The 115,343-nt window shown below is 41.3% G+C and carries 105 protein-coding genes, 2 tRNA genes and 1 pseudogene (1 of these 108 running past the window's edge); 55 read left to right on the forward strand and 53 right to left on the reverse strand.

Annotation, left to right across the window (positions count from 1 at the left end):
• The first annotated feature begins 50 nt into the window (after window positions 1-50).
• From TI10_RS00825 to TI10_RS00835, 3 genes are all read left to right on the forward strand, one after another.
• Window positions 51-536, forward strand: coding sequence for a C40 family peptidase (locus tag TI10_RS00825; protein ID WP_049581282.1), 486 nt, complete (start codon window positions 51-53; stop codon window positions 534-536).
• Between the two features lie 640 nt (window positions 537-1,176).
• Window positions 1,177-2,106 (forward strand): sialate O-acetylesterase, encoded by a 930-nt coding sequence (locus TI10_RS00830; protein WP_049581283.1) that lies wholly within the window; start codon window positions 1,177-1,179, stop codon window positions 2,104-2,106.
• Window positions 2,107-2,283: 177 nt separating this feature from the next.
• Window positions 2,284-2,577, forward strand: a complete 294-nt coding sequence (locus TI10_RS00835; RefSeq protein WP_049581284.1) for a type II toxin-antitoxin system TacA family antitoxin — start codon at window positions 2,284-2,286, stop codon at window positions 2,575-2,577.
• Between the two features lie 101 nt (window positions 2,578-2,678).
• On the opposite strand, the gene TI10_RS00840 is transcribed toward TI10_RS00835, so the two are convergent.
• Complete coding sequence (locus TI10_RS00840) at window positions 2,679-3,101, reverse strand: flagellar protein FlhE (RefSeq protein WP_049581285.1); 423 nt, start codon at window positions 3,099-3,101, stop codon at window positions 2,679-2,681.
• A gap of 310 nt (window positions 3,102-3,411) precedes the next feature.
• On the opposite strand from TI10_RS00840, the gene TI10_RS00845 reads away from it, so the two are divergent.
• The 6 genes from TI10_RS00845 to TI10_RS00870 all read left to right on the forward strand — a co-directional run bounded on the left by TI10_RS00845 (window position 3,412) and on the right by TI10_RS00870 (window position 9,827).
• Window positions 3,412-4,155: an ABC transporter ATP-binding protein gene (locus TI10_RS00845; RefSeq protein WP_244161484.1), complete on the forward strand. Its 744-nt coding sequence runs from the start codon at window positions 3,412-3,414 to the stop codon at window positions 4,153-4,155.
• The gene (locus TI10_RS00850) at window positions 4,148-5,362 is read left to right on the forward strand and encodes an ABC transporter permease (protein ID WP_049581286.1); all 1,215 of its coding nucleotides are present in this window, start codon (window positions 4,148-4,150) and stop codon (window positions 5,360-5,362) included. The genes TI10_RS00845 and TI10_RS00850 overlap by 8 nt, the downstream gene beginning before the upstream one ends.
• Entirely contained in the window at window positions 5,355-6,833 is a 1,479-nt protein-coding gene (locus TI10_RS00855; RefSeq protein WP_049581287.1) for a TolC family protein, read from the forward strand. Before TI10_RS00850 ends, TI10_RS00855 begins: the two co-directional genes overlap by 8 nt.
• Window positions 6,817-8,100 carry an efflux RND transporter periplasmic adaptor subunit gene (locus TI10_RS00860; protein ID WP_080984973.1) on the forward strand — a complete coding sequence of 428 codons (1,284 nt, stop codon included), beginning with the start codon at window positions 6,817-6,819 and terminating at the stop codon, window positions 8,098-8,100. Before TI10_RS00855 ends, TI10_RS00860 begins: the two co-directional genes overlap by 17 nt.
• Window positions 8,101-8,395: 295 nt before the next feature.
• Window positions 8,396-8,851: a hypothetical protein gene (locus TI10_RS00865; protein WP_049581288.1), complete on the forward strand. Its 456-nt coding sequence runs from the start codon at window positions 8,396-8,398 to the stop codon at window positions 8,849-8,851.
• Between the two features lie 595 nt (window positions 8,852-9,446).
• A complete protein-coding gene (locus TI10_RS00870) occupies window positions 9,447-9,827 on the forward strand; it encodes a hypothetical protein (protein ID WP_049581289.1) in 381 nt (126 codons plus the stop codon).
• An 876-nt stretch (window positions 9,828-10,703) separates the two neighbouring features.
• Here TI10_RS00870 and TI10_RS00875 read toward each other — a convergent pair.
• The gene (locus TI10_RS00875) at window positions 10,704-11,069 is read right to left on the reverse strand and encodes a helix-turn-helix domain-containing protein (protein WP_049581290.1); all 366 of its coding nucleotides are present in this window, start codon (window positions 11,067-11,069) and stop codon (window positions 10,704-10,706) included.
• Between the two features lie 264 nt (window positions 11,070-11,333).
• Between TI10_RS00875 and TI10_RS00880 the strand changes: the two genes are divergently transcribed.
• Complete coding sequence (locus tag TI10_RS00880; RefSeq protein WP_049581291.1) at window positions 11,334-11,948, forward strand: hypothetical protein; 615 nt, start codon at window positions 11,334-11,336, stop codon at window positions 11,946-11,948.
• 49 nt (window positions 11,949-11,997) lie between these two features.
• Here TI10_RS00880 and TI10_RS00885 read toward each other — a convergent pair whose 3' ends face one another.
• The 8 genes from TI10_RS00885 to ppsR form a co-directional block, all read right to left on the reverse strand.
• The gene (locus TI10_RS00885; RefSeq protein ID WP_049581292.1) at window positions 11,998-12,792 is read right to left on the reverse strand and encodes a heme ABC transporter ATP-binding protein; all 795 of its coding nucleotides are present in this window, start codon (window positions 12,790-12,792) and stop codon (window positions 11,998-12,000) included.
• Complete coding sequence (locus tag TI10_RS00890) at window positions 12,792-13,793, reverse strand: FecCD family ABC transporter permease (RefSeq protein WP_049581293.1); 1,002 nt, start codon at window positions 13,791-13,793, stop codon at window positions 12,792-12,794. The genes TI10_RS00885 and TI10_RS00890 overlap by 1 nt, the downstream gene beginning before the upstream one ends.
• On the reverse strand, window positions 13,790-14,611 hold the full coding sequence (locus TI10_RS00895) for a heme/hemin ABC transporter substrate-binding protein (RefSeq protein WP_049581294.1): 822 nt from the start codon (window positions 14,609-14,611) through the stop codon (window positions 13,790-13,792). Before TI10_RS00895 ends, TI10_RS00890 begins: the two co-directional genes overlap by 4 nt.
• Window positions 14,608-15,681, reverse strand: a complete 1,074-nt coding sequence (locus TI10_RS00900; protein ID WP_049581295.1) for a hemin-degrading factor — start codon at window positions 15,679-15,681, stop codon at window positions 14,608-14,610. The genes TI10_RS00895 and TI10_RS00900 overlap by 4 nt, the downstream gene beginning before the upstream one ends.
• A gap of 31 nt (window positions 15,682-15,712) precedes the next feature.
• Complete coding sequence (locus TI10_RS00905) at window positions 15,713-17,734, reverse strand: TonB-dependent hemoglobin/transferrin/lactoferrin family receptor (RefSeq protein WP_049581296.1); 2,022 nt, start codon at window positions 17,732-17,734, stop codon at window positions 15,713-15,715.
• A gap of 89 nt (window positions 17,735-17,823) precedes the next feature.
• On the reverse strand, window positions 17,824-18,021 hold the full coding sequence (gene hemP, locus TI10_RS00910; RefSeq protein WP_049581297.1) for a hemin uptake protein HemP: 198 nt from the start codon (window positions 18,019-18,021) through the stop codon (window positions 17,824-17,826).
• Window positions 18,022-18,193: 172 nt separating this feature from the next.
• A complete protein-coding gene (locus TI10_RS00915; protein ID WP_049581298.1) occupies window positions 18,194-19,240 on the reverse strand; it encodes a 3-deoxy-7-phosphoheptulonate synthase in 1,047 nt (348 codons plus the stop codon).
• Between the two features lie 141 nt (window positions 19,241-19,381).
• Window positions 19,382-20,266, reverse strand: a complete 885-nt coding sequence (gene ppsR / locus TI10_RS00920; RefSeq protein WP_074524861.1) for a posphoenolpyruvate synthetase regulatory kinase/phosphorylase PpsR — start codon at window positions 20,264-20,266, stop codon at window positions 19,382-19,384.
• Window positions 20,267-20,480: 214 nt separating this feature from the next.
• Between ppsR and ppsA the strand changes: the two genes are divergently transcribed.
• A complete protein-coding gene (ppsA, locus tag TI10_RS00925; RefSeq protein WP_049581299.1) occupies window positions 20,481-22,859 on the forward strand; it encodes a phosphoenolpyruvate synthase in 2,379 nt (792 codons plus the stop codon).
• Between the two features lie 566 nt (window positions 22,860-23,425).
• Here ppsA and ydiK read toward each other — a convergent pair.
• On the reverse strand, window positions 23,426-24,535 hold the full coding sequence (gene ydiK, locus TI10_RS00930) for an AI-2E family transporter YdiK (protein WP_049581300.1): 1,110 nt from the start codon (window positions 24,533-24,535) through the stop codon (window positions 23,426-23,428).
• Window positions 24,536-24,758: 223 nt separating this feature from the next.
• Here ydiK and ydiJ point away from each other — a divergent pair, with 223 nt between their 5' ends.
• Window positions 24,759-27,818 (forward strand): D-2-hydroxyglutarate dehydrogenase YdiJ, encoded by a 3,060-nt coding sequence (ydiJ, locus tag TI10_RS00935; RefSeq protein ID WP_049581301.1) that lies wholly within the window; start codon window positions 24,759-24,761, stop codon window positions 27,816-27,818.
• On the forward strand, window positions 27,815-28,231 hold the full coding sequence (gene menI / locus TI10_RS00940; protein WP_011146847.1) for a 1,4-dihydroxy-2-naphthoyl-CoA hydrolase: 417 nt from the start codon (window positions 27,815-27,817) through the stop codon (window positions 28,229-28,231). The genes ydiJ and menI overlap by 4 nt, the downstream gene beginning before the upstream one ends.
• 382 nt (window positions 28,232-28,613) lie before the next feature.
• Here menI and TI10_RS23340 read toward each other — a convergent pair whose 3' ends face one another.
• The 5 genes from TI10_RS23340 to TI10_RS23355 all read right to left on the reverse strand — a co-directional run bounded on the left by TI10_RS23340 (window position 28,614) and on the right by TI10_RS23355 (window position 31,929).
• Window positions 28,614-28,844, reverse strand: a complete 231-nt coding sequence (locus TI10_RS23340; RefSeq protein ID WP_074524860.1) for a Hok/Gef family protein — start codon at window positions 28,842-28,844, stop codon at window positions 28,614-28,616.
• A 307-nt stretch (window positions 28,845-29,151) separates the two neighbouring features.
• A complete protein-coding gene (locus TI10_RS26555; protein ID WP_394298754.1) occupies window positions 29,152-29,418 on the reverse strand; it encodes a Hok/Gef family protein in 267 nt (88 codons plus the stop codon).
• A 238-nt stretch (window positions 29,419-29,656) separates the two neighbouring features.
• On the reverse strand, window positions 29,657-29,785 hold the full coding sequence (locus TI10_RS23345; protein WP_074524859.1) for a Hok/Gef family protein: 129 nt from the start codon (window positions 29,783-29,785) through the stop codon (window positions 29,657-29,659).
• Window positions 29,786-30,667: 882 nt separating this feature from the next.
• Window positions 30,668-30,826 (reverse strand): Hok/Gef family protein, encoded by a 159-nt coding sequence (locus TI10_RS23350; RefSeq protein ID WP_075262240.1) that lies wholly within the window; start codon window positions 30,824-30,826, stop codon window positions 30,668-30,670.
• A gap of 872 nt (window positions 30,827-31,698) precedes the next feature.
• The gene (locus TI10_RS23355; protein WP_394298753.1) at window positions 31,699-31,929 is read right to left on the reverse strand and encodes a Hok/Gef family protein; all 231 of its coding nucleotides are present in this window, start codon (window positions 31,927-31,929) and stop codon (window positions 31,699-31,701) included.
• A 709-nt stretch (window positions 31,930-32,638) separates the two neighbouring features.
• Here TI10_RS23355 and sufA point away from each other — a divergent pair.
• From sufA to TI10_RS00980, 7 genes are all read left to right on the forward strand, one after another.
• On the forward strand, window positions 32,639-33,007 hold the full coding sequence (gene sufA, locus TI10_RS00950) for a Fe-S cluster assembly scaffold SufA (protein WP_011146844.1): 369 nt from the start codon (window positions 32,639-32,641) through the stop codon (window positions 33,005-33,007).
• A gap of 12 nt (window positions 33,008-33,019) precedes the next feature.
• A complete protein-coding gene (gene sufB / locus TI10_RS00955; protein ID WP_049581303.1) occupies window positions 33,020-34,516 on the forward strand; it encodes a Fe-S cluster assembly protein SufB in 1,497 nt (498 codons plus the stop codon).
• Between the two features lie 57 nt (window positions 34,517-34,573).
• Entirely contained in the window at window positions 34,574-35,320 is a 747-nt protein-coding gene (gene sufC / locus TI10_RS00960; RefSeq protein WP_049581304.1) for a Fe-S cluster assembly ATPase SufC, read from the forward strand.
• On the forward strand, window positions 35,295-36,608 hold the full coding sequence (sufD, locus tag TI10_RS00965) for a Fe-S cluster assembly protein SufD (RefSeq protein WP_049581305.1): 1,314 nt from the start codon (window positions 35,295-35,297) through the stop codon (window positions 36,606-36,608). Before sufC ends, sufD begins: the two co-directional genes overlap by 26 nt.
• Window positions 36,605-37,843 carry a cysteine desulfurase SufS gene (gene sufS, locus TI10_RS00970; protein ID WP_049581306.1) on the forward strand — a complete coding sequence of 413 codons (1,239 nt, stop codon included), beginning with the start codon at window positions 36,605-36,607 and terminating at the stop codon, window positions 37,841-37,843. Before sufD ends, sufS begins: the two co-directional genes overlap by 4 nt.
• A 37-nt stretch (window positions 37,844-37,880) precedes the next feature.
• Entirely contained in the window at window positions 37,881-38,297 is a 417-nt protein-coding gene (gene sufE / locus TI10_RS00975) for a cysteine desulfuration protein SufE (protein ID WP_049581307.1), read from the forward strand.
• 114 nt (window positions 38,298-38,411) lie between these two features.
• Window positions 38,412-39,494 carry a L,D-transpeptidase family protein gene (locus tag TI10_RS00980; protein WP_049581308.1) on the forward strand — a complete coding sequence of 361 codons (1,083 nt, stop codon included), beginning with the start codon at window positions 38,412-38,414 and terminating at the stop codon, window positions 39,492-39,494.
• Between the two features lie 109 nt (window positions 39,495-39,603).
• On the opposite strand, the gene TI10_RS00985 is transcribed toward TI10_RS00980, so the two are convergent.
• Window positions 39,604-39,840 carry a major outer membrane lipoprotein gene (locus TI10_RS00985; protein ID WP_049581309.1) on the reverse strand — a complete coding sequence of 79 codons (237 nt, stop codon included), beginning with the start codon at window positions 39,838-39,840 and terminating at the stop codon, window positions 39,604-39,606.
• Window positions 39,841-40,281: 441 nt separating this feature from the next.
• On the opposite strand from TI10_RS00985, the gene TI10_RS00990 reads away from it, so the two are divergent.
• Complete coding sequence (locus TI10_RS00990; protein ID WP_049581310.1) at window positions 40,282-41,133, forward strand: enoyl-CoA hydratase-related protein; 852 nt, start codon at window positions 40,282-40,284, stop codon at window positions 41,131-41,133.
• Between the two features lie 1,066 nt (window positions 41,134-42,199).
• On the opposite strand, the gene pykF is transcribed toward TI10_RS00990, so the two are convergent.
• From pykF to TI10_RS01010, 4 genes are all read right to left on the reverse strand, one after another.
• Window positions 42,200-43,609, reverse strand: coding sequence for a pyruvate kinase PykF (gene pykF / locus TI10_RS00995; protein WP_049581311.1), 1,410 nt, complete (start codon window positions 43,607-43,609; stop codon window positions 42,200-42,202).
• A gap of 459 nt (window positions 43,610-44,068) precedes the next feature.
• Window positions 44,069-44,145, reverse strand: a tRNA-Val gene (locus TI10_RS01000).
• A 30-nt stretch (window positions 44,146-44,175) separates the two neighbouring features.
• A tRNA-Val gene (locus TI10_RS01005) sits at window positions 44,176-44,252 on the reverse strand.
• Window positions 44,253-44,423: 171 nt separating this feature from the next.
• Window positions 44,424-45,797: an MATE family efflux transporter gene (locus TI10_RS01010; RefSeq protein WP_049581312.1), complete on the reverse strand. Its 1,374-nt coding sequence runs from the start codon at window positions 45,795-45,797 to the stop codon at window positions 44,424-44,426.
• Between the two features lie 223 nt (window positions 45,798-46,020).
• On the opposite strand from TI10_RS01010, the gene TI10_RS01015 reads away from it, so the two are divergent.
• Together TI10_RS01015 and TI10_RS01025 are read left to right on the forward strand one after the other, a co-directional pair.
• Window positions 46,021-46,677: a riboflavin synthase subunit alpha gene (locus tag TI10_RS01015; protein WP_049581313.1), complete on the forward strand. Its 657-nt coding sequence runs from the start codon at window positions 46,021-46,023 to the stop codon at window positions 46,675-46,677.
• A gap of 424 nt (window positions 46,678-47,101) precedes the next feature.
• A complete protein-coding gene (locus tag TI10_RS01025) occupies window positions 47,102-48,079 on the forward strand; it encodes a leucyl aminopeptidase (aminopeptidase T) (protein WP_049581314.1) in 978 nt (325 codons plus the stop codon).
• Window positions 48,080-48,199: 120 nt separating this feature from the next.
• Here TI10_RS01025 and cfa read toward each other — a convergent pair whose 3' ends face one another.
• Window positions 48,200-49,351 carry a cyclopropane fatty acyl phospholipid synthase gene (cfa, locus tag TI10_RS01030; RefSeq protein WP_049581315.1) on the reverse strand — a complete coding sequence of 384 codons (1,152 nt, stop codon included), beginning with the start codon at window positions 49,349-49,351 and terminating at the stop codon, window positions 48,200-48,202.
• Between the two features lie 297 nt (window positions 49,352-49,648).
• Entirely contained in the window at window positions 49,649-50,845 is a 1,197-nt protein-coding gene (gene punC / locus TI10_RS01035; RefSeq protein ID WP_049581316.1) for a purine nucleoside transporter PunC, read from the reverse strand.
• A gap of 146 nt (window positions 50,846-50,991) precedes the next feature.
• On the opposite strand from punC, the gene punR reads away from it, so the two are divergent.
• Window positions 50,992-51,900: a DNA-binding transcriptional activator PunR gene (gene punR, locus TI10_RS01040; protein ID WP_049581317.1), complete on the forward strand. Its 909-nt coding sequence runs from the start codon at window positions 50,992-50,994 to the stop codon at window positions 51,898-51,900.
• A gap of 6 nt (window positions 51,901-51,906) precedes the next feature.
• Here the strand turns inward: punR and purR are convergent, their stop codons facing one another.
• Complete coding sequence (gene purR / locus TI10_RS01045; protein ID WP_049581318.1) at window positions 51,907-52,932, reverse strand: HTH-type transcriptional repressor PurR; 1,026 nt, start codon at window positions 52,930-52,932, stop codon at window positions 51,907-51,909.
• Between the two features lie 806 nt (window positions 52,933-53,738).
• Between purR and TI10_RS01050 the strand changes: the two genes are divergently transcribed.
• Window positions 53,739-54,086: a Grx4 family monothiol glutaredoxin gene (locus TI10_RS01050; protein ID WP_049581319.1), complete on the forward strand. Its 348-nt coding sequence runs from the start codon at window positions 53,739-53,741 to the stop codon at window positions 54,084-54,086.
• Between the two features lie 239 nt (window positions 54,087-54,325).
• Here the strand turns inward: TI10_RS01050 and rnt are convergent, their stop codons facing one another.
• Window positions 54,326-54,982, reverse strand: a complete 657-nt coding sequence (rnt, locus tag TI10_RS01055) for a ribonuclease T (protein ID WP_049581320.1) — start codon at window positions 54,980-54,982, stop codon at window positions 54,326-54,328.
• Complete coding sequence (gene gloA, locus TI10_RS01060; protein ID WP_049581321.1) at window positions 54,982-55,395, reverse strand: lactoylglutathione lyase; 414 nt, start codon at window positions 55,393-55,395, stop codon at window positions 54,982-54,984. The genes rnt and gloA overlap by 1 nt, the downstream gene beginning before the upstream one ends.
• A 172-nt stretch (window positions 55,396-55,567) precedes the next feature.
• On the opposite strand from gloA, the gene TI10_RS01065 reads away from it, so the two are divergent.
• A complete protein-coding gene (locus TI10_RS01065; RefSeq protein ID WP_049581322.1) occupies window positions 55,568-55,807 on the forward strand; it encodes a DUF1289 domain-containing protein in 240 nt (79 codons plus the stop codon).
• 558 nt (window positions 55,808-56,365) lie between these two features.
• A complete protein-coding gene (slyA, locus tag TI10_RS01070) occupies window positions 56,366-56,797 on the forward strand; it encodes a transcriptional regulator SlyA (protein WP_036805437.1) in 432 nt (143 codons plus the stop codon).
• Window positions 56,798-56,883: 86 nt separating this feature from the next.
• On the opposite strand, the gene TI10_RS01075 is transcribed toward slyA, so the two are convergent.
• Complete coding sequence (locus tag TI10_RS01075; RefSeq protein WP_049581323.1) at window positions 56,884-57,354, reverse strand: outer membrane lipoprotein; 471 nt, start codon at window positions 57,352-57,354, stop codon at window positions 56,884-56,886.
• 347 nt (window positions 57,355-57,701) lie between these two features.
• On the opposite strand from TI10_RS01075, the gene anmK reads away from it, so the two are divergent.
• The 3 genes from anmK (at window position 57,702) to tyrS (ending at window position 61,037) form a co-directional block, all read left to right on the forward strand.
• Entirely contained in the window at window positions 57,702-58,814 is a 1,113-nt protein-coding gene (anmK, locus tag TI10_RS01080; protein WP_049582127.1) for an anhydro-N-acetylmuramic acid kinase, read from the forward strand.
• 49 nt (window positions 58,815-58,863) lie between these two features.
• The gene (gene pdxH / locus TI10_RS01085) at window positions 58,864-59,517 is read left to right on the forward strand and encodes a pyridoxamine 5'-phosphate oxidase (RefSeq protein WP_049581324.1); all 654 of its coding nucleotides are present in this window, start codon (window positions 58,864-58,866) and stop codon (window positions 59,515-59,517) included.
• A gap of 245 nt (window positions 59,518-59,762) precedes the next feature.
• Window positions 59,763-61,037, forward strand: coding sequence for a tyrosine--tRNA ligase (gene tyrS, locus TI10_RS01090; protein ID WP_049581325.1), 1,275 nt, complete (start codon window positions 59,763-59,765; stop codon window positions 61,035-61,037).
• A gap of 26 nt (window positions 61,038-61,063) precedes the next feature.
• Here the strand turns inward: tyrS and TI10_RS23360 are convergent, their stop codons facing one another.
• On the reverse strand, window positions 61,064-61,261 hold the full coding sequence (locus tag TI10_RS23360) for a hypothetical protein (RefSeq protein WP_074524856.1): 198 nt from the start codon (window positions 61,259-61,261) through the stop codon (window positions 61,064-61,066).
• 1 nt (window position 61,262) lies between these two features.
• Between TI10_RS23360 and pdxY the strand changes: the two genes are divergently transcribed.
• Window positions 61,263-62,126 carry a pyridoxal kinase PdxY gene (gene pdxY, locus TI10_RS01095; RefSeq protein ID WP_049581326.1) on the forward strand — a complete coding sequence of 288 codons (864 nt, stop codon included), beginning with the start codon at window positions 61,263-61,265 and terminating at the stop codon, window positions 62,124-62,126.
• A 46-nt stretch (window positions 62,127-62,172) separates the two neighbouring features.
• Here the strand turns inward: pdxY and gstA are convergent, their stop codons facing one another.
• The 9 genes from gstA to pspF form a co-directional block, all read right to left on the reverse strand.
• The gene (gene gstA, locus TI10_RS01100) at window positions 62,173-62,778 is read right to left on the reverse strand and encodes a glutathione transferase GstA (RefSeq protein WP_049581327.1); all 606 of its coding nucleotides are present in this window, start codon (window positions 62,776-62,778) and stop codon (window positions 62,173-62,175) included.
• A gap of 379 nt (window positions 62,779-63,157) precedes the next feature.
• Window positions 63,158-63,916, reverse strand: coding sequence for a hypothetical protein (locus TI10_RS01105; protein ID WP_049581328.1), 759 nt, complete (start codon window positions 63,914-63,916; stop codon window positions 63,158-63,160).
• A 428-nt stretch (window positions 63,917-64,344) separates the two neighbouring features.
• Complete coding sequence (fabI, locus tag TI10_RS01110; RefSeq protein WP_049581329.1) at window positions 64,345-65,133, reverse strand: enoyl-ACP reductase FabI; 789 nt, start codon at window positions 65,131-65,133, stop codon at window positions 64,345-64,347.
• A 174-nt stretch (window positions 65,134-65,307) separates the two neighbouring features.
• On the reverse strand, window positions 65,308-66,117 hold the full coding sequence (gene sapF / locus TI10_RS01115) for a putrescine export ABC transporter ATP-binding protein SapF (RefSeq protein WP_049581330.1): 810 nt from the start codon (window positions 66,115-66,117) through the stop codon (window positions 65,308-65,310).
• Window positions 66,118-67,110 carry a putrescine export ABC transporter ATP-binding protein SapD gene (sapD, locus tag TI10_RS01120; RefSeq protein ID WP_049581331.1) on the reverse strand — a complete coding sequence of 331 codons (993 nt, stop codon included), beginning with the start codon at window positions 67,108-67,110 and terminating at the stop codon, window positions 66,118-66,120. It abuts the gene before it with no gap.
• The gene (sapC, locus tag TI10_RS01125) at window positions 67,110-68,000 is read right to left on the reverse strand and encodes a putrescine export ABC transporter permease SapC (RefSeq protein ID WP_049581332.1); all 891 of its coding nucleotides are present in this window, start codon (window positions 67,998-68,000) and stop codon (window positions 67,110-67,112) included. Before sapC ends, sapD begins: the two co-directional genes overlap by 1 nt.
• The gene (gene sapB / locus TI10_RS01130; protein ID WP_049581333.1) at window positions 67,987-68,952 is read right to left on the reverse strand and encodes a putrescine export ABC transporter permease SapB; all 966 of its coding nucleotides are present in this window, start codon (window positions 68,950-68,952) and stop codon (window positions 67,987-67,989) included. Before sapB ends, sapC begins: the two co-directional genes overlap by 14 nt.
• On the reverse strand, window positions 68,949-70,613 hold the full coding sequence (gene sapA / locus TI10_RS01135) for an ABC transporter substrate-binding protein SapA (RefSeq protein WP_049581334.1): 1,665 nt from the start codon (window positions 70,611-70,613) through the stop codon (window positions 68,949-68,951). The genes sapB and sapA overlap by 4 nt, the downstream gene beginning before the upstream one ends.
• Window positions 70,614-70,871: 258 nt before the next feature.
• Window positions 70,872-71,876 (reverse strand): phage shock protein operon transcriptional activator, encoded by a 1,005-nt coding sequence (gene pspF, locus TI10_RS01140; RefSeq protein WP_049581335.1) that lies wholly within the window; start codon window positions 71,874-71,876, stop codon window positions 70,872-70,874.
• 192 nt (window positions 71,877-72,068) lie between these two features.
• Between pspF and pspA the strand changes: the two genes are divergently transcribed.
• The 7 genes from pspA (at window position 72,069) to tyrR (ending at window position 77,920) form a co-directional block, all read left to right on the forward strand.
• Window positions 72,069-72,743 (forward strand): phage shock protein PspA, encoded by a 675-nt coding sequence (gene pspA, locus TI10_RS01145; RefSeq protein ID WP_049581336.1) that lies wholly within the window; start codon window positions 72,069-72,071, stop codon window positions 72,741-72,743.
• Between the two features lie 36 nt (window positions 72,744-72,779).
• Window positions 72,780-72,998, forward strand: coding sequence for an envelope stress response membrane protein PspB (pspB, locus tag TI10_RS01150; RefSeq protein WP_049581337.1), 219 nt, complete (start codon window positions 72,780-72,782; stop codon window positions 72,996-72,998).
• On the forward strand, window positions 72,998-73,351 hold the full coding sequence (gene pspC / locus TI10_RS01155) for an envelope stress response membrane protein PspC (RefSeq protein WP_049581338.1): 354 nt from the start codon (window positions 72,998-73,000) through the stop codon (window positions 73,349-73,351). The genes pspB and pspC overlap by 1 nt, the downstream gene beginning before the upstream one ends.
• A gap of 41 nt (window positions 73,352-73,392) precedes the next feature.
• Complete coding sequence (locus TI10_RS01160; RefSeq protein WP_049581339.1) at window positions 73,393-73,572, forward strand: hypothetical protein; 180 nt, start codon at window positions 73,393-73,395, stop codon at window positions 73,570-73,572.
• Window positions 73,573-73,620: 48 nt separating this feature from the next.
• Window positions 73,621-75,018 carry a YcjX family GTP-binding protein gene (locus TI10_RS01165; RefSeq protein ID WP_049581340.1) on the forward strand — a complete coding sequence of 466 codons (1,398 nt, stop codon included), beginning with the start codon at window positions 73,621-73,623 and terminating at the stop codon, window positions 75,016-75,018.
• Window positions 75,015-76,079 (forward strand): YcjF family protein, encoded by a 1,065-nt coding sequence (locus tag TI10_RS01170; protein WP_049581341.1) that lies wholly within the window; start codon window positions 75,015-75,017, stop codon window positions 76,077-76,079. Before TI10_RS01165 ends, TI10_RS01170 begins: the two co-directional genes overlap by 4 nt.
• Window positions 76,080-76,336: 257 nt before the next feature.
• Complete coding sequence (gene tyrR, locus TI10_RS01175) at window positions 76,337-77,920, forward strand: transcriptional regulator TyrR (RefSeq protein ID WP_049581342.1); 1,584 nt, start codon at window positions 76,337-76,339, stop codon at window positions 77,918-77,920.
• 42 nt (window positions 77,921-77,962) lie between these two features.
• Here tyrR and tpx read toward each other — a convergent pair whose 3' ends face one another.
• A complete protein-coding gene (tpx, locus tag TI10_RS01180; RefSeq protein WP_049581343.1) occupies window positions 77,963-78,466 on the reverse strand; it encodes a thiol peroxidase in 504 nt (167 codons plus the stop codon).
• A gap of 173 nt (window positions 78,467-78,639) precedes the next feature.
• On the opposite strand from tpx, the gene TI10_RS01185 reads away from it, so the two are divergent.
• Window positions 78,640-80,262, forward strand: coding sequence for a peptide ABC transporter substrate-binding protein (locus TI10_RS01185; RefSeq protein ID WP_049582128.1), 1,623 nt, complete (start codon window positions 78,640-78,642; stop codon window positions 80,260-80,262).
• 16 nt (window positions 80,263-80,278) lie between these two features.
• Window positions 80,279-81,262 (forward strand): zinc transporter ZntB, encoded by a 984-nt coding sequence (gene zntB / locus TI10_RS01190; RefSeq protein ID WP_049581344.1) that lies wholly within the window; start codon window positions 80,279-80,281, stop codon window positions 81,260-81,262.
• A 469-nt stretch (window positions 81,263-81,731) separates the two neighbouring features.
• On the opposite strand, the gene ttcA is transcribed toward zntB, so the two are convergent.
• From ttcA to TI10_RS01215, 5 genes are all read right to left on the reverse strand, one after another.
• Entirely contained in the window at window positions 81,732-82,661 is a 930-nt protein-coding gene (gene ttcA, locus TI10_RS01195) for a tRNA 2-thiocytidine(32) synthetase TtcA (RefSeq protein ID WP_175445329.1), read from the reverse strand.
• A 252-nt stretch (window positions 82,662-82,913) separates the two neighbouring features.
• Window positions 82,914-83,330 carry a hypothetical protein gene (locus tag TI10_RS01200; protein ID WP_049581346.1) on the reverse strand — a complete coding sequence of 139 codons (417 nt, stop codon included), beginning with the start codon at window positions 83,328-83,330 and terminating at the stop codon, window positions 82,914-82,916.
• A gap of 27 nt (window positions 83,331-83,357) precedes the next feature.
• Window positions 83,358-83,765: a hypothetical protein gene (locus tag TI10_RS01205; RefSeq protein ID WP_049581347.1), complete on the reverse strand. Its 408-nt coding sequence runs from the start codon at window positions 83,763-83,765 to the stop codon at window positions 83,358-83,360.
• Between the two features lie 27 nt (window positions 83,766-83,792).
• Window positions 83,793-84,197: a hypothetical protein gene (locus TI10_RS01210; protein WP_049581348.1), complete on the reverse strand. Its 405-nt coding sequence runs from the start codon at window positions 84,195-84,197 to the stop codon at window positions 83,793-83,795.
• On the reverse strand, window positions 84,194-85,201 hold the full coding sequence (locus TI10_RS01215; protein WP_049581349.1) for a hypothetical protein: 1,008 nt from the start codon (window positions 85,199-85,201) through the stop codon (window positions 84,194-84,196). Before TI10_RS01215 ends, TI10_RS01210 begins: the two co-directional genes overlap by 4 nt.
• Before the next feature lie 380 nt (window positions 85,202-85,581).
• Here TI10_RS01215 and tssD point away from each other — a divergent pair.
• A pseudogene (gene tssD / locus TI10_RS01220) lies at window positions 85,582-85,806 on the forward strand (type VI secretion system tube protein TssD); the annotation flags it as partial.
• A 1,666-nt stretch (window positions 85,807-87,472) separates the two neighbouring features.
• On the opposite strand, the gene TI10_RS01235 reads toward tssD, so the two are convergent.
• Complete coding sequence (locus tag TI10_RS01235; RefSeq protein ID WP_155416449.1) at window positions 87,473-88,360, reverse strand: hypothetical protein; 888 nt, start codon at window positions 88,358-88,360, stop codon at window positions 87,473-87,475.
• A gap of 505 nt (window positions 88,361-88,865) precedes the next feature.
• Between TI10_RS01235 and TI10_RS01240 the strand changes: the two genes are divergently transcribed.
• The 3 genes from TI10_RS01240 (at window position 88,866) to TI10_RS01250 (ending at window position 90,920) form a co-directional block, all read left to right on the forward strand.
• Complete coding sequence (locus tag TI10_RS01240; protein WP_049581353.1) at window positions 88,866-89,345, forward strand: Hcp family type VI secretion system effector; 480 nt, start codon at window positions 88,866-88,868, stop codon at window positions 89,343-89,345.
• An 886-nt stretch (window positions 89,346-90,231) separates the two neighbouring features.
• Window positions 90,232-90,564, forward strand: a complete 333-nt coding sequence (locus TI10_RS01245; RefSeq protein WP_049581354.1) for a DMT family transporter — start codon at window positions 90,232-90,234, stop codon at window positions 90,562-90,564.
• Window positions 90,565-90,617: 53 nt separating this feature from the next.
• On the forward strand, window positions 90,618-90,920 hold the full coding sequence (locus tag TI10_RS01250; protein WP_049581355.1) for a putative hemolysin: 303 nt from the start codon (window positions 90,618-90,620) through the stop codon (window positions 90,918-90,920).
• A gap of 130 nt (window positions 90,921-91,050) precedes the next feature.
• Here TI10_RS01250 and dsbB read toward each other — a convergent pair whose 3' ends face one another.
• Window positions 91,051-91,560, reverse strand: a complete 510-nt coding sequence (gene dsbB, locus TI10_RS01255; RefSeq protein ID WP_049582129.1) for a disulfide bond formation protein DsbB — start codon at window positions 91,558-91,560, stop codon at window positions 91,051-91,053.
• A 176-nt stretch (window positions 91,561-91,736) separates the two neighbouring features.
• The gene (nhaB, locus tag TI10_RS01260) at window positions 91,737-93,284 is read right to left on the reverse strand and encodes a sodium/proton antiporter NhaB (RefSeq protein WP_049581356.1); all 1,548 of its coding nucleotides are present in this window, start codon (window positions 93,282-93,284) and stop codon (window positions 91,737-91,739) included.
• A 223-nt stretch (window positions 93,285-93,507) separates the two neighbouring features.
• On the opposite strand from nhaB, the gene fadR reads away from it, so the two are divergent.
• The 4 genes from fadR (at window position 93,508) to TI10_RS01280 (ending at window position 98,158) form a co-directional block, all read left to right on the forward strand.
• The gene (gene fadR, locus TI10_RS01265) at window positions 93,508-94,236 is read left to right on the forward strand and encodes a fatty acid metabolism transcriptional regulator FadR (RefSeq protein ID WP_049581357.1); all 729 of its coding nucleotides are present in this window, start codon (window positions 93,508-93,510) and stop codon (window positions 94,234-94,236) included.
• A gap of 509 nt (window positions 94,237-94,745) precedes the next feature.
• Window positions 94,746-96,056: a D-amino acid dehydrogenase gene (locus tag TI10_RS01270; RefSeq protein WP_049581358.1), complete on the forward strand. Its 1,311-nt coding sequence runs from the start codon at window positions 94,746-94,748 to the stop codon at window positions 96,054-96,056.
• 6 nt (window positions 96,057-96,062) lie between these two features.
• Complete coding sequence (dadX, locus tag TI10_RS01275) at window positions 96,063-97,139, forward strand: catabolic alanine racemase DadX (protein ID WP_049581359.1); 1,077 nt, start codon at window positions 96,063-96,065, stop codon at window positions 97,137-97,139.
• A 266-nt stretch (window positions 97,140-97,405) separates the two neighbouring features.
• Window positions 97,406-98,158, forward strand: a complete 753-nt coding sequence (locus TI10_RS01280) for a MipA/OmpV family protein (protein WP_049581360.1) — start codon at window positions 97,406-97,408, stop codon at window positions 98,156-98,158.
• A gap of 80 nt (window positions 98,159-98,238) precedes the next feature.
• On the opposite strand, the gene TI10_RS01285 is transcribed toward TI10_RS01280, so the two are convergent.
• Complete coding sequence (locus TI10_RS01285; RefSeq protein ID WP_049581361.1) at window positions 98,239-99,117, reverse strand: D-hexose-6-phosphate mutarotase; 879 nt, start codon at window positions 99,115-99,117, stop codon at window positions 98,239-98,241.
• A gap of 125 nt (window positions 99,118-99,242) precedes the next feature.
• Window positions 99,243-100,238, reverse strand: coding sequence for a glyceraldehyde-3-phosphate dehydrogenase (gene gapA / locus TI10_RS01290; RefSeq protein ID WP_049581362.1), 996 nt, complete (start codon window positions 100,236-100,238; stop codon window positions 99,243-99,245).
• Window positions 100,239-100,581: 343 nt separating this feature from the next.
• Between gapA and msrB the strand changes: the two genes are divergently transcribed.
• Window positions 100,582-100,992: a peptide-methionine (R)-S-oxide reductase MsrB gene (gene msrB, locus TI10_RS01295; protein WP_049581363.1), complete on the forward strand. Its 411-nt coding sequence runs from the start codon at window positions 100,582-100,584 to the stop codon at window positions 100,990-100,992.
• A gap of 82 nt (window positions 100,993-101,074) precedes the next feature.
• Window positions 101,075-101,344 (forward strand): YeaC family protein, encoded by a 270-nt coding sequence (locus TI10_RS01300; protein ID WP_049581364.1) that lies wholly within the window; start codon window positions 101,075-101,077, stop codon window positions 101,342-101,344.
• Window positions 101,345-101,406: 62 nt separating this feature from the next.
• On the opposite strand, the gene pncA is transcribed toward TI10_RS01300, so the two are convergent.
• From pncA to sppA, 3 genes are all read right to left on the reverse strand, one after another.
• The gene (gene pncA, locus TI10_RS01305; protein WP_049581365.1) at window positions 101,407-102,045 is read right to left on the reverse strand and encodes a bifunctional nicotinamidase/pyrazinamidase; all 639 of its coding nucleotides are present in this window, start codon (window positions 102,043-102,045) and stop codon (window positions 101,407-101,409) included.
• A gap of 12 nt (window positions 102,046-102,057) precedes the next feature.
• Window positions 102,058-103,077, reverse strand: a complete 1,020-nt coding sequence (gene ansA, locus TI10_RS01310; protein ID WP_049581366.1) for an asparaginase — start codon at window positions 103,075-103,077, stop codon at window positions 102,058-102,060.
• A gap of 123 nt (window positions 103,078-103,200) precedes the next feature.
• Window positions 103,201-105,066 (reverse strand): signal peptide peptidase SppA, encoded by a 1,866-nt coding sequence (gene sppA / locus TI10_RS01315; RefSeq protein WP_049581367.1) that lies wholly within the window; start codon window positions 105,064-105,066, stop codon window positions 103,201-103,203.
• Window positions 105,067-105,236: 170 nt separating this feature from the next.
• Here sppA and TI10_RS01320 point away from each other — a divergent pair, with 170 nt between their 5' ends.
• Genes TI10_RS01320 through TI10_RS01330 form a run of 3 tightly spaced genes read left to right on the forward strand, consistent with a single transcriptional unit; the run spans window position 105,237 to window position 108,778 of the window.
• Complete coding sequence (locus tag TI10_RS01320) at window positions 105,237-105,788, forward strand: NAD(P)H nitroreductase (protein WP_049581368.1); 552 nt, start codon at window positions 105,237-105,239, stop codon at window positions 105,786-105,788.
• A gap of 12 nt (window positions 105,789-105,800) precedes the next feature.
• Window positions 105,801-106,844, forward strand: coding sequence for a selenide, water dikinase SelD (selD, locus tag TI10_RS01325; RefSeq protein ID WP_049581369.1), 1,044 nt, complete (start codon window positions 105,801-105,803; stop codon window positions 106,842-106,844).
• A gap of 5 nt (window positions 106,845-106,849) precedes the next feature.
• Window positions 106,850-108,778: a DNA topoisomerase III gene (locus TI10_RS01330; protein WP_049581370.1), complete on the forward strand. Its 1,929-nt coding sequence runs from the start codon at window positions 106,850-106,852 to the stop codon at window positions 108,776-108,778.
• Between the two features lie 61 nt (window positions 108,779-108,839).
• On the opposite strand, the gene xthA is transcribed toward TI10_RS01330, so the two are convergent.
• Window positions 108,840-109,646, reverse strand: a complete 807-nt coding sequence (gene xthA, locus TI10_RS01335) for an exodeoxyribonuclease III (protein WP_049581371.1) — start codon at window positions 109,644-109,646, stop codon at window positions 108,840-108,842.
• Between the two features lie 502 nt (window positions 109,647-110,148).
• On the opposite strand from xthA, the gene TI10_RS01340 reads away from it, so the two are divergent.
• Window positions 110,149-111,012 carry a helix-turn-helix domain-containing protein gene (locus tag TI10_RS01340; RefSeq protein ID WP_036780805.1) on the forward strand — a complete coding sequence of 288 codons (864 nt, stop codon included), beginning with the start codon at window positions 110,149-110,151 and terminating at the stop codon, window positions 111,010-111,012.
• Between the two features lie 557 nt (window positions 111,013-111,569).
• On the opposite strand, the gene TI10_RS25660 is transcribed toward TI10_RS01340, so the two are convergent.
• Window positions 111,570-111,893, reverse strand: a complete 324-nt coding sequence (locus tag TI10_RS25660; protein ID WP_074524852.1) for a hypothetical protein — start codon at window positions 111,891-111,893, stop codon at window positions 111,570-111,572.
• A 1,120-nt stretch (window positions 111,894-113,013) separates the two neighbouring features.
• Here TI10_RS25660 and TI10_RS01350 point away from each other — a divergent pair.
• A protein-coding gene (locus TI10_RS01350) for a type VI secretion system Vgr family protein (protein ID WP_049581373.1) crosses the window boundary here: on the forward strand, window positions 113,014-115,343 show its 5' portion. The gene runs 196 nt beyond the window's last position; the window shows 2,330 of its 2,526 coding nt (coding positions 1-2,330); its start codon is at window positions 113,014-113,016; the stop codon falls past the right edge of the window.

The following is a 115,343-nucleotide window of genomic DNA, read 5'->3' on the forward strand; positions in this document are numbered from 1 at the left end:
GAGTGCCGGATAGAGTTAGTTTATTTTGCTGATCTTATGAGGAGGGGGTAATGATAATAAGAACAAAAGAGTTGCTCTTGTTGCTCAGTCTGTTACTTATTGGCTGTTCCAGTCACGCCCCTAGGATTCCGGCTCCGGCGTTAAAAACGGCGCTTTCTGATCCAATCATGGTAATTGCTCAGCTTAAGGAGCAGCTAAATCAATGGCGTGGTACACCCTATCATTATGGTGGAATGGATCATCGGGGGGTAGATTGTTCAGGTTTTGTTTACCGCACTTTCAGTGACCGGTTTGATATTCAATTACCTCGTACTACCGGTGGGCAAATAAAATTAGGGGCCCGCATTGATAAAAGCGATTTAATGCCGGGTGATTTGGTCTTTTTCAGAACAGGTAGTGGCGAGCATGGATTACATGTTGGTATTTATGATGCTAATAACCAGTTTATTCATGCATCAACCCATAAAGGTGTTACTCGTTCATCTATGAATAATGTTTACTGGAAAAAAGCTTTTTGGCAAGCTCGTAGAATTTAAATACATTTTTATCAATGATCTGTAGAAATTGTTATTAATTGGAATAGCAGTTATATTTAATTGTTAGTCATTATGGCAGTCAATAAATTATCCATACTGCATTTAACTTGGTTAGAGAATACCTGATTTTTATTTAAGATATATTAGTTAAAAAATATTAAAAATAAATAACCAGTTATTTAGATATAGGAGGTTGGTTGAAATATCTATTATGGTATTATTTGGTTGTTATTTTCATTGTGGCACTATTTGAACTTATAATAATACTCGTCTTTTTTTATGAATTATTGGATTAAAATATTTATTATCTTGTGGTTATATTTTTAAATGTAGTAATATATTCTTGCATATTTTCAATAAGTTTATATTCAAAAATAAAATGGCATTAATGCCAAGTGCAATAAAAAATCAAACATTATTTATTAATCCAACTTGTTTTTATGAGTTGTATTTTTGTTTGCTTGATTAAACTGATAAGTGTATTTTTTAAGGTGAAATATAAATAACTGTTCTGTGAAGCGTAATGTTTGCATACTATAAATATGATTGATTAACCCGATGACTTTATCTACCAGAAATTAATTCTATTTTATCGAAGAGAATAGATCTAATAACTTAAATAATCGCAAGAGGAAAACTAATGACAAATAAACAACCTTATTCTCCTGAAATAAAATATTCTCAGTGGGCGCCTAATGATGCGCCACTATTTATCATACTTGGACAATCAAATAGTTATGGTCATGGAACACAATTACCACAAGATGAAGAAATTACCCAAGGTTTAAAAAACGTATTCACATTATCTCTGTCAGAAGTTTACAGCGTTGACTTTCCTGCAATTAACTGGACAGGGCTGACTAGCTTTGGGAATGCCAATATTGGCGCTCCTGTCGGTTCACCTAGTGGCAATCAAGATCACTCAGTTAATGCTGCCAACCGTTTTGCTAAACTCTGGCAAGACCATATAAATCAAGGTAATGCGCTTAATTTGCCTGATCTTTATGTCATTTTGATGGGTTGGGGTGGTCAGGGTATGTATCTGGATAATCCGCCGGATAACCGTTGGGCGCCTGAGCGTGATCCCTGCGATGTGGAATCGCTCTATCCCCGTGCGGTCAGAACTTTGCGCATGGCGGTCGAATCACTACGTAAGCTAGGCAAAAATCCTCGCATTTTGGCTGTTCATTGGAACCAATGGGAAGCAGAAACCGAAAATTTATTGGCGGCACAGGCATCAGAGAAGAATTTTACCCGCATCATTACGGGTATCAATGATGCTTTGGGTTATCGTAGTATACCGTGGAGATTGTATTATCCACTTTCGGTTGTGGTTGATCCCATTAACACCAGTTATGTGCTTGAGGCAATCAATAATGTTATCGCTGATGATCCTCGATACCGAACATTGATTGATGCACGGAATTCGCCCGGCTATACCGGAAAGGCGACTGAGTTTGGTGTTTTTCTGCCTGATAGTATTCATTATGATGACAAAACCCAGACATGGTTTGCCCAACAGGAATGGGAATTGATTTTATCTGGTTATAAAGGGGTTGAATTACCATAGGATTAATTATCCGAGAGATACTAAGATGGCGGCTAAGGCTGTCATCTATTATCAGGTAAAAAATAATATATTCTTTGGGGTTCCGTGAATGTCTTTTCGGCGTACATATTAATAAGCGTCTATTTTGTATGCCATAATGGCACTATATTTATATAGACTAAAAGTGCAGATGAAATCATGTCTACTAATACAGAGCGTAAAGAAACCCGTTTAGTTGCAATAACTTCCACAGAGATTCAAGAGATCATACAAAGAGCGGCTGATTACTCCGGCGCAACATTTTCACAGTTTCTAATTGAATCAGCAATGGAGAGAGCACGTAATGTGATCGAACAAACTGAAACCTTACATCTTTCGATGGCCGGTGCTGATGCTTTGTTGGCAGCTTTAGAAAATCCGCCGAAAGCAAACTCAAAGCTGCTTAAAGCCTCGAGCTACTATAAGGATAGGGTGAATGTTCATAATCCTTGAAGAAATCATACAGCAACTTTCTTAAATCTTATCAATACTCAAAGCAAATCAGAATTGCCGCCTATAATATTAGCGGCAATCTTTGGAGAGTTATTGAAATATTATTGCCAACTGACAGTAATTTCTCCGGTTTGACCTGCCACCGGTACTGTTCCACCACTTGCTACTCTCAGAGCATAAAAAAATTGCTGCGTCGGACTGCTGTTATTGAATGCGGCGGTCGACATTCTTCGAGTGCGTGATATATCCAGACAATTGTTGGTATTTCCTTGGCAAAGATAAACAGATAGTCCTTTAGGCCATCCAACAACGTTCCAGGTCCAAGATACATTGTTAATACTGCCGGAGGCTGGTGGCGATCCGGAGATAGGAAGATAAGCTATTTCTGTGAAGTTTCTGGAATACACTGTCGGCAGAACAACTGAAGAGTGATAGCTGCCACTTGCCGCAGGCGCTGTTTGTGAGAATATAGTTAACAATAATGCGCTACCAATACCCAATATTTTTTTTAATTTCATAGCCATTACCCCAATACCTGATAATTTTCCATTGCGAGAACTTAGATATGCATTTTGATCTCGCGCCCTGTATCTCCTGAGTTTTTATAAAAGCCTGTACGCAATGCCAAAGTAGGCAGGAGTAATTTGGGTGGATTAGTCCCAAAATGCAATGGGTGATTTGAATTTATGTTAAGTAAATCTAATATATTATTGCTGTTCCGTGTTTTTGCCTGTCACTTAGACTGTAATCTTTTACAACAAAATCTTCCCATGATATAAAACCGGCTAAACAATCAAGCGGAGTCAGTGATACGTTTAATGGATACAAAAAACGATGAATAAATTAGACATGACAATCACAACTTCCCCATGTCAGGAAGCCCTGATTTACATGGAAAATATTTGTCGCTCTTATCGTATGGGGGAAAAATATTACCCAGTACTTGATAAAATATCATTCACTATCATGCGCGGGCAAAGTTGTGCAATTGTCGGCGCTTCCGGTTCAGGTAAAAGTACTCTACTCAATATTCTTGGTTTACTGGATCAACCCACTTCTGGATATTTTCAGTTTAGTGGCGTTAATATAACAAATGTTACTCCTAATGAACGGGCGAGAATAAGAAATCAGGAAATTGGTTTCGTGTTTCAGAGTTTCAATTTACTTCCCAAAATGCAGGCGTTGGATAATGTGGCGCTGCCATTGTTATATCGTGGATATTCTCGTTCTCTCGCTCGGCAAGAGGCGAAATATCAGCTTGAGTTGGTTGGCTTGGCAGGCCGTATTTATCATCGTCCGGCTGATCTCTCCGGGGGACAGCGGCAGCGTGTTGCCATTGCCAGGGCTTTGGTCGGTAAGCCTTCTCTGATTCTGGCGGATGAGCCGACAGGCAATCTCGATAGTGCTACAGCAAGTGATATTATGGCGCTTCTTCTGTCATTGAACCGTGAGCAAGGCGTTACGCTCGTCATGGTTACACATGATGAAGCAATAGCCAAAAATATGCAGCGCTGTCTCTATGTTAATGGCGGGCGGCTTTCCGAAACCGATTCGTGGCTGGATAGCTCTGATGCTTAATGTGAACTCTGGCCGCTACGGTTTTTCCTTCGCTCAAGCCCTGCGTGAATCGTTGGGTAGCCTGCGTTTGCTAGGAAGGCGTTCCTTGCTTGCTTTGCTTGGTATTGCAGTCGGATGTGCTTCTGTCATTGCGCTTTTAAACATCGGTCATAACGCTGTTAATGAAGCTATCAGCACTTTTAAAAGTATGGGAAGCAATATTTTGGTTGCTCATTTTAGTTTTATTCCAGGCGCCGATGTCAAACCCGCGCCATCTACACTGGATACTCAGGCGCTGACTCGTACAATACCGACTATCATCCATGCTGCACCCATCACGTTACACTCAACCCGCATACGCTTCCAAGGGCAAGGGATAGATACGAATATTACCGGTACATCCTCTGATCTGGCTGCGGTACTGGATTTACAGATTGAGCGGGGGCGTTTTCTGTCGGACTATGATCGTCAAACGACCTATGCCGTGCTCGGAGCGGATATTGCCAAACAATTAAAAGTAGCCAATCAACCTATCCGAATAGGTGATCAATTGCAAATTGGGGAATATCTGTTTGAAGTCATCGGCATTCTCGCTGCTCAGGGGCCGAACCCTTTACTCCCCGGCTCGATTGATCATTCTGTCATATTGCCCATTGAAGCAATGCGACGATTGCGGCCTGCGCCAGAAATTGGGAGTGTCATTGCTAAAGCATATGACACAACAACGCTAAACAGTGACGCGGCGTCGTTACGTGACTACCTTGTCTCATTATCAAAAGGTCGTCAGGTCGAAGTTGAGATCCCGAAACAATTGCTTGATGGATTGACGCGTCAGGCAAAGACATTTTCCTATTTGCTCGCGGGCTTGGGGGGAATTTCTTTGCTGGTGGGAGGTGTGGGCGTGATGAATGTCATGCTGATGAATGTATCGGAACGCAGGCGTGAAATTGGTGTTCGTATGGCTTTGGGAGCTCGGCCTGTTGATATTGGCATGCTGTTTATGTTGGAAGCTGCCATTTTGGCAATTGCCGGCGCAATGGTTGGTTCATTATTGGGGGTAGCGGCAGGATACCTATTTGTAAAATTTTCGGGTTGGGTGTTTACGTTATCCCTATTCTCTCTGCCTCTGGGTATCGCCAGTTCATTAGTAATCGGCCTGTTTTTCGGTATTAATCCGGCATTAGCGGCTGCCAGGTTACAACCTGTAGAGGCACTGCGTGATGATTAGCCAAGTTTTTCAACATGCGATTGGCATCATCATTGCCCTAATGATAACTATATCTGCCAAACAGGCTTTAGCGGAGCAGTTGAATCCATCGCAGGCAACCATGCCTACAACGAATACAATTTCGCTTAATCAGCAAACTATTGGTCTGACACTCAGTGATGCAATCTATTTAGGGTTACGAAACAATCGCTTGATTCGCAGTGCTTATCTGGATCGGATTGCGCAAAAATTCGATTTACGTGTTGCTGAGGATCGTTTTACGCCAAAATTGCTGATTAATAGCCGTTATATTGCTGCCCGTAATCAAAGCGATCGTTATCGCCAAAGCGAAATTACACCCACCTCTACGCTGCTTGGAGAATATGGTACTCGATTCAGTTTATCTTGGACGAATCGGACGACATGGGCAGACAACGCGGGTCGTAGCCGCAATGATGGTGTTTCATTTTCAGTGATTCAGCCTTTGCTGCGTGGCGCCGGCAAAGATGTGGCTACAGCGCCTGTGCGCCTCGCTCAATTAATGGAACAGACAAATCGTTTGAACCTAAAAGCGACGGTATCCCAGACGATCACGCAAGTTATTATGGCTTACCGTGAATTGTTGCGTGCTCAAGAACAATTACAAATCGCACGTGATGCTCTTGAACGTTCGCGTCAATTGCTGGAAGTGAACAAAGCTATGATCTCCGCAGGTAGAATGGCGGCTTTTGAGATTGTCCAGACGGAGGCTGATGTTGCCATGCAGGAACTGTCTGCGGAGGAGGCAGCTAATCAATTGGACACTAGTCGTTTAGAATTGCTGCGGTTGCTTGCTTTAGACTTACAAACTCAGGTGAAGGCTACTGATAGATTGGAAGCTAAGCGTGTAGATATTAACCTGATTCAGGCGCAGCATTTAGCACAGGAGCAGCAACCATCGTATCTCACTCAATTGATTACTGCGGAGCAGGCTGCAATTAACCTGACTGTTGCCCGTAACGAACGCTTATGGGATGTCTCTTTGGTTGGCGGGGCTAGTCAGGTACGTGATCGAACAGGGTCAAACAGTTCACGTAATTGGGAAAATTACGCGGGTGTTCAGGTAGAGATACCCATTGGCGATTTGAGTCAGCGACAGGCAGAAGTGCGGGCACGGGTTGATGTTCAGAACCAGGACATCCGTCTTGCTGAGGCAAAACAGTCACTGGAACGTAATGTGGGTAATGCGGTGCGCGATATTGGTACGCGTTGGCGTCAATATGAGATCGCACAGCGTGCCAGGGATCTCTCCTTGCGCAAGTTAGAAATTGAACGTGAAAAATTGACGGTGGGCCGCTCCAGTAACTTTCAAGTCTTGAGCTTTGAAACCGATTTGCGTAATGCTGAGAATGTTCGCCTCAATGCGTTGATCACCTACTTAAATGCACAAGCGGAGTTGGACGAAACATTGGGCACCACGTTAGGGAGTTGGGACATTGCACTTAACGACTAAAATCGGGGCGTTTGCCCGTTTTCGACGTAAAACTCTTTGGTTCACGGCGTTTATTATTGCACTAATCGCTGGCGTCATTACCTATCTTTTCTTTCCTTATTCAACTGAGACATCATCGTCGCAACGGTGGGTGCATGTTGAACCTCAACTACAGGAAAATCGTCTTGGGTTAGTCGGCCGCATTCAGGCTGCAACCAGTTTGACGATTGCAACGCCATTTGATGGTGTTATTGCCGAAGTGATGGTAACAGAAGGCCAGCGTGTTAAGCGAGGGCAGCCCTTGTTAAGCCTTGATACGACACAGTTGGACATTCAACTGCGGCAAGCGCTCACAGAACTGTTGAAAGCCCAGAAAACCGTACAAGATTTGGTGGGGTGGGAGAACAGTCCGGATGTCGCTAGGGTACGTAGAGCTTTAACGAATGCTCAGTTAAGTTTGAGTGATACCGAACGCAAGCTAATCGATACCCGGGCTTTGTTCGAGCGTGGCATTGTTCCCCGCATGGAGGTTGATACACTGGAGCAGCAGGTCAAAGTTCAACAGCTAGATCTTGCCGCCGCTAAGGTGGAACTGAGTGTTGCCCTTGATAAAGGCATAGGGGAGAATCGTCAGATTGCTGATATGGAATTAGCGAATGCCCAATCGCGTTATCAGGCGCTTCAGGCCCAGCAAGCCCAACGTGAATTGATTTCTCCTTTTGACGGCATCGTTATTCGCCCTCAGGTACCGGAATCAGATAAGGGGTTATTTATTCAAAAGGGGACACGTGTTACTCAGGGAACACCGCTGTTAGGGGTAATCAATTTGGAGCAAATTCAGGCGGTAGCCCGTATTGAAGAGACTGACCTGCATCAAGTGTATGAAGGAATGCCGGTTGAGATCACCGGTGACGGTTTTGCCGGGCTATCTCTACGAGGGCAAATTAAGACAATTGGCGTACAGGGGAATTCAAAGGAAATGCAAGGAGCGGGCGTGACCTACGATCTGCTAGTGGCGATTGATCCTCTCACTCCTGAACAGCGGCAGCGTATCCGGCTGAATATGAGTGCGAAACTGGCGATTGTCACCTATCGCAATGAACGTGGATTGGCTGTACCCGCCGAGGCATTACGTACCGGCCTCGATGGACGAACTTTCGTCAACTATCGCCGTGAATTAAATGCACAAACACAGCAGATTATAGTGACGCCGGGGCATGCTGTCCCTCAGGGAGTAGAGGTGAGTGGGTTGGAGGCAGGTTATGTTGAAGTTCTTGGGCAGAAATAATTCATTCAACCTTATTGAGCAGATAATATAATTTAGGTGGAATATCTCATTGTGAAAATTTATATATTGGACGTCATGAAGGGTTTCTCCATCCATTTCAAAAAATGCTTAAACTTTATTAATGTGCGCTATTTAAATAAATTCTGCAAAAAAGTGGTCTATATTATAGAGACATAAAGTGGAAATTTACTTTATGAAGTTGAGAATATATTGTACGGAAAAATAAATTATAGAAAAGAAAGTTGTATTGAAACGCAGTAAGCCATCCTAAACAACATAAAGGAGAGTATCTAACATGTTAGTACGCAAATCGTTGTTGGCCCTGTTTGCAACTGCTTCCCTTACTGCCGCAGGTGCTGCTTATGCAGGTCCACCCGTAACAGTGACATTTAAGCATCTTGGTGCGTCTGGTAGCGAGAATGCTGTTTATACCATCATTACTAATAATGAATCCGGTACATACGTAAATGCAATACCTAAACCTAGTCCAAGCGTAGGGCCGGGAGAAATCAATAGTTATCAGGTTCAAAGCCCACTTTCACCTGATGTAAACTATGCGATGGTGCGATATAAAATAGGGGTTAAAACTTGCGAATTTATGACCACTTTTGTGAACGCATATGTTAATGGCGTTAAAATTCCAAAATGGAATAAAGGAGCAACGCCGAGTGGAGGCGCTGTTTGTAATGCAACCATCACCTCTACTAATATTGCGACCTACGCATGGTCAGTTGAATTTACGATGAAGTAGTGAACAGTGAGTCAGATTATTCTATGTTATAAGAGATAGATCTGGCTCATCTTATTTTTTGTCATTTTTTTCTGATGTTATGACTGCCATTTAATCGGTTATCGTGATTTTTAATGACTGATCTAATTTCAATGTGAAATAGAGTTCCCTTATTACCTATGTATATTGCTATAACTATATGAATTTTGGATTATCTATCCGTTATTTTTTATCTTGAATTTTCTGTTGATCATATAATTACTAACTACTACTATTAGGAGGATTCTTTCTTTACTGTCTGTTCAATGTAAATAATGCAATATATAAATATGTGATCGCTAAACTCAAAATAAAAAACATACGGTAATTTAATTTGTTATTTAAACTAAAATTGAATGTTTGTTTTTTTTTGGTTTTTATTTTCTTTGGTCTTTTATTGACGCATTATTAGTTCTACACTATTTTTAAAGTTGGAAAGTGTTTTTATTTTTTTATAAGTTTATGGATTATGATGGTTGAATATGGATGTTCAATAAATTAGTTAAGTTTTTGGTTTAATATGAATTTCTATATTTATAACTTGATGTGAATTTAATCTTATAAGGAATAATATATTATGATTGATCAAAACAATTCTAATAATATAGTTGAACCTAATGTGACGATTTCTGATGTAACTGTATCCTCTATTCAAATTGCTCCAGAAATAGCCAGAAACAATGTTCATGTGATCATTGTTGATGACAAAGGTGCTTCACGGGATTTTCTTTTGGATAACTCTGATGGTGGTTATCAAGGGAGTGGTAGTTTATTAACTTTGATTCTTGCACACCTTAATTCGAAAAAAGTCACTATTAGAACTACTGGATATGAATATAATAAACATGGCTATATCAATGGTGTATTAATTAAGGGGGATAAGGGATCAGGCAGTGGGTCAGGTAGTGGAACAGGTAGTGGAACAGGTAGTGGAACAGGTAGTGGAATTTTGGAATGATAAAGGATGGTAAAAATTAGGAATGATTGGAGTGAAAATTCCTATAGAAAATATTATTCGTTATTATTTACGTTAAAGGTATTAAAAGTTTGTCCCATTAAATTATTTTATTTGCCAATTTAAAATTGGGCAGTATTCAAATTGTCTTCAAAATAATATCTATTGGGACAAATGGTGAATTGAGATTAAATTTTAATAAAAACCCTGATATTTAATCTTCAGGGTTTTTACTTCTTAATAACTGAACATACATTGAATTTTAGGAAAAGGCGTCTATAACTATCTGATATCTGATTTTTATTGATTTTATTTGGCTGGGTTATTAAGTATTATTAAATAAGTTATTCGAATTAATATTAATTGTCAACAAATAATAATCTTTTGCCAATATGCATTGGAGAAAAATAAGTAAAATGGTATTTTTATATTTTTGATTGTATTTTTTTAATATTTTTTCAGTAAGATATTATCTTGTTGATTAAATAAGAAAGCATCTCACATTATGGTTGTGATTTGTATGAAAATATTTTTGTTTTAAAATTATATTAATCAGTTTATTCATCTTGGATTAATAGAATCGAATGGATTTTATTATCATTGAATAAAGTTATTATCTGAAATAACTTATTCTGTTCTCTGTTCTCTGGCTGTAAAATCCTTATTTTGTTTTTTGAATAATTGGGGAGTTAATGAATTCAGATGACATAAAAGTTAAATAAGGTTTCATAATTCCACTACACATGGTTTTCTTTAACTCATTGTTATACATAGGGTTGTTGGTGGATAAGGTGTAGCACCATTCTGGAAAGTTATTTAAATGGTCAATAAAATATTGACCATTAGGGAATACTATCAATAAGGTTATTAGGGACTCGGTTATTGCTTATGACCTAAGAAGTACTTTAATTCAGGGAGATTGCCATTTTCTCTGAATCTAGCAGGCGTGGTATTAAAGTGTTTTTTGAAGATCCGAGTAAATGTTGCCTGAGAACTGAAACCATACTGTAAGGCAATATCAAGGATTGGCAGGTTTTCTTCACGCAGAGATCTTGCTGCTTCATGTAAACGCCGTTTGCGAACATATTCACCCAGGGTATAGCCTTTCACTTCTTTAAACACTCTTTGTAGATGCCACTTTGAATAACCGCTTTTGTCAGCAATGGTCGCTATTTTTATACCTTCGTTACGTTGGAGCTGAGTTTCGAGCCATCTGACAATATCATTTACTACATTTTCTGACATTTTCACCTCCCACTAATGGTGGGCTAGTTGCTAAAGCATTAGATTTCGTTAGTTATTCTCATAATGATAATAACGATGGTGACTAATGGTGTGTATTTTAAAATAAATCCGGGATATCTATAGGCAAAAAGTGCTATTTATAATTGATAATTATTATCATTTATGCAAATTCCCTTTGTTTTAACAATAAGTAGCATCAAATGATCTTCACTAATTTATTTAAAACAGTATCATCGTTCGTTATTTAATTTAATGGAGGTTGTAATGCAATCGGACTTGATTTTTTTAACTAAAAAGTTGGCATTTTTTGTTTTTTATGCTCTGATTTTCGCTATGGTTATAGGCTTACTCTTTATTGATGTTATCTATTTGCAGAATGCAGTGAAGGAGAGCTCATTAACTGAAATTTTTCAGGAGAGTATACTGTTTGTTATTTCTGCTGTATTTCTGTTGGAAGCGAAAAAGAATAGTCAATTGCGTCCCGCGTTAGTCTTAATATCAGGTTTTTTTGCTTGTTTATTGATAAGAGAGTTGGATTCTATTTTCGATGAAATATTTCATGGCGCCTGGGCGTGGATTGCTATTCCGTTAGCGCTCATTTGTATTTTTTATGCTGCTTATAAAGGCAGGGATACATTGGTTGGGCTTGTTCATTTTACGCGCCATCAAAGTTACGGCATGATGGTTGCGGGTATTTTGTGTGTACTCGTTTTTTCCCGCTTATTTGGTATGGGAGAATTATGGCAAGGTTTAATGCTCGAACATTTTAATCGAGCTGTAAAAAACATGGTTGAGGAAGGATGTGAACTTCTGGGTTATTGCTTGTGTCTGATTGCAACTTTTTGGTATCTGCCTGATGCAATAAAATTTCGCAAGTAAAAAGTAAGACAGGCAAAAAATTGAAATAATTTGCCTGTCAGATTTGCTGTTATTGCCTTAAATAAATCTGAGGCTGTTGGGTTTCAGGATGGCGGGTAATGCCAAGATCTGCTTGATACCATTTTCTCAGAGTATGATCATTTAGTACCTCTTCTGGCGTGCCCGCAGCGACAAGTTTCCCTTTATGTAGCAAAAAGATTTTATCTGCATAAAGGGCAGCAAGATTCAAGTCATGTAGAACACAGCACATAGCCATAGGCTGCTCCCGTGTCAGTCGATAAAGCAGACGCAAAGTATGTTGCTGGTGGTAGAGATCCAGGGCTGATGTGGGTTCGTCAAGAAACAAGCAACACTCTATTGGTGTTGGAGACCAAAGTTGAGCAAGGACGCGAGCGAGTTGTACTCTTTGCTGTTCACCACCGGAGAGTTGCCGGTAGTCACGGTGACGTAATTCCTGGCAATCTGTTTGCTCAATAGCAGTATCAATTGCTGTCTGTTTATGATGGATACCATGAGGAGAGCGTCCCATAGCAACCACCTCTTCCACACTGAAAGGAAAGGAGAGTGAGCTATGTTGACGCATGACGGCGCGAGTGCGGGCTAATTGTTCAGCCGGCCATTGCTCAATGGGTATTCCATGTAAATAACATTGCCCATGCTCAGGTTTTATATATCCCGTTAATAGTCGCAATAATGTGGATTTCCCGGCGCCATTTGGCCCAATGATGGCGACAATCTCGCCTTTATTTACCGAGAGCGAAACATTATCAATTATTTTCTGATTGCCAATTGAATAGCTTAAATTCTGTGCTTGCAGAGAAATATTATTTTTTATGGCATCCATTATGTGCGGTTCCCCGGTTGTTTGAGGATCAACCATAAGAAATATGGGCCGCCGATTAAACCAGTGATGAGGCCAACAGGCATTTCTGCCGGGGAGACCAATGTTCTTGCCAGTGTATCTGCGGTAAGCAAAAGAGAAGCTCCGCCTAACGCGGCGCCGGGGAGCAGCCAATTATGGTCACCACCAAATCGCATTCTGATCAAATGCGGGACAACTAGCCCAATAAATCCAATAACACCACTTAATGCAACAGCGCTGCCAATAAGCAGGGCGCTGAGTAGTAATAACTGGAATTTAGTGCGTTGGACATTTATACCAAGATAGTGGGCCTCTTCATCCCCTAATTGCAGCAGATTCAGTTTACGGGCCTGGCTGAAAGTTAGGATAGTGGCGGGAATAATTAGAGATGCGGCAATTGCCAATGTCGGCCACTCTATCTGGCTGAGTGAACCCATCATCCATAAGGAGAATTGTCGTAGCTGTTGATCGTCGCTGAGATAGCTCAGGACGCCAACAGCGGACATACAAAGGGCGTTGATAGCAACCCCGGCCAGTAATAAACGGGCCAGATTTCCGTAGTTATATTTATTGAGTGAAAAAATCAGTAATGAAATTAATAAGCTGCCAATAAAAGCAGCGATAATATGTCCGTACACAGCAATTGCAGATGGCAGGCTGACTGGCAGAACAATTGCCATTGCAACCATCAGTGCGGCTCCGCTGCTGATACCTAGTAAGCCAGGATCAGCTAGCGGATTACGAAATAACCCTTGCATTACCGCGCCGGAGGCCGCTAAAGCGCAGCCAACCAGTATGGCTAATAGCACCCTTGGTAACCTGATATTGAGCCAGATTTGCCACTGGGGATCACTAATCGAAGATTCCCATAATGTCTTGAAAGATAATGATAATGCGCCAATATTGGCAGAACCGATAGCCAACCCGGACAATAATAAACAAAGAAACGCTAAACCCAATCCCGGAGACTTCATACGGCTCATTGAGTCTTCTCCGCCGCCTGTCTAAGTTGTTTCATTACTGAGGGGGTTTCGAGGCCAAAACCGAGTAGCCCCATATCATCTACAATTAAAACCTGTTGTTTTTGACCGGCAGGGGTATGTTTTAATCCGGGTAATTGCCAGATTTTATCCAAACCGCCCATTGATTTAACGCCATCTTCCGTCACCAATAACAGATCTGGCGCGCTGGCAATAACACCTTCTTGGGAAAGTGGGCGATAATTGTTGAAACCTTGCATGGCATTAGTGGCGCCAACAGCGCGAATCATTTTGTCCGCTGCGGTTTTTTGCCCGGCGGCCATTGGCATGATGCCTCCGTGACTCATTACAAACAGAATACGGGTGGGCAAGGTAGTTGTCGGTATTCCTGCTAGCGCTTTTTGATATTGTTGAATCAGTTGTTCGCCACGTTCAGCCTGATTGACCGCCTTAGCGACGGCCTTAATTTTTTCAGGAATGGCTTCTAACGCTGCTTTTCCGGTTATCTGAATGACTTCTACGCCAGAATCCTGGAGTTGCTTAAGCGCCAGTGAAGGTTTTGCCAACTCACTGGTTAGAACCAGCGTCGGATTCATAGAGAGAATACCTTCAGGGTTGAGCATTCTCATGTAGCCGACATCGGGTAAGGTAAGCAATTCGGTTGGTTTCTGGCTGGTGCTGTCTCTGGCGACAACTTTTTCACCTTCACCAAGTGCAAAAACAATTTCAGATACATCGCCGCCGATAGTGACGATCCGTTCAGTGGAAAAAGCACTGAACGATGATACCGCAAGGACAAATATTAGAAGCCATTGTTTCATACTACACTCTCTTCCTGTATTAATTGCAGTTTTGGTAGAGCAGCCACTTGCTCACGCCACTGAGTTTGTTCAGGAGTGCCTTCTGTACGTTGACCAAACAGTTGAGCAATCTGATTGCCATTAGCATCAAATAGCTCAAGGCTAGTGACAAAACCATCTTCTGTTGGTTTACGAGTTACCCAGCTTTCAGCGATAGCACTCTCTATTAAATGTAGTGTGAAATTGCGGTTAAAGATATTAATCCATTTCTGATCTGAGTTTTCTTCCTGATATGGCATCAGACGCTCCAGCTTTCCGGTGAAAATTTGTACGCAACCGTGATTGCTGACGAAAATCATGATTTCATTCTGATCGTGATAAGCGGTGTTAATGAGCTCATTCAGCGCGGAATTTTCCACCTTGTAAGCCAGATCGCCCTGTACCGCATTGAAAACTTGCTGACGACTCAGATTATGGCGTTTAAGTAATGTGAAGAATTGATGAACGTTAGTCATTGCTCGCCACTCTTCATCAAGCTGGGCTTTCAGTTCATTTGTTATGGTCGAATAGGTAGTTTTTTCTATAGGCTTGATGACCAGTGCAGGGTTGTCTTCTGTTTGATATTTTTCGATCAGCGCTTCCCAAGCTGCCATATCAGTATTGCTTGTTGCATAAACTTTATGCAGTGCATCACCCTGATGATCAAAAAATTGAATGCTGTGGCGCATACCATTTTTTGCGGGTTCAACCAGATAAAACACACTACTCCAATGTTCAAAGAATATCCGCAAGTCGAGCTCATAAGGGTTCAGGACTAATCCAGCATGGCTGCTGAAACGTGTATTTTCGTACCGGCCAATTTGTTCATGAACAGCAAAATCGTTGCGGGTGATCGCTTTAATTTCACCAACAATAGCTAACTCTTCCAGTAACGTCGGGGCGTCAACATTAAGGCGTTTGGCATCGATACCAACGCGGCTATGCAATAATTCACCTTCACTGACATTCAGGTAGGCGGCCAAGTCACGGGCATATTTGGCTTTATTGTCAGCTTTGGCTTGCAAGTAACGTTCATAAAGTGACGAATTCACAATTTAACTCCTTGAAATATATTTATTTTAATTACCACTGGTAACTGACTAACAGTTTGGCGTTGCGGCCATCCTGAGGCGTTCCTTGTGGCGAGTAGTATTCTTTATCAAAAGCGTTACCCAAAACTGCTGTAGTAGTCACACCTTTTAGTATTCCTTCACCTTGATAGCTGACATAGAAATCATTAACGCCATAGCCGGCTTGTTGTTTAGGATCTCTACCTCTGGCATCTTTACCTTTGAAATTAGTATGTTTGGTGAATTGACCTACCCAGCCGACAGAGAAACCGGTTTGTGCAATAGGGATGTCCAGTATGCTGGTAATAGTATCTGGGTTGAGGTTATCAAGAGATGCACCGCTTTTTTCATCTTTACCTTCTGTGCGGTTGTAAGCCAGTTCCCAAGAGAACAGATTGGATTCATAGTTTATAGACGCATCCCATCCCCAAATCTTGGCGCTAGAGATATTGACAGATGTTGTATTCCTCCCTCGATTGACTATATCTGACTTAATATAATCTTTAGCTTTAGTATCAAAATAACTCGCTTTGAATTTCAGTTCGTCGTTATCTGCCAGTAGATTATCGAAACGTAACCCAAAACCAGACTCCCACGTTTCATTACTTTCTGGGCGGAGATTTGGATTGGGAGTCCAGAAGTTTCCGGGATAGTGCATAGAATCGTTATACATTTCTCCCATTGTCGGTGCGCGGAAAGCTTGAGCGTAAGAGGTAAACAGCATCGACCAGTCAGTTGGCGTGATACTGATAGCACCTTTGGAAGACCATTTATCTGCGCTGACAGCCTCGTCTTTAGAATTAGTTCCTTTATAGTTGTCATAGCGAGTCCCAGCGATAATAGAGACTGGCAGGTCGCGCAGAGTTATTTCATCTTGCAACCAGCCGGAATAAAAGCGGATATTAGCGTCAGGGAAGCTATCTGTATTACCCTCTGGGGCCTGTTTCTGTTTGTAAGTTTCACCACCATAAGTGAATTGATGCGCCAGCGGGCTGTCTGTCCACAAGCGGGAGCGGTTTTCCAATTTTATGCCATAGGTTTTCTGCTTACGGCCTTCAAACCCCTTTTTCTTAGTACGGGCATCGATAGTGATATCTGAATAATAAAGGTCGGTTTTGGCATTTAACCAATCATATTCCGCCGGATTTAATTGGTAGCTAAGTTGGGCGTCACGCTGAGTTGTCGTGCGGTCAGTCCAAGTATTAGGATCTTTATTTTTTCCGGTGAGTGTTTGTGGATTTTTAGGTTGATTAGCCTCATTGCGGTAATAACGTAATTGGCTGCTCAGGGACTGGTTGTCATCAATTTTCCAACTGCCTTTTGCCATCAGGTTACTGATAAATTCATCATTATCGCCAACTACGCCACCGCCGTGACGGATATTGCCTGAATCACGGGTACTGAAGGCAAATACGCCATCCAGGGATTCTGATTTTGCGAAAGTCGCGCCACCAAAGCCCATACTGTGGTCGCCTGTGGCGCCGCGAGCAAAAACGCGGAATCCGTGATCTTGACCCGCTTGCAGAAGATCTGCGGCATCAACGGTTTGATAAGCAATAACACCGCCTAAAGCGCCGCTGCCGTAGAGTAGGGCGGAAGGTCCGCGTACAACTTCGACTTGTTTAATGAGTGCTGGGTCCAGGAACGTACCATTGATATGACCGGTATCGGTACCTTGGCGAATACCGTCAATCAATGTCAACACACCTTTTGGACCATAACCACGCAAACTGACATCTTGCCCATTAGCGCGATTTGTACCGGCTATATTAATGCCAGGTATTCTTCTGATGAGGTCGTTAGCATTACCTGCGGTCTGGCTTTGTGGTGACTGACTCTTTATCACCGTCACCATCATGGGAGCTTCGAAACTATCCCTTTCATTACCTGTTGCATAGACAGTTATCACATCGCGGGATGATTTATCACTGTCGGAATCGGGCGATTTTATTGCTGCATGAGCAGCCGAAATGCTACTGATAATTGCTAAGCTTAACGCTGATAGTTTAAGTATTGATCTTGCAGATTGAGACATCAGACGAATCTCCATAATAATATTTTATGAGTTATGGATATAGCTGGCTGCCCCGATACGCGATCTGGGTGGCTGGCTGAGTTATTATTTTATTTAGTTAGTATCAGCTTACCGGCTTTAGTTTGGCGCAATTGGTAAAATTCTCCTTGGTGACGAATTTTGGTAATTCCTAGTTCACCTAATAGTTGTTTACTGTCAATGTAGCCAATTTGCACAATTTCAGCAGGATAGATGTTGCATTGTTCTTTAAGTGCAATGAAAGAATGTTGGTGACATATTTTAGTCATAAAACCACTTTGCGAATACTAACTATTATCATAGTGAGAATTATTATCGTTATATAAAGAGGTGACTTCAAGCAATATTTTTGGTGATCATGATAAACACATTAGTGCAAGTTAATTAATTTGTTGTCAGTTAGCCTTTTATGAATGAAAAAGGCCAACTCGGAATAAGGATTCAGAAACGGTAACTTACTGCTTCGGCGAGAATGTCAATAAGTTGTTCTGTATCTTGCCAGTTTAGACAAGGATCGGTGATTGATTGACCGTAATTTAGTGGTTGCCCTTGAATGATTTTCTGGGTGCCTTCAACCAGAAAACTTTCAGCCATCACACCAACAATCGCGGTAGAACCCTCTTGAATCTGTTGGCCCACCTCTTTTGCTATAGTCAGTTGGCGTTTATGCATTTTCTGACAATTACCATGACTGAAATCGATAACTAAATGTTCTGGTAAATTAAATTCACGTAGCTGGGCACTAGCTATAGCGATATCTTTGGTATTGTAATTAGGCTGTTTGCCGCCGCGCATAATAATGTGACCGTATGGGTTGCCTCCAGTTTGATAGATGGCCATCTGACCGTGCTGATCTGGCGAGAGAAATGTGTGACAAACACTGGCTGCGCGGATTGCATCTATGGCGATACGGATGTTGCCATCCGTACCATTTTTAAAGCCAATTGGGCAGGCAAGGGCGGATGCCATTTCACGGTGAATCTGGCTTTCTGTTGTTCTGGCTCCGATTGCGCCCCAACTGATCAGATCGGCAATATATTGGCCGGTCGTCATATCCAGAAATTCGGTTGCCGTGGGTAAACCTAACTCATTGACGTCAACCAGTAATTTCCGGGCTAAAGTTATACCCCGATTTATCTGGCAAGAGCCGTCGAGATAGGGATCTGAAATTAAACCTTTCCAGCCTACTACTGTGCGCGGTTTCTCAAAATAAGTTCGCATAATAATTTCCAGTCTGTGCTGGTATTTTTCACGCAATCTGTTTAGCCGCTGGGCATAATCCAAAGCGGCATCAATATCATGAATAGAGCAAGGGCCGATGATTACCATAAGCCGTGGATCATTCCCACAGAGAATGTCTGCAATACGTTTCCGTGACGCCGTCACATTGTTGACGATTTTTTCGGATACGGGAAATTGAATTGCAAGAGTTTGAGGTGTTACCAAACTATCGACACGGTGAGTCCTTAAACCATCTGTTTTGTACATATATTTTCTCAAAGTTCGTTTCACATTAGCAGGCATATCTATAGGCAATTGAAATTACAATAAACGAAAACGACTAAGTTAAACAAATGATATAATTAATCATATGATAAATTTTTCTCTATTATTCCTATTGATATATTTTTAAAACATTCGGCGGTTTAGCTTCATCATGTCGATTATTTTGGTCGAGATTTCTTCAACAGAATAATTGGTGGTGTTAAGATAATTAATCTTATTTTTACGGAATAAAGCTTCAACTTCGGAAATTTCTATTCTACATTGCCTTAATGATGCGTAACGGCTATTTTCTCGACGTTCTTCCCTAATCGCCGCCAGCCGTTCAGGGCTTATAGTTAAACCGAATAACTTATGTTGAAATTGTTTTAACGTTGCAGGTAATTGTAAATTGTCCATATCATCCGCAGTGAAAGGATAATTTGCAGCCTGAATACCAAATTGCATGGCTAAATAGAGGCTAGTGGGGGTTTTCCCACAGCGGGAGACGCCTAGTAGGATAACCTGTGCTTGGTCAAGATTACGTAAAGAGATCCCATCATCATGCGCCAGAGCATAATCAATAGCGGCTATGCGAGCATCGTACTGACTGAGATTCTTCTCAGTCAGACCGTGGGTACGATTAAGTTCGGGTTTGGGTTCCAATCCGGTTTCTTGCTGTAGTGGGGCGACCAATGTTTGTACAATGTCCTGACAAAATCCTTCGCTGCTGGTAATAATATTTTTCACTCCAGAAGAGATAATGGAATAGAAAACCAAAGGTCTTATACGAGTATCCTGATATATCTGGTTTATTTGTTGCTTTATTTCTTTTGCGCGGGTTTCACTGGCAACAAAAGGGAGAGTATAAGAGGTTATTTTGATCGGAAATTGAGATAAGACAGCATGGCCCAATACTTCTGCGGTAATTGCTGTGCCATCTGAAATAAAAAAAACGGTGCGTTCAACATTCTCAACGCTTTCAACATTATTATTACGTTTTGCTGATGATTCTAATCTGAATTCTGCCATGATATTTATAGTGACCTTTTATCTTTCCAATTGTTTAGTTGAATAAAACCGGGTATTGATTTTCTGCCAAGTATACCTAAGAAAAAAATAATGTGTTGGGTTGATCGATTCACCTTTCTATGTGTGCGAAAACATTGTGTTAGTCTATTTATGGCTGTTCTATGCAGCGCCAATTTTCCGATTTGTACTCATGAATGTTAAAAGGATTGTTTTAATGCCCAATAATGACCTCACCCCGTGTAATGTGCTTTGGTATAACCAATTAGGTATGCATGATATTGACCGGGTTGGTGGTAAAAACGCCTCCCTGGGAGAAATGATCGCTCACCTATCAGAATTGGGGGTTTCTGTCCCGAATGGTTTCGCAACGACAGCACAGGCATTTAATGATTTCTTGGAACAAAGCGGCGTCAATCAGCGTATTTATGACTTGCTGGATGAAACGGATGTTGATGATGTCAATCAACTGTCTAAAGCCGGCGCCCAAATTCGCCAATGGGTGATTGATACGCCATTTACGCTACAACTGGAAAAAGATATTCAGGATGCTTATCAACAGTTGTCTGAAGGAGAGCCAGAAGCCTCTTTTGCTGTCCGCTCTTCGGCAACGGCTGAAGATATGCCAGATGCTTCTTTTGCCGGGCAGCAGGAAACTTTTCTAAACGTGCAAGGCATTGATGCTGTGATGGTTGCCATCAAGCATGTGTTTGCTTCATTGTTTAATGATCGCGCTATTTCCTATCGTGTCCATCAGGGATATGACCACCGAGGAGTTGCGCTATCAGCGGGTGTGCAACGTATGGTGCGTTCTGATCTCGCCTCTTCCGGTGTGATGTTCACTATTGATACTGAATCAGGGTTTGATCAGGTTGTTTTTATTACCTCTGCTTACGGATTGGGTGAGATGGTTGTTCAGGGCGCTGTGAACCCGGATGAGTTTTATGTTCATAAATCAACCCTAAATAAGGGAAAACCAGCCATTGTGCGGCGTAACCTGGGTTCCAAAAAATTGCATATGATCTATGCTGACAATAAAGAACATGGCAAGCAGGTACGTATCGAAGATGTACCAACATCACAACGCAATCGTTTCTCTTTAGCTGATGAAGAAGTTGAGGCGTTAGCGCGTCAGGCACTATTAATTGAAAAACATTATGGCCGGCCAATGGATATTGAATGGGCTAAAGATGGTCATAATGGCAAGTTATACATTGTTCAGGCGCGTCCTGAAACTGTTCGCTCAAACCAGCAGGTTATGGAACGTTACCAATTGAATGAACAAGGTCAGGTATTGGTGGAAGGGCGTGCCATAGGCCATCGTATTGGCGCAGGTCGAGTAAAAGTTATTCACAACTTGAATGAAATGGATCGCATCCAACCGGGTGATGTTCTGGTCACTGATATGACCGATCCCGATTGGGAGCCTATTATGAAAAAAGCCGCTGCGATTGTGACTAACCGAGGCGGCCGGACCTGTCACGCAGCGATTATTGCCCGTGAATTGGGCATTCCCGCGGTTGTTGGCTGCGGCGATGCAACGGAGCGCTTAAAAGAGAATCAGCCGGTGACAGTTTCCTGCGCGGAAGGTGATACGGGTTTTGTTTATCAGGGTCAACTGGATTTTACTGTACAAAGTTCTCAGGTCGATCAGTTACCAGAGCTTGATATAAAAATTATGTTAAACGTCGGCAACCCAGATCGTGCATTTGATTTTGCCCGATTGCCGAATCACGGCGTAGGCCTTGCTCGTTTGGAGTTTATTATTAATCGGATGATTGGTGTACATCCCCGAGCATTACTGGAGTTTGATCAGCAAACTCCCGAGTTGCAGCAAGAGATAAAATCGCTGATGGCCGGTTATGATAATCCGGTTGAGTTCTATATTGGGCGCTTGACTGAGGGGATCGCTACTCTGGCGGCGGCGTTCTGGCCGAAGCGGGTTATTGTGCGTTTGTCTGACTTTAAATCCAATGAATATGCCAATCTGGTTGGCGGTGAGATTTATGAACCTGATGAAGAGAACCCTATGCTAGGTTTCCGTGGCGCAGGGCGTTATGTCTCTGACAGTTTCCGTCGCTGTTTTGCATTGGAGTGCGAAGCCGTTAAACGTGTACGTAATGACATGGGGTTGACTAACGTCGAAATTATGATCCCGTTCGTACGTACGGTAGCTCAGGCTGAAGCGGTTATTGCTGAACTGGCGTCCCAAGGGTTGAAGCGCGGTGAAAATGGATTAAAAGTCATTATGATGTGCGAGATTCCGTCCAACGCTATTCTGGCAGAACAGTTCCTTGAACATTTTGATGGCTTCTCTATTGGTTCTAATGACATGACTCAATTGACTCTTGGTTTGGATCGGGATTCTGGGGTGGTATCTGAACTATTCGATGAACGTAATGATGCGGTCAAGGCCATGCTCTCATTAGCTATTCAGGCGGCCAAACGTCAAAACAAATATGTGGGAATTTGTGGTCAAGGGCCTTCAGACCATCAGGATTTCGCTCACTGGCTGATGGAAGAGGGGATTGATAGCTTGTCATTAAATCCCGATACCGTTGTAAAAACTTGGCTAGGATTAGCAAAAGTGAGTTAATTGAGAATAATACGCAATTGAAATTAAAGGCCCGTCAAAATAATGGCGGGTTTTTTCACAATTAAGGTTACTGATTACGGTCTCCGTGGAAAAGTATAAAAATAACAAAAAAAAGCCTATCATGGGCGTGATAGGCAAGGACTACACACAGCAATATAGGCGTTTCTAACAAGTAGAACCATAAAAAGGAGAAATAAACGTCTCGTTCATAGCCCGTTTATATTAATTTAGTTATATGGTTTATTCATTAAGAATTGTCCTAATTTCCGTATTATTTACGGCTAAAATGGGCTAAATTTAACTAATTTTTAACAATTTTTTCACAATAATTATATTTAATGAATAAACACCTCGGAAGAGTGGTGAGATTTGTACCCTATGGATTTCGAGATGCATCGCGGCGGCAAGGGAGCGAATCCCCGGGAGCATAGATAACTATGTGACCGGGGTGAGTGAGTGCAGCCAACAAAGAGGCAACTTGAAAGATGACGGGTATATAAGATTATGCTTTAGCGAAAGAGTTAATTCTCTTCCGCTGTGTAAGTCAGAATTAATTATCATACAAATTATTCTGAAAATTCTTGTTCCAGATATTTTTCAGTTTCGGCTAAATCATTTTTAGGCTCTGGGACTTCATGCATCCATGCGATTAATAAACGATAAGCAACCGCTAATACAACGGGGCCGATAAATAAGCCAATCATGCCAAATGAGAGTATTCCACCAATAACGCCTATTAATATCAGCGCCATAGGTAAATCTGCGCCCAAACGAATCAAAAATGGGCGAAGAAATCCATCCATTGTTGTTACGATGCAGCTCCAGACCAGTAGTACGGTGCCCCAGGTTGTATCACCTGTCCAATAAAGCCAGGCGACAGCAGGAACTAAAATCAGTAATGGGCCAAGCTGAGCGACACAGCAGACAAACATGAGTACTGTCAGCAACGTAGCATAAGGAATGCCTGAAACAGCCAGGCCGAGGCCGCCGATAATGGCTTGAACCAGCGCGGTAACTACTACGCCGAGCGCAACGGCACGGATGGATTGCGCTGCCAACAGGATGGCGGCATCTCCGCGTTTATTTGCCAGGCGAATGGCAAAATGGCGAATACTTAGCGCCACCTGTTCGCCTTTCAGATATAAGAACACGCTGAATAGCACCATCAAACCGAGATGGAATACGAAGCGCCCGGCATTTGCTGCTTGAGTAAAGAACCAGGTTGCTGCTTCTCCAATATAAGGCTGGACTTTAGCTATCAGGACATTTCCACCGTCAGTAATGAGTGAGTTCCAACCGCTGTAAAGTTTATCGCCAACCAGAGGAATACTATTTAGCCAAGTCATTGTCGGTATCTGAAAATGGGAGGGGGATTTAGCCCACTGGATTAATGGCGCGCTGTTTTCCAATAAGCTACTCACCAGTAATGCGACAGGGATCACAAATAATAGAATGAGCAGTAGCGTCATGATGGAGATGGCAATCCAGCGTTTACCCCATAAACTGTTCTGTAGTTTTTCTAATAATGGCCAGGTGGCGATAACAACCATGCCTGCCCAGACAAAACCGAAGATAAAGGGCTTTATCACCCAAAAACTGGTAACAATTAACAGTGACAAGAAAATTAAAGTAAAGAAGAGCTTTGGTAGGTCATAATACGGTTGAGATTTGTCCATAAGTTAATTTCTCTCAGGGATTTAGTGGCGCTAAAGATAATGAATAAATAGGATGTTATCTACAGGTTACCCAAAATAGGTGAATATTATGATAAGGTAAACGCTTGCCTTCTCAGATAAATCAGTTAACGGTGGTAAATGGTTACGGCTGATTAAGGCATTGATTCAAAGATAGTATAAATAAAGCAATGTGGACACTCATTTTAAAAGGGTCAAAACGATAATGATCCCACGCATATCACAAGCACCGCACGTCAGTGAGGTCGCACAGAAGTTCTTGGATACATTAAAGGAACAAGGATTTACCGGAGATGTTGCCAGCAGTTATGCCGATCGTCTGACAATGGCGACAGATAACAGTATCTATCAACTCTTACCACAGGCTGTTGTTTTCCCCCGATCCAGCGCAGATGTGGTTTTACTGGCTCGTGTCGCAGGTGAAAAAGAATATCAGAATTTGACATTTACTCCACGCGGTGGTGGTACAGGCACCAACGGTCAGGCGCTTAATGATGGTATTGTGGTGGATATGTCCCGTTATATGAATCGTATCCTTGAGATTAACCCGGAGCAAGGTTGGGTCAGAGTTGAAGCGGGTGTGATTAAAGACCAACTAAACCAATATTTGCGTCCATATGGTTATTTCTTTTCACCAGAGCTTTCAACCAGTAACCGTGCAACATTGGGCGGCATGATTAATACCGACGCATCCGGTCAGGGTTCATTAGTCTATGGTAAAACGTCTGATCATGTTCTTAGCCTGCGGGCAGTTCTATTAGGGGGAGAATTACTTGATACCCGCGCGATGGACATCGTCCAGGCGGAATCGATTGCGCAAGAAGATTCGGTTATCGGCCGTATTTATAACACGGTGCTCAGTCGTTGCCGTGAGCAACGTGAACTTATTATTGAAAAATTCCCCAAACTTAATCGTTTTCTGACTGGTTATGATTTGCGCCATGTTTTCAGTGACGATATGCAGAAATTTGACTTGGGGCGTATTTTAACCGGTTCAGAAGGAACACTAGCTTTTATTACCGAAGCGGTTTTGGATATTACCCCGCTGCCGAAGGTCAGGCGGTTGGTGAATGTGAAATATGATTCATTTGATTCTGCATTGCGTAATGCCCCTTTTATGGTGGAGGCAAAGGCATTATCGGTTGAAACCGTGGATTCCAAGGTGCTGAATTTGGCGCGTGAGGATATCGTCTGGCATTCAGTTAAGGAATTGATCACTGATATTCCTAACAAAGATATGCAGGGGTTGAATATTGTTGAATTCAGCGGCGATGATCAACCTTTGATAGACCGGCAAGTCGAAACACTTTGTCAGCGCCTTGATGAACTGATGGAGAGCAATCAAGCAGGGGTTATTGGTTATCAAATTTGTCGAGAGTTAGCTGATATTGAGCGTATTTATGCAATGCGCAAGAAAGCGGTTGGCTTGTTGGGTAACAGTAAAGGCGCGGCGAAACCCATTCCTTTTGTGGAAGATACGTGTGTGCCGCCACAGTATCTTGCTGATTACATTGCAGAGTTCCGGCAGTTATTGGATAGTCATCACCTCAATTATGGTATGTTTGGTCATGTGGATGCGGGGGTGCTGCATGTTCGGCCGGCGCTGGATATGTGTGATCCTCAGCAAGAGATACTGATGAAACAGATTTCTGATGAAATTGTCAGTCTTACGGCACGTTATGGTGGTTTACTGTGGGGAGAGCATGGTAAAGGATTTCGTGCTGAATACAGTCCAGCGTTTTTCGGTAGCATTTTGTATGAAGAATTACGCCGGATTAAGGCGGCCTTTGACCCGGATAACCGCTTGAATCCGGGTAAAATTTGTCCTCCGATGGGGGTTGATGCCCCGATGATGAAAATCGATGCTATTAAGCGAGGAACTTATGACCGGACAATTCCGGTAAATGTCAGGAATACATTCCGTGGCGCTATGGAGTGTAATGGGAATGGGCTCTGTTTTAATTTCGATGCAAAAAGCCCGATGTGTCCATCAATGAAAGTGAGTCAGCAACGTATCCATTCGCCGAAAGGACGGGCGACACTGGTGCGTGAATGGCTGCGCCTTTTGACGGAACAGGGGGTGGAGCCGACGCTACTGAAACAAGGATTAGAACAAACCCGGCCAAGTTTGCGTGGATTGATCGAGAAGACTCGCAATAGTTGGCAGGCATGGCGCGGCGAGTATGACTTTTCTCACGAAGTGAAAGAGGCAATGTCTGGTTGTCTGGCATGCAAAGCTTGCTCAACACAGTGCCCGATTAAAATTGATGTTCCGTCATTTCGTGCTCGTTTTCTTGAGTTATATCACGGTCGCTATTTTCGTCCTTTACGTGATCATATTGTGGCGAGTGCGGAAAGCAGTACGCCATTAATGGCTAAAGTTCCTCGGGTCTTTAATTTCTTCCTGAAACAGCCGTGGATGCAAGAATTGAGTCGCCGGACTATCGGCATGGTGGATTTACCTTTGTTATCCAGCCCGACGCTGCACCAACAACTGGCGGGTCATTATGCGCTTTCGACCACATTGGAACAGCTTGAAAACATGGATCAAGCCCATCGTAACGAACATGTATTGATCGTTCAAGATCCGTTCACTAGCTATTACGATGCTAAAGTTGTGGCTGATTTTGCCTGTTTGGTAGAAAAATTGGGATATAAACCAGTATTGCTGCCATTTTCTCCAAATGGTAAAGCACAACATATCAAAGGCTTCTTATCTCGTTTTGCTAAAACAGCCAAAAAGACGTCAGATTTTCTGAACCGGGTTGCTGAGTTGGGTATTCCTATGGTTGGCGTCGATCCGGCGCTGGTACTGTGCTATCGGGACGAATATAAAGAAATTCTGGGAGAGCGGCGTGGCAAGTTTGAGGTTCAGCTTGTTCATGAATGGTTGATTAATACCTTACCGGAGAAAAGTGACCATGAAGAAAGATCCGTTGATAAATGGTATCTATTTGGACATTGTACCGAAGTGACTATGCTACCGGGCAGTAGTCAACAGTGGGGAAAAATTTTCCATCGGTTGGGTAGCAAGCTAGATAATATCAGTGTAGGCTGCTGTGGCATGGCTGGAACTTACGGTCATGAAAACAAAAACATAGAACACTCTATTGGTATCTATAAATTATCCTGGCAACCTGCCTTGCAGAAATTACCATTGGAGCGTTGTCTAAGCTCTGGTTATTCCTGCCGCAGTCAGGTTAAGCGGATAGAAGGGCAAGTACTTAAGCATCCGTTGCAAGCTTTATTGGAGATAATCCCATGATTTGGAAACGTGATATTGGACTGGATAGCCTAAATCAAGTAAATAGCCAATGTATGATGGGCCATCTGGGCATAAAAATCACGCATATCGGTGATGACTATATTGAAGGCACAATGCCGGTTGATTATCGTACCCGTCAGCCATTTGGTTTATTGCATGGCGGGGCATCTGTTGTGCTGGCAGAATCACTCGGTTCTTTAGCTGGGTATCTCTGTTCCGAAGGTGAGAAAAAAGTTGTTGGGCTGGAAATCAATGCTAACCATATTCGGTCGGTTCGTAGTGGTGAAGTGAAAGGTGTGTGTAAACCTCTTCATATTGGCCGCAATCACCAGGTGTGGCGAATTGATATTTTTGATGAGCGGCAACATTTGTGCTGTACCTCTCGGTTAACCACATCAGTTTTGCCTGGATAAAATATAAAACAAAAGTAGAAGTAGGTTATTATGTGGAATAACCTACTATTTAAGTGAAAAAGTTATTATTTATGGTAATTGAATTGAGTTACGATAATCTTTAAGAAGTATATATATTTATGGAGCTTATCGATATTTTTATAATATTATGGGTTGTTTGAGTTAATTGCATAATTATATTAAAAAATTAATATTGAAATAGGCAAAAACCTAATTGCAACTTTTTATTCAAATCTGTAAATGCCAGTATATATCCGTTAATACTAAAGTTTTAGTGGTTTTAATTACTGTTTAATGCCATTTAAATATGAAGGGTGCCTGAGAACTAAGCCATAACAACATCTAAAAGGGCGGGAGTAAAAGCCTCCCGCCTAAGGTTGTCTTACCTGTCGCTGGATTCGTAAGCCATGATTGCCGCAACCTCGGTATTACCTCGTTTGATGTGGAGTTTACAGAGTGAATCCCTTGTTATCCATGTGAACAGAAGTAATGTCACACAAATAACGATCAAACTAAATATTACGATTTTTTGCGGCTTCATGGCTTTTCTCTCCTTGCTTTTTGTCAGGTAAGAGGCTAGCCTTATGTTGTTGATGCATAGGAGTAGCCTCATTTCGATTAATAGTCGGATGGGGCTTTTCTCTTTCTGCCTGAAACATAATTTTTGCTTAGAACATCATGCTCAAGACAGAAAGTCTCAAGCACCCGTAGGCAGTATACGTTTATTCATATCAGATGCAAGATCTTGAAAATATTTATTATGGTCACGTAATACCTTCGAATTAAATTAGCCAGCTAGAAAAGCTCTTAATAAGAAAAGGAATGAATGTTGAAAAATGGAATATATAGATAAAATTGTTTCTTAATGTGTTTAATTAATTGCGTCGATTAAATAGAAGTTCTATTTTCATATATTATAATCATAATGGCTCGGTATTACCTTGTTTGATATGGAGCTTACAGAGTGAACCCCTTGTTATCCATGTGAACAAGAGTAATGTCACACAAATAACGATCAAACTAAATATTACGATTTTTTGTGGCTTCATCGCCTTCTCTCCTTGCTTTTTGTCAGATAAGAGGCTAGCCTTATGTTGTTTACGCATAGAAGTAGCCTCATTTCGATTTATAGTCGGATGGGGCTTTTCTCTTTCTGCCTGAAACATAATTTTTGCTTGGAATATCATGCTCAAGACAGAAAGTCTCAAGCACCCGGAGGCAGTATACTTTTATTCATATCAGATGCAATATCTTGAAAATATTTATTATGGTCAAGTAATACCTTCAAATTAAATTAGCCAGCTAGAAAAGCTATTAATAAAAAAAGAAGGAATGTTAAGGATGGAATATATAGATAAAATGGTTTCTTAATGCGTTTAATTAATTGCGTCGATTAAATAGAGATTCTATTTTCATATATTATAATCATAATGGCTCTGTATTACCTCGTTTGATATGGAGTTTACAGAGTGAACCCCTTGTTATCCATGTGAACAAGAGTAATGTCACACAAATAACGATCAAACTAAATATTACGATTTTTTGCGGCTTCATCGCCTTCTCTCCTTGCTTTTTTTCAGGTAAGAGGCTAGCCTTATGTTGTTGGGCATACGAGTAGCCTCATTTCGATTAATAGTCGGATGGGGCTTTTCTCTTTCTGCCTGAAACATAATTTTTGCTTAGAACATCATGCTCAAGACAGAAAGTCTCAAGCACCCGGAGGCAGTATACGTTTATTCATATCAGATGCAAGATTTTGAAAAGATTTATTATGGTCACGTAATACCTTCGAATTAAATTAGTCAGCTAGTAAAGCTATTAATAAAAATATAGAGGGATGTTGAAAATGGAATATATAGATAAAATGGCTTCTTAATGCGTTTAATTAATTATTTTGATTAAATAGAAGCCCTCATTCCGGGGATGGAGTCATTTTCCTGTATATCTGAAATCTCGCATCAATAGTATTTCTGATGAACTTTTTGTGCTTTTGTCTTGCGTTAATCAGTATATATCCTCTTACTCTTGGCTAACCACATCAGGTTTTCTTGGATAAAATATAAAAAAATAGAAGTAGGTTATTGATGTGGAATAACCTGATATTTAAGTGAAAAATTTATTTTTTACGGTAATTGAATTGAGTTGCAATAACATTTAAGAAGTATAGATATTTATGGAGTTTATCGATATTTTTATAATATTATGGGTTGTTTGAGTTAATTGCGTAATTATATTAAAAAATTAATATTGAAATAGGAAAAAATCTAATTGCAAATATTTATTCAAATCTGTAAACACCAGTATATATCAATTAATGCTAAAATTTCAGTGGTTTTAATTATTGTTTAATTCCACTGAAATATGAAGGGTGCCTGAGAACTAAGCCATAACAACATCTAAAAGGGCGGGAGTAAAAGCCTCCCGCCTAAGGTTGCCTTACCTGTCGCTGGATTCGTAAGCCATGATTGCCGCAACCTCGGTATTACCTCGTTTGATATGGAGTTTACAGAGTGAACCTCTTGTTATCCATGTGAACAGAAGTAATGTCACACAAATAACGATCAAACTAAATATTACGATTTTTTGTGGCTTCATCGCCTTCTCTCCTTGCTTTTTGTCAGGTAAGAGGCTAGCCTTATGTTGCTAAGCATAGGAATAGCCTCATTTCGATTAATAGTCGGATGGGGCTTTTTTCTTTCTGCCTGAAACATAATTTTTGCTTAGAACATCATGCTCAAGACAGAAAGTCTCAAGCACCCGGAGGCAGTATACTTTTATTCATATCAGATGCAAGATCTTGAAAATATTTATTATGGTCAAGTAATACCTTTAAATTAAATTATCGGCTAGCAAAGCTATTAATAAGAACAGGAAAGCATGTTGATAGAGGAATATATAGATTAAATTGTTTCTTAATGTGTTTAATTAATTTCGTCGATTAAATTGAAACTCTTATACTGGGGATGTAGCCATTCTCTTGTGTATCTGAAAGCTCGCATCAATAATATTTCTGATGAATTTTTGTGATTTTGTCTTACGTTAATCAGTATATATTCTCTTCCTCTCGGTTAACCACATCAGTTTTTCCTGGATAAAATATAAAACAAAAGTGGAATTAGGTTATTGATATGGAGAAATAACCTACTATTTAAGTGAAAAAATTATTATTTATGGTAATTGAATTGAGTTGCGATGACCTTTAAGAAGTATAGATATTTATGAAGCTTATCGATATTTTTATAATATTATGGGTTATTTGAATTAACTGCATAATTATATTAAAAGATTAATATTGCAATAGGCAAAAGCCTAATTGTAACTTTTTATTCAAATCTGTAAATGCCGGCATATATCAATTAGTGGTTTTAATTAATGTTTAATGCCATTTAAATATAAAGGGTGCCTGAGAACTAAGCCATAACAACATCTAAAAGGGCGGGAGTAAAAGCCTCCCGCCTAAGGTTGCCTTACCTGTCGCTGGATTCGTAAGCCATGATTGCCGCAACCTCGGTATTACCTCGTTTGATATGGAGTTTACAGAGTGAACTCCTTGTTATCCATGTGAACAGAAGTAATGTCACACAAATAACGATCAAACTAAATATTACGATTTTTTGCGGCTTCATGGCTTTTCTCTCCTTGCTTTTTGTCAGGTAAGAGGCTAGCCTTATGTTGTTCAGCATTAGGAGTAGCCTCATTTCGATTTATAGTCGGATGGGGCTTTTCTCTTTCTGCCTGAAACATAATATTTGCTTAGAACACCATGCTAAAGACAGAAAGTCTCAAGCACCCGGAGGCAGTATACTTTTATTCATATAAGATGCAAGATCTTGAAAATATTTATTATGGTCATGTAATACCTTCAAATTAAATTAGCTAATGAGTAAAGCTATTAATGAAAAAAGGAAGGAATATTGAAAATGGAATATATAGATAAAATGGTTTCTTTATGTGCTTAATTAATTGCGTCGATTAAATAGAAATTCTATTTGCATATATTAATAATCATACTGGCAACCTCTATATTGCCTCTCCGGCTAACGATGCCAATTTTATCTGGCTGACTGCTATTTTCACCCTAGGAGAGGAACTACTCCTCCTGTATATCTGAAAGCTCACATCAAATAGTATTTCTGATGAACTTTTTGTGCTTTTGTTTTACGCCAATAAGTAAAAGATAGCACAATTGATCAAACTAATAATTTATAGATAAAACAGTAAATTAAAGAGATACCTTCATGTGAAATGAACATAAATTATCGCATTCGAATAAAATTTAACCTCCTTAAGGTATATCCTCTTAAAACAAATGGTTGAAGTGATAAAGGTTATCATTACCATTATACGGGAGGAGAGCACTCCGATAACGGCGGCAAGAATAGCTATAGAATAAATATGAGGTCAACTATGACAAACAGTGTCGAAACCTTTTCTCTGAATGAAACCGCATGGCAGGGAATTACTATCACCGCGAGAGCCGCAGCGCAGATTCTCAAGTTGATGCAGCAAAACCCACAAAGTAAAGGATTATATCTGGGGGTTAAGCAATCAGGATGTGCCGGCTTTGGCTATGTATTTGAGATGGTTAATGATCCTGCGCCTGATGATCTAAGGTATGAAAATGAAGGCGCATGTCTATATGTCCCTTTAAAAGCAATGCCATTTATTGATGGCACTGAAGTGGATTTTGTCCGTGAAGGTTTAAATCAGATATTTAAATTCAATAATCCAAAAGCACAACATGCCTGTGGGTGTGGTGAAAGCTTTGGTATATAAGTGTACCAATATATGTCTCAGAGCAATGTAGAAATCAGTGATGATGTGCAGACCTGGCTCAGCGGTCATCGTTATAAAGAAGGCTTTTTCACTCAGGTGGCGACGGATGAGTTAGCTAAAGGTTTGAGTGAAGACGTTGTGCGAGCCATTTCCGCAAAACGTAATGAGCCGGAATGGATGCTTGAATTTCGGCTAGAGGCTTATCGCCATTGGCTAGGAATGGAAGAACCTCATTGGTTAAAAGCGAATTATCCCAATCTTGATTATCAGGACTACAGTTACTATTCAGCCCCTTCATGCGGTGCTTGTGGCGATAGTTGTAATTCACAATCTGGTGCTGTTCAAGAAGCAGGAGCGGAGCAAGCTAGTAGCTATTTAACCGCAGAAATTGAAGAAACATTTGATAAGTTGGGTGTTCCTGTACGTGAAGGCGAAGCTGTTGCGGTAGATGCTATTTTTGACTCCGTTTCTGTTTCAACCACCTATCGGGATAAGTTAGCGAAAGAAGGGATTATTTTCTGCTCATTTAGTGAAGCGATACAGGAATATCCCGGATTGGTTCGTAAATACCTCGGCAGCGTGGTTGCAAGCCACGATAACTTTTTTGCCGCGCTCAATGCGGCAGTAGCTTCTGATGGTACTTTTGTTTATGTGCCAAAAGGGGTTCGATGCCCAATGGAATTGTCCACCTATTTCCGTATCAATGCCGCGAAAACGGGACAATTTGAGCGCACTATCCTGATTGCTGATGAAGGCAGTTATGTCAGCTATATAGAAGGATGCTCTGCACCAGTGCGTGATAGCTATCAACTTCATGCCGCTGTTGTCGAAGTGATTATCCATAAAGATGCCGAAGTGAAATATTCTACGGTACAAAACTGGTTCTCAGGGGGTGACAGTGCAGGAGGGATTCTCAACTTTGTCACTAAAAGAGCGTTATGTGAAGGCGAAAACGCTAAAATGTCTTGGACTCAATCGGAAACAGGTTCTGCAATTACCTGGAAATATCCCAGTGTGATCCTAAAAGGAGATAACTCGATTGGTGAGTTTTTTTCCGTTGCTCTGACTAACGCTACTCAACAGGCAGATACCGGCACCAAGATGATCCACATTGGCCGTAACACTAAATCAACCATCATTTCAAAGGGCATTTCTGCTGGCCGTAGTCAGAATAGTTATCGTGGGTTGGTCAAAATATTACCGGGAGCAGAAAATGCCCGTAATTATACCCAATGTGACTCTATGTTGATTGGTACTGAATGTGGCGCACATACATTTCCTTATGTAGAAGTACAGAACAATACGGCGCAACTGGAGCATGAAGCGACAACCTCCCGCATTGGTGAAGATCAATTGTTCTATTGCTTGCAACGTGGCATTAGTGAAGATGATGCGATTTCCATGATTGTTAACGGATTCTGTAAGGATGTGTTCTCTGAACTTCCCCTTGAATTTGCCGTTGAAGCACAAAAATTGCTGGCGATAAGCCTTGAACACAGCGTCGGATGAGTTTTCCTTGTTTCCCTTTTTTATGACAGAACGTTAAGTCGTTCGAAGGCATGTAATATGTTAAGTATTAAAAATTTACGAGTCAGTGTTGAAGGTAATGAAATCTTAAAAGGATTAAATCTTGAAGTTAAGCCGGGTGAAATTCATGCCATTATGGGGCCAAATGGTTCCGGTAAAAGTACATTATCAGCAACGTTAGCTGGCCGTGAAGAGTATGAAATTGATGATGGTGAAATCGCCTTTAAAGGAAAAGATTTACTTGGATTGGAGCCATCAGAGCGGGCCGGGGAGGGAATTTTTCTGGCGTTTCAATATCCGGTGGAAATTCCGGGTGTCAGTAATCAATTTTTCCTGCAAACCGCAGTGAACGCTGTTCGCCAATATCGCCATCAGGAGCCGTTGGATCGCTTTGATTTTGCCGATTTTATCGAAGAAAAAATTGAATTATTGGATATGCCGCCGGATTTGCTGACACGTTCAGTCAATGTCGGCTTTTCCGGTGGTGAGAAAAAACGCAACGATATTCTGCAAATGGCCGCGCTGGAACCGACACTTTGTATTCTGGATGAGACAGATTCAGGACTGGATATTGATGCATTGAAAATTGTATCTAATGGAGTGAATTCTTTACGTGATCCAAACCGTTCATTCATTATTGTGACCCATTACCAACGTATTTTGGATTATGTGAAACCTGATTTTGTGCATGTACTTTATCAGGGACGAATTATTAAATCCGGTGATTTCAGTTTGGCGAAAAAGTTGGAGGAGCAAGGTTATGGCTGGCTTATTGACCAACAGTGAAAGAGCTGAAAAGGTGCGGCAGGTTGCAGAACGTAATCAGCAAGCATTAGCACGTTTTGCAAATTTATATCGTTACCGTCATGGTGAGGATTCATCTCATGCTAGGTTGCATTGGCAACAAGTCACTCAAACCGGTTTTCCCCAATTTAAACATGAAGATTGGCGTTATACTCCGCTGGATAAGTTGTTAAATCAGCAATACAGCAGCAAAACTTGGGAATTGACCGCAGCGCAATGCGAACAACTGGCGATTCCAGTGGATTGTTGGCGTGTTGTTATGGTGGATGGTTGTTTTTCGCCTTTACTGAGTTCCTATGAATTTGGACCATACCAGCTAAATTTATTGGACAATAAAAGCGGACTTCCAGCGCCGATACAGGGTGAGATCTTTCTACACCTAACTGAAAGCTTGGCCCAACAGCCCTTGGTTATTACATTAAAGGCCGGGCATGTGGCGGAAAAGCCTCTTTACCTGCTGAATATAACCAGTGGTCATCGTAGCGAAGCATTGAATACCAGTCATTATCGCTACCACATTGCTGTAGGGACAAATGCCAGTGCCAGCGTGATTGAACATTTCGTCAGTATTGATGGACAGCAACCTCATATGACAGGCAGCCGATTAACTGCGGAAGTGGGGGACAATGCTCATTTTGCCCATATAAAACTGGGGGTTGAGAACAGTGCAAGTTATCACTTTGCGCATAACGATATTGTGATTGGTCGTGATGCTCAAGTAAAAAGCACCAGCTTTTTATTAGGTTCTGGGCTTGGCCGACACAATACCAGTGTTAAGTTGAATGGCGAAGGGGCTAATCTGTCGTTGAACAGCTTACTGTTGCCACAAGGAAAGGAAGTCGCTGATACTCGTACCTATTTGGAACATAATAAAGGGCATTGTGAAAGCCGTCAGTTGCATAAAACTATTGTGATGGATCAGAGCAAAGCAGTATTTAACGGCATGATTAAAGTGGCGCCTCATGCATTGAAAACTGATGGGCAAATGACCAATAACAATTTGTTACTAGGTAAACAGGCAGAAGTAGATACCAAACCTCAACTGGAAATTTACGCTGATGATGTGAAATGCAGTCATGGCGCGACCGTTGGCCGGATAGATGAAGAACAACTGTTTTATCTGCAATCACGCGGTATCAACCGACGTGATGCAGAGCATATGATGGTATTTGCTTTTGCTGCTGAGCTGACTGAATCTATTGAAGATGAATCCCTGAAAAGCGTTGTGATGAAACACATTAAGCACCGTTTAGCGGGGGTGGAAAGATGACTTTTTCTGTAAAAAAGGCGCGGCAAGATTTTCCGGTGTTAGATCAACAGGTTAATGGGCATCCGTTGGTTTATCTTGATAGTGCTGCCAGTGCTCAGAAGCCGGTTTCGGTTATTGAACGAGAAAGTGAATTCTGTTTGCACCAGTATGCGGCGGTTCACCGGGGAATTCATACCCTCAGCTCTGCGGCTACTCGGATGGTTGAAAATGTTCGCTACCAGATCTCGCAATTTATTCATGCTCAAAGCAGTGAAGAGATTGTATTCGTCAAAGGTACGACGGAAGGGATTAATCTGATTGCTAACAGTTATGGCCGCAAATTTATCAATAATGGCGATAATATTGTTATTACTGAAATGGAACACCACGCCAATATTGTTCCGTGGTATATGCTGGCAGAACAAATAGGATTTGAAATTAGAGTATGGCCATTGAATGAGAATGGCGAATTGGATCAAGCAATTTTAGCCTCTTTGATTGATTCACGTACTAAATTGCTTTCTTTTACTCATCTCTCTAATGTGCTTGGTACGGTAAATCCTGTACGTCAAATCATAAAACAGGCAAGAAAACTGGCTGATGAGCAGGGAAGCCGGTTACATATTCTGGTCGATGGCGCTCAGGCCATTATGCATAAGAAAGTTGATGTGCAGGATTTGGACTGCGATTTCTATGTTTTTTCCAGCCATAAATTATATGGTCCAACAGGCATTGGCGTGCTTTATGGACGTAAATCCCTGCTGGATGTTATGCCGCCTTGGGAAGGGGGTGGCGCGATGATAAAACAGGTCAGTCTGCAAAAGGGGATAACCTATGCAGAACCGCCGTGGCGATTTGAGGCGGGAACCCCAAATATCACGGGAATGATTGGGCTTGGCGCTGCTGTCGATTATGTCACTTCACTTGGGCTGGATGAAATTGAGCAACATGAACAGGCGTTGATGGATTATGCAATGACACGGCTGAAAGGGGTCAGAACCTTGGAATTGTATGGCCCTGAGCAACGTCAAGGGGTTATTGCTTTCAACCTTGGCCGACATCATGCTTATGATGTGGGAAGTTTCCTTGATCAATATGGAATAGCGATCCGTACCGGACATCATTGTGCCCTTCCTTTGATGGAACATTATCACGTTTCCAGCATGTGTAGGGCATCATTGGCGATTTATACTACGCAAGAAGATATTGATGCGCTTGTTGTTGGATTGCAGCGAATAGAAAAGTTACTGGGTTGAGCCGGTTATAGATCGAAAGAATGATAAGGAAAAAGTCATGGCAAGTTTGCCCGACGTAAATAAATTGTTACGCAATTTTTCCCGTTGCCAGAATTGGGAAGAAAGATATCTCTATATGATTGAACTGGGGGCGAGGTTGCCTCCTCTTACTGACCAACAACGTCAGCCTGAATATTTAATCGCAGGTTGTCAGAGCCAAGTGTGGATACTACTGACAACGAATCATCAAAACAGAGTGGAATTTATTGGTGATAGTGATGCTGCTATTGTTAAAGGATTGGTTGCGATTGTCTTTATCCTTTTTCAGGATAAAACACCCCAGGAAATTCTGGATTTGGATGTGACTGAATATTTTGGAAAATTATCTTTGGAGCAACATCTGACGCCCTCACGCACTCAGGGGTTACATGCGATGATATGCGCCATCCGAAGCAGGACAAGTAAAATGGTTTAAATGCCAGTCTTACGCGTTTCTTTAGCTACTGATAATATATATGGTTGATAAGGCTTCAACCTTTTGCGCTTAAATTTATTCGATAACATTCAGAAGTCATTCCAGGAAGCAAGCATGAAACGAGTTTTAACGTTTATTGGCATATTATTATTAAGTGGGTTAGCGAACACTGTGAGCGCCACAGAATATACATTGCCAGCGGCCAATAGTCGTTTAATTGGCGAAAATACGACATTGGTCGTACCCGATGATGGACGTTCTTTAGAGGCCATTGCTGCCGAATATGGAATTGGTTTACTGGCAATGCTGGAAGCTAATCCAGGTACCGACCCTTATTTGCCTACCCCGGGTTCTGAACTGATTATTCCATCCCAAATGTTGTTGCCTGATACACTGAGGCAGGGGATGGTGATTAACCTTGCAGAACTCAGGCTTTACTACTTTCCTAAAGGAAAAAACAAAGTCATCGTTTATCCGATTGGTATTGGGCAACTGGGTCGTAATACGCCAGTGATGACAACATCTGTCAGTCAGCTAATTAAAGATCCAACTTGGACGCCGACTAAGAATATCCGTAAACATTATGCTGAACAGGGGATTACCTTACCTGCGGTTGTTCCTGCTGGACCGGAAAACCCAATGGGCGCGTTTGCGTTACGCTTAGCTGCCGGGCGCGGAGAATACTTGATCCACGGCACTAACGCTGATTTTGGTATCGGTATGAGGGTGAGTTCCGGTTGTATCCGTTTACGTCCTGATGATATTGAAACATTATTCAACACAGTGCCCCGTGGAACGCGAGTACAGATTATCAATGAGGCGGTTAAGTATTCTGTGGAACCAAATGGTGAGCGTTATATTGAAGTACATCAGCCGTTGTCTAAGAAAGAAAATGATGATCCACAGACATTACCTATTGTTCGATCAGCCGATTTGAACAAGTTCATTGAGAATAGCGAGACGGATAAAAATATTGCTGAACAAGCAATGGTACGCCGTTCTGGTATGCCGGTACTGGTAAGTAAAGACATAGAGCCTGAAACGCAACATGAAACACAACAGGAGTTGAGAGAAGAGAATATTGTGCGGGCGGAAGATGATGTTAAAGGTACAGAACAAGCAGTGAATAAAGATGTATCTGAATCGTTTAAATTACCACCGTTATATCAACCTGGGCCAATCTATCGGGTAAATTAATATTTTTTTGCGGGCAAGGAAGTCGGCAAATATTTATCTAACAGAATCCGATGATAAAAAACGGCGCACAGATAGACTGTGCGCCATTTTTGTACATAATTACAAAAAATTATTTTTTGTAGGAACGAACTTGATTATCCAGACGCTGATTCGCACGAGCTGCATCGTCTTTAGCGGCTTGAATGTCAGTACGTACTGCGTTCACGTCATTGCTCAGTTGATCAACTTTTGCATTCAGAGTCTGAACGTCAGAAGTCAGTTGGTCAACTTTAGCAGTGCTTGAACAACCAGCCAACAGAGTAGAAGCCAGAACTACTGCACCCAGTACAATTTTAGTACGATTCATTATAATACCCTCTAGATTTAAGTTAATCTCCAAGTAGCCATGTAAGTATTACACAAAGTTTTTTAGAAAGAGAATAAATTTTTATCATGAAAACCAATTATTTCAATTTTTCTCTTTAACGAGTGGATAATTTTCATCTGAATGTAAAAAAACAAAACCGTTGAGTAACATTTTAATCAAAAAAAGCCTATTCCATGAGGGAATGATATTCTTCGAAATAATTTTAGTTAAAAATTCTTATAAATAAAAAATACAACATCCAGGTCATCTTGCGTCTATTGAACTATCGCGACGTCTCTTTTAATGAAGCCATTTTTTATACATAAATTTAGGGTTTCTCTTAAAACAAATTTGTTAACTGAATCTTATTGTAGATGAACAACTTGACAATGTTCAGGTTGAATCCTAGGCTCAAATTCAAACTGGTAAGAGGAGTTTGTTATGTTAACTGATCAATCTAACGAATATTTTAATATCAACATTGACAGCGGAGTCGCTCATTTACAACTCAGTCGTCCTGAAAAGGCCAATAGTTTGGCGCTTGGGTTCTGGAAACGGTTTCCTGAGGCAATAGAGCAACTTAGTCGTTCAGGTGAAGTTCGGGCAATGGTGATCTCTGCACAGGGAAACACATTTTGTGGTGGTCTTGACCTGCAAATTTTTGCCTCTAGCAAAGAGGCTGATACAGCTAATCCTAATGAGCGGGAAGCGATGCAGTTCAGCTTATTGCAAATGCAAGAGACAATAAACGTATTAGAACGTGCTCGCTTCCCTGTCATTGCCGCAGTGCAAGGCGCTTGTCTTGGTGCAGGTTTTGACTTAATTGCTGCCTGCGATTTTTGTTTTGCTGCTGAAAATGCGAAATTTTGTATAGAAGAAACCAATATTGGCATGATGGCTGACTTAGGTATTCTTCAACGTTTGCAACATTTGATCCCTGGGGGGATGGCCCGCTATCTTGCCCTTACTGGGGATACGTTGAGTGCGGCTCAGGCTCATGATTTGGGGCTGGTGGTCAAGGTGTTCCCTTCTACGGAGACATTAATTGAAGGCGCTCTCGCGACTGCCCGGCGTATTGCTGATCGGTCTCCTGTCGCCATTAACGGGGTTAAACGAGCTATGCTTTACAGCCGTGATCATGGTGTCTATGAATCATTGCAGCAAATAGCACTTTTGCAAGCTTCGATTTTTAGTCGTCAGGATATTCTATGTTCAATTCAAGCGAAAGCGACCGGAACAAAAAGTGAGTTCCAAAACTTAAGTGAAGTCGGTAAAATTTTTGATGAGCCATGATTGAGGAAAAGATATTGATGACATATATACCCTGTGGATTTCAAGATGCATCGCGACGGCAAGGGAGTGAATCCCCGGGAGCATAGATAACTATGTGACCGGGGTGAGCGAGTGCAGCCAACAAAGAGGCAACTTGAAAGATAACGGGTATAAAGTAGATTCTTCGCAAATGGTGATGTAGTGCTGGGAAATATCATCATTGTTGAAGGTTAAGCCATTTTCTGGCCGCGAGAGAACAGAGAATGGCATTATTATTAATTAGCATATAAGTGGATGGAATAATTTGATCTATATGAGGAATATATTAAGGTATTTTATTTTCTGCGAATAGACGACTTATGGTTAGGCTGTGAATCTCTGTAATAAATCACAATAATTATATATTAATAATGTTTCTGTTTTATAGAATTATGAATAATGATTTTATTGTGTAACTCGTTGTTTAATATTGATTTATTTATAATTTTTTATTGAAAATGGGAGTGTGAAAAGAGCTATCTTTTAGGCGTGGGATAATCTATGTTTGTGTTTGTGGCTAGCCAGATGGATAGGGAAGTAAGGCAGAGATCATGTCAATGATAAAAACATGTTGAACAAAGGAAATAATCAAAATGTAAAATTATATTTTAAATTTATTGATATTGAATGAATAGTCATAGAATTCTCTTTGTGTAAATTATTTTTTGAATGATTAAAAAATCTTATTATTTTATATGTGTTAATGATGCTTATTGTTTCCGAAATATATGTGTGTATTATGTCTGATTGTTAAGTTTATTTTATTCTAAATTTATAATTTAAAAATCAGAATTAAAATAAATATGTGAGTATGATAATTGGGAAAATAATTTAATATTGCATTAAATATGCAGAAAAAATCATATATACCCTGTGGATTTCAAGATGCATCGCGATGGCAAGAGAGCGAATCCCCGGGAGCATAGAGAACTATGTGACCGGGGTGAGTGCAGCCAACAAAGAGGCAACTTGAAAGATGACGGGTATATTCAATATTCTGAAACACCGTCATATATACGGTGTTTCAGGAATAAAGCAACCTATTAAATTAAAGTACGTGAACAGATGATGTGTTGGTTGTGCCGCTTGGAACCAAGGCGCCAGAAACCATAACCACGATTTCACCTTTTTCCGCCAGGCCACTTGCTAGCGCTGCTTCTTTACCGATGCGGTAGAAATCGTCGGTAGAGGCGATTTCTTTAACAATTTGGGTAGAAACACCTTTAACCAGTAGCAGTTGGCGAGCAGTCACTTCATTAGTGGTTAATGCCAGAATGGGAGCGCCTGGGAAGTACTTACGAATGGATTTGGCTGATTTACCGCCATAGGTTGCGACCACAATCAGAGGGGCTTCCAGTTTTTCTGCTGTTTCAACGGCGCCACGACACACCGCTTCGGTCACACGCAGGTTACGGCAATTGACGGCTTCAATACGGCTTGGCATGACGCGGTCGGTACGTTCACAAATCGTTGCCATGATAGTTACTGCTTCTATTGGATATTTGCCTTTTGCACTTTCACCGGAAAGCATAACCGCATCAGTACCATCCAGAATAGCGTTGGCGACGTCACCGGCTTCAGCGCGGGTAGGACGCGGGTTTTTAATCATGGAATCGAGCATTTGAGTGGCAGTGATAACAACTTTGCGCGCGATATTACATTTTTGAATCATCATCTTCTGGGCGAAGATCACTTCTTCTACCGGGATTTCAACACCTAAGTCACCACGGGCAACCATGATCCCGTCAGAAACCTCCAAAATTTCATCAAAATTGTTCAGACCTTCCTGATTTTCAATCTTAGAGATGATTTGAATATTTTCACCGCCGTGTGCTTTCAGATGTTCACGGATTTCCAGAACATCGGAGCGTTTGCGGATAAAAGAAGCAGCGACGAAATCAACACCTTGTTGACAACCAAAGATCAAATCTTGCTTATCTTTTTCAGCCAGAGCAGGCAGGCTGATGGAAATACCTGGCAGGTTAACACCTTTATTTTCACCGAGGTCGCCATTGTTTAAAACTTGGCAAATGACCTCTGACTTAGTGACTTCTTTAACTGTCATGCCGATCAAGCCGTCATCAACTAGCACGGTATCACCGGGAGCCAGATCCGCAGGGAAGCCACTGTAAGTGACAGCGACACGGTCTTTATTACCGATAACGGAAGTGTCAGTGGTAAAAGTGAAAGTCTGACCTGCGGTTAAAGAGACATCATTACCGCCTTCCAGCTTCATAGTTCGGATTTCCGGGCCTTTAGTATCCAGCAAAATAGCGGCTTGTTTACCTGTTTTAGTCATAACTGAACGGATATTTTGAATACGTTGGCCGTGCTCTTCATAGTTTCCGTGTGAAAAGTTGAGGCGCATAACATTCATACCAGCATTCAGCAGTTCAGCGAGTTTTTCTTCGGATTCTGTTTTTGGCCCAATAGTACAAACAATTTTGGTTTTTTTCATGACAATCTATCTACAGGTTTTAATTGGATAAAATAGTGAAACCGCCAACTTTATGGTTTGCGCAGATACCATATGGTGTTGAATGTTGCGCAACATCATGAAGGGCAGGTGGCGGGGAAGACATGCAGTGCTTTTCGTGTGAGGTAGGCACATGTAGCTATGCGAGTTTATACATACGATTAATCTGTAACTTTTCAGTGTTCGGCAAATTAATATGCTGAAACCATTCAACTGTAAATTGCGCCGTATTATAGAGACTTATTTCTGTGAAATGAATCGAAAAATGATTATGTGAATTAATTATAACGATAGACTGGGAAAATGATGCAGATTTTAACAGAGAAGAGTTATAACTCATTGCGTAAGCTGCTTGTTAACAGACAATAGTGCATTTCGGTGCGGGAAATAGATTGAATACAGCTAAAGGATACTAAAGACAAGAAGAGTCATTTGTAGATTTGGTGCGTCCGAGTGGACTCGAACCACCGACCCCCACCATGTCAAGGTGGTGCTCTAACCAACTGAGCTACGGACGCACTGTAAACCGCTGCAATCAACCAAACAATTGGTGCGTCCGAGTGGACTCGAACCACCGACCCCCACCATGTCAAGGTGGTGCTCTAACCAACTGAGCTACGGACGCAATCTAAATTGCATTGGTGACAACGGGGACGAATATTAACGGCGAGTTAGCCTTCTGGCAAGGGGAATAATACAAATTATTGTTCAACTGTTCGTATTTGCATCTATATACAGTGAGCTTGTCGTTTATTCCACCAATTAACTATCCGTCCCCGGTTTTATGGAAAATAAATCAGCGAGTTGAACGTTGTAAGACCATCTCGTCTGGTTGTTTTTGTGCCCACAAAATACGGTAAAAGATCATTACCGCTGATGCGGTCAGGCCAATGATAAAGCCGATCCAGAACCCTTGTGGCCCCATTGCGGGTACAACATAGTCGGTTAATCCCAGAATGTAACCGCTTGGTAGCCCCAGAACCCAGTAAGAGATAAAAGTGATATAGAAGATAGAACGTGTATCTTTATATCCACGTAAAACACCACACCCTACAATCTGTATGGCATCAGATAGTTGGTAAAGAGCGGCAAGCAGCATCAAATGTGAGGCCATGATGACAACTTCAGGATTGTCGTTATACATCAAGGCGATCGGTTCTCGCAGAATGATAGTAAAGGTTGCGGTTAAACAAGCAAATATTAAGCCTACTGCAATACCGGTATAGGCTGATATCCGGGCATTCTCGGTAGACTTTTGCCCTAAGTTGTAGCTCACGCGGATAGTGGTTGCTGCGGCTAACGATATTGGGAACATATACATTAATGAACCAAAATTTTGGGCAATTTGGTGCCCTGCAACAGCAGTAACGCCTAAAGGAGAGATCAGCAGTGCTACTATGGCAAATAGCGTAATTTCGAAAAACATTGCCATTGCAATAGGCAAGCCGAGGGCTGAAATGCGTTTCAGAATATGCCATTCTGGCGCCGCAAAGCGATGTTTAGGGCGGATATCCTTTTGTGATGACGAATGTTTCACATACCAACGCATTAGTAGGAACATAACCCAGTAAACGCTGGCGGTAGCAACACCACAACCAACACCACCCAAAGCGGGTGCGCCGAATTTACCGTAAATGAATACGTAGTTAACCGGAATATTAATCAATAATCCTAAAAAGCTAATCACCATACCTGGTTTGGTTTTCGATAAACCTTCACATTGATTACGCAGCACCTGATAAAACAGAAAACCCGGCGCGCCCCACATGATTGCGTGGATAAATCCAACCGCTTTTTCTGCTAAAAGCGGATCAATATTATGTTGGCTATCAATCAGGAATTTGCTGTTGTATAAAATAGCAATAGTGATAATAGAGATGAAAATCGCCAGCCAAAATCCTTGCTGGGTTTGATTAGCAATGAGATTCCTCCGACCAGAACCGTTCATTTGCGCAATAATGGGTGTTAAAGCTAATAGTAAGCCGTAACCAAATAGGATAACCGGCAGCCAGATCGAGGTGCCAACGGCAACCGCGGACATATCGGTTGCACTGACGCTACCTGCCATAACAGTATCCACAACCCCCATTGCAGTTTGTGAAAATTGGGCAATAATGACGGGGATCCCTAAAGCGAGCAAACTACGCGCTTCTTTTAAATACTTCTGCACGTATTACACCTTTTTTAAAAGTAGAAAATATTAAGAAAAACGCCTGTATATAAGAAACGATTTTCGAAAAATCAACCGTTTACTAACCGGGGTATTGTATCTATTTGATACTATATTACAACAATAATGCTGAGTTTATATTCAAATGATCAGGTGGTATTTATCAATGACAACTTGATATAAACTAATTAATAATTATACACAGTCATTAAGAGGTTCTTCTATGTTTACGGGCATCGTTCAGGGAAAGGCACCCTTGGTTGCTATTGATGAAAAAAGCAATTTTCGGACTCATGTTGTTAAATTCCCGGCTGAATTATTGCCAGGTATTGAAACAGGGGCGTCGGTTGCCAATAACGGTTGTTGTCTGACGGTAACCAAAATAGAAGGCGATGAGATTAGTTTTGACTTAATGAAAGAGACTCTACGTCTGACTAATCTTGGTGATTTACAGCTAGGGGATTATGTGAACCTGGAGCGGGCAGCTAAATTTGGGGATGAAATTGGCGGGCATTTGATGTCCGGTCATATCATCACGGTTGCTGAGATAGTTAAAATTTTCACTTCAGAAAATAACCATCAAATATGGTTCCGTATCCATGATAAGCAATTAATGAAATATATCCTACATAAAGGATTTATCGGCATCGACGGGATTAGTCTGACAATTGGCGATGTGGTTAATAATCGTTTTTGCGTTCACCTTATTCCTGAAACATTGGAACGTACAACATTAGGTAAGAAACGTCTTGGTCAGAGAGTGAATATTGAGATTGATTCACAGACTCAAGCGATTGTTGACACTGTGGAGCGTGTTCTTGCTCAGAAAGAGCAGGAACGGGTTGTCTCTCAGCAACCAGAGACATTTATAGAAGAATAATCAATAAATTGAGGAGCGGCAGGAGGATTCCTTTTGTCGCTTTCAAACAAAATTAACTGAGTTAAAAAGGAGCATTGAACCCACCGATGCTCCTTTTTGTGATTTGTATTACAGTGTTTTGCATATTATATTAACTAATATGGTTGGTTTTGTTATTATTGTGTTAATGCCTTTTCTCGTAAAGCGCAGATTAATCCCCACGATGATATTTTTAGAGGCTACTTTATGGAAAACCCGATTGAGTTAGATGAATGGCTCGAAGAACCTACACACGATGATGCTGTTGAAATGATGAATGCACAAGCTGTCGTACCTTTTGGTACCGCACTTTGGCCTTAACGGCTTTTTATAATTAAGGTTGTTTATAATATATAGATAAGTAAGGGGAATCGCCCCTTACTTAAAAATAAACAGGATTGTCCTCATGGATAAAAGTCTTGAAAATATGTATCGTTGTTTATCACATCATCCTGCAATTTCGGATAAAGTAAGAAATGATGAATGTATAAAAATATTTATCGGATCTGATACTGAACATGGCGATATTGCGCAAAAGATGCATGTATATAAAAAGAATTTTGATGTGAAATCTGATTTCGCTTTGTTAGAAAAAACATCACCAGATGATGTAAAACAAAAAATATCCGATTGTGATTTATTTATTTTTCTTTACGCATCATCAACATTAAAGAATGCATCTCCACAAGGGCCAGAATATCTAACTAAAATAAGAAGCTTTATTACTGAATCATGGAAGAAATCTGTATTGTTTAAAGATTATGGCCCGCATTTTATTGAAGCATTTAGTGAGCCGCCAGCATTAATAACAGAAAGGAATAAAAAACTTATTGAATTATCAAGCCGATCACAGAAGATCCAATATACAGATAATAGAGGGAACTCGATTGTAGGTTATTTAGAAAAGGAACATAAGTGGACTTCCATTGATGGCAGTGGAAATATTGATGTTATTCCTGGGGAAATAGCAAGCCATATAAAGAACCTTAACGGTAGTATTAGTTTTAGCGGGACCTTTTTGAGTACCGCCCCCTTTGCTATAAAGTATGGAGTTGTCAATGATATGATGACTATAAATATAAAAGAGGGTGAAATTATAGGGTTTGATTGTGAGAATGATGAATTTAGTCGAGATTTTAATTTATACCTAAACCATAATCATGGAAATAGAATTGTTGAAGAGTTCGGTATTGGTACTAACACCGGAGTGAAAGCGCTTTATGGCAGAAATGCCGGTTTTGAAGAACGGCATCCTGGCTTACATCTTGGTTTAGGTGGAGGTGTAAAAGGGAGTCATCATTTAGATTTGATATTTTCTGGTGGAAAAATAGCATTTGATCAAACAGTTTTCTTTGATAATGGTTATATGGGTAATTTCCGCTAGTGAGAAATAGAGCGATCTTTTTAAGATTAGAATAGGAATTTACTTTTTAATATTTAGAGTCACAAATGGATATGTTGTATTGACTAAAAGCTACAGTGGAAACCTGTAGCTTTTGGTTAACTATCGGGCTACCTGTAACCCGCCTTCAATACCTTTTAGACTGAATACGACTTGCCATAATTGGATATCGCGAGCACGAAATGCGCCTGCGCAGGCATTCAGATAATAGCTAAACATGCGTTTAAATGTTGGACTATAGTTATCTGCTATTTCAGGCCAACTGGCAATAAATCTTTCATACCAGGCCATCAGTGTGCGATCATAATCTGCGCCGAAGTTATGCCAATCTTCCATAACAAAACTGCTTTTGCTGGTGTGGGCTATTTGCTCAATCGAAGGCAGGCAGCCATTAGGAAAAATATATTTGCTGATCCACGGGTCAGCGCTGGCTTTAACTTTGTTGGAACCGATAGTATGTAGCAGGAATAAGCCATCAGGTTTCAAGTTTCGTTGAACAACGTCAAAGTAAGTCGCATAATTTTTAGGTCCAACGTGTTCAAACATACCAACAGAAACAATTCTGTCGAACTGCTCGTGTAAATCCCGATAGTCTTTCAGAATGATCTTTACATCCAGATTTGTACATTGTTTCTGTGCATATTTCTGTTGTTCGGCTGAAACAGTGATACCTGTGACGGAAACACCATAATTTTTAGCAGCATAAGCCGATAGCCCACCCCAACCACAGCCAATATCCAGCAGAGTCATGCCGGGAGAAAGTTCCAATTTCTCGCAGATGAGTTTCAATTTATCAAGCTGAGCTTGTTCCAGTGTTTTAGCTTGTTTCCAGTATCCGCAGGAATATTGCATATAAGGGTCAAGAATATGGGTGAAAAGATCATTTCCTAAATCATAATGCTGATGACCGACAATCCATGACCGTTTTGGCGTTTGCAGATTACGTAAGCGGGTTATGGCGATTCTCACTGTATCTTTGAGATTATTGGGCATTTGATTTTCTAATCCAGCGCGTAAAACGCGATAAAAGAAAATATCTAACCGCTCACAATCCCACCAGCCATCCATATAACTTTCACCTAATCCCATCGAACCTTGTTGTAAAACTCTTTTATAGAAATTAGGATTTTTTATCTGGATATCATAAGGATTGTGACCATTAATTTGAATACCTGCTTTTTCTAGCATCTCATTGGCAATTCTCTGCCAGGAGTTAATGGCTGTTTTCGGGTTTTCAATACAGGATGAACTCATATACTCTCCAATGTTAGGGTGATGGAATATTGAGGAGCTCGTTTTAGCTAACAAAGCAAGATGCGAAGACGCAAAATGCAAAAAATAACAAAGAATCAAAGTAAGAAATCTTAAAGATAACTAATCCATGAGTTTAATGGGGGCAATCATTGCTCCTGAAAACCTCAAATTCCAGGTGATTTATAATAAAGAGCTTTATTGAGTATAAAGGCGTAAAATTGTTTCATCAATTAATAAATAAAGGCTGCAATTAATTGATAATTAGCAGCCTTTATTTAGTTAACAATTTGATTAATATTAGGAATTCTGTTCAACTGTTTGAATGCGGCGATCAGCGTTTTTTTTCCACTGTATAAAATATCCTAATGCCATTGGAACAACGGTAGCAACCATGACAGTGGTTGTGGATATAAGTGGATTGCTGATAAATGCCGATACAATCAGGCTGGCAATAAAACAGAGCCCTAATTGAAGCGTGTTTTGTAATGCAGTGGCTTTTCCACTGTCTTGTGGATAAGCGGATAAAGCATTTGCTACTGCAATTGGGTAGGACGCGCCATTCATCGCCGCCATAAAGCAGAAAGGCACCAGAATAGTGAATAAAGTTGGCTCGCTAAATTTTGCAATCAAATAGAGCACAATCATGCTGACAGCATAGCCAGTTAACAGATAAGGAAAAATAATCTCACTTTTTATTTTGGCCAAAATACTGCGGCATCCGTAACCTCCAACAATAAAGGCCAACGTTTGAGGTATATAACTCAGACCAATGTCATTTGGGGAATATCCCATCTCGCTGAGAATCGAAGGTGAGCCTGTTAACCAGGCAAAAAAACCGGCGCTGCACGATGCAAATATTAGAACGTTGCCATTAAACAGCGGTGATTTTAATAGCGTAAGGAAAGAGACATTATTTGTTCGCACTTGAGTTTCACGGTTTTTGCGATTTTCTTGCAAGAACAGAGTAAAAAACAACAGTAATAATGTAATTGTCAGTAAGACTAGGAAAATCATGCGCCAGCCGCCATGTTGCAACAGCCAGGCCCCTATCAAAGGCGCCAGGGCAGGAGAGAGCGCAACCAGGGGCATAATTGTTGCAAAAACACGTTTGGTACGATTGGAATCGTAACGATCAATAACTAATGCTTGCCATGAAACAGCGGCTGAACAAACACCTATGGCTTGGATAAAACGCAAAACTAAAAGTTGGGTGGAGTCTGTTACCCAAATCATACCCAGACAGCCAATAGAAAACAGGGATAGCCCAGTGATGATAATCGGCTTTCTGCCAAAGCGATCTGAAAGAGGTCCCCATAAAAGCTGCGCAAAGGCGAAACCTGCAAGAAAGATACTCAGGCTGGCGCTAATTGCGTTTGCCGATGTACCTAATTCTTGTTGCATAGCGCCGAATGCCGGCAGATACATATCAATAGCCAGATAACCTAGCATACTCAAGCCTGCAAGGTAAAACATGAACTGACTTGAGTTTTTCATTTGATTGCTCTCTTTGAATGTCATGATTGAAATAATTTGCAGTGATGGGTAGAAACAATATTGACACACATTCTATATGTCGTGATTTTTACTTGTGAAATGGTAATATTTGCATAGTGCTGTGAAAAAAATTGAAAGGTAAAATTATGTGGTCGGAATATTCACTTGAAGTTGTGGATGCGGTTGCCAGAACAGGCAGTTTTAGTGCCGCTGCATCGGAGCTTCACCGTGTCCCTTCTGCGATCAGTTATACCGTAAGACAGTTGGAAGAGTGGCTTGCTGTTTCGTTGTTTGAGCGTCGTCATCGGGATGTGGAATTAACGGAGGCAGGCGCTATTTTTATCAAAGAAGCTCGTTCTGTTATCAAAAAAATGATTAACACTCGTCACCAGTGTCAACAAATTGCAAATGGCTGGAGAGGGCAATTTAGTATTGCTATTGATCGTGTTGTCAAACCGGAACGTAGTCGTCAGCTTATTCTTAATTTCTATCACCATTTTCCTGATATAGAACTTTTTGTTCATCAGGAAGTGTTTAATGGTGTATGGGACGCACTGGTGGATAGCCGAGTTGATGTTGCAATTGGGGCAACCCGGGTAGCTCCGGTCGGGGAAAGGTATAGTTTCCGAGATATGGGGTTTATGCCCTGGCTATGTGTGGTTAGCGCAGACCATGAATTGACTCAGTTGCCGGGGCCGCTATCTGATGACCAAATGCGGCCTTATCCAAGTTTGTGCCTTGAAGATACCTCCCGTAATTTACCGAAGCGTGACACTTGGAATCTGGATAATCAGCGCAGGCTGGTGGTTCCTGATTGGGAGTCTGGTCTGTCTTGTCTAAACGCAGGATTATGTGTGGGAATGGTACCTAAGCATAGGGCAATGCCGCTTATTCGGCAGAAGAAACTAGCCGTTCTGGAATTGGAACAACCTTTACCTGATAGTCCATGTTGTTTGGCATGGGTACAAAACAGCCATTCTCCAGCATTAAGTTGGCTGCTTGACTATCTTGGCGATAGTGAAACTCTTAATGCTGAATGGCTTCAAGATGAATAAAGCGGATTAACGACGATAATCGATAAATGGGCCATCTACGACGGAGCGTCGCTCAACCAAGCGAGGATGTACTTCAATAGTTTGCGCATCTTCACGTTTGTTGATTATTCTGTCCAATAACATGGAAAACGCCATTTGCCCCAGTCGTTCTTTTGGCTGATGAATGGTGGTCAATGCTGGAGAGAAATAGCGAGCGTTGCGTATATTGTCATAGCCGATGATAGAAATATCCTGTGGGACGCGTAATCCTAATTCATCGGCAGCACAAATAGCCCCCATAGCCATAACATCTCCGCCGCAGAAAACCGCAGTCGGACGCTGTTTTTGATTCAGGATTTGATGCATAGCTTTATAGCCCGATTCTGGCTCAAAATCCCCCTGAATAATCCACTCTTCTCTAATCGGAATGTTGGCTTCTTTTAACGCCTTCAAGAATCCTTGATGGCGGCCGCCGCCGGTATTTCGTGCCAGAGGGCCGGGGATCGCGCCAATGTCACGATGACCACGTTCGATAAGATAACGACCAGCCAGATAACCGCCGTGTAATGCGTTATCAATAATCGTATCGGTGAAATCACTTCTGACTTGTCCCCAATCCATGACGACCATTGGAATATTGCGATAATCTTCCAACATTCCCAACAACTGTTCTGGGTATTCTGAACACATAATCAGCAGTCCATCTACACGTTTTTGTGCCAGCATGGCGAGATAAGCTTTCTGTTTATCAATGTTATTGTGTGAATTACATAAAATCAGCGTATAGCCTTTGCTATAACAACTGTTTTCAACGGCCTCAATGACTTCAGCAAAATAAGGGGCTTCACTGGACGTTGCCAGTAATCCGATCGATTTTGTGTGGTTAACTTTCAGACTGCGAGCTACGGCGCTGGGTGAATAATTCAGAGCCTTAATAGCAGCCCAAACGGCAGCTTTAGTATCTTCAGCGACGAAGCGGGTTTTATTAATAACATGGGATACGGTAGTGGTTGAGACGCCAGCGTGCTTAGCCACATCTTTGATCGTTGCCATGAGGTGAAAGACTCCTGACCTTATTGGTCTAAATTTAAAACGTTTTGTTAATCGCTTGCCAGCCCTTTTACATAGGCACTGGTAATAAGTTAGCGATAAATCCTGGATTTTGTCTGATCTGGCTCAAAAGTGAAAGCAATAATCAGTGTTATAAAATGTATGGTAATCGCTATTTATGCTTTTCCTTATGTAAGGGCAATTAACCATCTCAATAGATTGGTATTTGTCGTTATAAACTTTTCATTCTGAGGAGGCTCTATGAATACCGATTTGAAGCTTGGTTTATTTACTGCTGTCAGCACGCTGGTGATGATTGCCATTTTTGCCGCTCTTTGCTTGATCTTTGCCTGATGTTTTGAACCTGATTAGATGATTTAAAAATTGGGCAGATAGTCTCAGTGGTTTATCTGCCCTTTGCCTTTGGGTGTTAAAACAGTTTGAGTATTAAAACAAATAGTAATGAATTAATCTGATGGTTGTTAAGCCAGATTTTTTGTAACAAATTCCCAGTTAATTAACGTCCAGGAACTTGCCAGTGGTAGCTGCTTGACGTATTCACGATAGCCGGACTGCTATCTGTTTTCTTAGCCCGCTAAGCCCAATCCAGAACTAAAATCTTCTACCATTGTGTCGGTAAATTTTTGGTCATCCTAACAACTTCTACGATAAATAACAGTGAAAATAAGATGTCATTTGTGTCAGGATAAGAAAAGATCAGGATACATCTTAGTGAGAGAAAATGGTATTCTCCGCAATATTGTGACGATGTTGGTTATCAACATAGTGTTGGTTTAAAGGAAATAAAAATGACGACTATTGAGAAGATTGAGCGCCAAATTAAAGAAAACCCAATTTTATTGTATATGAAAGGTTCTCCTAAATTGCCAAGTTGTGGTTTTTCTGCGCAGGCTGTTCAGGCCTTATCTGCATGTGGTGAACGTTTTGCTTACGTAGATATTTTGCAAAATCCAGATATTCGTGCAGAATTGCCAAAATATGCTAATTGGCCAACTTTTCCTCAGCTTTGGGTGGACGGTGAGTTGATAGGTGGATGCGATATTATCATTGAGATGTATCAGCGTGGTGAATTGCAAGCATTAATCAAAGAAACTGCTGATAAATATCGTTCTCAGGACGAAGACGCGACAGAGTAATGTTTTAATTACTTATTATACCCTATGGATTTCAAGATGCATCGCGACGGCAAGGGAGCGAATTCCCGGGAGCATAGATAACTATGTGACCGGGGTGAGTGAGTGCAGCCAACAAAGAGGCAACTTGAAAGATAACGGGTATAGACAGATTATTATGCTATCTCCCCATATATTGATATATGGGGGGGTATTATTGCTTAAATTTAGATTTGATTAAATTAGTCTAGCCGTTCAGCTATTTATCCGGTTTTTTCTTCTGCTGCCGTCGTTAATGGCCAACCGCCAAGTTGTTTCCAACGGTTAACCATTTCACAGAATAATTCAGCGGTACGATCAGTATCATATAAAGCGCTGTGAGCTTGATGATTGTCGAATGGGATACCGGCGGTGATGCAGGCTTTTGCTAAGATTGTTTGTCCTAATACCAGACCGCCTAAAGCAGCGGTGTCAAAAGTTGCAAACGGATGAAACGGATTTCGCTTTAGTCCGGTGCGTTCCGCGGCAGCCATAACAAAGCTATGATCGAAGCTAGCATTATGAGCAACGATAATTGCCCGATTACAATGATTATTTTTTATCCCTTTACGAACCATTTTAAAGATAGCGTGTAGAGCTGCATATTCGCTCACTGCTCCACGTAGCGGATTTAATGGATCAATGCCGGTGAACGCCAGGGCTGCTGGTTCAAGATTGGCTCCTTCAAATGGCTCAATATGGAAGTGAAGCGATTCGCCAGGCGTTAGCCAACCTTCACCATCCATCTCCAGTGTAACGGCGGCAATTTCAAGTAATGCATCTGTTTTGGCATTAAAGCCGCCAGTTTCAACGTCAATAACAACAGGGTAATAACCTCGAAAACGTCCACTAAGGACGTTTGGCTCTTTTTTATCGGACATCAGATCGAGTTACCTAGGGCGTTGCTGGCATTTTTGTTTTCAATAAGTTCAATTTTGTAACCATCTGGATCTTCAACGAAAGCAATAATGGTTGTTCCGCCTTTTACTGGGCCCGCTTCACGGGTAATGTTACCTCCGGCTTTGCGAATAGATTCGCAAGTGGCTGCGACATTATCAACACCTAATGCAATGTGACCGAAGGCACTTCCCATTTCGTAATGGTCAACTCCCCAATTATAGGTTAACTCGATGACTGCGCCTTCGCTTTCATCAGCATAGCCAACGAAGGCGAGTGAGTATTTATATTCAGTGTTTTCACTGGTGCGTAGCAGACGCATTCCTAACACTTCAGTGTAAAAATTAATGGAGCGTTGCAGATCGCCAACACGGATCATGGTATGGAGTAAACGCATAATTACCTCTAATTTAATGGTTTTACCAATATTTTTGTGCGATAGGTCGCACAAAAACCACTAACTATAACGTGTCTTACGGTTACAGTTCAATTTGCCCATAATTATAATTTATTCTCATCTAGGTTTATAATTAAATATAGTATGTTAATTGTATAGGAAACGGGATGTGATGGCTGAGCAACTGGAGTTTTTTGCTATTCCCAGTCCTTGTCGAGGAATTTGTCAGGCTAATGAGCGAGGTTTTTGTCTGGGGTGTTATCGCAGCCGGGAAGAAAGATTTAATTGGATGAAAATGTCTGATGGGCAAAAACGTGAAGTATTGCGACTGTGTCGGCAAAGATATTTACGTGGATTGAGAGCACAAAATCAGACAGATGAAGAACCACCTGAACAGCCATCACTATTTTAATTAGAGATTTTTGATGTTATTAGGGTTAACAATTCAATGATTTACTTATATAGGGTTATATTTTTGGCGAAGTTATAAATGTTTTACTATAATCTTAAGTATTTTGTTTGTTATTTTTTTATTTCTTACTTAACGAAAAGACTAAGGGAGCTTATTTGAATGTTTTTATAACTTTATGTTTTAAATGGAATTTTAACCTCGATTGTGTGATAAATGTAAAATAAAAACAACATTAATGTAAAAATAGATAGCTTAGCATTTAGATGACAGCTATTCTTATAGTACTTTGAATAAAGTATTGAATGATATTTATTGATTTCTGTTTGCTTGTATTCATAGTTCTGATAGTTTTTATGGTAAAAATATTGTATGTTAATTGTTTTGTTCTGAGTTTAAATTAAGTTTAGTTGTTCTTGGTTATAGTTACCTGAATTAGTTAGTTGCTAAGAATTTACTGTGATTATACAGAAGTTATATATACTTTTTTAAGGCTAGTTAGCCTGATTTAGAAAAATTTGGCTGTTATGTTTAGTAGGCTAGTTATTTAAGGAGGGACAATTGGAATCTACATTGGGATCAGATCTGGCACGGTTAGTTCGTATTTGGCGTGCTTTAATTGACTACCGTTTAAAGCCGTTAGAATTAACTCAGACTCATTGGGTAACGTTATACAATATTAGCCGGTTACCTCAGGAGCAATCTCAGATACAGTTGGCGAAAGCTATCGGTATTGAGCAACCATCTTTGGTCAGGACATTAGATCAACTTGAGGAAAAAAAACTTATCACCCGGCATACTTGTGCCAATGATCGTCGTGCAAAGAGAATCAAGCTAACTGAAGATTCTGCATCGGTTATTAGGGAGTTGGATGGTGTTATTGAATCCACAAGAAATGAGATTCTGGAGGGTATTTCACGCGAGGAACTTGCTTTTCTTTCCACTTTAGTACAGAAGTTAGAGCAAAATATTATCCAATTACAGAGTAGATAGTAATTACGATATCCATGAAATGCTAACCGGATGAAAGAAGACCGCGACTTATTAAAATGAAGTCACGGTTTTCTTATCTCTATCTGTTATTGTCGAGGTGAAACAGTAACATCACTACCTTGGCCTGCGATTCTTACACGTTGACCTTTATGGAAGACAGTTTTACCTTGTTTTTGAACAACAATGATATTTTCACCACTGTCACGACGAATTTCGAGTTCTACACCTTTAGTTGTGTTAAGAGCTCCCTGAACATTTTGACCTGCGACACCACCGGCAATCGCGCCCGCGGCAGTTGCTAATGTGTTGCCGCTGCCGCCGCCAATAGTATTACCGACCAAACCTCCTAAAACTGCGCCGCCAATTGCGCCTAATACATTCTCATCGCTACCCGCCTGAATATTGATAGGGCGAACAGAAACAATTGTACCGTAAGAGACAGTCTGGACTTGCTTAGCTTGTCCGGCAGTATAGGTATCACCAGAAAGAGAATCGGTGTTGACACAGCCTGATAATGAAGCAACGGCAACCGCGCTAACTAAAAAGTGCTTAAACATAATAACTCCTAATTTCGATGCCTGATTGCGGAAATCTGATAGCTTACTGTGCAATCAGGCTAACAACCAGCATTGGCAATAAGTAATAAAAAGTTTATTCAAATACAATGCCAGTACATTAGCAATCTAGTGCTAAACATATATTAAACGTCAATAGAGATTTTTAAAAGAAATAGCTATTAATGAGAAATTCAGCATTTTTTGTGAAGTTGTTTCCAAAACTCAGGTTTTATTCCTTAGTTTGTCTATTAGTCATATACAGCCAAAACCACTGCGCTTTATAGTTATTGGCGTGGTTGCTGATTTTATCAAGACAGATTTTAAGCAGGAAGGCAAATTAAATGGTTATAAAGTCAGGTCGTTATATTGGTGTAATGTCAGGTACAAGTCTGGATGGCGTTGATGTGGTGCTTGCAGCAATCAATGATAAAGTTGTTGCTCAGCAAGCCAGTTATTCCCACCCATTTCCACACGAATTAAAACAGAAAATTCTCTCAGTCTGTCAAGGGCAGCAAACGACATTATCGGCAGTCGGTCGGTTAGATTATGAACTTGGTTCTTTATTCGCTGAAGCGGTACAAGGCTTACTGATTAAAACCGGGTTAACCACCAGTGACATTATCGCTGTGGGATGTCATGGACAAACCGTTTGGCATGAGCCAGATGGTCAAACGCCTTTCACTATGCAACTTGGCGATAATAACCGTATCGCAGCTTTAACTGGGATGACTGTGGTTGGCGATTTTCGTCGGAGGGATATGGCATATGGCGGACAGGGAGCGCCATTAGTTCCGGCTTTTCACTTCGCCGTCTTGGGTCATCCGACAGAACGTAGGATCATTCTCAATATCGGTGGTATTGCCAATATAACGACGCTATTACCGGGATCGCCGGTCAAAGGATATGACACAGGTCCGGGTAATATGCTGATGGATAGTTGGGTATGGCGCCATCAGAAAAAACCTTATGACAAAGATGCTCAATGGGCACGGGAAGGTACGGTTAATAACCCGTTACTGAGACAAATGCTTTCTGATCACTATTTTTCACGACCAGCTCCTAAAAGCACAGGCCGGGAGTATTTCAATATGAGTTGGTTGGAGGCGCAATTAGCTAATTTTCCTGACATATTACCGGTTGATGTCCAGGCAACACTGGCTGAGCTGACAGCCGTATCTGTGTCACAGCAAATCATGTTGAGTGGTGGGTGTGAACGTCTGTTGGTTTGTGGCGGCGGCGCACGTAACCCACAGATAATGAGTCGACTTTCCGCATTATTAGCGGGGACAGAAGTTTGCCCGACAGATAAATATGGCTTAAGCGGTGATGATATGGAAGCGCTGGCATTTGCCTGGTTAGCATTCCGTACGATGTCAGGGGCGTCAGGGAATTTACCCTCTGTTACCGGTGCGAGTACTGAAACTATTTTAGGGGCGATTTATCCTGTTATTAATCAATAACAATGATAAGCTGTCTGGTATTTAGTGAGTCATAAACAGAGCTACGTTAATGTCAGAACATAATGAATTTGATGTTGCAGAATTACGCCGTGAATATATTCGCGGTGGGTTAAGACGTAAAGATTTGACTAAAGAACCTATCGAACTTTTTGAGCGTTGGCTCAAGCAGGCATGTGAAGCTAAATTGAGTGATCCAACTGCAATGTGTATAGCAACGGTCGATGAGGATGGTCAGCCGTATCAGCGTATTGTGTTATTGAAGCATTTTGATACAAATAGTTTGATTTTTTATACAAATTTAGGCAGCCGGAAAGCAAAACATTTGGCGCACAATAACAAAATCAGCCTCCATTTCCCTTGGTATCCTCTGGAAAGGCAAGTCTCTTTTCTTGGTAAAGCGGAACGTCTTTCTCCTGTTGAAGTGGTGAAATATTTCCATAGTCGTCCCAGAGATAGCCAGATTGCCGCATGGGCATCACAACAATCATCTCGTATTTCGGCTCGCGGTGTTTTAGAAGGGAAGTTCCTTGAATTGAAACAGAAATTCTTGAATGGCGAGGTGCCTTTACCTAGCTTTTGGGGCGGATTCAAGGTGACCTTTGATTCTGTTGAATTTTGGCAAGGCGGCGCAAACCGGCTCCATGATCGGTTTATTTATCAACGGCAAGGTGATAGCTGGCATATTGACAGGCTCGCGCCATAAATCGTGGATTAACATTTTTAATACTGGCACTTATAGTATTGGCGTTTTATGCTATGCCGCACTCTTTTTAAGTAGCGATTTATATATACCCTATGGATTTCAAGATGCATCGCGACGGCAAGGGAGCGAATCCCCGGGAGCATAGAGAACTATGTGACCGGGGTGAGCGAGTGCAGCCAACAAAGAAGCAACTTGAAAGATGACGGGTATAACCAGACAAAATACACAAATTGATGGAGTCATTAATGTCTAGCAATAACCTGATAAAACAACTGCAAGAGCGGGGCCTCATTGCCCAGGTGACGGATGAGAATGCGTTAGCGGAGAGACTGGCGCAAGGCCCTGTCTCTCTCTATTGTGGTTTCGATCCGACCGCTGACAGCTTGCATTTGGGGCATCTGGTTCCCTTGCTGTGTTTAAAACGATTCCAGCTAGCCGGGCATAAACCTGTGGCGTTAGTTGGTGGGGCTACGGGTTTGATTGGCGATCCAAGTTTCAAAGCCGCCGAACGTAAACTGAATACTGAAGATACCGTTAAAGAGTGGGTGGAGAAAATTCGTAGACAAGTTTCACCTTTCCTCGATTTTGATTGTGGCGAAAATAGCGCTAAAACAGCCAATAATTATGATTGGTTTGGCAACATGGATGTTCTGACTTTCCTACGTGATATCGGCAAACATTTCTCAGTTAATCAGATGATTAATAAAGAGGCAGTTAAGCAGCGTTTGAACCGTGATGATGTGGGTATCTCTTTCACTGAGTTTTCTTACAATCTACTGCAATCCTATGACTTTGCTCGCCTGAACGAAGTACATGGCGTTGAGTTACAGATTGGTGGTTCTGACCAGTGGGGGAATATTACTTCTGGTATTGATCTAACTCGTCGTATCAACCAGAAACAAGTATTTGGCATGACTGTTCCATTGATCACGAAATCTGATGGCACTAAATTTGGTAAAACAGAAGGTGGCGCTGTTTGGTTGGATCCGAAGAAAACCAGCCCATACAAATTCTATCAATTCTGGATTAACACAGCGGATGCCGATGTCTATCGCTTCTTGAAATTCTTTACCTTCATGAATCTTGAAGATATCGATGCTTTGGAAGAAGAAGATAAAAATAGCGGTAAAGCTCCTCGTGCTCAGTACGTGTTGGCAGAACAAGTCACCGGTATGGTGCATGGTGAAGAAGGGTTGGCAGCCGCTAAACGGATTACAGAAAGTTTATTCTCCGGGGCTGTTGCTGATTTGACCGAAGAGGATTTTGCTCAATTGGCACAGGATGGTATGCCGGTAATTGAGTTGGAAAAAGGTGCAGATTTGCAACAGGCTTTGGTTAATGCTGGATTAGTACCTTCTCGCGGTCAGGCGCGTACGATGATCAGTTCCAATGCTGTCGCAGTTAATGGTGAAAAACAATCTGAACCTGAATATTTGTTTACTGACAGTAACCGTCTGTTTGATCGTTACACCCTGCTGCGTCGTGGTAAGAAACACGATTGTTTGATCTGCTGGAAATAACTCATATTATATATACCTTATGTATTTCAAGATGCATCGCGACGGCAAGGGAGTGAATCCCCGGGAGCATAGAGAACTATGTGACCGGGGTGAGCGAGTGCAGCCAACAAAGAGGCAACTTGAAAGATGACGGGTATATGATGGGGCAACGGTAATGTTGCCCTTCCTCTTACTATGACTTTAATCTTATAAACAAAAGCCAGAATAAAAATATAGGTCGTCATTGTGAAAAATATTCTTTCAATTCAATCCCATGTTGTTTTTGGTCACGCTGGTAACAGCGCTGCGGAATTCCCTATGCGTCGGATGGGGGTAAACGTATGGCCGTTGAATACAGTACAGTTTTCAAATCACACCCAATATGCTCAATGGAAAGGATGTATTATGCCAGCGAACCATCTTACAGAGATCGTTCAGGGCATAGAAGAAATCGAACAGCTCAAATCTTGTGATGCGGTACTGAGTGGATATATCGGCTCAGCGGAGCAGGGGAGCCATATTATCGATATAGTGAAACGGGTAAAAGCGGTGAATCCTGATGCTTGGTATTTCTGCGATCCCGTTATGAGTCACCCAGAAAAAGGTTGTATTGTTGTGCCTGGGGTGGCCGAATTTTTATGTGAAGACGCGCTCCCTGTCAGTGACATCATTGCGCCGAATTTGCTGGAGCTTGAAACACTCAGTATGCAGAAAGTGGCTAATGTAGAACAGGCTGTTGTGGCTGCTCGAACATTATGTGAAAAAGGGCCGGATATTGTACTGGTTAAACACCTTAGTCGTGCTGGTTATCGGACTGATCATTTTGAAATGCTATTAGTGACTAAAGAACATAGCTGGCATGTGAGTCGGCCTTTGGTGGATTTTGGCGAACGTCAGCCAGTTGGTGTTGGTGATTTAACCAGCGGCTTGTTATTAGTTAGCCTATTAAAAGGCGAGTCTTTACAGAATGCCCTTGAACATGTCGCTGCTGCGGTTTATGAAGTGATGGTAACAACGAAAGATATGGACGAATACGAACTACAAATTGTGGCTGCGCAGGACAGAATGGCGGTGCCTGGTCATAAGTTCTGTGCGACACAATTGGATTAAGATATTTAACCGTTCCACTGACATTACGTGGAACGGTTTTTTATTTTTAAATCAATCCTTCGGCTTTCAATGCATCACGAACATGTGGACGTTCTGCAATTTTCTTTTGATAAGCTTTAAGATGAACCAGATTGGATAGATCCAATTGCACTAAAGGCGCCCAGTTACTGAGCGTGAATAAATAAGCGTCAGCAACAGTAAAATGCTCCCCGGCAATGTATGGCTGTTTTGCTAATACTTCATCTATATACTTGAATCTCTTAAGTAGATTATTAATAGCAACAGGGCGGTAATTTTCTGGTGTTCCTGGCATGAACAGGGGCGAAAATCCTTTATGAATTTCACTGGAAATATGGCTAAGCCATTCAAGTTGATGATATCGCTCCATAGTTCCGGCTGGCGCAATTAATTTTTTGTCCGGTTTCTGGTCGGCAATATATTGAACAATAACAGCTCCTTCGGTGAGGATTTCATTGTTATCTAACAGAAGAGTGGGTATTTGGCCTTTTGGGTTGACTGCGAAAAAATCGTCGCCGTTCTCCGTTTTTTTAGTTTTTAGATCAACTTTAATCACGCTGAAATCGAGTCCCGCTTCACGAAGTATGATATGGGGTGATAGGGAACAAGCTCCAGGTTGGTAATAAAGTTTCATGTATCGCTCCTTAAAAATTTCCGGTAATAGATATATAGGACAAAGGAACTCAGTAAGGCATAGCCTTAGTACATACTACCACGGCATATGGAAATATGTTATATCAAATTGATAATTAAATAGATATAAGGTGGTGTGATTATATGGTGATTAATCCTTTTCTATGATCTGGCATAGCAGCGATTATCTGTTTTTTTTATCATTATTTTCAAGTGGATGGGTTGCATTAATATAGAAATTTAGGGGGTAGTCGTGGATGAAGTGACTTATCCAAAACTTCCCCGTATTCTGTGTTATATAGCATATTTCACAACTGGTTATATTATACGGAATAAATAATAGAGATTATTGATAGTTGCAAAAATTCATCTTATACTGATTATAAGATAATTAATATATTATTCTTGCTAAATGATTTGTAATCATAGGAAAATAAATTGAATTTATTTGTAAAATCACTAAAATAGACCATGCATTGCCTATAATTTCTTGTAAAAATATCTTTTTTATTCTCTTCATTAAATCTTTCGACTAAATCATTATAAAGATTATTAATTGTTTTGATTTGTTCATTAAGTCTATTGACTGAATTGTTTATACTTCTCAGGCTAAATGAAACATCTGATATGTTTAAAATGATCTCTTCCATCAATAAAGAGAGTTTGTATATTTGTTTTTTATCTTCTCCATCGGGAATATTTTTTATCAATTGTTGAATTTTTATATGTGTTTTTTCTGCAAAGTTTTTCTTACGTTCAAAATCTATTTGAGATATTTCAAAGAGTTGTGGCAGTTTTGAGATGAAATCATTTAACTTGCTAAAGTCTGACTCAATTTCTCTCAATGCATGGCTGATTCTGGCAATATAACCATGACCTAAATATCCACTGCTAAGTGAACCTAAATAGGTTGTTGCTTTGTGTATATTTTTAATAATTCTATCCATATCTTGTTCATCGGAATTATATGCATATTCATAATCTTCCAATGCTGATGGCCAGTTAGATAATGACCCACTAAACTCATACCAAGAAGATGAAATTTCTTGGGATAAATCATGATTATTCAGGCATTCTGGTAGTATTATATTAGTAATTGATTTAAACATATTGGATATAATTAAAAAATCATTTTTCATTTTATGCACCTTGCTAAAATAATAAATATCATTAAATTGTATAAAAGCATGCAATATAAAACTCAAACTAAAAGGTCAAAATGATAATAAAAGATAAGATATTGCACTAAAAATATCGTACTGATCATCTATTTTATGAAATTAAGTTATTGATTATATTAAAGGACATATTACTGATTAGTGCAAGGAAACGAGATGATATTTTTTATTTCAGTAAAACAATTATAAGGTAATATCATTTAACTCTTTAATTGCAAAGGGTTTAATAATTCTCTCTAATGTTTTTTTATATTTTAATTTAAAATTAATTTTTACCAATTAGTGATGATTTAATGAAGAAATTAATCTATAATTTCATTAATAATAAAAGGCCCGAAAAACTAACTTTTCGGGCCTTGTAAATTGAAAATTACTGGTTATTAGCCAGATTATCTTAATTCCAGTTCATTCATTGCGACAATGCTGAAACCGCCGTCAACATGCAGGATTTCACCAGTAATACCGCCGGACAGATCCGAACACAAGAATGCCGCAGCGTTACCAACATCTTCAGTGGTTACAGTGCGGCGAATTGGGTTAATGGTTTCACAGTGAGCCAGCATTTTACGGAAATCTTTGATGCCAGACGCAGCCAGAGTGCGGATAGGGCCGGCCGAGATACCGTTAACACGAACGCCTTCAGCACCCATAGCATTAGCCATATAACGAACGTTAGCTTCCAGCGATGCTTTTGCCAGACCCATGACATTATAGTTAGGGATTGAGCGCTCCGCTCCCAGATAGGTGAGAGTCAGTAAAGCAGAATTTGGGTTCAGCATTTCACGGCAAGTTTTTGCCATAGCAACAAAGCTGTAAGAGCTGATGTCGTGTGCAATTCTAAAGCCTTCGCGGGTAACGGCGCTGACATAGTTACCATCCAGTTGGTCAGCAGGCGCAAAGCCAATAGAGTGAACAAAGCCATCGAATTTTGGCCAAACTTTACTCAGTTCGGTGAACAGGGCTTCGATGCTTGCATCTTCAACTACATCGCAAGGTAGAACAATAGTCGAGTTCAGAGAAGCAGCAAATTCTTCAACACGAGGTTTCAACTTGTCATTTTGATAAGTGAAAGCCAGCTCAGCTCCCTGTTCATGCATTGCTTTTGCAACACCATAAGCGATGGAGAGTTTACTGGCGACGCCAGTGATCAGAATGCGCTTGCCGGTCATAAAACCCATAACAGTATCCTTGTGTGATAACGCCGGTAATGATATTCATGGATTAAAATTGCTCACAGAGACAATATCAATATGACGTTTTATTGTTAATAAACCCAGTAATTCTATCACGCTAGAGAGAAATATGCTGTATTTTGCATTCTGCTCCGAGCAGTGATTATCGTTTTCTATATGTTAAGGAATATCTTGTCGCCAGGCATCAGCGGTGAGTGGCTCACCAAAATGGCTGGCGATCAGACGGCGAGTCATATCATGCAGAGGAGAAGCCAACACTTCCGCTGTATTTCCCCGTTCGACAACTTCTCCCTGATGCATGACCAGCACCTGATCGCTGATGTGTTTCATCATGCCAAGATGCTGAGTGACATACAGATAAGAAATACCGTGTTTTTCTTGTAATTCCAACATCAGATTAATGATTTGAGATCGCATAGACATATCGAGTGATGCTAATGCCTCATCAGCAATAATAATCTGAGGTTGTAATATCAATGCACGCGCTAATGCTACCCGCTGTTTTTGTCCTGAGGCTAGCATATGTGGATAATAATTGGCATGGTCCGGTAACAGGCCAACTTGTCGCAATGTCTGGTTGATCCGCTTTTCCCGTTCCATTGTATTGAGTTCTGTATTGAGCAGAAGGGGAATGGCAAGAATTTGTCCAATCCGCTGACGAGGATTTAGCGATGTACTTGGGTCCTGAAATATCATGCGAATGCGCTGACTGCGATAACTATAATCACCGTAAGTGAGTTTATGGCCTTCGATCATGATTTCGCCGGAAGTTGGCTCGATGACGCCTGAAAGCATCTTTGCCAGTGTTGATTTTCCAGAACCGTTTTCACCAATAATCGCCAGTGTCTGCTTAGCTTTTAAGGTAAAACTGACGGGTTTCACCGCATCAAGGTGTTGGCGGTGAAAAAAGCCGGTTCGATAACGAAAAGTTTTAGCCAGGTTCCTGACTTCTAGCAGAGTATTAACCAATTACTGTTCCTCCAGATTCAGTGGAAAGTGGCAGGCAAAAGCATGGTTCTTAATCACCCGCAATCGTGGTGTTTCAATACATGTTTTTTGCGCGTAAGGGCAACGCGGACCTAAACGGCAGCCGATGGGTAGGTGCTCAAGGGATGGAATAGCGCCGGATAAGGTGTTTAACCTGCTTTTGTGAGGCAAAGAGCTGCCAAAATCAGGGATAGCGCGGCTTAACGCTTGTGTGTAGGGGTGGTGTGGCGTTATCAATAATTCATCGGGAACGGCGCTTTCGACCGTTTGACCACAATACAGAACGTTAATGCGATCCACCAATTTGCTCATGACTTGCAAGTCATGACTTATTAGTAAAATGGTGGTGTTATTGTTCTGATTCAATCGTGCTAACAGACGGAAAATCTGAGCTTGGGTGGTCGGTTCCATCGCATTGGTTGGTTCATCTGCAATCAGCAGGCGTGGTTGGTTAGCCAATGCGATAGCAATCATGACCTTCTGGCACTCTCCTTCCGTTAATTCGCAGGGGAAGCTGCTCATGATGTCTTTATGATCTTTAATTCCCACACGGTGGAGTAATTCAATAGCCCGGCGTTTTCGCCATTTGAAACGTTGCCACCAGCGGCCTTTGTAAGTCCAGCCGGGGATGGCTTGAATGAGTTGCCGACCAATATTTTCAGAAGGATCAAGACAGGATTGCGGTTCCTGAAAAATCATTGAGATATTGTGGCCGATGACTTTTCGGCGTTGCCGTGGAGTCAGGCGGAGCAGGTCAATATCATCGAAGCGAAAACGGTCAGCCGTTACTTTAAGATTATCTTTAGTGACGCCGCTTATTGCTTTGGCAATCAGGCTTTTACCTGAACCGGATTCACCCACCAGGCCGCGTATTTCGCCTTCTGTCAGTGACATGCTAACGCGATCAACCGCTTTAACTGGCCCTTTGGCAGTCATAAATTCAATAGTGAGATTGCGAATATCGAGTAATGGCATTATTCCACCCCGGAATTAATTGCACGGTGTAATCCATCACCTAATAAATTGACTAACAAGACACTAAACATGATTGCTGCGCCGGGCAACATAACGGTCCAGGGCGCAACATAGATTAGCTCCAGTGAATCGCCCAACATGGCTCCCCATTCAGGCGAGGGAAGTTGAGCGCCAAGATCAAGAAAACCAAGTGAAGCGATATCAAGTATGGCGATAGAAAGGGCGCGTGTTAGCTCGTTGATCAAGGCGGCGGTAATGTTGGGTAATACGGCATACCATAGAATATGGTAATTAGAGGCGCCATCCAGACGAGCGGCAATAACATATTCTTTATCTAGCTCATCGTGAACTGCGCTGTAAACCGTGCGAACGATACGTGGCAATAGCGCCAACCAAATAGCGATTATTGCATGCTGCAAACTGGCGCCCACAAAGGCGACGACAATAATTGCCAGCAATAGTGATGGGATAGAGAGTAATGTATCGAGAATATGATTAAGTACTGCGGATTTCAGTCCTCGTGTCATGCCTGCCAGACAGCCGATAATCAAACCACATAAAGCAGCCGCTAAAGTGACTAACAGCGCTGAACCGAATGTAGATGCCGTACCTATTAGCAATCGGCTGAGGATATCGCGCCCAAGATCGTCGGTACCTAGAAAAAATGCGATATTACCGTGATATGACCATGAAGGCGGCAGTAGCTGGTGACCAAGAAATTGTTGATCGAGCTGATAGGGGGCCAGATATCCACCAAACAGACTTAGGGCAATCAGAATAAGCACCCCATAAAACCCCATCATTGCCAACATGTCCGAATAGAAAAAGCGCCAGATGACCTTTATCGGTGATGGCATTTTCTTTTCACGATAAAAATTATCTAAGGGCATACCATTCCTTATGCTTCAGAGGGTTAGTCATTGCGCCAATAATATCAGACAGAACATTGACTAAAATCACCAGTGTGCCAATCACCATAACACCCGCAGAAATGGCGGAATAATCTTGCTGACGAATGGCGCTGACTAACCAATGGCCAAGTCCCGGCCAGTTAAATACGAGTTCCGTCATCATTGCCAGTGTCAACATGGTGGAAAATTGTAATCCTAATTTCGGGATGATAGGGGGCAATGCATTGTGTAAGACATGACGACGAATAATTGTCAGCCTCGATAAACCACGGGTTGCGGCGGCTTTGATATAGTTCTCGCCAAAAACCTCTTCTGTACTGTTTCTCATCAATCGAATAACTTCGGTTGTCGGTGCAACGGCGAGTGTAATAACGGGTAGCAGCAAGTGTTGCATGGCACTGATGATCATCTCATTACGATGGGGCGATTTTGATAACCAGGCATCGATTAATGAGAAACCTGTCACAGGTTCAATCTGATATAGCAAATTAAAGCGTCCTGAGACTGGTAGCCAGCCGAGATAAAGAGAAAAAAATAGGGTGAGTAATAGCGCTAGCCAAAAAATCGGGATAGAAAATCCGACTAAGGCAATGGAAGTGATAACAGTATCCGCTGGTTTGTTACGCCATACTCCCGCAATAATCCCGAGTGGGATGCCGATTAGCAACGCGACAGAGAAAGCCAGAATACAGAGTTCCATTGTGGCGGGAAACACTTCCCATAATTGTTCGCTGATAAGTTCACCGTTGATGCTGGATACGCCAAAATCCCATAGTAATAAGCTGTGGAAAAAGAATATATAAGCATCAAACAGGGATGCTCCGCTGAGAGGAGCATTAGGGGTGAAGTAGCTGAGGCTAAAGCTTATCAGCGACAGGAAAAATAGGGTAATAATCAGCAAAAGCAGACGACGGAGAGTGTAAATAATCATTTGCCACCTTTCTGACTCATTTGATCAGGCTCTTTTTCCCGATAAACACCAGCGAAAGAGGTATTGCCAAATGGGCTGAGTATTAGCCCTTTAATATCGTATCGGTAAGCCTGTAAATGCAGAGAATAGGCTAATGGTAATACAGGTAATTGCTGTTCAAGGATTTGTTGAGCTGCATGATAATACTTAATTCGGGATAATAATTGCTGGTTAATTAAAGCTTCCCGCAAAATTTTATCAAATGCTGGATCACACCAATGACTGAAATTGGTCTGTGAAGCAATAGCGGCACAACTTAATAGCGGCCGGAAAAAACTGTCTGGGTCATTACTGTCAGTTGACCAACCTGATAGGGTCATATCGTGAGATTTATCCATCAGTTTGGTTTCTTGAAAACGGCCCTCAACAGGTTTAATACTCATAGTAATACCAACTTGTGCTAAATCGGCCTGAATCAATTCTGCCATTTTGAGTGGACTTGGATTGTATGATTGAGAGGCGGAAGGGACCCATAAGCTCAATTGCAAGCCATTTAATTCAAGATCATTAAGTATCTTGCGGGATTTTTCTGGGTTGTATTCCGTAATCTGAGTTTGATTATCATAAGCCCATGATGCCCGGGGTAAAATTGATGAGGCTGTTTCCGCCGTACCATAATAGATGGATTGCATCAGCCGTTGGTTATTAATAGCGTAGGCAATAGCTTGCCGCACCTGTAGTTTATCAAGAGGAGGCTTGCTGGTATTGAAAGCCAGATAAGCGATATTCATTCCTGGGCGTAAAGTCAGACGCAGGCGGGGATCATCTCGTAAAACCGTAAGCTGGCTGGCTGCGGGATACGCTAATACATCACATTCACCGGTTAAAAGCTTAGACATCCTGCCAGTGCCGCCGGCGCCGACGTCAATAACTATTTGCCGCATTTGTGGTTTGCCTTTCCGGTATTTATCATGGCGAACCAGACGGATAAATTGTCTGGTCCGATGATCTTTCAACATAAACGGGCCTGTGCCGACAGGCTTCCAGTCAATTTGTTCATGGCGATTCATTTGATGCAATTGTTGCCCATATTCTTGTGAAAGTATTGGGGCATAGTGGGTTGCTAAATGCCAAAGAAAAGAGGCGTCTGGTTCGTTCAGGCGAAATTCCACCGTATATTCATTAATCTTACGGATACTTTGAATAGAGCCGGCCAGTTGGAGACTGTCAAAATAGGGGTAATGACCGCCATTGACGTTATGATAATAGTGTTGCTTATCGAACAGACGCTTAAAGCTAAAGATGACGTCATCAGCATTCATTGTACGGGTCGGAGTAAACCAGTCTGTTGATTGAAATGAGACATTACGGCGTAAATAAAAGCGGTAAGTCGCGCCATTATCCAGTATATCCCAATGGGAGGCTAATTCAGGGAGCAAACGGTAAGTGTAAGGATCAACGTCTAATAGACGCTCGTAGAGTTGGGCGGCCAGGGTATCGACAGTTAAGCCGCTGCTAGTCAGTTGAGGATTAAAGGTATTCAGATTGCCATTAACGCAATAAATAAACCCGTGTTGCTGAATGTCAGCCGGAACGTGATGCTTTTTTTCAGGCGTAGCCATTGTTTCTGCAATAGCCGGGGCTGAAAGGGATAATATGATCCAATAAATCAAACTACGCATATATGGCATCTGTTATTAATTAGAATTGACACATTGTATCTCAAATAGCGCTTGAGCCCAAAAAAACGCTGCGGTGATGATAATGAGAAAAATTCTCAACAAAGTGCTTTACAAAACGTATTGATAACCATTATCATCTGTATCGCACTTCCGGGGAACAGTTTTTATGTCCCAGGAAATGCACGACATTGCTCACATTGCTTCCAGTGTTTTTTTAGCCAGCTCGGGTGCTGGCTTTTTTTTTATTTGTAATTCGGCTCACTTATCGCCGACGTTGATATCGTGTTTCTTCATTAAGCCTCGTAATTGATAATAGGTCAGCCGTAGTTTCTCCGCCGCTTTTCTTTGGTTAAACCTGCTCTCTTTTAATGATAACTCTATTAATTGCCGTTCGCTGTCATGTTGCCACTGTTTCAAATTAACGGGCAGTGAAGGCAGAAGTTGTGAAGATAAATCATGACTATCATCAACATTGTCTATGAAATACGGTGTGGAGGCGAATGGATTAATAATAACATTATCAAGTTGATCAGCATTCTCGCCGTGACGATAAACCGATCGTTCCACAACATTTTTCAATTCACGGATATTACCGGGCCAAATGTAATTCTGTAACTGTTGTTTTGCCTGGTCAGTAAAACCGGGAAATAGCGGCAAATCAAGTTCGCGGCACATCTGAATAGCAAAGTGTTGTGCTAGCAACATGATATCCTGTTGTCGTTGGCGCAATGGAGGGATTTTGACCACATCAAAAGCCAGTCTATCGAGCAAATCAGCGCGGAATTGCCCCTTAGCTGCCATTGCGGGCAGATCATCATTGGTGGCGCATATTAGCCGAACATCGACCTGTAATGGTTGGCTGCCGCCAACGCGTTCAAGATGCCCATATTCAATAACGCGCAATAACTTTTCCTGAACCTGCATTGGCGCGGTTGCCAATTCATCAAGAAATAGCGTTCCCCCATCGGCACGTTCAAATCTGCCTTGATGCTTTTTTTGTGCGCCGGTAAATGCGCCAGCCTCATGACCAAATAACTCTGAATCCAATAAATTTTCATTCAAAGCCGCGCAGTTTAGGGAGATAAATGGCCCTTGCCAGCGGGGGGATAAATAATGCAAACGGCGGGCAATCAGCTCTTTGCCGGTTCCGCGCTCCCCAATGACGATGACGGGTTTATTTAATTTTGCTAGCGCGGATACCTGTTCCAGGATTTCGATAAAGCTGTTTGCTTCACCTAATAGATTTTCTGTGGCGTCATTCATGGTTATTTTCACCAATAATTGGTTATTTAGACCACTTTATTTCGTTATGATAAAAAGTCAAATAAAAAAATTTCTTTATATTTCATGAAAATAGAGAAAATAAAAAGTTGGCACGATTCTTGATATTCTTGATAAGTAATTAGGAGTGACATGAACAGTATTAACTAACCTTACCAAAGAGGATAATTTATTATGGGTATTTTCTCTCGTTTTGCCGATATCGTGAATGCCAATATCTCTTCATTACTGGATAAAGCGGAAGATCCGCAGAAAATGATTCGCCTGATGATTCAGGAAATGGAAGACACTTTAGTTGAAATTCGCTCAACTTCTGCCCGTACTCTGGCAGAGAAAAAGCAGTTATCCCGCCGTATTACCGCAGGTGAACAACAAATGCATGATTGGCAGGAAAAAGCGGAACTGGCGTTGGGTAAAGAGAGAGAAGATTTGGCGCGAGCGGCCTTGATTGAAAAACAGAAGGCGGCTGCTTTAGTGGATACATTGAAACATGAATTAGCCATACTGGAAGAGACACTTGAGCGAATGAAAGGGGAAGTTGTTGAACTTGAAAACAAACTGAGTGAAACCCGAGCAAGACAACAGGCGTTAGCTCTGCGTCATCAGGCGGCTGCTTCTTCCCGGCAGGTTCGTCGTCAGCTCGACAGCGGTAAAATTGATCAGGCAATGGCTCGCTTCGAGCAATTTGAGCGCCGTATCGATCATATGGAAGCGGAAGCAGAAGCCGTGGGCATGGGAAAACAAAAATCTTTGGATCAACAGTTTGCTGAATTAAAAGCAGACGATGAAATCAGTGAGCAGTTAGCGGCAATGAAGGCTAAAATAAATGCTAATAAAGAACAACATTAAATGTTGGTGCGCTTAACTCACCATTAAGGAAAAGTGATGGGCTCTATATTTCTTGGCATTCCGTTGACTATCTTTGTACTTTTTGTGCTACCCATCTGGTTGTGGTTGCATTATAGCGACCGGAATTCCAATCAAAGCCAGTTAGATCAGAATGAAATTCAGCGTCTGGCAGAGCGTGTACAACATATGCAGGCACGAATCAAAACATTGGAAGATATTCTGGATGCAGAACATCCTGATTGGAGGCAATCATAATGTCGAATGGTAATCGCCGGAAACTGTATCGAATACCTGAGAAGGGCAAAATTAAAGGTGTTTGTGCTGGGTTGGCCTATTATTTTGATGTACCAGTGCGCTTGATTCGTGTCATAGCGGTATTATCACTGTTTTTTGGCCTGTTTGGGTTTGTGGTTGTCGCTTATATTGTATTGGTTTTCGTCCTTGACCCGGCACCTCCGGGTTATCCCCAAGAGGACCATTTTTCAGCCCGAAACTTGCTGAATGAAATCGATTATCAATTGAAATCGGGAGAGATTCGTCTGCGCCAAATGGAACGTTATATTACTTCTGAAACGTTCAGTGTTCGCAGTCGTTTCAGGCAGCTTTGATAATAATTTAGGAATGCCTTGGGCTAGTTGTGGAGTCATTAATGTTGAAACGAACTCATGAAGCGGCGGAACACGATAATTGGTTCCGGGAACAAGTGAAACAAGGTCTCAATGAGGCCGATGATCCTAACACGGTTTGGGTTTCTCATAAGTTGGCCAAACAAGAGATGCAATGTCAGCGTGAAGCCCTGCAAGCACGAGTTGCAGGAAAAGTTAAATGATGTAACTAACTGGTATTGCCTGATCGTAATACTTACCACAGGAGAGACATGAAACGGCTGCAAAATGAATTCGCTGCGCTGGTTAATCGTGGGATGGATCGCCATTTACGGTTAGCTGTAACAGGATTAAGTCGTAGTGGTAAAACAGCGTTTATCACATCTTTGGTTAACCAATTACTTAACCTCCATAACGGCACCCGGTTGCCGTTATTTTCTGCTGTACGTGATGGTCGCTTGTTGGGGGTAAAACGGGTTCCTCAACGCGATTTAGGCGTTCCTCGTTTTACTTATGATGAAGGGTTGACCTCACTTTACGGCACACCACCTGACTGGCCGACCCCGACCCGGGGCGTCAGTGAAATCCGGTTGGCGCTTCGTTACCGCTCTGAGGATTCTCTGCTGCGTCATTTTAAAGAAACTGCCACGTTATATCTGGAAATTGTGGATTATCCCGGTGAATGGCTGTTAGACCTACCGATGCTGGCACAAAGTTATTTAACATGGTCATGTCAGATGAATAGCTTATTGCAGGGAGAAAGAGCTGAATGGGCAAAACCTTGGCTGGAGCTTTGCAAACAGTGCGATCCGTTGGCGCCCGCAGATGAGAATCTATTGGCTGGTATTGCTCAGGCCTATACGGAATATTTGGTTAAATGCAAAGAGCAAGGCTTGCATTTTATCCAGCCGGGGAGATTTGTTCTGCCCGGTGATATGATGGGCGCTCCGGCTTTACAATTTTTCCCTTGGCCGGGTATCAGTAATATCACTGAGTCACAATTTGCTCAGGCAGATCAACACACGAATATTGGTATGTTGCGTCAGCGCTTTGAATATTACTGCCAGTCGGTTGTGAAAGGGTTTTATAAAGCGCATTTTTTACGTTTTGATCGGCAGATTGTGTTGATAGATTGTTTACAGCCATTGAACAGTGGACCACAAGCATTTAATGATATGCGTTTAGCGCTGACACAATTAATGCAGAGTTTTCATTATGGTAAACGCACTCTCTTCCGCCGCTTGTTTTCCCCTTGCATTGATAAATTAATGTTTGCTGCCAGTAAGGCGGATCATGTTACCGCCGATCAACATGCTAATTTGGTTTCTTTACTCCAACAATTGGTTCAGGAAGCCAGACAAAATGCGGCTTTTGAAGGTATCAGCATGGATTGTGCTGGTCTGGCATCGGTACGGGCGACAGAAAGTGGCATGATTGAACATCATGGTGAAAGAATTCCAGCATTGAAAGGATATCGGCTTAAGGATGGTAAATCACTGACATTTTTTCCCGGTGAGGTGCCGCGGCGTTTACCTGATGATAGTTTCTGGCAAAAACAGGGTTTCTCTTTCGAGGAGTTTGGCCCTTGTCCGGTAGATACTGATACACCATTGCCTCATATCCGGTTAGATACCGTGCTGGAGTTTTTAGTGGGAGATAAAGTGAGATGACGGAGCCCTTGAAGCCAAGAATTGACTTTGAAGAACCCTTATCAGGGCCGCAAGAGCCGGTTTTAAAACCCGCTCAGATTTTCGATGAAAAAGATATGGCGAATTTCTATCCTGTATCGCCAGAACTTGAGACAGAAGAGCGTGAAGGTCAGGTAGAAGGGATAGTTAATGCGGCATTGAAACCTAAGCGTAGTTGCTGGCGTAACATGGTGTACGGCGCTCTGGCTTTATTGGGCGTGAGTGTTGTTGTTCAGTTTATGCAGTGGATTTATCAATCATGGCAGCAACAGGATTGGAGCGCATTAGGTGTGGCGGCGGCAGGGGGCATGATTGTCTTTGCGGGGATAGGTTCTCTGGTCAGTGAGTGGCGTCGTCTTTATCGGCTAAGAATGCGGTCTGAAGAACGGGATACTGCGAAAGCGTTATTACAGCATCATGGTGTGGGTAAAGGGCGGGAATTTTGTGAGAAGTTGGCAAGTCAGGCGGGCATCGAACAGCATCACCCGGCGTTACAGCGCTGGCGGGCCGCTTTACACGATACACATAACGATCGTGAAGTGGTGCTGTTGTACAGTAAATGGGTTCAACCTGTTTTAGATGCTCAAGCCAGGGCTGAAATCAGCCGCTATGCGGCGGAATCGGCATTAATGATAGCGGTTAGCCCGTTGGCGATTGTCGATATGGCGTTTATTGCGTGGCGTAATATCCGGCTAATTAATCGTATTGCAGCTTTATATGGTATTGAACTGGGGTATTTCAGCCGTATTCGGCTTTTCCGCCTTGTTTTGTTGAATATTGTTTTTTCTGGTGTCTCAGAAGTGGTGCGGGAAGTGGGTATGGATTGGCTATCGCAGGATATCACAGCGCGTCTTTCTGCCAGAGCTGCTCAAGGGATAGGTGTCGGTTTACTGACCGCCCGGTTGGGTATTAAAGCGATGGAATTATGTAGGCCATTACCTTGGATAGAAGGTGACAAACCTAAATTAGGAGATTTCCGTCGTCAGTTAATCGCTCAACTTAAGAATATCCTGCCAAATAAGTCTAAGAATATAGTTGATTAAATGATATATACTTTAATTCTATCTGAACGCACAAAATATCCAGATAACGACAACGTTTTACGTTATTTTATTAATCTGTTTTATAATCAATTGTAGAATTTATTTATTTTAGTGAAAGTTTCAAATGCTGTGTTATTTACGACATTGAAAAAACCGGAGTCTGGTCAATTTTTACTGACAGAATGCTTCATATGAATAATCGTAGAGAGTAGTATTTTAAAAAATTATATGTATTAGTGTAAATAAGGTCAAAACAGATGCGCTTAGAAGTTATTTGCCATGATCGAATTGGGCTGACCCGTGAATTGCTCGATCTACTGGTATTAGAAAATATTGATTTAAAAGGGATAGAAATATCCCAAATCGGCCGGATTTACCTTAATTTTTCACCCGTTGATTTCAATGTATTCCGTAAATTGATGGCGGAAATTCGTCGTATTAATGGTGTTATTGATGTTCGTACCGTCTCTTTTATGCCTTCTGAAAGAGAACACAAAGCGATGTGCGCATTGTTGGAGTCCTTGCCTGAGCCTGTTTTTTCGGTTGATCTGAAAGGAAATATTGAACTTGCTAACTCTGCGGTGTTTAAGCTGTTTGGTGTGAGTGAAGAACAAACTTATCAAAAACCTATCGGGCAGTTTATCAGCGGTTATAACTTTTCGCGCTGGTTTGAAAATAAGAATATCCAGCAACGTGTAGAAAGGATAACTCTCAAAGGCTTGGACTACCTGATGGATATTACTCCCATTCAACTGATTGATGAAAAGCAGAAAATGCAGTGTGTCGGCACGGTGATTATGCTCAAATCCGCTGCCCGAATAGGGACCCAACTGAAAAAACTGACTATTAATGACGGCAGTGAGTTTAAGAAAATTATCTCTGTTAGCCCAAAAATGACTCAGATTATTGAGCAGGCTCGTAAAATGGCGATGCTGGATGCGCCGCTGTTGCTGATTGGCGAGACGGGAACGGGCAAAGATATTCTGGCAAAAGCGTGTCATTTGCACAGCTTACGCGGAAAACAACCCTTTTTGGGGTTGAACTGCGCATCGATGCCGGATGATGTAGTCGAAAGTGAACTGTTTGGCTACGCTGCCGGCGCTTATCCTAATGCGATTGAAGGAAAGAAAGGTTTCTTCGAGCAGGCCAATGGCGGCACTGTTTTGCTGGATGAAATTGGTGAAATGTCGCCACAGATGCAAATTAAGCTACTGCGTTTTCTGAATGATGGTACTTTTCGCCGAGTAGGGGAAGAAAACGAAGTCAAAGTGAATGTCAGAGTTATCTGTGCTACGCAAAAAAATCTGGTTGAATTAGTACAGCGGGGGGAATTTCGCGAAGATCTTTATTATCGCCTGAATGTGTTGGCGATTACGCTTCCGCCGTTGCGTGATCGCAAAGCAGATATTATGCCGCTGGTGGAGTATTTTATTGAGCGTTTTTCTGAAGAGCAGGGGGTACTGAAACCTAAATTGTCCCCTGAACTTCCCCATTTCCTGACGAGTTACAGTTGGCCCGGTAACGTAAGGCAGTTACAAAATGCCATCTATCGCGCATTGACTCAGCTTGAAAATATGGAGCTGACGCCGCGGGATATCCAACTGCCAGAGTTTGAAACAGAGGTGTCTTTTAGTGAAGATGTGTTCAATGGTTCTCTGGATGAAATCAGTAAACGCTTTGAACGTTCAGTGTTGACGCGTCTTTATCGGCATTATCCAAGCACGCGTAAACTGGCTAAACGTCTTGGGGTATCGCATACTGCGATTGCCAATAAATTGAGAGAATATGGTCTGAGTAGCAGGAAACACGCTACTGAATATGAACCGGATGACGACGAGTAAAATAATGCCCACCAGAAGTGGGCATTATACGAATCACGGGATTTATTTCAGTACGGCCAGTGCGCTATCGTAATCTGGCTCATTAGTGATTTCATCAACCAGTTGGCTATAAATCACATTATCGCTTTCATCAAGCACAATGACTGCACGGGCTGTGAGACCACTCAGAGGACTGTTACTGATGGCAACGCCATAATCTTCACTGAAACTACCGCCACGCAGGGTAGACAGCGTGACGACATTCGATAACCCTTCCGCGCCGCAGAAACGGGACTGAGCAAAAGGTAGATCGGCGGAAATGCACAGAACGACGGTATTTTCCAAATCATTCGCTACCTGATTAAATTTACGTACAGATGCCGCGCAAACGCCGGTATCGATACTTGGGAAAATATTCAGCACCTTACGCTTTCCGGCATAGTGGCTAAGAGAGACATCGGAGAGATCTTTGGCTGTCAGAGTAAAATCTTGCGCTTTTTCCCCTGATTTTGGGAACTGGCCGCTTACGGAGATATCATTGCCTTGAAATTTTACTGTTTGTGTCATAGTTTTCTTCCTCTGATAAATGAACCACGATTGCCCAGTGTAGAAGAATATTCGGCTCTTGCCCATCAAAAATAGCACTTGTGAGAGTAAAATTGTCTGATTGTGTCATTTCGACAATGGCTTATAATTTAGCAATGGGATATCTATTTTATAACAGGGCAGATAATTACCTTATGCGCTATTTCAATCTGATTTCTTGTGCACTACTTATCAATAGTTCTCTTATCACCGTTTCTGCTTTTGCTGCGGAAGTTCCTCCTGGTACTCAGCTTAATGACAAACAGGAACTGGTACGTCATCTAAAAGACGAACCGGCGTCCTTGGACCCGATTAACGCCGTGGGCCTGACAGAAGCGCAAGTTCAGCGCGATCTGTTTGAAGGGTTGGTGAATCAGGATGCGTATGGCAATGCCATTCCCGGTGTAGCAACAGCGTGGAAAACCGTAGACAACAAAACTTGGTTTTTTACGTTGCGTTCTGATGCCCGTTGGTCAAACGGCGAACCTGTTACTGCGACAGACTTTGTGTATAGTTGGCAGCGGTTGGTCACTCCGGCTAATACGTCATCTTTTGCTTGGTTTGCCGCACTTGCAGGTATTGAAAATGCGCAGGAAATTATTGACGGCAAACTACTGCCAGAAAAATTGGGCGTTGAGGCCATTGATAAGTACACATTAAAGGTGACATTAAACCGGCCTGTGCCTTATTTTCCCAATCTGACGGCGAATTTCAGTCTCTACCCGGTAAATAAGAAAATAGTAGAAAAATATGGGAAAGAGTGGATAAAAGTTGGTTATTTGGTGGGAAATGGCGCTTTCAAATTACATGATCGAATTGTTAATGAGAAAATCGTTCTGACACCAAACCCTTATTATTGGGATCATAAAAAAACCGTCCTAACCAAAGTCACATTTGTGCCCATTAATCAGGAATCACACGCGACTAAACGCTATCTGGCGGATGATTTAGATATCACTGAATCCTTCCCGAAAAATATGTATAAAAAATTGCAGCATGAATTACCTGGGCAAGTCTATACGCCGGATCAGTTGGGAACCTATTATTATGCTTTTAACACTCAACGTGCGCCAACTAATGATGCCAGAGTACGTAAAGCGCTTTCTATGGCAATTGATCGCAAAGTCATTACTGAAAAAGTTTTAGGGACAGGAGAGAAACCTGCCTGGCATTTTACGCCGGATGTGACTGCTGGTTTCCATCCTGCGCTCAGTGACATGGAACAACATACACAGGCAGAATTGGATCAACAGGCTAAGGTTTTGTTACAAGCGGCGGGTTACGGGCAGAACAATCCACTGAAACTTTCTCTGCTCTATAATAATTCCGAAAACCACCAGAAAATTGCGATTGCTATTGCCTCTATGTGGAAGAAAAAATTGGGGGCGCAAGTGAGTTTGATGAATCAGGAATGGAAAACTTATATTGATAGCCGTAACACGGGCGATTTTGATGTTATTCGAGCATCTTGGGTGGGTGATTATAATGAACCTTCTACATTTCTAAGCCTGTTAACTTCAACGCATAGTGGCAATATTGCTAAATTCCATCAGGCGAATTATGACAAATTACTACAATCTGCTAGTTTGCGAACAGATGATGCTTTAAGAAACGATGACTATAACAAAGCGGAGCAAATGATTGCTGAACAGGCGCCTATTGCACCGATTTATCAGTACACTAACGGCAGGTTGATAAAACCTTGGTTAAAAGGATACCCGATCACCAATCCTGAAGACGTGGCATATAGCCATACTATGTACATTATTAAGCACTAAGAGTAAGGAGCTGGATGTGGAGACCATTTATGGCTCATCATTGAAAGAGGCTGATGCAGTCTATGCTTGTCAGTTTGATGGTCAAGGCGGCATGACATCGATTGATATGAATGGATTAGCCACACCAGCTCAACCTTTCTGGCAACATCTGGATTACCATAATCCTAAGAGTTACCGCTGGATAATGGACACGGATTTGTTGCCAGAAACGGTCAAAAAGGGGCTGGCTGGAGAGAGTTTTAGACCGAAAATAGTGCGTACTGGTGATGGTACGATGATCACGCTGCGGACAATTAATAGCAATAAAAGTGAACGTCCCGATCAATTGGTCACATTCCGTATTTACATTAATGCTGAAATTATCGTTTCCAGTCGCCATCGTAAAGTTCATTCACTTGAACAGGTACTGAGTGATTTACAAAATGGTATAGGCGCGAAAACGACCGGGCATTGGTTGGTTGAAATGGCTGATGCAATAACTGATGAAGTGGGTAATTTTATTGAAGATCTTCATGACAACCTTATTGAGCTTGAGAATATGATTCTTGAGCAACGGACGCCAGAGCGAGGTGGATTAGCTTTACTGCGTAAACAATTGATCATTCTTCGTCGTTATATGGCACCTCAAAGAGATGTATTTGCCCGTCTCGCCAATGAAAAATTACTCTGGATGAGTGATGAAGATCGCCATCGAATGCAGGAAATAGCTGACCGCTTGGGAAGAGAATTGGATGATTTGGATGGTTGTATTGCTCGTACGGCAATTATTTCAGATGAAATTACATCCATGATGACGGATGCGATGAATCGTCGTACTTATACTATGTCATTACTTGCTATGATTTTTTTGCCAACAACATTCCTGACTGGATTATTTGGTGTCAACCTTGGTGGTATTCCTGGTAATGAAAACCATCTAGGTTTTAGTATTTTTTGTTTGCTGTTATTGGGATTGATTATATTTGTTGCCTGGTGGTTAAAAAGAAGTAAATGGCTATGATAATTAGAGAGTTGTTTGGCGAGATGAAACACAACGGCGAGAAAGTGTTACGAAAATTGATGCTTAATTTGAGATATATCAATATTCACCAGACGCCATTGAGGCATGATAGCTCTCGCAGGTGAAAACAACGTTAAGCGATGAACGTTGTTCTCCGTAATTGTAGTTTTTCTCACATAAGTCTTTATACAGAATAATTGCCCATTCTTGTGCCGATATTAATTGCTAATGTCGGCTTTTTTTATTTTTCATTGTGGTTGTAGGAAAATAAATAAAAATCAAGGCAAAAGAGACAAAGACATTGACGCTCTGAAATATATCCAGAGCGGTATGATTAAGAATATACCCGTCATCTTTCAAGCTGCCTCTTTGTTGGCTGCACTCACTCACCCCGGTCACATAGTTATCTATGCTCCCGGGGATTCGCTCCTTTGCCGTCGCGATGCAACTTGAAATCCATTGGGTATAGCTATTTTACTTCAACAACATCCAGCCGTTCTGATTGGTAATCGGGCTGATCTTCTATATCACCGACGAGTTGTATTGGTAATTCTTCGCGGTCAAAAGCGAGATCGCCGCCATCAATAACTTCGCTGCCGTGAGTGATATTTTTAAAATCGAATAAATTAAAATCGCTGAGATGCGATGGAACGACATTTTGTACCGCACGAAACATAGTTTCAATTCTGCCCGGATAACGCTTATCCCATTCCCGTAGCATATCCTTAATAACCTGACGTTGCAGGTTGGGTTGTGAACCACAGAGATTACAAGGAATGATTGGAAATACTTTGGCGGTTGCATAGCGCTCAATATCTTTCTCACGGCAATAGGCGAGAGGACGAATGACAATATGTTTACCATCATCACTCATCAACTTTGGCGGCATACCTTTTAGTTTGCCGCCGTAAAACATGTTGAGAAATAAGGTCTGTAAAATATCATCACGATGATGGCCTAATGCAATTTTCGTTGCTCCCAACTCAGTGGCTGTGCGATATAAAATCCCACGGCGTAGACGAGAACAGAGTGAACAAGTTGTTTTACCTTCGGGTATCTTCTCTTTCACTATGCCATAAGTGTTTTCTTCGACAATTTTATATTCCACACCCAGTTCATCCAGATAAGCGGGAAGGATATGCTCAGGAAAACTGGGTTGTTTCTGATCCAGATTAACTGCAACAAGTGAAAAATTAACTGGAGCGCTTTTTTGCAGATTTTGCAGGATAGATAGCAGGGTATAGCTGTCTTTACCACCAGAAAGGCAGACCATAATACGATCGCCTTCCTCAATCATATTGAAATCAGCGATTGCTTGACCGACATCACGGCGCAAACGCTTCTGTAATTTGTTCAGGTTATATTGTTGTTTCTGATCCACCACGGACACTCTGTAAATAATGTTTAAATGGGATTTAGGGGATGGAGTATACCATTTTTATTACCTGACACCTTAAAAGAGTTTGCGATAGATTCCGCTCGTTTTTACCTGTTAATACTAATCAATTGATAGTTTTTTCTGTTGTCGAAGATGAAGAGCGCACATACTCTGGATTCTATTGGTAACCGGTGTCAGAATGGATTTGAAAATCAGATTTCAGTGCGGCAATTCAATCATGGTCTGACTGTTATTTATATTGATCCTCTTGATTTAGTTCAATGAATAATGTTTTTGAATTAAGACTATTATTGTTGCTGTAAAAAATAATGCTCCACCTATATAAGTGGTAATGATATATATTTTTATCCAATGTGTTAAGCTGGAGGGTAGATTTTGAATAAAGTCATAAGATTCTTGGTGCATATATTTGCCATCAGGATGGTTTGTTTTCATTTTTTTTCCAGTTAACAGCCTGTAGAAGAACATAACGACTTGAAACTGATCACGCATCCTTCCGAAGCGTTCTATCGTTATTCCTATTGGTAAATAAAATCCTTCTTCTATATATAATTCAATGATTTTGTCCATCTTTTTTTGGTTTATTTTATAAATGGCTATTGATATAATGAGAAAAATAATGGAGGAGATAAAAGAAATCACTAAAATGATAAAGGTGATTATATTCATATTGACACCCCATGAATATCCATATAGTTAAGCGTATTTTTCAAATAGGTATATTGCCATTGATATAATGAAGGATGCAACACTTATATTGATGGTAATGAAACATGTTTTTATCCAGTGAGTTAAATTGGGGGGTAAATTTTGAATAAAATCGTAAGACTCTTTTGGCATATATTTACTATTAGGTTTATTTATTCTTATTCTTTTTCCTGTTAATAATCTATAGAAAAATGCGGCAGTATAAAATTGACCGTGAATACCCATAAAATGCCCTATGTATGCTCCTGATGATAAACAAAACCCTTTTTCCATATATAATTCAATAATTTTATCCATCTTTTTTTGATTTATTTTGTAAATAGCTGATGATATAATGAAAAAACCAATAAAAGAAGCGCAAAAAATAAGTAAAATGATAAAAGTGACTCTATTCATATTAATGCTCCATGAATGTTCATATAATTAAGCGTATTCTCTAAATAGAAACGTTATCATTATTATGAAGAAGAATACACCGCTTATATTAATGGTGATAAAATATATCTTTATCCAGTGAGTTAAACTGTAGGGTAGGCTTTGAATAAAACTATAAGATTCTTGGTACATATATTTGCTATCCTTTTCATTGATTCTCATTCTTTTCCCAGTGAGGAGCATATAGAAAAACATCGCAACTTGGTACTGACCATGAACACCTAAGAAACGACCCAGTTTTACTCCTGCTGATAAATAAAGTCCTTTTTCTACATATGATTCAATAATTTCATCCATTTTACTCTGATTTATTTTGTAAATAGTTATTGATATAATTAGAAAAAAGAAGAAAAAAATAACAGAAATAATGGTTATTAAATCTAATATACTCATAGCAAATTCTCTATAAATACATCCGCGAAGAATCCCATAGTTTTCTCTAATCCATAACTAGCCATAGACCCGCCAGCTAAACCGCCACCAGCTATGCAAAGTCCGGCAACTAAACCACCTGACACAGCTCCAAGAGCAACACATGCTGTACCTGCTGCTAGACCGCCATAATATCCTCCGACCATCCCGCCTCCCGTTCTCCCAGCAAATTTACTATATTCTTTGATAGCTACTTTCTCACATTTCCCTGTTTGCCCATAATTACAGGCATCAATAACTTGCCCGGTGGTATCAGTAAAATCTAAGCCGATTGCAACTCGGCCGCCATATTTCATCCATTTAATCATTTTTTCACTTTGCATAATTGTTTGACTATATCCCTTTATTGCGCCAATCCCGACTTTATCCCATTGATGAGCAATGGCTTTAGTTGATAACTTTAGCGCATGCTTTAGATTAGGATGTTGGTCGATTTTCAAAGAGAGTCGGCCAACTTTATTCAATAATTTCTTTAGGTTACCCATAATCAGTTGTCTTTCTACATAAAACTCGGGACTGACATATTTTCGGTTTAGCCCATTTAGCCGATATTCTTTTTGATAAAGCTTCTGTAATTTTGACAGATTTTTTTTAATTTGGGAGAAATAAGAGTTACCCAGAGATGAAGAGGTACCAACCAAAGTTCCTCCCTGATCCAGCACATAGTGAAACAGACCAAAATGACGATGCAAAAATGCCGCGTATTCATTGGGTAAACTTGAAATGGATCGGTTTACTTCATACTGAGATTGCTTTAATAGCTGTATTATGTGTGGCGGATTATAGGAATCTGGATCTGCAACCAGCAGGATTTGTCCCGGTTGCAGGAATCGGTAATTTGCATTTAATGCCATAAAATACCGGGCCGCTTCGCTATTTGAATGGCTGAATAACAGACTTGCTTGAAAACTCAATCCTCCAGGTTGCTGTACGACACAGAAACCGGGTTGAATGTTTCTTTTCATAATACTCTATTTGTTCCTGTGGTAGTTTTTAACATGTTGACCCAATGTTAGATAACATAACTTAATCAGATAATCGGATTATCTTCAACATATAGCAAACGGGTTTCTAATCTCTACGGAGTGAGAATTTATAGGGGGTTAAGTGATGTATAAATTCAATCTGGTTTTGTCTGTTGATATTGATTAATTTACGTTTTTTTCTTTGATAAAGGATAGTAATAGTGATCAAAATTTTTTATTATCCTTGGCCTGACTACGAGCCTGAAATATTTACATTTATATAAGATACTTAACGATTCATTACAATTCTCTTATTGAAATCGAAGAAAAATAACTCAAAATGGGGAATTGAACATAAGGTAAATTAATTAAGGTATAGTATGGCAAATATGATTTATGTGACGATAAAAGGTGAATCTCAGGGACTTATTTCTCAGGGATGTTCAACTTTAGATTCTATTGGTAACCGGTATCAGAATGGACATGAAAATCAAATTATGGTGTTGCAATTCAATCATGGTCTGACAGTTGCTCAGAATGTTAATTATCAGCCGGTAAACTTCATTAAATTATTAGATAAACTATCTCCATTGCTAATGATAGCGGCTGCTAACAAGTGAAAAACTGGAACTGATATTCAATGTTTATTGAAACTCTTAAATAGGATTAGCACGATTAATAATATTTTTGAATTAAGATTATTATTGTTGATACGAGAGAAAATGCTACACCTATATAAGTGATAATGATACATGTTTTCATCCAATACGTTAAACTGGAGGGTAGATTTTGAATAAAGTTATAAGATTCTTGGTGCATATATTTACTATCAGGCTGATTTATCTTCATTTTTTTTCCAGTTAACAGCCTGTAGAAGAACAAAACGACGTGAATCTGATCATGCATCCTTCCGAAGCGTTGTATCATTATGCCTGTTGGTAAATAAAGTCCTTCTTCTATATATAATTCAATAATTTTATCCATCTTTTTTTGATTTATTTTGTAAATGGCTATTGATATAATCAAAAGTAAAAGAGATAAGAAAAAACATATTGTCATTATTAAATCCAATATTCTCATAGTTAATTTCCTATAAATAAATCTACAGTAAATTCCGCAGCTTTCTCAAATCCATAGTTACCTATAGCCTTCCTAGCTACGTGTTCTTCTGAAAAATTCCTAATTAAAAAACGGCAAGATATATTTATCATATGTAAGAAATACTATCCCAATAGCGAAAGATAATAAACTGATTAAGAGGTAATAACAATAAGAGTAATTGTCCTGTGCATATTAATCTCCGGGAAAATATTTAATAGAAGATTTACCCATTGCATTCTCCATTTTATTCCTAATATGATCTCCAGGTTTTAGTGCATATTTTAGTTGAAAACATGAGAGTATTTATGACATAAAGTCGTTACTGTTGATATAAAGAGGAATATAAAACTTATATTAATGGTGATGAAATATGTTTTTATCCAATGAGTTAAACTGGAAGGTAAATTTTGAATGAAATCATAAGATTCTTGATACATGTATTTACTGTCAGGTCTATTTGTCCTTATTCTTTTTCCCGTTAATAACCTATAAAAAAATACGGCAGCATAAAATTGACCATGAATACCCATTAAATGACCCATGTATGCTCCTGTTGACAAACAAAACCCTTTTTACATATATAATTCAATGATCTTGTCCATCTTTCTTTGGTTTATTTTATAAATGGCTATTGATACAACTAAGAGAATAATAAATAAAATATAAAAAATAAGCATGATGGCAATAGTTGATCTGTTCATGTTAATTTCCTATTGGTATTTTAATTAATAGGGTATGTTTTATGTATTCGTTAAATACTTGTATAACAAGATAAGTATACTGCTTAAGGTGAATGAAAATATGGAAATAGAAAATAAATAATAATATATAATTATTATTGAAGCAAGTTTTTTAGGTATACTGTTTGCAAACTCATATGCTTCTTCCGGTATGGAATTACCTATATAAGCACGAGATATTATAGTCTTTTTTTTGGTTATTATTTGGTAAAAGAAACAGGACAAATAATAACTACCATAAAAACCAGAAAACGATATTACATATATAATTTGTGGTATAAAAAATCCTTTTTGTGTATATTTTTCTCTGATTTCTGCGAAGAATGCTTTCTTTATCCCATAAAAAAAGAATAAAAATAGTAGCAAAAACAGACTAACTAAAAATAAAGAAATCATGAGAAAGTTAATTGTATTAATTAGGATACTCATGTTATTCACTTACTATTTTATCGATTAAAAACTCTCCTGCGGTGCTTCCAGCAACTCCACCTACTACACTACCGACAGCTACGCATATCCATCCAACGGCGCCTCCGGCAGGAGCTGATGCTATACCCAATGCTAGACAAATTTCACCTGCTGCTGTTCCAGCACCTATTCCCCCTATAATTCCTCCTCCAGTTCTACCAGCAAATTTACTATATTCCTTGATAGCTACTTTTTCACATTTTCCTGTTTTCCCATAATTACAGGCATCAATAACCTGCCCGGTGGTATCAACAAAATCAAGACCAATGGCAACTCGGCCGCCATATTTCATCCATTTAATCATTTTTTCACTTTGCATAATTGTTTGACTATATCCCTTTATTGCGCCAACTCCGACTTTATCCCATTGATGAGCAATGGCTTTAGTTGATAACTTTAGCGCATGCTTTAGATTAGGATGTTGGTCGATTTTCAAAGAGAGTCGGCCAATTTTATTCAATAATCCCTTTAGGTTACCCATAATCAATTGTCTTTCTACATAAAACTCGGGACTGACATATTTTCGGTTTAGCCCATTTAGCCGATATTCTTTTTGATAAAGTTCCTGTAATTTTTTCAAATTTTTTTTAATTTGGGAGAAATAAGTATTACCCAGAGATGAAGCGGTACCAACCAAAGTTCCTCCCTGATCCAGCACATAGTGAAACAGACCAAAATGACGATGCAAAAATGCCGCGTATTCATTGGGTAAACTTGAAATGGATCGGTTTACTTCATACTGAGATTGTTTTAATAGCTGTATTATGTGTGGCGGATTATAGGAATCTGGATCTGCAACCAACAGGATTTGTCCCGGTTTCAGGGACCGGTAATTTGCATTTAATGCCATAAAATACCGGGCCGCTTCGCTATTTGAATGGCTGAATAACAGACTTGCTTGAAAACTCAATCCTCCAGGTTGCTGTACGACACAGAAACCGGGTTGAATGTTTCTTTTCATAATACTCTATTTGTTCCTGTGGTAGCTTTTAACATGTTGGCCTGACGTTAGATAACATAACTTAATCAGATAATCGGATTATCTTCAACATATAGCAAACGAGTTTCTAATCTCTACGGAGTAAGAATTTATAGGGGGTTAAGTGATGTATAAATTCAATCTGGTTTTGTCTGTTCATATTGATTAATTTACGTTTTTTTCTTTACTAAAGGATAGAAATGGTGATCAAAATTTTTTATTATCTTTGGCCTGACTACGAGCCTTCAATATTTACATTTATATAAGATACTTAACGATTCATTACAATTCTCTTATTGAAATCGAAGAAAAATAACTCAAAATGGGGAATTGAACATAAGGTAAATTAATTAAGGTAAGTTAATTAAGGTGTAATATGGCAAATATGATTTATGTGACGATAAAAGGTGAATCTCAGGGGCTTATTTCTCAAGGGTGTTCAACTTTAGATTCTATTGGTAACCGGTATCAGAATGGATTTGAAAATAAAATTATGGTGTTGCAATTCAATCATGGTTTGACTGTCGCTCAGCATGTCAATTATCAGCCGGTAAACTTTATTAAGTTATTAGATAAATCTTCCCCATTGCTAATGATAGCGGCTGCTAACCGTGAAAAACTGGAATTGACATTTGATATTTATCGGACCTCTTCAATAGGTTCACAAGAACTTTTTTATTCCATCTTGCTCACTGGAGCAAGAATTTGTGATTTAAATGTTAATTATCCGCATGTTATTAATGATAATAATGGTCAGCCGGAGGAGGTTGTTTCAGTACAGTATGCTAATATTACTTGTCGGCATCATATGGCGGGAACATCAGGATATCTTATTTGGGATGAGATGGTTTATTGATAAATACAGTTTATACCCGTCATCTTTCAAGTTGCCTCTTTGTTGGCTGCACTCGTTCACCCCGGTCACATAGTTATCTATGCTCCCGGGGATTCACTCCCTTGCCGTCGCGATGCATCTTGAAATCCATAGGGTATATACGCTTATATTTCGGTTAGAATATAAGTGTGTTTTTCAAATTTAAGTGCATTACCATTGGTATGAAAAAGAATGTCCCACTTGTATTAATGGTAATGAAATATGTTTTTATTCAATGAATTAAATTAAAAGATAAACCTTGAATAAAACTGTAAGGTTATTGGTGTATGTATTTATTATCAGGTTCATTTATTCTCATTTTTTCCTATTAATAGCATGTATATAATCTAATTATTTTATTGATATTATGCTGGTTTATCTTGTAAATATCTACTGATATAATGAAAAGATCAATAAAAGAAACATAATATACTCTATTTACTTCCGTAGTCGTGTTCAGCATGTTGACTCAACGTTAGGCAACATAACATCCTGATAGTTTTGTGCTCTGGATGGCTTAATCAAATGATAGGATTATTTTTAGCTTATAAGTATACTGGTTGCTAATTTTACAATGCATATTTACTTGAATAATCTTAAAGGTTATTGTGCGAATGATTCTGATCTGAATCTCAAAGTTGGAACCTATGATTAGCACTTTTTCATATTTCTTGTAGAATATCTGCAACGATTTTCCTGCCGGCGGAGTACTTCTGTAGGCCGGTTGTAAATAAGGCTCAAATTGGATTTAAGGAACGAAATATATCAATTTTGTTACGTTACACTTTAAAGCGTTTATGATAGATTCAATCCGTTTTTGTCTATTAACGTTGGTCGATTTATTTTTTCTACTATAGAGAGTAAGGATATGAATGGATTTGTATATTTAGCAATGGCAATTGTTGCTGAGGTTATCGCAACGGCTTCATTAAAAGCCTCTGATGGGTTTAGTAAGCTATTCCCTTCTATATTGGTCATTGTTGGATACGGCATCGCTTTTTGGGGGTTATCTCAGGTGGTCAAAGTGGTGCCATTAGGGATTGCTTACGCCATATGGTCTGGCTTGGGTATTGTGTTGGTTTCTGTTGCCGCGATATTTTTATATCAGCAGAAGCTGGATTGGGCGGCTATTTTAGGTATGGCTCTTATTGTTGCCGGTGTAATGGTAATAAACCTGCTTTCTAATAGCAGCGCACATTAATTAACAATTAACGGCGCTTCTGTTTTCCCTGAATCGTTTTCTGGAGAAGAGATATGTTAAGCGTTAGTCATAATAAAGGATTCCAGACAGTCTTATTAGGAGTACTTTTTAGTATTGCTGTATTAGCAGGCTGTAGTAGCCAGGCAGGGAAAACATCTACTCAATATCAAGGGATACAATATTCTCAACCGGAAGTTGCTCTTAGGGATAATGCCAGAGCAATCTGTTCTTATGCAGGTGGTATGCCTGCATTAGCAATACAATTAAATGGCGCGCAAATACCTGTTTGCCAGTTGGCAAATGGTAAGCGTTGTGATGAAAGAGCGTTATTACAAGGTTCCTGTGCATCGATTTGAGGCAGAAATTAAGTAACTAATATGAGCAGGAACATGCCGTTCGGATATCCGGTTATAGGCAGCCTTAGGCATGATTCTGCGAGTATATTTGATTCATCAGACAATCATTTTTAGCTGTCTGGGTGGGTAATTATTTACGGATAAAAAATTGGCTGATTAATACTAATACAGCAGCAATTAGGTAAGCGGCAAAAATACCGACTAACCATTGCGGCATCTCTAATGTCAGGAATTGCCACTGTCTTACTGAACAATCGCCTGTAGCTTCAAATACAGAGGGAAGCCATTGATTTAACGCCAACCATGAAGGGAAGTTTACGAAGAAATCACAGGTATTAAATGGAGAAGGGTGCAACTGCATCATAGTATGTTCCCATGCCAGTTGCAGGCCACTCCAGGCGCTGTAGATCCACAAAATAATCGCCAGCCAGCGTAACGGCGTTTTTGGCGCGATCATACCCAATATTCCGGCGCTCAATACACCAAACAGAGCAACCCGTTCATAAATACACATCACGCAGGGTTGTAATTTCATCACATGTTGAAAGTATAATGCCGAGCCTTCCAGTATTAGGGCGGTCAAGGTCATTAACAGCCATGCGTTTCGTCCTTGAGAACAGTGGTTTAAAAATCGCATCATTTCCGTTTTTCCATACAGATTAAGATAAATAATTGAACGCCTATTTTGCCGATTTACAGGTAACAAAAAAAGCCAATTAAGATAAATCTGGCTTTTTCGGGAAAAAATAAAACCGTATTGTGCGTAGTCAATGCGCAATACGGTATTGATTTTGCTATGGGATAAATTATTACCGATTATGGCAAAGCAATTAAGCCCCAATGAACCATCATTTCAGTGACCGGAATTAGCAGAAATTCTACACACAGCAAACCGACCAGAGTCATGACAATGGTGTAAGGTAATGCCATCATCACCATGCGACCATAAGATAAACGAATTAATGGCGATAATGCCGAAGTCAACAGGAACAGAAATGCTGCTTGTCCATTAGGTGTTGCAACGGAAGGCAGATTAGTGCCGGTATTAATTGCAACAGCCAGATATTCAAATTGTTTATGTGAAATTAGGCCCTCTTGCAGAGCTGTTCTCGCTTCATTGATATAAACCGTGCCAACAAATACGTTATCCGAGACTGATGAAAGCAGGCCATTAAATAGATAGAACAGGGAAAGTTGAGAAGTTTCAGAAACTTGTAAAACGAATTGAATAAATGGCGTAAACAATTGCTGGTCAACGATGACTGCAACGATAGAAAAGAATACCGTCAGTAATGCCGTGAATGGCAGTGCCTCTTCAAATGCTTTACCCAATGCATGTTCTTCGGTAATACCACAGAACGATGTGGTTAGAATAATGACTGAAAGGCCGATCAAACCAACTTCTGCCAGATGGAACGCCAGTGCGACAATTAACCATATGCCAATCATCGCTTGAGCAATAAGCTGCGCTTTTTCTTTACGAGTGCGTTTTGCGCTGGTTTTTTTATCATAATCTTCTAATACCTGTCGGACGCGTTCCGGCAATTCTGCACCGTAACCGAACAGCTTAAAGTGTTCGACTAGAAAACAAACTAGCAGCCCGCAAATAAAGACAGGCAAGGTAACCGGAGCCATGCGAATAAAGAAGGTGACAAAATCCCAATTAACGTTTTTGGCGATGATCAGATTTTGTGGTTCTCCTACCATCGTCATTACACCGCCGAGGGCAGTACCTAAACCTGCATGCATCATCAGACTACGCAAAAAAGCACGAAATTGTTCAAGCGTTTGTTTCTTTTTCTCTGCCTCAATGTGATTGTCATGCTCAGAGTTAAGTTGATCATGCTGATTAGTAATAAAGTTGTTGTAGATAGAATAGAAGCCAAGGGAAACACTAATAACCACCGCGATAACGGTCAGAGCATCAAGAAATGCCGACAGAAATGCGCTAGCCAAACAGAATGCTAAGGCAAGCATACGTTTAGATTTTATGGAGAGCAGGAGTTTAGTGAAAGCAAATAATAGTAATTGCTTCATAAAGTAAATTCCTGCAACCATAAATATCAGCAACAGTACAACTTCCAAGTTATTAGCAATTTCATGACCAACTTGTTGAGGCGAGGTCATGCCGATAATAACCGCTTCAATTGCCAACAGGCCGCCTGGTTGTAACGGGTAACATTTAAGCGCCATTGCTAAAGTAAAAATGAATTCGATAACTAGCAGCCAGCCTGCGACAAATGGGTTAATGAAGAAGAATATCAGTGGGTTGGCGATGAGAAAAATGATGATAGCTAGTTTATACCAATCTGGCGAGTTGCCGAGAAAGTTTTTTACCGCTGTTTTTAGGATACTGGTTTCCATTGCAATTAAAGTTCCTCTAAAATTCGTAAGATTGTGTTCTTTAAACAATAGTACGCTTTAATACAGAATATTTTAAGGGAAATGAGGTGTAATTAAGCATGAGTACGCTTTTTTTCATGACCGCCTTTACGGTTTCTAGACTACATAGCTATATTGAAGTTGCGTATTCTGATATAATTTCATCTATTATTAGTTGAAAAAATCACGTTGGAATAACAAAAATATGGTCATTAAGGCTCAAAGTCCCGCAGGTTTTGCGGAAGAGTATATTATTGAGAGTATATGGAACGGCCGTTTTCCTCCTGGCTCAATTCTTCCGGCAGAACGTGAATTATCTGAGTTAATTGGTGTGACAAGAACCACCCTGCGTGAAGTATTGCAGCGTTTGGCACGCGATGGATGGTTAACTATTCAGCATGGCAAACCAACAAAAGTGAATAACTTTTGGGAAACATCGGGTCTTAATATTTTAGAGACACTGGCCCGTCTTGATCACGATCGCGTTCCTGAGTTGATTGATAACCTACTGGCGGTGAGAACGAATATCGCGGCGATATTTATTCGCACCGCTTTTAGGCATAATCCGGGTAAATCATTGGAAGTATTGGCAGAAAAAGAGCAGGTGGAAGATAATTCAGAGTCATTTAGCGCGTTAGATTATGATATTTTCCGTGGTTTGGCTTTTGCTTCAGGTAATCCAATTTATGGCCTTATTATCAATGGGTTGAAAGGGCTATATACCCGTATAGGGCGTTATTACTTCTCTAATCCTGAGGCGCGTAAATTGGCGCTGAATTTTTATCAGCAACTGGTGATATTATGCCATGATAAATCCTACGATAATGTCATGGAATGTGTACGTAACTATGGTAAAGAGAGCGGTGTCATTTGGCACAGTATGCAAAGTACAATGCCAAGTGATTTATCTGAATTGCCGCTGATGTCTCGTTAGTATTTTTACTTAATTTCAGGCCTTATCCGATCTATTAATTTCAAATCAGAATTATTTTGAATCGGCCCGGTACAGAACGCTCTGTACCGGGAATTTTGTTTTTTTCTCACTTAATTTCAAGCCAATCGTTAATGTCTCTATTTCAGAATATTATTCTGAATCTTTGGATTTTATTTGAATTTTTATTTCGATTAATTGATGGTTATTGGTATCTTGTGGTTGTTTAATTGATTCGCTTTTTTCGTCGAAAAAATCAGAATAATGACTTGATATGAAATAATTAGTATGCGATTTTTATCGTAATTATTTCCTTAATTTTATGATTTTAATATTAATTTTTATAATTTGGCTATGTATAAATCACAAATAAATCTGTTGCATAAATGTAATGTAATTGTGACCTAAATCATAAATGTAGATTATTGACGTGACCGATGATTGTTCTATATTGGTTTTTTATAAACAGCATATTATGCTTGCCTAAAATCTTAAATCGTCCGAGGGCTATGATGAAAATCCTTGTTTTAGGTAGTGGTGTTATTGGTGTAACCAGTGCCTGGTATTTGGTACAGCAAGGTCATGAAGTCACTGTCATTGATCGCCAGGGAAGCGCTGCTGAGGAAACCAGTGCGGCTAATGCCGGGCAGATCTCGCCGGGATACGCGACTCCGTGGGGAGCGCCGGGTATTCCATTGAAAGCCATTAAATGGATGTTTCAACGCCATGCTCCATTGGCCATTCGTCCTGATGGATCGTTATTTCAGTTACGTTGGATGTGGCAGATGTTGCGTAACTGCGATGCCAGTCACTATGCGATAAACAAGAGCCGGATGGTACGATTGGCAGAGTACAGTCGTGACTGTATCAAGCAGTTGAGGGAAGATACCGGTATTCAATATGAAGGGCGTCAGGGGGGCACGCTTCAGTTATTCCGTACTAATAAGCAGTTTGATAATGCCGTGAATGATATAGCCGTTCTTGAACAGGAAGGGGTTCCTTACAATTTATTAACGGCGGATAAACTGGCGACAGTAGAGCCGGCATTAGCGCATGTCGCTCACAAATTGACGGGAGGCTTGCAATTACCGAACGACGAAACGGGCGATTGTCAGCTTTTCACCAAAGAATTGGCAAAAATGGCGGAAGCGGCGGGCGTAACGTTTCTGTTTAATAAACAGGTCAAACAGTTATTGGTGGAAGGGCATCGAATTACCGGCGTTCAGTGCGAAGATGGCGTTATGACAGCAGACAACTATGTTGTTGCTATGGGCGCCTATTCAACAGGATTGCTAAAGGGGCTGGTCAAAATTCCAGTATATCCATTGAAAGGTTATTCATTAACTATGCCTATTGCCGATGCGGAACGGGCTCCGGTATCTACTGCATTGGATGAAACATATAAAATCGCGATTACCCGGTTTGATAACCGTATTCGTGTGGGGGGAATGGCAGAAGTTGTAGGCTTCAATTTGGATCTGCTTAAAGCACGCTATGAAACATTGAAAATGGTGGCGCAAGACCTTTATCCAGGCGGCGGCGATATCACTCAGACTCGTTTTTGGACGGGATTACGGCCAATGACGCCGGATGGTACCCCGATTGTTGGTCCGACTGAATATCACAATCTCTACCTAAATACCGGGCATGGTACATTGGGATGGACAATGGCATGTGGTTCCAGTCAGTTGCTGGCTGATATTATTTCGGGTAAAAAGCCCGCCATTGCGTCTGATGATTTGTCTGTATTTCGTTATATTAATGGTTTTAATGCAAAATTGGCGCCATTTAGCCATCAATTACACACTGAACTGAGAGGCTAATAGAATATGCTACGTCCAATTTCGGCAACGATCCATCTGGATGCATTGGAAAATAATCTGGCGATTATTCGTAATAAGGTCGGTAATAGTAAGATCTGGGCGGTTGTTAAAGCCAATGCTTATGGGCATGGTCTGAGTTGCGTATGGCAGTATCTCAATCAGGCTGATGGATTTGCTTTACTTGATTTTAATGAGGCGATTTTATTACGGGAGCTGGGGTGGCAAGGGCCAATTTTGCTATTGGAAGGATTTTTTAAACCCGAAGATTTGTCGATAATTGATGAATATCGGTTAATAACCGTAGTGCATAGTCATTGGCAACTGAAAGCAATAGAGATGGCCAATTTGAGTAAGCCGATCGATATTTATCTGAAACTCAATAGCGGTATGAATCGATTGGGATTTCCTGCGGATCAATATAGAACGGTTTTATCATCGGCAAAGCGTATCCGGCAAATTGGGCAAATAACATTAATGTCACATTTTGCGAATGCGGATAATAAGGAGATTGGCGTTACTGAACAACTTAACGTTATTAATTCGGTCAGTCAGGGATTGGATATTTCTCAATCTCTGGCTAATTCAGCCGCTTCTTTGTGGTATCCACAAACTCATAAAGATTGGGTACGTCCCGGTATTGTGCTATATGGCGCCTCACCGAGTGGAAAGTGGCAAGATATTGCCGATATTGGATTGAAAGCAGTGATGAGCTTGCAAAGTGAAATTATTGCTATTCAGAATCTCAAAGCAGGAGACAAAATCGGTTATGGCAGTCAATATACCGCGCCGGGTCCTATGCGAGTCGGTACAGTTGCCTGTGGCTATGCTGATGGTTATCCCCGTCGTGCAATGACGGGAACGCCGATTATTGTCGATGGCGTTAGGACTCAAGTATTAGGTACAGTATCAATGGATATGTTGTCGGTGGATTTAACGCCTTGTCCGCAGGCCCAAATTGGCAGTCCTGTTGAATTGTGGGGGCAAAACTTGCCGGTGGATGATGTGGCCGGGATTCCGGGAACGATTGGCTATGAATTATTATGTGCATTGGCAGATCGGGTTCCGGTATCTCTATGTCGTTAAATATCAGAATGCCGTTAAATACCAGACAGCGTGTCAAATAGTAGTTAGCATCTGGTATTATTGCAGGAAATAAGTTACTGCTTTCGCTAAATTAATATATTTTTGTTTTGTGTGAACTGTCTATTTTCGTCAGAAAAATTGGGGGGGCATTAAACATATTGTGCTCTTTAAGAAAAATAGGACATTATTACTTGGAAATGAAGGAACTGATCTTTTACACTTGATAATAGCTAATCGCATAATTGTTTTAAAGGAAATAGTTAATCATGATCAACAAAGCTAAAATTTTAGCCGCAGTCGTCGCTTTTGGTCTTTCTTCATCTTTAGCTTATGCGGGGCAGTGGTCAATTGGGGCCTCTGTTTTGGCTGAGGCATCACCTTATAAAGGGGTAAAGAATAAAGATAAAGTGTTGTTTGTTCCAATGGTTAATTATGAAAGTGACAATTTCTATTTTCATACTTTAGCCGCCGGGTACTATTTGTGGAATCAACCAAAAGATCAACTATCTTTAGATGTCTATTATTATCCTCAAAGCTTCCGCCCAAAAGATAATGAAGATAAGCAGATGAAAAGGCTGGATCGCCGCCATGATACTATGATGGGCGGTTTTAGCTATCGTCATATTGAAGATTGGGGAACGCTGCGTAGCTCTTTTGCTGCGGATACGTTGAGTAAAAGTAAAGGCATAACGATTGATCTGGCTTATTTGTATGAATTTAAAAGTGATGATTGGTCATTACAACCAGGATTAGGTGTGGTTTGGAATAGTAAAAAACAAAATCGTTATGAATATGGCATCGAAGGTAATGAATCGCGCCGTAGCGGACTAGAAAAATATACCCCAGATGATAGCTGGATTCCCTATGTAGAATTATCTGCCAATTATAAATTTAACCAGGAGTGGTCTGCATTTATGATGGGGCGTGTTGAGCGTTTACCGAGTGAAATTAAAGATAGTCCGATGGTTAATAAGTCATATTCAAGTATTGTCTGGACAGGTATTAAATATAGTTTTTAATTTCTCGTAGAAATAATATTGGATAGAGACTGAATTCACTAGGTAGTATTCAGTCTTTTTGATGTGAATGAGAGAGATATTTACTGATAGTCTTTCCGGCAACGGATTAAAACTGAAAGGCGGGCTGGGCTATCATCTTTAGAGATTAATGGTTTATGGATACGAGCTGTTTCCAGACAAACCATATTTTTATAACCTTCATTACACATATCTTTCATGCTGTTCGATAGTTTGGCGCCTGGATTCCAGCATACAACATCACTGTGATGATAATGGTGAATTTCAATTGTTCGTTTCAGCAATTTATCCCTTATCAGATTAAAATCTTCTGGCTCGGTATAAATATGATCGGTACGACCATTGAAGATAAAATCTTCTGTTGTGGTGTATTGCGCTTTATTAGCAACTGTATCAATAAAATGTTTACCTAAACCACTGACTGAAATTTGATTAATATCGCCTATATTCAAATAAGTGTGTAGGGCACAAGTGGCTTGATAATCACCATAGGTTTCCAGCTCCACTTCACAGGTTTCACACAGTTTGAAACGGGCAATCAAAGTAAAATCATAAGGCCACAATTTATGGGTATATTCATTGTCTCTCAGCGTGAAAGTTAATATGACGCCATTTTCATGTTCATTATGTGCGCTAAATTCCCAGGGAAGAATTCTGGCAAAGCCGTGACTTGGTGTTTTTGAGGAACCAAACCAAGGCCAACAAATAGGAATACCGCCGCGGATAGTCGTGCCTGCTGCAAATGCGGCTTTCCTGCTTAACCACAAGCCCGGTTCCTCGCCACTGGGCTGCCAGGCGATGAGATGTGCCCCTTGCAGACTGATTGCGCCCCGAACTTTAGGATGAGAGACGACTATTAGTGGGAAGCCATCTATATTTCGTTGACTAATAGCCGGAGAAATTTGTTCTGTGATTGGTAATGAAAAAATTCTATCGTTCATCCGTATAACCTTTGAACCAAAGCTGTGAGATGGCATGGCCCCAAGAATAACGCATGTTGTGCACAGATTGAAACAAAAGCGCTGCCGGGGAAGGGCAGCGCTTTTCAGGCAAGGTAGTTGCTCAGTTATTTGGCGATATGAGCAATCAGGTCCAGAACTTTGTTAGAGTAACCGGTTTCGTTGTCATACCAGGAAACCAGTTTCACAAAATTGTCGTTCAGAGCGATACCCGCTTTGGCGTCAAATACAGAAGTCAGTTTTTCGCCATTGAAATCGTTAGATACGACATCATCTTCGGTGTAACCCAGAACGCCTTTCAGTTCACCTTCAGCGGCATCTTTGATCGCGTCACAAATTTGTTGATAAGTGGCTGGTTTTTCCAGGCGCACAGTCAGGTCAACAACCGATACGTTAGGAGTAGGAACGCGGAAAGCCATGCCAGTCAGTTTACCGTTCAGTTCAGGGATAACTTTACCAACAGCTTTAGCTGCGCCGGTAGATGATGGGATGATATTTTGAGCAGCGCCACGACCGCCACGCCAATCTTTCGCAGAAGGACCGTCAACGGTTTTCTGAGTTGCCGTTGTTGCGTGAACAGTGGTCATCAGACCTTCAACAATGCCGAATTTATCATTGATAACTTTAGCCAGCGGCGCCAGACAGTTAGTGGTGCAGGAAGCATTAGAAACGATGTCCTGGCCTGCATAAGTTTTGTGGTTAACACCCATAACAAACATAGGCGTGTCATCTTTGGATGGGCCGGTCAGAACCACTTTTTTCGCACCAGCGGCAATGTGTTTACGGGCGGTTTCGTCAGTCAGGAAGATACCTGTTGCTTCTGCAACAACATCAACACCTACTTCGTTCCATTTCAGGTTAGCTGGATCTCTTTCTGCTGTAACGCGGATAACTTTGCCGTTAACAATCAGGTGGCCGTCTTTTACTTCAACAGTGCCGTTGAAGCGACCGTGAGTTGAATCGTATTTCAGCATGTAAGCCATGTATTCGGCATCCAGCAAATCGTTGATTGCAACGATTTCGATGTCTGAACGTTCTTGTGCAGCACGGAAAACAATACGGCCAATACGACCAAAACCGTTGATACCTACTTTGATAGTCATAGTGTTCCACCAGCTATTTTTTAGTGAATTAAAAATTATTACTAAAGTTACCAAAACCTTGCCAGCCGTCAAGCGGAATCGTGTCAATAGCCGAAAAACTTAGCTTTGAGTTCATCATTTAGGCGCTTGCTATAAGGTACTGGCAATCGAGCCGCCCATCATTATCAAGGCGCAGACAGATATTGAAAGTTAATTGGTTAGATATGCGAGTCACATCACAAATAGTAGGATAAACAAGATCCAGTTAACCACTTAAAATAAATTCCACTGATGTAATGTTAATCTTTTGTTATAATTAATCAATTTTATTGAAAACATAAGTCTTATTATTAAGGTGGTCGCTATGGCTAAGAATCCAGATGTTTCCCTTTATGAAGAACTTACTGATATTCAGCGTCATGTAACCCAGAATGCCGGGACAGAGCCGCCATTCTCAGGGAAATTGCTACATAATAAGAAAAGTGGCGTGTATCATTGTTTATGCTGCGAGCAGCCGTTATTTATGTCCGACACTAAATTTGATTCTGGTTGCGGCTGGCCGAGTTTTTACCAGCCTGTTACTCATGATGCAGTGCAGTATCTTGATGATGATAGTCACAATATGCATCGTATTGAGGTACGTTGTAGTCATTGCAACGCTCATTTGGGGCATGTGTTTCCTGATGGCCCGCAACCGACAGGAGAACGTTTTTGCATCAATTCGGCTGCATTAAGCTTTACTGATGAAAATACAGGCGAAAAAACAGTAGGTTAATCGTTTTTATTATTGCGGACATAATCTTAATTTACGCAAAAAATCGTTTCAGCTAATTCTGGAAAATAATGAGGAAATATCAATGGAACTGGATGATCTGTTATCTGTAATGACACCAGAAATATATCAACGCTTGGTTCAGGCAGTAGAACTGGGTAAATGGCAGGATGGCGTGCCTCTAACGGTAGAGCAGAAAGAGCATAGTTTGCAAATGATTATGTTATGGCAATCAAGACATAACCATGATCCGCAACATATGACGATTGGTACTGACGGCCAGTTGGTGATGAAGAGTAAACAAGAACTGAAAGCGGTCTTTCAGTCTGAAATGGTGGCAACATTCAAGCCATAATCGTTGGTAAGTAGGTGATGAAAAGGCTGAGTGTGTAAACTCAGCCTGGCCTTGGATTGATATCAGACAAGAGCGCTTTCTAGTTGAGCAAGTTCTATCAATATAGCGCCTTTCTCTGTTATCTCTTTGAATGCTGATTGGCTATCATTTGGGCTGAGGTTAACCCCTCGACAACCATCAGTAATGACCCAAGTTTCATAACCTAATGCCAGCGCGTCCAGCGCGGTAAACTTCACGCAATAATCGGTAGCGATACCGATAATAAACAGACGTTTAATTTGCTGTGCTTGCAACCAGTCATCAAGCCGAGTTTTACTCTGATGACCGTTGTCAAAAAAAGCACTGTAGCTATCGATCTGTGGATTTTCACCTTTGTGGAAAATTTCAACAATTGCCTGCTTGTTTAGCTGTGGATGGAAATCAGCGCCAGGCTGACCTTGAACACAGTGTACCGGCCACCAGACTTGCGGAATACCGTTTAATATACCGATATCGCCGATCTTTTGGCCGGAATTGACTGCGAAGCTCATATGCTCAGCAGGGTGCCAATCTTGGGTGGCAATAATGCTGATATTGTGTTTCAGACAAATATCAATTGCCTGATTTGCCGCAACAATGACTTGTTCACTCTCTTCTACGGCTAAAGCGCCGCCGGTACAGAAGTCGTTCTGTAGATCAATAAGTAATAGGGCTGTTTTCATCTCTTTCCTTGATTATTTATCATTATAACTTAATTCACCACGTAAATTTTGTTGCATTAAATAACGAATTTTTTCATTGCTATAGGGTTGACTGAGTAAATAGTGCAACTTGGTTAAAGTTGCTTCAAAAGTCATATCGTAGCCGCTTATTACCCCTGCTTCGGCCAGAGCATGGCCCGTTGCATAACCTTCCATATTGACTCGGCCGGAAATGCATTGAGTCAAATTAACAACCACGATCCCTCTCTCTGTCGCCTGTTTTAGCTCTTTCAATAATTCAGGGTGTTGAGGTGCGTTTCCGACGCCATACGAGCGTAGGATGAGAGCCTTAACCGGCTGCATTAAAATATTATTCACAACCTGACTGGAAAGGCCAGGATAAATGGTGATTACGCCAATTGGCTGAGGGGTAATCTGATGAGTAATAAACTCTCCGTGGCTGGCAGGGGCAAAACATGTGTTGAAGGTTTTGATGTTAATACCGACTTCCATTAATGGAGAACAGTTTGGCGAAGCAAAAGCATCGAAACCATCGGCATGCGCTTTGACGGTCCGGTTCCCACGAAACAGTTTATTATTGAAAAACAGGCTAACTTCGTTCACTGGGTAATTAGCGGCAAGATAAAGCGCATTCAACAAGTTTGTCTGCCCATCAGAGCGCAGGGCTTCCAGTGGGATTTGCGACCCAGTGACAATGACTGGCTTACCCAGATTCTCAAACATAAAGGAGAGGGCCGATGCCGTAAATGCCATTGTATCCGTACCATGCAGGATCACGAACCCGTCATAATCATGGTAGTTTTCTCGGATATCATCAGCGATAAACTGCCAGTCTTCTGGGGTCATATCAGAAGAATCAATCAGTGGTTGATGTTCACGGATGGTGAATGTCGGCATTTCTGGTCGATGGAATTCGGGCATCTTTGTTAATTGGCGTTGTAAATGCCCGGAAACGGGAATGTATCCCTGAGATGAGTGTTGCATCCCAATAGTCCCGCCAGTATAGACGACATAAATAGATTTCTTCTGCATGATTGTGCCTCATAAAAAGATCAGCTGGATTATAGGAGTATTGCAGAATAAAAAAAGCCTGACAGGGTTTGTCAGGCTAAATTAATCTAGCTATTACTAGAATCATGCATTGTTATGAGTTGTTTAGCGAATATCTCCACAATTTAAACAGAATGCATAACGATTTTGTGGATCATTCAGATGGCGATAGAACTCACTCTGTTGTTTCACTTCCTGAGCGACTTGCGCCAATGGAGCGGGAAGCCAGGCTTGAACCGCTTCCGGTACGATAGCTTGCGCGGTTGTTGTCAATTGGTTCATCAGCAATTCACTGAATGACATTTCAGGCTGCATCCAGTCAAGTTCTGGGTTGTCCAATTTTGCCAATTCAGCGGCTTTAGTGACTGCATTATCGAAATCCCCTAATTGGTCGACCAATCCATTGGTCTTAGCATCATGACCAATCCACACATGTCCCTGAGCAATTTTATCGACTTCTTCCTGTGTTTTGTGGCGTGAACTAGCAACAAGGCCGATAAAGTTGTTATAGCCATTTTCGATATTAAGCTGCATTAATTCTGAGAACTCTTTGCTGAGTCCTTTGGTCACAGAGATACCCGCGAATGGTGTCGTGGAAACGCCATCAGTGTGGATACCAATATGTTCCAGACTGTTTTCATAAGTGGTGATGACACCGAAGATACCGATAGAACCCGTCAACGTACTTTGGTTTGCGATGATGTAATTAGCTGGAGTAGAGATCCAGTAACCACCGGATGCCGCCATTCCCCCCATAGAAACCACCACAGGTTTATTGGCTGCACGTAGCGCGGCCAGTTCAGTGCGGATAACATCAGAAGCGCTCACACTGCCGCCAGGGCTGTTTACCCGCAGAATAACGGCTTTGATATTATCATCCAGACGAGCTTGACGAATCTGAGCGGCGGTTGTGTCACCGCCAACCATACCTGGAGTCTGTTGCCCATCGACAATTGCGCCTTGTGCGACAATGACAGCGATATTGCCTTTAGAGGGTGATCTGCCTTCCACCAATTGCGGCGCATAATCATAGATGCTGATAGCGTTGAAGTGACGGTTTTTTTCGTCCCAACCAAAGGCTTTTGTCATGTCGCTTTCAATGACATTGCGTGACGCAACATAATCGACCAGTTTGTGTTTAAGCGCATATTGCGCATTGTCTCCGTTAACAGCGCGTAAGTTGGCAATCATCTGATCAGCGCCTGGGAATACCTGATGAACAGTGAGTTTACGGTTGGTAGCCACAGTATTGAGGTAGTTGTTCCACAGACCGTTGACCCAACGGCTATCAGCTTCGCGGGCATCGGGGGACATATCATCACGCATAACCGGTTCAACGGCTGACTTATACGTGCCGACGCGGAAAATATGTGCGGTAACTTTCAGTGAATCCAGCAGGGATTTGTAATACAGGTTATTGGTTGAATAGCCATAAAGACCAACCGTTCCTTGTGGAGATAGATAGATCTTATCGGCAAAGGTAGCCAAATAATATTGCGACTGATTATAACTATCACTGATCGCATAAACCGGTTTACCGGAAGTTTTAAACTCATTAATTGCCTTACCGATATACTGCATAGATGGCTGGTCGGCGCCGATAAAGTCATCAAGTTTCAGCACCAATCCTGTGATTTTGTTATCGGTTTTTGCTTGGCGAATGCTATCAACAATATCAAACAGGGAGTTTTCCTGGAATTTATTGCTGGATGCGCCAAACAGTTCACGGCTCAATTGAGTCAATGGAGTACGGTTAGAGACCTGATCCACAATAACACCGGTGAGATTGACATATAATGCTCCCCGATAACTATCTGCCGTTTTGTTTGGCTGTTGATAGAGCAAAAAACCGCCAACGACAACCAGAATCAGCATGATAAAAATCAGATTTGAAATGACTTCCCGAATAAAATTTAATAATCGCCAACTCCATTTAAATAATCTTGCGATCAACTTCCACAAAATACGCATATCATCTCCAAAACTAGGATCAAGTGAAGCTATCCTAATGAGCAGACAGGTAAATGTCAGCTTCAAATAGTGGCATATTGCCTGAAAAGACAGCTTTAGGGCTTTTATTTGTTAACAAATAAACAGAAAATGTTAGCTTATAATAAAATACATTATCTAGGAGAGAAAAGATGGATGCATTAGAACTTTTGTTGAACAGACGTTCAGTATCACGTTTAACAACCCCGGCGCCTCAAGGTGAAGCATTACAACATATTCTGGCGGCGGGCATGAGAGCGCCTGATCATGGCGCATTGCGTCCGTGGCGCTTTATTGTCATGCAGGATGAAGGTATTGAGCGGTTTAGTCGATTACTTCATCAAGCAGCCATTGATAGTCAGCTTGGCGCTGAGGCGGAAGAAAAAGCGAAAAGCGCGCCTTATCGTGCGCCATTAATCATCGCTGTTATTGCAAAAGTGGCTGAGAATTCCAAAATACCTGAGTGGGAACAGGTGGTTTCCGCTGGTTGTGCTGTACATGCGATGCAAATGGCGGCTGTGGCTCAAGGGTTTGGCGGTATCTGGCGTACGGGGCCGTGGATTGATGATAATACCGTGCGTGCCGGTTTGGGTTGTTGTGAATATGACCAAATCGTGGGTTTTCTCTACCTTGGAACGCCTGCGCTAAGAGCGCCAAATAAGGTTACTCCGCCTGATATGACCAATTTTGTCAGCTACTTATAACCGAGGTCTGTTATGTCAACAGAAGTTCGCCTTACCCAATATAGCCACGGTGCTGGATGCGGTTGTAAAATTTCACCAAAAGTGTTGGCAACCATTCTGCATAGTGAGCAGGAGAAGTTTCTTGATCCTCACTTACTGGTTGGTAATGAAACTCGTGATGATGCTGCGGTTTATGATATTGGCAACGGTATCGGCATTGTCAGTACCACAGATTTCTTCATGCCGATTGTCGATGATCCCTTTGATTTTGGGCGCATTGCTGCCACAAATGCTATCAGCGATATTTATGCGATGGGCGGTAAGCCCATTATGGCGATAGCTATTTTGGGATGGCCTATCGATAAATTGGCGCCGGAAATTGCCCGTAAGGTGATTGAAGGCGGCCGAGCTGCGTGCAAAGGGGCCGGGATTGCACTGGCGGGAGGGCACTCTATTGATGCGCCTGAACCTATTTTTGGTCTGGCTGTGACCGGTATCGTTAATATTGACCGAGTGAAACAGAACAGCGCAGCGAAAGCGGGTTGCCAGCTATTTCTGACCAAGCCGCTTGGAATCGGTGTATTGACCACGGCGGAGAAAAAAGGCTTGCTGTTGCCTGAACATCAGGGCGTCGCGATAGAAACTATGTGCCGCTTAAATAAGTTGGGAGTGGATTTTGCTGAGGTAGCGGGTGTTACAGCCATGACCGATGTAACCGGGTTTGGTCTTTTAGGGCATTTGAGTGAAATTTGTGAAGGATCGGGGGTTCAGGCCACTCTCCATTTTGCAAAAGTGCCTAAACTGCCGGAAGTGGAATCTTATATTGAAAAGGGTTGTGTTCCGGGGGGAACCGGGCGTAATTTTGATAGTTACGGTCATCTTATTGGTGAAATGACAGCACTTCAGCGCAAACTGTTATGTGATCCACAAACATCCGGCGGCCTGCTGTTGGCTGTTTTACCAGAAGCTATGGACGAAGTGAAAGCGATTGCACGACGTCATGGCGTCGAACTGACCGCGATTGGTGAATTGTCTGAGCAACAGTCAGGCAGAGTACTCATTGAGGTCAATGAATAATACCCATGCGGCTTTTTATTGCAGAAAAACCCAGCCTAGCCAGGGCGATTGCCGATGTTTTACCAAAACCGCATCGCCGTGGTGATGGCTTTATTGCTTGTGGCGATAACCAGTTTGTTACTTGGTGTATCGGGCACTTGTTGGAACAGGCGGAACCTGATGCCTATGACAATCGTTTTGCTCGTTGGTCATTGGTTGATCTGCCTATCATCCCTGAAAAGTGGCAGTTAAAGCCGCGACCTTCTGTGGAGAAGCAGCTCAATATCATCCAGACATTGTTGGAAAAAGCCGATGAAATCGTGCACGCCGGCGACCCGGATCGGGAAGGGCAATTGTTGGTGGATGAGGTTCTGGATTTTTTGAAGCTGGATGATATAAGGCGAAAAAGCGTTCGCCGTTGCTTGATAAGCGATCTAAATCCACAGGCGGTGACCAGAGCTATTGAACGGTTAAGAGATAACCGGGATTTTGTTCCGCTATGTGTTTCAGCTCTCGCCAGAGCCAGAGCTGATTGGCTGTACGGCATTAATATGACTCGTGCTTATACCTTGCTTGGCCGCAATGCAGGGTATCAGGGAGTATTATCTGTCGGGCGGGTTCAGACCCCGGTTTTGGGGTTAGTGGTTCGCCGGGATGAAGAGATTGAGCACTTTGTACCGAAAGATTTTTTTGAGGTGAAAGCGCATATTGTTACGCCGAAAGATGAACGTTTTATCGCTATCTGGCAACCAAGTGAATCTTGTATCGATTTTTTGGATGAAGAAGGGCGATTGATCCACCGGCCTTTGGCTGAACACGTTGTAGCCAGAATAACCGGTCAACCAGCCTATGTGACCTCTTATCAGGATAAACGGGAATCTGAAGTCGCTCCTTTGCCGTTTTCATTATCTTCTTTGCAGATTGAAGCGGCTAAGCGTTTTGGCTTAAATGCGCAGCAAGTATTAGACATTTGTCAGCGATTATATGAAACACATAAGCTAATTACTTATCCCCGTTCTGATTGCCGTTATTTGCCTGATGAACACTTTGCTGGTCGTCATGCGGTGCTTAATGCAATATCCATTCATGCAAAAAGTCTATTGCCGCAAGAATTACTGGAAATAGATAGAAAGAATCGTTGTTGGGACGATAAAAAGGTTGATGCTCACCATGCAATTATCCCTACAGCACGAAGTGGTCATATAAATCTAACGGATAACGAGGCTAATATTTATGGTTTGATTGCCAGACAATATTTGATGCAATTTTTCCCGGATGCCATATTTCGTAAATGTGTTATTGAATTAGAAATTGCGGGTGGAAAATTTATTGCTAAAGCTCGTTTTCTTGCTGAGGCAGGTTGGAGAACGTTGCTTGGTAATAAAGAGCGTGATGAAGAGAATGATGGAACGCCATTACCCGTTGTTGCTAAAGGCGATGAATTATGGTGTGAAAGAGGAGAGGTGGTAGAGCGCCAGACTCAACCCCCAAAACCATTTACTGATGCAACTATCCTTTCCGCTATGACAGGAATTGCCCGTTTTGTACAGGATAAGGAACTGAAAAAAGTTCTTCGTGCAACAGATGGACTGGGGACGGAAGCAACACGGGCTGGCATTATCGAATTGCTGTTTAAACGGGAGTTTCTTTATAAAAAAGGGCGTCATATTCATGCAACCCCTGCGGGTAGAGCGTTGATTCATATATTGCCTGATATGGCCGCTTTACCGGATATGACCGCCCATTGGGAGTCCCGATTAACGCAAATCAGCGAAAAACAGTTTCGCTATCAAGATTTCATGGGGCCGCTTGAGGAGACATTGCAGCAATTAATTTGGCAGGCTAAACAGAACCGTAATTTAACCGCTTTTCGTGACTTACCGCCACTACCGGTTAAAGATAAAAGAGGGAAAAAAACGAAAGCAATAAAAAAAACTAAAACGGCTGCGCCATAGGGCGCAGCAATTATTAACGTTATTTTAAAATAAACGATTGATATTCGACGTTAATAGAATATCAAATTTTAAATTCCGCCCAAACAGGGGCATGGTCCGAAGGTTTCTCCATCTCACGGATTTTATAGTCAATGCCTGTTGCGATACAGCGCTCCACCAAGGGTTTACTTGCAAGCAGTAAATCAATACGTAGCCCTCGATTATCATCAAACCCTTTGGAGCGATAATCAAACCAGGAAAATTGGTCGTTACATTCAGGATTGAGATGGCGGAATGTATCAACCAGGCCCCAATTTTTCAGGCGTTCCATCCAATCTCGCTCTTCTGGCAGGAAGGAACATTTACCGGTTTTTAACCAGCGTTTTTGGTTGTTTTCGCCAATTCCGATATCCATATCTGTCGGGCTAATATTCATATCGCCCATGATAATCACTTGTGATTGAGGAGTTAAGTTCTGCTCCAGATAGTTTTGCAGGTCCTGATAAAATTTCTCCTTTGCCGGAAATTTCACTGGATGCTCACGGTTTTCTCCCTGTGGAAAATAGCCGTTAATAACGGTCAATGGCCCGTGTGGGGTCTCTATTTCTGCCATGATAATACGGCGTTGCGCATCTTCATCATCCCCTGGAAAACCACGATGTACAGCGAGAGGCGGCTGGCGCGTTAACAGTGCGACGCCGTAATGGGCTTTCTGGCCGTGATAAAATACATGATAGCCAAGTTCTCTAACCTCTTCTAAAGGGAACACTTCATCATGAACTTTTGTTTCCTGTAAGCCGATAACATCGGGTCGATGTTGCTCGACGATCGCAGCTAACTGATGGGGGCGTGCACGTAATCCATTAATATTAAAAGAGATAAATTTCATCTTTTACAGCCATCCAGTAAAAAGACACAGGAACAATAGTAACAGATGGATCTTAAAAAGTAACTATTGACAATGGTCAGCACGAAATAGTAACGGGTCCCCTAATATTATAATTTGTTGTGGAAAATATAATAATTTGTAGTGAGAAAGAGCCTCAGTTAGACCGTTTTTATCTCAAGTGTTACAAAAATTGATTACTGAAAAATGTAGAACCCTATCCTAATCTTTGATAGAAAATTGAGCTCGTTAGTAATGTTTATATTTTCTAATGGTTGATTGGTTAAGATTAATTTTTGAACCATGATAAACATGAATAATAGAGTTTATTGAGCCACCTATGTATTGAACATACGCTTTTTTTATGTGGTATATGTTTGAGAAGTATTTGTTTTTTTGTACAAAATTTATGCCTTCACAGTATCAAACTTGATTTAGCTGTCATTTGGTGAAGGCTATTTCAAAGAAATTATTTTAGCCACAAGTTATATAGGAACGGTGAATTATGTTTTTTTCTCGTAAATTAGAAGCATTCATGGCAGTGGTGGAAAATGGTTCTTTAAGTAAAGCGGCAAGAGTGATGAACCGTACAACTCCTCCAGTAGCTAAATCAATCAAAGACTTCGAGGCAACATTAGGGAAGCGCCTTTTCAAAAGGGAGAAATTTGGGATGAGTCTGACTAAAGATGGTTTAGAATTATATAATGATCTTAAAGATCTTTATTTACAAGAAAAAGAAATAACTAAAAAACATATCAGTGGTAGTATATGTAACATAGTTAATATTTATTACGATTGGGGGAAAAACAAACATCTTATTTATTTATATAAAGCGGCTGACAGAAATAGCTCTCAGGTAAATATATTCCGGTTTAGTTATGATAACATTGAAGAAATAGTGGATTACGACGGCAACACGCTCATTCTGAGCTCAGAAAAGATACTAAGTGACCGTTTTAGTCTCATTCGTAAAATCAAAGGGCCTGAATTGGGAATTTGCTGCCGAAAAGAATTATTGGATATTGCTGGCGGCGATGTAATGCAATTGCTAAAGAGTAATACTTGGCTCTGTGATCCTGTACTTTATAAAAGTAGTTTCATTAAAAACCTGGAAGAAGAAGTTATTCAAAGTGGTGGGAAAGTAAATATGCGTCAGATGGATAATATGGGATGCTGCATGAATTTCATTTATTCCAGAGATTATATATTTATTACTGATTCTCATCCTGATGAATTGGAAGGAGGAGACGCTTTGAGTTTTGTTCCTATTGCAAAACCTGGCGCAGCAAATCAATGTTATATTTATAAATCCAAATCACACTCAAGCGTACTTAATCGTTTTATCGATTCAGTCAATGACATGAGTTAAAATTCACCTACGCGGAGAAGATTATTGTAAGCTCCGCGTTGTTGTTATACGGAGATAATTATAAAGATTTTTCACTGTACCTAAATGATAAACTTATATTTATAATTCTTATTTGAATATTCCAAGTGGATATTTGGTAGTGGTGAGGAAAAATGGACTGTTCCTCGCCTTTTGGGGCAGCGTGTACTACCAGCCTGACATTATGATTCATTTTCGTCTGGTGTTTGGTACAACCCATTGTGCATGTACAAATTTGCATGGCTTTTGCCTTACTGCGTTAGCCGCGGTGTTGTCGTACTCCCAAAAATAATATTAGCCCCTAAATAGTTTTCGGCAAAATCGGTAAACTCTTCCTGAGTGAAGGGTTTTTGGGTTGGTATAGGGCAGTGTGGGTTCTTGGACTGCTATTGCCGCCAAATCCAGTTTGCCTTTGTAACGATTGAAAAAGGGATAAGCGTTTTTCATCTGAGCAGATTGATACGGCACGATATCGGGGCTGCTGGGATCGATTTTATTTTTTGCGGCGAAATTAAAAAAGCGAGACATATACTGAATCACTACCAACCATAACCTTGTGCTTTGCTTTCATCGGGATTATCAACTTGAGCAACTAAACCGCCTTGATATTTTGTGCCTTGTTGGAGATAAAATGGAATATTAAACAACTTGCACACCGCCAATGTCTTGACGCTCCAACAGAAGACATAATTGATCGAGCTCATCGGATGAAGTGTAGAGATAGTTTTGTGGTTTTTCTGCGAGTGCGGCAGTTGATAGCAAACTAATACATCAGAATGGCTGAGATGAGTTGTTTTAGCGCTATTATTATTTCCATCCTTAATTGTAAGGGAATGAGTCACAGGTTTATGACAGTTTAACAAGGCAGATAGTTCCATGACTTTATGAATTTATTTAACATCACAAAGTTACTTTATTGATTAATTGGTAATTATTTTCCGCGTCGTAGTACTCATCTACTTCTATCTTTGTAAATTTGTAAATAAATTCTCATTAAGAACAAATGAGAATGTTATCAATCAATATCATATTAATTGGGATGGTTGACGGTTTTTTTAAAGATATTTGGTCATTTATTGTTGAAGTTTAACCAAAATTAAACGAGAGACATTTTGTGATAAAAAGGTCTTGACTTTTTTATCGGCTAATTAAGAAAATCATCTCATCTATAAATGATTTATTTTGCTGTAGAAGATAAGGAATAAATGGTGGGTATATCAGCGTAAAATACAAATTACACTTGTTCTGATAATACGTTGTTTGAATAGATTAATCGAATGGCTAACTCTAAGGACAGTGAAAGGATAGATATTTTGATAGAATATCATTAACAATATTCTGATTAATCTGTCGGATTGTATTCGTGGTAGTGCCTTTACACGTGCCCGGTGGCGATAAGGGTTGGCCTGTTTTTTATCTTACATCACGGGATATCTTGTTATTTGTATAGCATGAATGAGAATTATTCTTTTTTACAGTGAATTAATACATGATATTTAAAAAGCAATATGAGATTAAGATTCATGTAACATATTGAATAAAAATGAAAATAGAATATTACTCTCATGGGGAGATTATCTGATCATAACTGAATGTTCAGCTCTATCTCATTTTATGATAATTAATGCAAGCTTATTTTTGTCAATAAATGTCATGTTGTTGTTATGAGGCTTAAATATCCTGTCCGGTATGTTGTTATATCGATGGTAATAGAGTCTGGACATTAAAAATCGTATTTTTTTGAAAAAAGAGTTGATCTTTATAGGCACCCATTAAGAAGATGGGAAAATTTTTAAATCACTTATCCTGTTCATGCATTGATGTATTGCGAAAATATGAATGGCCCGTGTAAATATTGACGGCTCAGTTAACTGCTGACCGGGAAATACCGGCGTGGGTGACTTCCCGATATGACAATAATGTCATGGCCTTATATTGAGTCCTTATTGTTTACTCACGGCCACAGAGAATTTAGGAGAAAATATGACGAATCCAACCCCGATGATCATCTTTGATCACAGCCGCTACAAGATAAAAGTGTGGGGCAATAAAGCGCCGCTGGATGTACTGACTTTTACCGGGCAGGAAGCCTTAAGCCAGCCGTTTCGCTATGCCATTGAATTCACCAGTGCGGAGAAAGGGATTGAGCCGGCCCAGATGCTGATGCAGAAAGCCTCCTTTACCCTGACTTCGCCTGAGATCAATCCGGGGATACGGTGGATGCCGACTGTGCCTCCGGCGCCGCTGCGCTCAGTTTACGGGGTGATCAGCGGCTTCAAACTGCTCTCCGCCTCGCGGGACGAAAGCCGTTATGAGGTGACGCTGGAGCCACGGCTGGCGCTGCTGGCGAGAAGCCATCAATACGCCATCTACCAAAAACTGTCGGTGCCGGAGATTGTGGAGAAAATCCTGCGGGAGCGGCATGGCTTTCGCGGGCAGGACTTCCTGTTCAGTCTGGCCTACGACTACCCGAGGCGGGAACAGGTGATGCAGTATGGCGAAGATGACCTGCGTTTTATACAACGCCTGCTGGCGGAAGTGGGCATCTGGTACAAAGTGACGGCGGATGACCGGTTAAAGATCGACGTGGTGGAGTTTTACGACGACCAGCGTGACTACCAGTTCAACGTCTACCTGCCGGCCCGCAATCCGTCAGGCATGCACGGCGAGGAGGATGCGGTGGTGTGGGGCATGGAGACCGCGTATCAGGTGGTGGAAGGAAAAATTACCACCCGGAATTATGACTACCACGATGCCCGGCCGTATCCCGGCCTGAACACCGGGGCGGATGTGGCGCGGGATGACCGGACGACCTATGGCGAGGCGTACCATTACCGCGATCACTACCGGATACCCGGTGACCGCTACGCCTATCAACCGGAGACGGAAAGCGGGGTGTTTTATGCCCGCCTGCATCACGAGCGCTACCTGAATCAACGCATCCGCCTGTGGGGGATGACCACCTCCGCCACGCTGGCGCCGGGGCAGGAATTGAAAGTGAAGGGGGACGCCCCGGAAGCGTTTCGCAAAGGGGCGATAATCACCCAGATTACCAACAGCGCCCGCCGGGACAGCAGTTTTGAGATGGCGTTCACCGCCATTCCCTATTCCGAAACCGTGTGTTTTCGCCCGGAGCGGATACCGAAACCGGTGATGGCGGGCACGATACCCGCGCGGGTGAGCAGCACGAAAGTGAATGATATCTACGGCGATATCGACAAAGACGGCCTGTATCGGGTGTCGTTTGACTTTGACCGGGAGAAATGGCCGCAAGGGGGCGAAAGCCTGTGGGTGCGTCTGGCCCGCCCGTATGCGGGGGAGAAATATGGCTTTCACTGGCCGTTGCTGGAAGGCACCGAAGTGGCGATCGCCTTTGAAGGGGGCGACCCGGATCGGCCTTATATCGCTTACGCGTTGCACGATTCAATGCACCCGGATCACGTCAATCTCTACAACTACAAACGCAACGTTCTGCGCACCCCGGCGAATAACAAACTGCGGATGGATGACGAACGTGGCCGGGAACATATCAAGCTGAGTACCGAATACGGCGGTAAAAGCCAGTTAAATCTCGGTCATCTGGTCGATAGCCAGCGCCCACGCCCGGATAAACGGGGAGAAGGCTTTGAATTGCGAACCGACGACTGGGGCGCGATTCGGGCCGGTAAGGGATTGTTTATCAGCGCGGATAAACAGGCCCGTGCGGGTGGCGAGGTGCTGGCGATGGAAGCGGCGCTGAATCAACTTCAACAAGCGCAGGCCTTAACTGAGACTTTATGCGGCGCGGCAGAAACCGCTAAAGCGGAACTGGCGGATTTGCAGCAACAGAAAGCGCTATTAAGTGAAACATTAGCCGAGTTGAAAAAATCCGCGCTGTTGCTGTCCGCGCCGGAGGGTATCGCGCAGACGACGGCAAAAAGCCTCCAGTTGGCGGCCGGGGAAAATATTATCGCCACCAGTGGGAAAAATACCGATTTTAGTGTGTTGAAAAAATTCACGGTGGCGGCGGGTGACAGGATCAGCCTGTTTGCCCAAAAACTGGGCATAAAACTGTTTGCCAGCAAAGGCCGGGTAGAGATTGAAGCGCAGGGTGATGAGATGGGGCTGGCGGCGCTGAAAGATATCACGGTGAATAGCCATGAAGGGAAAGTGATCATCAGCGCTAAAAAGGAGATCTTGCTGGTCAGTGGCGGTGGTTATATCCGAATAGGGAATGGTCAGGTGGAGTGCGGCGCACCCAATCACATTATCCAACGAGCGACAGCGTGGCAGAAGTTTGGCGGGCAGAGTGTCAGTCAGTCCATACAGCAATG

The organism is Photorhabdus luminescens subsp. luminescens (assembly GCF_001083805.1).
GTDB classification, from domain to species: Bacteria; Pseudomonadota; Gammaproteobacteria; order Enterobacterales; family Enterobacteriaceae; genus Photorhabdus; species Photorhabdus luminescens.

Coding starts and splice junctions, on each gene's coding strand:
- TI10_RS00825 (WP_049581282.1), top strand. CDS start 51: ATGATAATAAGAACAAAAGAGTTGCTCTTGTTGCTCAGTCTGTTACTT.
- TI10_RS00830 (WP_049581283.1), top strand. CDS start 1,177: ATGACAAATAAACAACCTTATTCTCCTGAAATAAAATATTCTCAGTGG.
- TI10_RS00835 (WP_049581284.1), top strand. CDS start 2,284: ATGTCTACTAATACAGAGCGTAAAGAAACCCGTTTAGTTGCAATAACT.
- TI10_RS00840 (WP_049581285.1), bottom strand. CDS start 3,101: ATGGCTATGAAATTAAAAAAAATATTGGGTATTGGTAGCGCATTATTG.
- TI10_RS00845 (WP_244161484.1), top strand. CDS start 3,412: ATGAATAAATTAGACATGACAATCACAACTTCCCCATGTCAGGAAGCC.
- TI10_RS00850 (WP_049581286.1), top strand. CDS start 4,148: ATGCTTAATGTGAACTCTGGCCGCTACGGTTTTTCCTTCGCTCAAGCC.
- TI10_RS00855 (WP_049581287.1), top strand. CDS start 5,355: ATGATTAGCCAAGTTTTTCAACATGCGATTGGCATCATCATTGCCCTA.
- TI10_RS00865 (WP_049581288.1), top strand. CDS start 8,396: ATGTTAGTACGCAAATCGTTGTTGGCCCTGTTTGCAACTGCTTCCCTT.
- TI10_RS00870 (WP_049581289.1), top strand. CDS start 9,447: ATGATTGATCAAAACAATTCTAATAATATAGTTGAACCTAATGTGACG.
- TI10_RS00875 (WP_049581290.1), bottom strand. CDS start 11,069: ATGTCAGAAAATGTAGTAAATGATATTGTCAGATGGCTCGAAACTCAG.
- TI10_RS00880 (WP_049581291.1), top strand. CDS start 11,334: ATGCAATCGGACTTGATTTTTTTAACTAAAAAGTTGGCATTTTTTGTT.
- TI10_RS00885 (WP_049581292.1), bottom strand. CDS start 12,792: ATGGATGCCATAAAAAATAATATTTCTCTGCAAGCACAGAATTTAAGC.
- TI10_RS00890 (WP_049581293.1), bottom strand. CDS start 13,793: ATGAGCCGTATGAAGTCTCCGGGATTGGGTTTAGCGTTTCTTTGTTTA.
- TI10_RS00895 (WP_049581294.1), bottom strand. CDS start 14,611: ATGAAACAATGGCTTCTAATATTTGTCCTTGCGGTATCATCGTTCAGT.
- TI10_RS00905 (WP_049581296.1), bottom strand. CDS start 17,734: ATGTCTCAATCTGCAAGATCAATACTTAAACTATCAGCGTTAAGCTTA.
- hemP (WP_049581297.1), bottom strand. CDS start 18,021: ATGACTAAAATATGTCACCAACATTCTTTCATTGCACTTAAAGAACAA.
- TI10_RS00915 (WP_049581298.1), bottom strand. CDS start 19,240: ATGTACAAAACAGATGGTTTAAGGACTCACCGTGTCGATAGTTTGGTA.
- ppsR (WP_074524861.1), bottom strand. CDS start 20,266: ATGGCAGAATTCAGATTAGAATCATCAGCAAAACGTAATAATAATGTT.
- ppsA (WP_049581299.1), top strand. CDS start 20,481: ATGCCCAATAATGACCTCACCCCGTGTAATGTGCTTTGGTATAACCAA.
- ydiK (WP_049581300.1), bottom strand. CDS start 24,535: ATGGACAAATCTCAACCGTATTATGACCTACCAAAGCTCTTCTTTACT.
- ydiJ (WP_049581301.1), top strand. CDS start 24,759: ATGATCCCACGCATATCACAAGCACCGCACGTCAGTGAGGTCGCACAG.
- menI (WP_011146847.1), top strand. CDS start 27,815: ATGATTTGGAAACGTGATATTGGACTGGATAGCCTAAATCAAGTAAAT.
- TI10_RS23340 (WP_074524860.1), bottom strand. CDS start 28,844: ATGAGGCTACTCCTATGCATCAACAACATAAGGCTAGCCTCTTACCTG.
- TI10_RS26555 (WP_394298754.1), bottom strand. CDS start 29,418: ATGATATTCCAAGCAAAAATTATGTTTCAGGCAGAAAGAGAAAAGCCC.
- TI10_RS23345 (WP_074524859.1), bottom strand. CDS start 29,785: ATGAAGCCGCAAAAAATCGTAATATTTAGTTTGATCGTTATTTGTGTG.
- TI10_RS23350 (WP_075262240.1), bottom strand. CDS start 30,826: ATGAAGCCACAAAAAATCGTAATATTTAGTTTGATCGTTATTTGTGTG.
- TI10_RS23355 (WP_394298753.1), bottom strand. CDS start 31,929: ATGAGGCTACTCCTAATGCTGAACAACATAAGGCTAGCCTCTTACCTG.
- sufA (WP_011146844.1), top strand. CDS start 32,639: ATGACAAACAGTGTCGAAACCTTTTCTCTGAATGAAACCGCATGGCAG.
- sufB (WP_049581303.1), top strand. CDS start 33,020: ATGTCTCAGAGCAATGTAGAAATCAGTGATGATGTGCAGACCTGGCTC.
- sufC (WP_049581304.1), top strand. CDS start 34,574: ATGTTAAGTATTAAAAATTTACGAGTCAGTGTTGAAGGTAATGAAATC.
- sufD (WP_049581305.1), top strand. CDS start 35,295: ATGGCTGGCTTATTGACCAACAGTGAAAGAGCTGAAAAGGTGCGGCAG.
- sufS (WP_049581306.1), top strand. CDS start 36,605: ATGACTTTTTCTGTAAAAAAGGCGCGGCAAGATTTTCCGGTGTTAGAT.
- sufE (WP_049581307.1), top strand. CDS start 37,881: ATGGCAAGTTTGCCCGACGTAAATAAATTGTTACGCAATTTTTCCCGT.
- TI10_RS00980 (WP_049581308.1), top strand. CDS start 38,412: ATGAAACGAGTTTTAACGTTTATTGGCATATTATTATTAAGTGGGTTA.
- TI10_RS00985 (WP_049581309.1), bottom strand. CDS start 39,840: ATGAATCGTACTAAAATTGTACTGGGTGCAGTAGTTCTGGCTTCTACT.
- TI10_RS00990 (WP_049581310.1), top strand. CDS start 40,282: ATGTTAACTGATCAATCTAACGAATATTTTAATATCAACATTGACAGC.
- pykF (WP_049581311.1), bottom strand. CDS start 43,609: ATGAAAAAAACCAAAATTGTTTGTACTATTGGGCCAAAAACAGAATCC.
- TI10_RS01015 (WP_049581313.1), top strand. CDS start 46,021: ATGTTTACGGGCATCGTTCAGGGAAAGGCACCCTTGGTTGCTATTGAT.
- TI10_RS01025 (WP_049581314.1), top strand. CDS start 47,102: ATGGATAAAAGTCTTGAAAATATGTATCGTTGTTTATCACATCATCCT.
- cfa (WP_049581315.1), bottom strand. CDS start 49,351: ATGAGTTCATCCTGTATTGAAAACCCGAAAACAGCCATTAACTCCTGG.
- punC (WP_049581316.1), bottom strand. CDS start 50,845: ATGAAAAACTCAAGTCAGTTCATGTTTTACCTTGCAGGCTTGAGTATG.
- punR (WP_049581317.1), top strand. CDS start 50,992: ATGTGGTCGGAATATTCACTTGAAGTTGTGGATGCGGTTGCCAGAACA.
- purR (WP_049581318.1), bottom strand. CDS start 52,932: ATGGCAACGATCAAAGATGTGGCTAAGCACGCTGGCGTCTCAACCACT.
- TI10_RS01050 (WP_049581319.1), top strand. CDS start 53,739: ATGACGACTATTGAGAAGATTGAGCGCCAAATTAAAGAAAACCCAATT.
- rnt (WP_049581320.1), bottom strand. CDS start 54,982: ATGTCCGATAAAAAAGAGCCAAACGTCCTTAGTGGACGTTTTCGAGGT.
- gloA (WP_049581321.1), bottom strand. CDS start 55,395: ATGCGTTTACTCCATACCATGATCCGTGTTGGCGATCTGCAACGCTCC.
- TI10_RS01065 (WP_049581322.1), top strand. CDS start 55,568: ATGGCTGAGCAACTGGAGTTTTTTGCTATTCCCAGTCCTTGTCGAGGA.
- TI10_RS01075 (WP_049581323.1), bottom strand. CDS start 57,354: ATGTTTAAGCACTTTTTAGTTAGCGCGGTTGCCGTTGCTTCATTATCA.
- pdxH (WP_049581324.1), top strand. CDS start 58,864: ATGTCAGAACATAATGAATTTGATGTTGCAGAATTACGCCGTGAATAT.
- tyrS (WP_049581325.1), top strand. CDS start 59,763: ATGTCTAGCAATAACCTGATAAAACAACTGCAAGAGCGGGGCCTCATT.
- TI10_RS23360 (WP_074524856.1), bottom strand. CDS start 61,261: ATGACGACCTATATTTTTATTCTGGCTTTTGTTTATAAGATTAAAGTC.
- gstA (WP_049581327.1), bottom strand. CDS start 62,778: ATGAAACTTTATTACCAACCTGGAGCTTGTTCCCTATCACCCCATATC.
- TI10_RS01105 (WP_049581328.1), bottom strand. CDS start 63,916: ATGAAAAATGATTTTTTAATTATATCCAATATGTTTAAATCAATTACT.
- fabI (WP_049581329.1), bottom strand. CDS start 65,133: ATGGGTTTTATGACCGGCAAGCGCATTCTGATCACTGGCGTCGCCAGT.
- sapD (WP_049581331.1), bottom strand. CDS start 67,110: ATGCCATTACTCGATATTCGCAATCTCACTATTGAATTTATGACTGCC.
- sapC (WP_049581332.1), bottom strand. CDS start 68,000: ATGCCCTTAGATAATTTTTATCGTGAAAAGAAAATGCCATCACCGATA.
- sapB (WP_049581333.1), bottom strand. CDS start 68,952: ATGATTATTTACACTCTCCGTCGTCTGCTTTTGCTGATTATTACCCTA.
- sapA (WP_049581334.1), bottom strand. CDS start 70,613: ATGCGTAGTTTGATTTATTGGATCATATTATCCCTTTCAGCCCCGGCT.
- pspF (WP_049581335.1), bottom strand. CDS start 71,876: ATGAATGACGCCACAGAAAATCTATTAGGTGAAGCAAACAGCTTTATC.
- pspA (WP_049581336.1), top strand. CDS start 72,069: ATGGGTATTTTCTCTCGTTTTGCCGATATCGTGAATGCCAATATCTCT.
- pspB (WP_049581337.1), top strand. CDS start 72,780: ATGGGCTCTATATTTCTTGGCATTCCGTTGACTATCTTTGTACTTTTT.
- pspC (WP_049581338.1), top strand. CDS start 72,998: ATGTCGAATGGTAATCGCCGGAAACTGTATCGAATACCTGAGAAGGGC.
- TI10_RS01160 (WP_049581339.1), top strand. CDS start 73,393: ATGTTGAAACGAACTCATGAAGCGGCGGAACACGATAATTGGTTCCGG.
- TI10_RS01165 (WP_049581340.1), top strand. CDS start 73,621: ATGAAACGGCTGCAAAATGAATTCGCTGCGCTGGTTAATCGTGGGATG.
- TI10_RS01170 (WP_049581341.1), top strand. CDS start 75,015: ATGACGGAGCCCTTGAAGCCAAGAATTGACTTTGAAGAACCCTTATCA.
- tyrR (WP_049581342.1), top strand. CDS start 76,337: ATGCGCTTAGAAGTTATTTGCCATGATCGAATTGGGCTGACCCGTGAA.
- tpx (WP_049581343.1), bottom strand. CDS start 78,466: ATGACACAAACAGTAAAATTTCAAGGCAATGATATCTCCGTAAGCGGC.
- TI10_RS01185 (WP_049582128.1), top strand. CDS start 78,640: ATGCGCTATTTCAATCTGATTTCTTGTGCACTACTTATCAATAGTTCT.
- TI10_RS01200 (WP_049581346.1), bottom strand. CDS start 83,330: ATGAATATAATCACCTTTATCATTTTAGTGATTTCTTTTATCTCCTCC.
- TI10_RS01205 (WP_049581347.1), bottom strand. CDS start 83,765: ATGAATAGAGTCACTTTTATCATTTTACTTATTTTTTGCGCTTCTTTT.
- TI10_RS01210 (WP_049581348.1), bottom strand. CDS start 84,197: ATGAGTATATTAGATTTAATAACCATTATTTCTGTTATTTTTTTCTTC.
- TI10_RS01215 (WP_049581349.1), bottom strand. CDS start 85,201: ATGAAAAGAAACATTCAACCCGGTTTCTGTGTCGTACAGCAACCTGGA.
- TI10_RS01235 (WP_155416449.1), bottom strand. CDS start 88,360: ATGGCATTAAATGCAAATTACCGGTCCCTGAAACCGGGACAAATCCTG.
- TI10_RS01240 (WP_049581353.1), top strand. CDS start 88,866: ATGGCAAATATGATTTATGTGACGATAAAAGGTGAATCTCAGGGGCTT.
- TI10_RS01245 (WP_049581354.1), top strand. CDS start 90,232: ATGAATGGATTTGTATATTTAGCAATGGCAATTGTTGCTGAGGTTATC.
- TI10_RS01250 (WP_049581355.1), top strand. CDS start 90,618: ATGTTAAGCGTTAGTCATAATAAAGGATTCCAGACAGTCTTATTAGGA.
- dsbB (WP_049582129.1), bottom strand. CDS start 91,560: ATGATGCGATTTTTAAACCACTGTTCTCAAGGACGAAACGCATGGCTG.
- nhaB (WP_049581356.1), bottom strand. CDS start 93,284: ATGGAAACCAGTATCCTAAAAACAGCGGTAAAAAACTTTCTCGGCAAC.
- fadR (WP_049581357.1), top strand. CDS start 93,508: ATGGTCATTAAGGCTCAAAGTCCCGCAGGTTTTGCGGAAGAGTATATT.
- TI10_RS01270 (WP_049581358.1), top strand. CDS start 94,746: ATGAAAATCCTTGTTTTAGGTAGTGGTGTTATTGGTGTAACCAGTGCC.
- dadX (WP_049581359.1), top strand. CDS start 96,063: ATGCTACGTCCAATTTCGGCAACGATCCATCTGGATGCATTGGAAAAT.
- TI10_RS01280 (WP_049581360.1), top strand. CDS start 97,406: ATGATCAACAAAGCTAAAATTTTAGCCGCAGTCGTCGCTTTTGGTCTT.
- TI10_RS01285 (WP_049581361.1), bottom strand. CDS start 99,117: ATGAACGATAGAATTTTTTCATTACCAATCACAGAACAAATTTCTCCG.
- gapA (WP_049581362.1), bottom strand. CDS start 100,238: ATGACTATCAAAGTAGGTATCAACGGTTTTGGTCGTATTGGCCGTATT.
- msrB (WP_049581363.1), top strand. CDS start 100,582: ATGGCTAAGAATCCAGATGTTTCCCTTTATGAAGAACTTACTGATATT.
- TI10_RS01300 (WP_049581364.1), top strand. CDS start 101,075: ATGGAACTGGATGATCTGTTATCTGTAATGACACCAGAAATATATCAA.
- pncA (WP_049581365.1), bottom strand. CDS start 102,045: ATGAAAACAGCCCTATTACTTATTGATCTACAGAACGACTTCTGTACC.
- ansA (WP_049581366.1), bottom strand. CDS start 103,077: ATGCAGAAGAAATCTATTTATGTCGTCTATACTGGCGGGACTATTGGG.
- sppA (WP_049581367.1), bottom strand. CDS start 105,066: ATGCGTATTTTGTGGAAGTTGATCGCAAGATTATTTAAATGGAGTTGG.
- TI10_RS01320 (WP_049581368.1), top strand. CDS start 105,237: ATGGATGCATTAGAACTTTTGTTGAACAGACGTTCAGTATCACGTTTA.
- selD (WP_049581369.1), top strand. CDS start 105,801: ATGTCAACAGAAGTTCGCCTTACCCAATATAGCCACGGTGCTGGATGC.
- TI10_RS01330 (WP_049581370.1), top strand. CDS start 106,850: ATGCGGCTTTTTATTGCAGAAAAACCCAGCCTAGCCAGGGCGATTGCC.
- xthA (WP_049581371.1), bottom strand. CDS start 109,646: ATGAAATTTATCTCTTTTAATATTAATGGATTACGTGCACGCCCCCAT.
- TI10_RS01340 (WP_036780805.1), top strand. CDS start 110,149: ATGTTTTTTTCTCGTAAATTAGAAGCATTCATGGCAGTGGTGGAAAAT.